Annotated in this window: 88 protein-coding genes (1 of these 88 running past the window's edge); 48 read left to right on the top strand and 40 right to left on the bottom strand. The window is 40.5% G+C overall.

Annotated elements, in window-relative coordinates; all coding sequences use genetic code 11:
- Nucleotides 1–226 precede the first annotated feature (226 nt).
- The gene (locus H0184_RS10045) at nucleotides 227–730 is read left to right on the top strand and encodes a DoxX family protein (RefSeq protein WP_221823989.1); all 504 of its coding nucleotides are present in this window, start codon (nucleotides 227–229) and stop codon (nucleotides 728–730) included.
- Nucleotides 731–786: 56 nt separating this feature from the next.
- Here H0184_RS10045 and H0184_RS10050 read toward each other — a convergent pair whose 3' ends face one another.
- Nucleotides 787–3,909 (bottom strand): beta-N-acetylglucosaminidase domain-containing protein, encoded by a 3,123-nt coding sequence (locus H0184_RS10050; RefSeq protein ID WP_221823991.1) that lies wholly within the window; start codon nucleotides 3,907–3,909, stop codon nucleotides 787–789.
- Nucleotides 3,910–4,340: 431 nt separating this feature from the next.
- Here H0184_RS10050 and H0184_RS10055 point away from each other — a divergent pair, with 431 nt between their 5' ends.
- From H0184_RS10055 to H0184_RS10140, 18 genes are all read left to right on the top strand, one after another.
- Entirely contained in the window at nucleotides 4,341–7,349 is a 3,009-nt protein-coding gene (locus H0184_RS10055) for an endo-beta-N-acetylglucosaminidase (RefSeq protein WP_221823993.1), read from the top strand.
- A 260-nt stretch (nucleotides 7,350–7,609) separates the two neighbouring features.
- A complete protein-coding gene (locus H0184_RS10060) occupies nucleotides 7,610–10,303 on the top strand; it encodes an alpha-mannosidase (RefSeq protein WP_313771741.1) in 2,694 nt (897 codons plus the stop codon).
- 11 nt (nucleotides 10,304–10,314) lie between these two features.
- Nucleotides 10,315–11,637 carry a glycoside hydrolase family 125 protein gene (locus H0184_RS10065; protein ID WP_221823997.1) on the top strand — a complete coding sequence of 441 codons (1,323 nt, stop codon included), beginning with the start codon at nucleotides 10,315–10,317 and terminating at the stop codon, nucleotides 11,635–11,637.
- Nucleotides 11,638–11,679: 42 nt separating this feature from the next.
- Nucleotides 11,680–12,300, top strand: coding sequence for a YesL family protein (locus tag H0184_RS10070; RefSeq protein WP_221823999.1), 621 nt, complete (start codon nucleotides 11,680–11,682; stop codon nucleotides 12,298–12,300).
- A 61-nt stretch (nucleotides 12,301–12,361) separates the two neighbouring features.
- Nucleotides 12,362–14,242, top strand: coding sequence for a beta-N-acetylhexosaminidase (locus H0184_RS10075; RefSeq protein WP_221824001.1), 1,881 nt, complete (start codon nucleotides 12,362–12,364; stop codon nucleotides 14,240–14,242).
- Nucleotides 14,243–14,278: 36 nt separating this feature from the next.
- Nucleotides 14,279–17,392, top strand: a complete 3,114-nt coding sequence (locus H0184_RS10080; protein ID WP_221824003.1) for an alpha-mannosidase — start codon at nucleotides 14,279–14,281, stop codon at nucleotides 17,390–17,392.
- 176 nt (nucleotides 17,393–17,568) lie between these two features.
- Nucleotides 17,569–18,498: an ABC transporter permease gene (locus H0184_RS10085; protein ID WP_221824005.1), complete on the top strand. Its 930-nt coding sequence runs from the start codon at nucleotides 17,569–17,571 to the stop codon at nucleotides 18,496–18,498.
- 47 nt (nucleotides 18,499–18,545) lie between these two features.
- Nucleotides 18,546–19,538: a carbohydrate ABC transporter permease gene (locus tag H0184_RS10090; RefSeq protein WP_221824007.1), complete on the top strand. Its 993-nt coding sequence runs from the start codon at nucleotides 18,546–18,548 to the stop codon at nucleotides 19,536–19,538.
- 27 nt (nucleotides 19,539–19,565) lie between these two features.
- The gene (locus H0184_RS10095; protein WP_221824416.1) at nucleotides 19,566–21,020 is read left to right on the top strand and encodes an ABC transporter substrate-binding protein; all 1,455 of its coding nucleotides are present in this window, start codon (nucleotides 19,566–19,568) and stop codon (nucleotides 21,018–21,020) included.
- A gap of 158 nt (nucleotides 21,021–21,178) precedes the next feature.
- A complete protein-coding gene (locus H0184_RS10100) occupies nucleotides 21,179–22,975 on the top strand; it encodes a sensor histidine kinase (RefSeq protein WP_221824009.1) in 1,797 nt (598 codons plus the stop codon).
- The gene (locus tag H0184_RS10105; RefSeq protein ID WP_221824010.1) at nucleotides 22,968–24,473 is read left to right on the top strand and encodes a response regulator transcription factor; all 1,506 of its coding nucleotides are present in this window, start codon (nucleotides 22,968–22,970) and stop codon (nucleotides 24,471–24,473) included. Before H0184_RS10100 ends, H0184_RS10105 begins: the two co-directional genes overlap by 8 nt.
- Before the next feature lie 74 nt (nucleotides 24,474–24,547).
- A complete protein-coding gene (locus H0184_RS10110) occupies nucleotides 24,548–25,933 on the top strand; it encodes a glycoside hydrolase family 1 protein (protein ID WP_396953593.1) in 1,386 nt (461 codons plus the stop codon).
- 409 nt (nucleotides 25,934–26,342) lie between these two features.
- Nucleotides 26,343–29,339, top strand: coding sequence for an endo-beta-N-acetylglucosaminidase (locus tag H0184_RS10115; RefSeq protein WP_221824014.1), 2,997 nt, complete (start codon nucleotides 26,343–26,345; stop codon nucleotides 29,337–29,339).
- Nucleotides 29,340–29,450: 111 nt separating this feature from the next.
- Nucleotides 29,451–32,576, top strand: a complete 3,126-nt coding sequence (locus H0184_RS10120) for an alpha-mannosidase (protein WP_313771742.1) — start codon at nucleotides 29,451–29,453, stop codon at nucleotides 32,574–32,576.
- A 49-nt stretch (nucleotides 32,577–32,625) separates the two neighbouring features.
- Nucleotides 32,626–34,908: a glycoside hydrolase family 3 N-terminal domain-containing protein gene (locus H0184_RS10125; protein WP_221824016.1), complete on the top strand. Its 2,283-nt coding sequence runs from the start codon at nucleotides 32,626–32,628 to the stop codon at nucleotides 34,906–34,908.
- 148 nt (nucleotides 34,909–35,056) lie between these two features.
- A complete protein-coding gene (locus tag H0184_RS10130) occupies nucleotides 35,057–35,962 on the top strand; it encodes an ROK family protein (RefSeq protein ID WP_221824018.1) in 906 nt (301 codons plus the stop codon).
- Nucleotides 35,963–35,978: 16 nt separating this feature from the next.
- Nucleotides 35,979–36,917, top strand: a complete 939-nt coding sequence (locus tag H0184_RS10135; RefSeq protein ID WP_221824020.1) for an ROK family protein — start codon at nucleotides 35,979–35,981, stop codon at nucleotides 36,915–36,917.
- A 53-nt stretch (nucleotides 36,918–36,970) separates the two neighbouring features.
- Nucleotides 36,971–39,637: an endo-beta-N-acetylglucosaminidase gene (locus H0184_RS10140; RefSeq protein WP_260631531.1), complete on the top strand. Its 2,667-nt coding sequence runs from the start codon at nucleotides 36,971–36,973 to the stop codon at nucleotides 39,635–39,637.
- 139 nt (nucleotides 39,638–39,776) lie between these two features.
- Here H0184_RS10140 and H0184_RS10145 read toward each other — a convergent pair whose 3' ends face one another.
- Entirely contained in the window at nucleotides 39,777–39,971 is a 195-nt protein-coding gene (locus H0184_RS10145) for a hypothetical protein (RefSeq protein ID WP_221824022.1), read from the bottom strand.
- Between the two features lie 235 nt (nucleotides 39,972–40,206).
- On the opposite strand from H0184_RS10145, the gene H0184_RS10150 reads away from it, so the two are divergent.
- Nucleotides 40,207–40,668 (top strand): CBO0543 family protein, encoded by a 462-nt coding sequence (locus H0184_RS10150; RefSeq protein WP_221824024.1) that lies wholly within the window; start codon nucleotides 40,207–40,209, stop codon nucleotides 40,666–40,668.
- Nucleotides 40,669–40,705: 37 nt separating this feature from the next.
- Here H0184_RS10150 and H0184_RS10155 read toward each other — a convergent pair whose 3' ends face one another.
- Entirely contained in the window at nucleotides 40,706–42,001 is a 1,296-nt protein-coding gene (locus H0184_RS10155) for an MFS transporter (protein WP_221824026.1), read from the bottom strand.
- 181 nt (nucleotides 42,002–42,182) lie between these two features.
- Between H0184_RS10155 and H0184_RS10160 the strand changes: the two genes are divergently transcribed.
- Entirely contained in the window at nucleotides 42,183–43,406 is a 1,224-nt protein-coding gene (locus H0184_RS10160) for a helix-turn-helix domain-containing protein (protein ID WP_221824029.1), read from the top strand.
- Nucleotides 43,407–43,893: 487 nt separating this feature from the next.
- Here the strand turns inward: H0184_RS10160 and H0184_RS10165 are convergent, their stop codons facing one another.
- Nucleotides 43,894–46,038: an ABC transporter permease gene (locus tag H0184_RS10165; protein ID WP_221824031.1), complete on the bottom strand. Its 2,145-nt coding sequence runs from the start codon at nucleotides 46,036–46,038 to the stop codon at nucleotides 43,894–43,896.
- Nucleotides 46,039–46,816: 778 nt separating this feature from the next.
- Between H0184_RS10165 and H0184_RS10170 the strand changes: the two genes are divergently transcribed.
- On the top strand, nucleotides 46,817–48,622 hold the full coding sequence (locus H0184_RS10170; RefSeq protein ID WP_221824033.1) for an EAL domain-containing protein: 1,806 nt from the start codon (nucleotides 46,817–46,819) through the stop codon (nucleotides 48,620–48,622).
- A 36-nt stretch (nucleotides 48,623–48,658) separates the two neighbouring features.
- Here the strand turns inward: H0184_RS10170 and H0184_RS10175 are convergent, their stop codons facing one another.
- Both H0184_RS10175 and H0184_RS10180 read right to left on the bottom strand, forming a co-directional pair.
- Nucleotides 48,659–49,129, bottom strand: coding sequence for a GNAT family N-acetyltransferase (locus tag H0184_RS10175; protein ID WP_221824035.1), 471 nt, complete (start codon nucleotides 49,127–49,129; stop codon nucleotides 48,659–48,661).
- A gap of 70 nt (nucleotides 49,130–49,199) precedes the next feature.
- Nucleotides 49,200–49,919, bottom strand: coding sequence for a metallophosphoesterase family protein (locus H0184_RS10180; RefSeq protein WP_221824423.1), 720 nt, complete (start codon nucleotides 49,917–49,919; stop codon nucleotides 49,200–49,202).
- 154 nt (nucleotides 49,920–50,073) lie between these two features.
- Here H0184_RS10180 and purU point away from each other — a divergent pair, with 154 nt between their 5' ends.
- A complete protein-coding gene (gene purU, locus H0184_RS10185; protein ID WP_221824037.1) occupies nucleotides 50,074–50,973 on the top strand; it encodes a formyltetrahydrofolate deformylase in 900 nt (299 codons plus the stop codon).
- A gap of 84 nt (nucleotides 50,974–51,057) precedes the next feature.
- Here the strand turns inward: purU and H0184_RS10190 are convergent, their stop codons facing one another.
- Nucleotides 51,058–51,828: a CPBP family intramembrane glutamic endopeptidase gene (locus tag H0184_RS10190; protein WP_221824039.1), complete on the bottom strand. Its 771-nt coding sequence runs from the start codon at nucleotides 51,826–51,828 to the stop codon at nucleotides 51,058–51,060.
- A 191-nt stretch (nucleotides 51,829–52,019) separates the two neighbouring features.
- On the opposite strand from H0184_RS10190, the gene H0184_RS10195 reads away from it, so the two are divergent.
- The gene (locus tag H0184_RS10195) at nucleotides 52,020–53,231 is read left to right on the top strand and encodes a sensor histidine kinase (RefSeq protein WP_221824041.1); all 1,212 of its coding nucleotides are present in this window, start codon (nucleotides 52,020–52,022) and stop codon (nucleotides 53,229–53,231) included.
- On the top strand, nucleotides 53,206–53,862 hold the full coding sequence (locus tag H0184_RS10200) for a response regulator transcription factor (RefSeq protein ID WP_221824043.1): 657 nt from the start codon (nucleotides 53,206–53,208) through the stop codon (nucleotides 53,860–53,862). Before H0184_RS10195 ends, H0184_RS10200 begins: the two co-directional genes overlap by 26 nt.
- A gap of 50 nt (nucleotides 53,863–53,912) precedes the next feature.
- Here H0184_RS10200 and sleB read toward each other — a convergent pair whose 3' ends face one another.
- The 7 genes from sleB to H0184_RS10235 all read right to left on the bottom strand — a co-directional run bounded on the left by sleB (nucleotide 53,913) and on the right by H0184_RS10235 (nucleotide 64,458).
- Nucleotides 53,913–54,629, bottom strand: coding sequence for a spore cortex-lytic enzyme (gene sleB, locus H0184_RS10205; protein WP_221824045.1), 717 nt, complete (start codon nucleotides 54,627–54,629; stop codon nucleotides 53,913–53,915).
- Nucleotides 54,630–54,732: 103 nt separating this feature from the next.
- Nucleotides 54,733–58,467 carry a S8 family serine peptidase gene (locus tag H0184_RS10210; protein WP_221824047.1) on the bottom strand — a complete coding sequence of 1,245 codons (3,735 nt, stop codon included), beginning with the start codon at nucleotides 58,465–58,467 and terminating at the stop codon, nucleotides 54,733–54,735.
- Nucleotides 58,468–58,699: 232 nt separating this feature from the next.
- Nucleotides 58,700–60,001 (bottom strand): helix-turn-helix domain-containing protein, encoded by a 1,302-nt coding sequence (locus H0184_RS10215; RefSeq protein ID WP_221824048.1) that lies wholly within the window; start codon nucleotides 59,999–60,001, stop codon nucleotides 58,700–58,702.
- Between the two features lie 152 nt (nucleotides 60,002–60,153).
- Nucleotides 60,154–61,146: an NAD-dependent epimerase gene (locus H0184_RS10220; RefSeq protein WP_221824050.1), complete on the bottom strand. Its 993-nt coding sequence runs from the start codon at nucleotides 61,144–61,146 to the stop codon at nucleotides 60,154–60,156.
- On the bottom strand, nucleotides 61,143–62,648 hold the full coding sequence (locus tag H0184_RS10225; protein ID WP_221824052.1) for a hypothetical protein: 1,506 nt from the start codon (nucleotides 62,646–62,648) through the stop codon (nucleotides 61,143–61,145). The genes H0184_RS10220 and H0184_RS10225 overlap by 4 nt, the downstream gene beginning before the upstream one ends.
- Nucleotides 62,648–63,709, bottom strand: a complete 1,062-nt coding sequence (locus H0184_RS10230; RefSeq protein ID WP_221824054.1) for a glycosyltransferase — start codon at nucleotides 63,707–63,709, stop codon at nucleotides 62,648–62,650. Before H0184_RS10230 ends, H0184_RS10225 begins: the two co-directional genes overlap by 1 nt.
- A gap of 149 nt (nucleotides 63,710–63,858) precedes the next feature.
- Nucleotides 63,859–64,458, bottom strand: a complete 600-nt coding sequence (locus H0184_RS10235; protein ID WP_221824056.1) for an NADPH-dependent FMN reductase — start codon at nucleotides 64,456–64,458, stop codon at nucleotides 63,859–63,861.
- 696 nt (nucleotides 64,459–65,154) lie between these two features.
- On the opposite strand from H0184_RS10235, the gene H0184_RS10240 reads away from it, so the two are divergent.
- On the top strand, nucleotides 65,155–66,411 hold the full coding sequence (locus H0184_RS10240) for a helix-turn-helix domain-containing protein (protein WP_221824058.1): 1,257 nt from the start codon (nucleotides 65,155–65,157) through the stop codon (nucleotides 66,409–66,411).
- A gap of 65 nt (nucleotides 66,412–66,476) precedes the next feature.
- On the opposite strand, the gene H0184_RS10245 is transcribed toward H0184_RS10240, so the two are convergent.
- The gene (locus H0184_RS10245) at nucleotides 66,477–68,165 is read right to left on the bottom strand and encodes a M4 family metallopeptidase (protein WP_396953594.1); all 1,689 of its coding nucleotides are present in this window, start codon (nucleotides 68,163–68,165) and stop codon (nucleotides 66,477–66,479) included.
- A 243-nt stretch (nucleotides 68,166–68,408) separates the two neighbouring features.
- On the opposite strand from H0184_RS10245, the gene H0184_RS10250 reads away from it, so the two are divergent.
- The 3 genes from H0184_RS10250 to H0184_RS10260 all read left to right on the top strand — a co-directional run bounded on the left by H0184_RS10250 (nucleotide 68,409) and on the right by H0184_RS10260 (nucleotide 70,166).
- Nucleotides 68,409–68,969, top strand: coding sequence for a DUF4047 domain-containing protein (locus H0184_RS10250; RefSeq protein ID WP_221824062.1), 561 nt, complete (start codon nucleotides 68,409–68,411; stop codon nucleotides 68,967–68,969).
- Nucleotides 68,938–69,486: a signal peptidase I SipW gene (gene sipW, locus H0184_RS10255; RefSeq protein ID WP_221824064.1), complete on the top strand. Its 549-nt coding sequence runs from the start codon at nucleotides 68,938–68,940 to the stop codon at nucleotides 69,484–69,486. The genes H0184_RS10250 and sipW overlap by 32 nt, the downstream gene beginning before the upstream one ends.
- 71 nt (nucleotides 69,487–69,557) lie before the next feature.
- Nucleotides 69,558–70,166, top strand: a complete 609-nt coding sequence (locus H0184_RS10260) for a TasA family protein (RefSeq protein WP_221824066.1) — start codon at nucleotides 69,558–69,560, stop codon at nucleotides 70,164–70,166.
- Between the two features lie 44 nt (nucleotides 70,167–70,210).
- Here H0184_RS10260 and H0184_RS10265 read toward each other — a convergent pair whose 3' ends face one another.
- The 4 genes from H0184_RS10265 to H0184_RS10280 form a co-directional block, all read right to left on the bottom strand.
- Nucleotides 70,211–71,458 (bottom strand): tetratricopeptide repeat protein, encoded by a 1,248-nt coding sequence (locus tag H0184_RS10265; protein WP_221824069.1) that lies wholly within the window; start codon nucleotides 71,456–71,458, stop codon nucleotides 70,211–70,213.
- A gap of 100 nt (nucleotides 71,459–71,558) precedes the next feature.
- Nucleotides 71,559–75,749: a S8 family serine peptidase gene (locus H0184_RS10270; protein WP_221824071.1), complete on the bottom strand. Its 4,191-nt coding sequence runs from the start codon at nucleotides 75,747–75,749 to the stop codon at nucleotides 71,559–71,561.
- 242 nt (nucleotides 75,750–75,991) lie between these two features.
- On the bottom strand, nucleotides 75,992–76,441 hold the full coding sequence (locus H0184_RS10275; protein WP_221824072.1) for a hypothetical protein: 450 nt from the start codon (nucleotides 76,439–76,441) through the stop codon (nucleotides 75,992–75,994).
- Nucleotides 76,442–76,456: 15 nt separating this feature from the next.
- Complete coding sequence (locus H0184_RS10280) at nucleotides 76,457–77,215, bottom strand: hypothetical protein (protein WP_221824074.1); 759 nt, start codon at nucleotides 77,213–77,215, stop codon at nucleotides 76,457–76,459.
- Between the two features lie 235 nt (nucleotides 77,216–77,450).
- Here H0184_RS10280 and H0184_RS10285 point away from each other — a divergent pair, with 235 nt between their 5' ends.
- Complete coding sequence (locus tag H0184_RS10285; protein ID WP_221824076.1) at nucleotides 77,451–77,786, top strand: zinc ribbon domain-containing protein YjdM; 336 nt, start codon at nucleotides 77,451–77,453, stop codon at nucleotides 77,784–77,786.
- A gap of 43 nt (nucleotides 77,787–77,829) precedes the next feature.
- Here H0184_RS10285 and H0184_RS10290 read toward each other — a convergent pair whose 3' ends face one another.
- Together H0184_RS10290 and H0184_RS10295 are read right to left on the bottom strand one after the other, a co-directional pair.
- Nucleotides 77,830–78,672 carry an aldo/keto reductase gene (locus H0184_RS10290; protein WP_221824078.1) on the bottom strand — a complete coding sequence of 281 codons (843 nt, stop codon included), beginning with the start codon at nucleotides 78,670–78,672 and terminating at the stop codon, nucleotides 77,830–77,832.
- 1 nt (nucleotide 78,673) lies between these two features.
- On the bottom strand, nucleotides 78,674–79,906 hold the full coding sequence (locus tag H0184_RS10295) for an MFS transporter (protein ID WP_221824080.1): 1,233 nt from the start codon (nucleotides 79,904–79,906) through the stop codon (nucleotides 78,674–78,676).
- Between the two features lie 171 nt (nucleotides 79,907–80,077).
- On the opposite strand from H0184_RS10295, the gene H0184_RS10300 reads away from it, so the two are divergent.
- Together H0184_RS10300 and yiaA are read left to right on the top strand one after the other, a co-directional pair.
- The gene (locus H0184_RS10300) at nucleotides 80,078–80,446 is read left to right on the top strand and encodes a winged helix-turn-helix transcriptional regulator (RefSeq protein ID WP_221824081.1); all 369 of its coding nucleotides are present in this window, start codon (nucleotides 80,078–80,080) and stop codon (nucleotides 80,444–80,446) included.
- A gap of 112 nt (nucleotides 80,447–80,558) precedes the next feature.
- Nucleotides 80,559–81,029 carry an inner membrane protein YiaA gene (gene yiaA, locus H0184_RS10305; RefSeq protein ID WP_221824083.1) on the top strand — a complete coding sequence of 157 codons (471 nt, stop codon included), beginning with the start codon at nucleotides 80,559–80,561 and terminating at the stop codon, nucleotides 81,027–81,029.
- A gap of 46 nt (nucleotides 81,030–81,075) precedes the next feature.
- Here the strand turns inward: yiaA and H0184_RS10310 are convergent, their stop codons facing one another.
- The 4 genes from H0184_RS10310 to H0184_RS10325 all read right to left on the bottom strand — a co-directional run bounded on the left by H0184_RS10310 (nucleotide 81,076) and on the right by H0184_RS10325 (nucleotide 84,883).
- Nucleotides 81,076–82,083, bottom strand: a complete 1,008-nt coding sequence (locus H0184_RS10310) for a FecCD family ABC transporter permease (protein ID WP_221824085.1) — start codon at nucleotides 82,081–82,083, stop codon at nucleotides 81,076–81,078.
- Nucleotides 82,080–83,090: a FecCD family ABC transporter permease gene (locus tag H0184_RS10315; protein WP_221824086.1), complete on the bottom strand. Its 1,011-nt coding sequence runs from the start codon at nucleotides 83,088–83,090 to the stop codon at nucleotides 82,080–82,082. Before H0184_RS10315 ends, H0184_RS10310 begins: the two co-directional genes overlap by 4 nt.
- Before the next feature lie 70 nt (nucleotides 83,091–83,160).
- Nucleotides 83,161–84,087 carry an iron-hydroxamate ABC transporter substrate-binding protein gene (locus H0184_RS10320; RefSeq protein ID WP_221824088.1) on the bottom strand — a complete coding sequence of 309 codons (927 nt, stop codon included), beginning with the start codon at nucleotides 84,085–84,087 and terminating at the stop codon, nucleotides 83,161–83,163.
- Complete coding sequence (locus H0184_RS10325) at nucleotides 84,038–84,883, bottom strand: ABC transporter ATP-binding protein (protein WP_221824090.1); 846 nt, start codon at nucleotides 84,881–84,883, stop codon at nucleotides 84,038–84,040. Before H0184_RS10325 ends, H0184_RS10320 begins: the two co-directional genes overlap by 50 nt.
- Nucleotides 84,884–85,212: 329 nt before the next feature.
- Here H0184_RS10325 and H0184_RS10330 point away from each other — a divergent pair, with 329 nt between their 5' ends.
- A complete protein-coding gene (locus H0184_RS10330; RefSeq protein ID WP_221824092.1) occupies nucleotides 85,213–86,271 on the top strand; it encodes an NAD(P)/FAD-dependent oxidoreductase in 1,059 nt (352 codons plus the stop codon).
- Nucleotides 86,272–86,285: 14 nt separating this feature from the next.
- On the opposite strand, the gene H0184_RS10335 is transcribed toward H0184_RS10330, so the two are convergent.
- From H0184_RS10335 to H0184_RS10350, 4 genes are all read right to left on the bottom strand, one after another.
- On the bottom strand, nucleotides 86,286–87,275 hold the full coding sequence (locus H0184_RS10335; protein ID WP_221824425.1) for a glycerophosphodiester phosphodiesterase family protein: 990 nt from the start codon (nucleotides 87,273–87,275) through the stop codon (nucleotides 86,286–86,288).
- Between the two features lie 264 nt (nucleotides 87,276–87,539).
- Nucleotides 87,540–87,767, bottom strand: coding sequence for a hypothetical protein (locus H0184_RS10340; RefSeq protein WP_221824094.1), 228 nt, complete (start codon nucleotides 87,765–87,767; stop codon nucleotides 87,540–87,542).
- A gap of 64 nt (nucleotides 87,768–87,831) precedes the next feature.
- Nucleotides 87,832–88,110 carry a hypothetical protein gene (locus H0184_RS10345; RefSeq protein ID WP_221824096.1) on the bottom strand — a complete coding sequence of 93 codons (279 nt, stop codon included), beginning with the start codon at nucleotides 88,108–88,110 and terminating at the stop codon, nucleotides 87,832–87,834.
- The gene (locus H0184_RS10350; protein WP_221824098.1) at nucleotides 88,095–88,355 is read right to left on the bottom strand and encodes a CGCGG family putative rSAM-modified RiPP protein; all 261 of its coding nucleotides are present in this window, start codon (nucleotides 88,353–88,355) and stop codon (nucleotides 88,095–88,097) included. Before H0184_RS10350 ends, H0184_RS10345 begins: the two co-directional genes overlap by 16 nt.
- Before the next feature lie 142 nt (nucleotides 88,356–88,497).
- Between H0184_RS10350 and H0184_RS10355 the strand changes: the two genes are divergently transcribed.
- On the top strand, nucleotides 88,498–89,331 hold the full coding sequence (locus H0184_RS10355) for a YitT family protein (protein WP_221824100.1): 834 nt from the start codon (nucleotides 88,498–88,500) through the stop codon (nucleotides 89,329–89,331).
- 43 nt (nucleotides 89,332–89,374) lie between these two features.
- Nucleotides 89,375–90,337 carry a 2-hydroxyacid dehydrogenase gene (locus H0184_RS10360; protein ID WP_221824102.1) on the top strand — a complete coding sequence of 321 codons (963 nt, stop codon included), beginning with the start codon at nucleotides 89,375–89,377 and terminating at the stop codon, nucleotides 90,335–90,337.
- 39 nt (nucleotides 90,338–90,376) lie between these two features.
- Here the strand turns inward: H0184_RS10360 and H0184_RS10365 are convergent, their stop codons facing one another.
- Nucleotides 90,377–90,673 carry a c-type cytochrome gene (locus H0184_RS10365; RefSeq protein ID WP_221824104.1) on the bottom strand — a complete coding sequence of 99 codons (297 nt, stop codon included), beginning with the start codon at nucleotides 90,671–90,673 and terminating at the stop codon, nucleotides 90,377–90,379.
- A 471-nt stretch (nucleotides 90,674–91,144) separates the two neighbouring features.
- On the opposite strand from H0184_RS10365, the gene msrA reads away from it, so the two are divergent.
- Nucleotides 91,145–92,092 carry a peptide-methionine (S)-S-oxide reductase MsrA gene (msrA, locus tag H0184_RS10370; protein WP_221824106.1) on the top strand — a complete coding sequence of 316 codons (948 nt, stop codon included), beginning with the start codon at nucleotides 91,145–91,147 and terminating at the stop codon, nucleotides 92,090–92,092.
- Nucleotides 92,093–92,122: 30 nt separating this feature from the next.
- Here msrA and H0184_RS10375 read toward each other — a convergent pair whose 3' ends face one another.
- From H0184_RS10375 to H0184_RS10410, 8 genes are all read right to left on the bottom strand, one after another.
- The gene (locus H0184_RS10375) at nucleotides 92,123–92,782 is read right to left on the bottom strand and encodes an MOSC domain-containing protein (protein ID WP_313771744.1); all 660 of its coding nucleotides are present in this window, start codon (nucleotides 92,780–92,782) and stop codon (nucleotides 92,123–92,125) included.
- A 78-nt stretch (nucleotides 92,783–92,860) separates the two neighbouring features.
- On the bottom strand, nucleotides 92,861–94,090 hold the full coding sequence (locus H0184_RS10380) for an ATP-binding protein (protein WP_221824110.1): 1,230 nt from the start codon (nucleotides 94,088–94,090) through the stop codon (nucleotides 92,861–92,863).
- Between the two features lie 159 nt (nucleotides 94,091–94,249).
- Nucleotides 94,250–95,014 (bottom strand): SPOR domain-containing protein, encoded by a 765-nt coding sequence (locus H0184_RS10385; protein WP_221824112.1) that lies wholly within the window; start codon nucleotides 95,012–95,014, stop codon nucleotides 94,250–94,252.
- A 109-nt stretch (nucleotides 95,015–95,123) separates the two neighbouring features.
- A complete protein-coding gene (locus H0184_RS10390; protein ID WP_221824114.1) occupies nucleotides 95,124–96,032 on the bottom strand; it encodes a DMT family transporter in 909 nt (302 codons plus the stop codon).
- 170 nt (nucleotides 96,033–96,202) lie between these two features.
- Nucleotides 96,203–97,411, bottom strand: coding sequence for an aminotransferase (locus H0184_RS10395; protein WP_221824427.1), 1,209 nt, complete (start codon nucleotides 97,409–97,411; stop codon nucleotides 96,203–96,205).
- The gene (locus H0184_RS10400) at nucleotides 97,411–97,914 is read right to left on the bottom strand and encodes an Lrp/AsnC family transcriptional regulator (protein ID WP_221824115.1); all 504 of its coding nucleotides are present in this window, start codon (nucleotides 97,912–97,914) and stop codon (nucleotides 97,411–97,413) included. The genes H0184_RS10395 and H0184_RS10400 overlap by 1 nt, the downstream gene beginning before the upstream one ends.
- A 198-nt stretch (nucleotides 97,915–98,112) precedes the next feature.
- On the bottom strand, nucleotides 98,113–98,643 hold the full coding sequence (locus H0184_RS10405) for an NUDIX hydrolase (RefSeq protein WP_313771745.1): 531 nt from the start codon (nucleotides 98,641–98,643) through the stop codon (nucleotides 98,113–98,115).
- A 96-nt stretch (nucleotides 98,644–98,739) separates the two neighbouring features.
- Nucleotides 98,740–99,162, bottom strand: a complete 423-nt coding sequence (locus H0184_RS10410) for a VanZ family protein (RefSeq protein ID WP_221824120.1) — start codon at nucleotides 99,160–99,162, stop codon at nucleotides 98,740–98,742.
- A 145-nt stretch (nucleotides 99,163–99,307) separates the two neighbouring features.
- Between H0184_RS10410 and H0184_RS10415 the strand changes: the two genes are divergently transcribed.
- From H0184_RS10415 to H0184_RS10470, 12 genes are all read left to right on the top strand, one after another.
- Nucleotides 99,308–100,201, top strand: coding sequence for a GNAT family N-acetyltransferase (locus tag H0184_RS10415; protein ID WP_221824122.1), 894 nt, complete (start codon nucleotides 99,308–99,310; stop codon nucleotides 100,199–100,201).
- A gap of 174 nt (nucleotides 100,202–100,375) precedes the next feature.
- Nucleotides 100,376–100,669 carry a hypothetical protein gene (locus H0184_RS10420; RefSeq protein ID WP_221824124.1) on the top strand — a complete coding sequence of 98 codons (294 nt, stop codon included), beginning with the start codon at nucleotides 100,376–100,378 and terminating at the stop codon, nucleotides 100,667–100,669.
- A gap of 233 nt (nucleotides 100,670–100,902) precedes the next feature.
- Nucleotides 100,903–103,998: an efflux RND transporter permease subunit gene (locus H0184_RS10425; RefSeq protein WP_221824126.1), complete on the top strand. Its 3,096-nt coding sequence runs from the start codon at nucleotides 100,903–100,905 to the stop codon at nucleotides 103,996–103,998.
- A 195-nt stretch (nucleotides 103,999–104,193) separates the two neighbouring features.
- Entirely contained in the window at nucleotides 104,194–105,330 is a 1,137-nt protein-coding gene (locus H0184_RS10430) for a glycerate kinase (protein ID WP_221824128.1), read from the top strand.
- 204 nt (nucleotides 105,331–105,534) lie between these two features.
- Nucleotides 105,535–106,401 carry an ROK family protein gene (locus H0184_RS10435; RefSeq protein WP_221824129.1) on the top strand — a complete coding sequence of 289 codons (867 nt, stop codon included), beginning with the start codon at nucleotides 105,535–105,537 and terminating at the stop codon, nucleotides 106,399–106,401.
- Between the two features lie 21 nt (nucleotides 106,402–106,422).
- Complete coding sequence (manA, locus tag H0184_RS10440; protein ID WP_221824131.1) at nucleotides 106,423–107,370, top strand: mannose-6-phosphate isomerase, class I; 948 nt, start codon at nucleotides 106,423–106,425, stop codon at nucleotides 107,368–107,370.
- A 334-nt stretch (nucleotides 107,371–107,704) separates the two neighbouring features.
- Nucleotides 107,705–108,010: a DUF5658 family protein gene (locus H0184_RS28085; RefSeq protein ID WP_396953595.1), complete on the top strand. Its 306-nt coding sequence runs from the start codon at nucleotides 107,705–107,707 to the stop codon at nucleotides 108,008–108,010.
- Between the two features lie 218 nt (nucleotides 108,011–108,228).
- Nucleotides 108,229–108,750 (top strand): DUF6241 domain-containing protein, encoded by a 522-nt coding sequence (locus tag H0184_RS10450; RefSeq protein WP_221824135.1) that lies wholly within the window; start codon nucleotides 108,229–108,231, stop codon nucleotides 108,748–108,750.
- A gap of 203 nt (nucleotides 108,751–108,953) precedes the next feature.
- On the top strand, nucleotides 108,954–109,424 hold the full coding sequence (locus H0184_RS10455; protein ID WP_221824137.1) for a hypothetical protein: 471 nt from the start codon (nucleotides 108,954–108,956) through the stop codon (nucleotides 109,422–109,424).
- 220 nt (nucleotides 109,425–109,644) lie between these two features.
- A complete protein-coding gene (locus tag H0184_RS10460) occupies nucleotides 109,645–110,619 on the top strand; it encodes a ring-cleaving dioxygenase (RefSeq protein WP_221824139.1) in 975 nt (324 codons plus the stop codon).
- A 230-nt stretch (nucleotides 110,620–110,849) separates the two neighbouring features.
- A complete protein-coding gene (locus H0184_RS10465) occupies nucleotides 110,850–111,320 on the top strand; it encodes an RNA polymerase sigma factor (RefSeq protein WP_313771746.1) in 471 nt (156 codons plus the stop codon).
- Nucleotides 111,321–112,526 carry a hypothetical protein gene (locus tag H0184_RS10470; RefSeq protein WP_221824141.1) on the top strand — a complete coding sequence of 402 codons (1,206 nt, stop codon included), beginning with the start codon at nucleotides 111,321–111,323 and terminating at the stop codon, nucleotides 112,524–112,526.
- Nucleotides 112,527–112,570: 44 nt separating this feature from the next.
- On the opposite strand, the gene H0184_RS10475 is transcribed toward H0184_RS10470, so the two are convergent.
- Both H0184_RS10475 and H0184_RS10480 read right to left on the bottom strand, forming a co-directional pair.
- A complete protein-coding gene (locus tag H0184_RS10475) occupies nucleotides 112,571–114,610 on the bottom strand; it encodes a molybdopterin oxidoreductase family protein (protein ID WP_221824143.1) in 2,040 nt (679 codons plus the stop codon).
- 194 nt (nucleotides 114,611–114,804) lie between these two features.
- Nucleotides 114,805–115,343, bottom strand: partial view of a HupE/UreJ family protein gene (locus tag H0184_RS10480; protein ID WP_313771747.1) — the 3' end only. Its footprint extends 679 nt past the window's final position; the window shows 539 of its 1,218 coding nt (coding positions 680–1,218); its start codon lies off the right edge, out of view; it ends in the stop codon at nucleotides 114,805–114,807.

Genomic DNA, 115,343 nt, shown 5'->3' on the forward strand with positions numbered 1-115,343 from the left:
AGTCCTCAATCCAGGGTCTTGAGGACAAATCGCACGAGCTGCCAAGAAGGATTAGTCCTTAATCCAAGATCTTAAGGACAATTCCCCGCACACTAGCAAGTTCAACATTCCGTCATATCTTTTCAAACAAACTGTGAACTTAACACTATCCCCATGTTATTAACTATCAAAATCCAATATAGTATGAGTATAAAGAACAACCAAATATTGAAAGGCGGAATGACTTATGTTTAACAACTTTTTGAGAGAAAATAAAATCTCTGCTGCTATTTTAACTATTATTCGTTTATACCTTGGCTACGCTTGGTTCACAGCAGGTTTTCATAAAATTACAGGCGGCTTCGACGCTTCTGGATTCTTAAAAGGAGCAATCGCGAAACCAGTAACAGGTCCAGACGGAAATATGGTATACAGCTGGTATGTAAACTTCCTAGAAAGCTTTGCACTGCCAAACATCGACGTGTTCAACTTCATCGTTCCTTGGGGCGAAACATTAATTGGTTTAGGACTTATGCTTGGATGTTTAACAACAGCAGCAATGTTCTTCGGATTAGTAATGAATTTCAGCTTTTTCCTAGCAGGAACAGTATCTCATAACCCAACAGACATATTCTTAGGCTTCATCATCTTAACAGCAGGCTTCAACGCTGGTAAATATGGTTTAGACTACTGGGTAGTACCATTCATCAACAAAACAGTTAGAAAAAACAAAGCAAAAGCAACTGTTTAATAGCAAACAAAAAAGACGATTCGGTCCCCCTCGAATCGTCTTTTTTACTAAATCGCTTAGTTCTTATCAACCTTTATGTCATAAATGGCTGGGGTTTTTCCTTCCGGCCATTCAATCTTTAGGTCTAGCACGGGCGGGATATGATCTGTTGGGAAAAATTGATAGCCAGAATTGATGATACCAAGCTTTCTCCAACCTGTTGCGGTTCGTACAGAAACTTCACTTCCTGATATGTTGTTTGGATCTTCTAAAATTGTAATCCCCGTTACTGTCTTTTCTGCTTCCCCAATATGATAAAGAATTTCACCTGCTTCTTGTCCGGCTGGTTTGAATTTCGTATTGAGGTTGCCATCAATCAGATAATCTTTGGTATTTCCTGTTGTATTTGCTGCAGTAGTTGATATCGTTGGATTATTGACCTCAGGGTAATACTCTCCATCGTTGATAACCAATTCCTGCATCCGCACCCACTTATCTGAACCGACTTTTGTTCGTGTCATCTTAAATCTTAAGTACTTAATCTTTTGGTCTAAATCTCTGACTTCTTTTGCTCGGTATGGGGCTTCGTGCTGGTCAAATATTGCTTGTGCCAGGTCTGAATTTTCAGCTTCACCCTCATTTGGACCATCTTGGCTGCCAAAGGTCATGACAGTTGTCCATTCGTTACCATCTAATGAGGCCTCAATAATAGCGTGTCTTGGATAATCATGCTCACCTTCATTAATTACTGCTTTAAGACTATTAAGCGTAATTTCTTGGCCCATATTATAGGTAATATACTTGCCGGCTGTTTGGCTATTCTTAAACCATCCAGGTGTATTGAGATCACCATCAAAGAGGTCAAGCGGGTTTTCAACACTTGTGTAATTTGTTTCTGCAACGGATTTAGGTTCCACCTCAAAGGAAGATACGGTTAGACTTTCTAAAGTAAATTCTACTGGCTTTGCTTGTTTATTTAACAGCCTTATATATCTGGCATCAGCTGGCTCAGCCTCATCTTTTACCTTTTCCCACTTTATCCCGTTTAAGGATGTTTCCAACGTTAAGCCTTTAACCATAGGGGCTTCAATGTCCATGACATCCTTGACTCTGCTTAATTTTACTCCTAGGTATTCACCTTTGTTTAGCGTAATCGGACCCGCAGCATTGATTGATGTTGTGGTTTTGTTTTCTGTTAGAGGTACGGTTTTATATTTTTCTACATTTGTAAAGATACTGGCCGTTGTTTCTTCCACTTGAAGGTCCAGCAGTTGTGCAACCTTTGGTGAAATTTTAGCCTCTAAGTTATCAGTAAATGGCTGCAATCTTTTTTTAGCTGGTTTTGCTTTCATCGTGCCGCTTAGTAATGGACGATCATAGTTTAAGCTTTGCTGGCGCAGCGCCGTTGCTTTTGCAAAATGATTCCAGGCGGCTGATTTATTTCCTTTTTCAATGGCGAGGTCCGTTTTAATAAACTCGATGTCAGCTAATACCATGTCTCTTAACGCTTTGACAAATGGCGCTAACTCTTCCTTTAGCTTTTCATTCTTTGTTTTTGTTAAAAATTCATCTGCAGCGTCAGCAATAATCTGGAGCTGTGCAATGGCTTCTGGTGCAACGTCCTTTAATGAATCCGCGTTATTAACTTTGGTTGTAATAGAGTCTAATAAACTCTTAATTTCTTCACTTTCTGAAAGTTTAAGTCCATTGGGATCGGCATCGGACATATGTTTTGCTAAGGTATGAAACTCTTCTGCTGCATCTGGTTCGATATAGTGAAAGCTGTCCTCCCAGCTTTTTTGTGCATTAAACTTTTCTGTATTCCACGCATAATCGGCAACTGCAAAGATGGCGATTTTTGAAGCCTCAGCTTCCTGCATCGGGTTTGTCACAGCACCAGCGAGATTCTCTATGCCAGTCTCAAGCATTTCCCCTTTTCCTAAAAACACACGTGACATATCAACATCATTGACTGGCCAGTTAAGCCAGAATAATGGATCTCGTCTTGTGACCCCATTGTTACTTCTATTCTTAAATGTATCAATGGTCGACTGGACAATTGGGGCACAAGTCGTCGAACCAGTCCAAAAGATTTGTATATTTTCATCGAATCCCTTTTCATAGGCATTTAGCTCCGCAGCATTCCACGCCCAGCTGGAATTATAGCTTGCCGGACAATAAAGAATATCATAGACATCGCCTTTTTCATCTGCCCATTGGGATACAGCATTCATCAATTGGACCACATAATCAAGTGGCAGATTTCCAACATCATCACCTAAAACTCCGAATTGCCGGACTCCCACGTCGTATAATTGGTCAAATTTTGCCAGCATCTTTTCGGTATTCTCCGGAAGCAGCTCCATAGCGGCTTGCTGCCCTTGTGTACGAGCGATATGGGCCACTTCTCCTAATGGAGAGATTGTCCAAACAAAACGAGTTTTTGTCTCATTTCCAACTTGGGCCATTTCCCCGATTTCAGCTAACATGTCTCCTGGATAAGGCTCCCCCCATTTTTCGCGATGATACGGGTCGTCCTTCGGTGCAAAGACATAGGAGGTCGCTTTAAATTGACCGGCAAACTCCATGAGAGACATACGGTCCTCATTGCTCCACGGAATACCATAGTACCCTTCAATAAAACCTCTAATTTCTGTATTGGCATAGTCGTTAATGGTTAAATGCCGGACAACCTTGTCAGGGGATTGTGCCAGGATTGCGTTTAATGTCACCACACCATAAAAGCTGGCATCTGTATCTTTACCTAGTATCGTAATGGTATTCTCTTGAATGTCTAATTGGTAGGCATCAATTTTTGAAAAATCAAAACCCTCGCTATTTACATTTGCAGCTGCATAGGAATCTACCGGACCATTTGAGCCTTTTGTTCCTACTAAAATATTTATTTTATCATCTGCTGGTTCAGTTCCAATGGACGGGACGGAGTAGCCATTTTGTTTAAAAATCGTTTCTACTTTTTTTCTAGTGACGGAATCAATGGTGTTGTCATAGATGACTTGAATGGATTTTTCTAATGTAAGCGATCCTTGATGGTAGGTTATATCTTGAGGTAAAGGGTATATTTCATATTCCATAGGTGAATCCTCCTGTGCTGCTGCAGTAAAGGTGCTCATGCTCATTACGGTTGAAAACAACATTGTAAAAATGATGGATAAATTGAGCCAAAACTTGGTTTTCAAAAACGTTCCCCTCTTTCATTTGAAATTTTAAGCCGATGTTTTTTTTGCCATCCTCCTTTTTATTTTTTATATTTTGGTTGTTTGCTAGAAAATAAAAAGGCACAGAAAACTCACGAGAAATCATCTCGATCTGTTTTCCATGCCTAGTATGATCCAGTCACATGAAACCAAATATATACCCCGATTCTAAAACGCTTACATCATAAAGGTCAACACATTTCCTAATTTCAGTAAGAAAGTACCACAAGGAATTATCTATTTAGGTGAAAAGAAGTAACTGCTATTCTAGCAGCCATTTTCACGGTATCCTGCTTCTTTAATTTGGACAGCAAATCTATTAATACTCCACTATTATAAAAATGGACCCAATTTTATAATAATTGGAAGTGCTTCCATTTTTGAGAAGCAATAAATGCTAGAGGAGGAACAAAATGAGGAGAAAAGGAAGTACGTTGTACAGCCGCATTTTATCTGCATCGGCGGCAATCATGTTACTTGGTTCAATGGGGGCACCGGGGGCTAAAGCCGGGGTTAATGGAGATGGAACGGCTGTCGTCAATGAGAACTATGCGGACAAGCTCAGTCTTAAGCCGCTGGCACCCGCCTTCAATGTTGATTCACTCATGGAATGGTCACCTGAAAAGGATCCTGATGCTGAATTGAACCGCGCCAGCGTCCCCTTAAATGAAAATCGATTCAAAGGATCCCAGATTAATCCACTAGCCAATCCAAAGGCTGGTATCACCTCTGCAGCCATCACGACGTGGAATCATGATGAGGCTAGTTCTGTCGGAAGCAATGACTTTAATGTATACGCTTTCGATAACTGGCAGCTGCTTGATTCTTATATTTACTGGGCAGGAACCAATGAGGGGATTTTTGCCATCCCTACACCAGATATTGTGGATGCCGCCCACCGAAATGGGGTGCCTGTTTATGCAACACTTGGGTTCCCATGGGGCAGATCAGCTGAAGGAATTGTTGAGATAGAAAAGTTTACAAAGCAGGATGCAGACGGAAGTTTCCCTGTGGCTGACAAAATGATGGAAGTGGCAGAGTATTTTGGGTTTGATGGTTATTTCTTTAACCAAGAGACGTATGGTGTTAATCAGGAAACAGCTGTACGCATGAATGAAATGATGCGCTATATCAAACGGAAGTCAAACCTTCATGTCAGCTGGTACGATGCGCAGGACAATACGGGAAATATCAACTATCAGGATTCTATCAACAGTAAAAATGACATGTACGTGAAGCCGGCAGAGGACGGAGAATATGCCGTTGATGAGTTCTTTTTAAACTATAACTGGAACACCAGTAAGATTAACACAACCGTTGAAACGATGAATAGTCATAACCGCAACCCTTTTGACGCCTATGCAGGTTTCGAAATTCAACAGAATTCTTATAATACAAAGATTAACACGGAAGCACTATTGGATGATAATAAACAGCCAAAGGTTTCCATCGCGCTTTATACACCAAACTCAACAATGGGGCTGGCGGAAAATCCAGCTGACTTCCACGAAAAAGAAAAAAACCTCTGGACGGGACCGCAGGGTGACCCGACCCTTGCAGATGATTCTTCCGATTGGAAAGGAATGGCTCGGTTTGTGACCGATTCGTCTGTTATTCAGGAAATGCCTTTTACCACAAACTTTAATAGCGGCCATGGAAAACAATACTTTGTTAATGGAAAAATTGCTAGTAATCTTGAGTGGAACAATCGCTCCATCCAGGATATTATGCCAACCTGGCGTTGGTGGATTCGCAGTGAAGGCAGCACAATTAATGTATCCTATGATTTTGAAAAAGCCTATAACGGTGGTAATTCACTAAAATTCAGCGGAACGCTCGATGCCAACTCCAAAAATGACACTATGCTATACAGCACCAAACTTCCGATTACCAACAGTACAAAGGTCCGGGTGGTTTATGAAAATCAATCAGGTGCAAGTGTTTTGCTTGGTGTAGCATACAGTGAAGATTATTCGCAGGATAACATGAAATACTATTCACTTCCAGCGACTGAAAAGGGCTGGCAGACAGCCATCGTTGACTTGGGAGAAGATGCAGGAAAAACGGCGTATGCTGTAAGTCTTAAGGTTAGTAACTCTGAAAAACTTGAAGACTATGCTTTTCATTTAGGTCAGCTATCCATTTTTGATACAGCTGAAGCAGTTTCATCGAAACCTGCAGATTTGGAAATTTTAGAAGAAATGCAAAGAACAGCATTTGAGGCGGAAGCTCGTTTAAGCTGGAGCGAGCAGAAGAACGTACTGCATTATGAGATTTATCAAGTTAATGCCGATGGGGTGGAAACACTATTGGGCGTTACACCAAATAACTATTTCTACAGTCCAAATATTACTCGGACAAATGAAAATGCATCGAGTGATAATCTTACAACATTAAAGGTTGTGCCGATCAATCAAGATTATGTACGAGGTAAAGCTGCTGTTGTTGACTTTGAATGGGGAATGGGTACGGATGCAACGGAGATTGAACAAAACCCAACCTCTGAGAATGTTGTCCTTGGAGCGCAAGTAACAGATGTGTCCGCAGAAAATGATGCTGAGCCTGCTGCGAAAGCATTAGATGGAACAGCAATCGGTAATAGTAAGTGGTGCGCAACGAATGCAAAATCTGGATTTATGGCCATTGATATTGGCGAGGAGAAAACAATCCAACGCTGGCGTGTGGAACATGCAGAGTATGGCGGGGAAGCTAATAACATGAACACCGTTGATTTCGAGCTGCTTTATAAGAATGAAGCTGGTGAATGGGTCAGTGCTAAAAGAATTTCAGATAATACGAAGGCTGTGACCGATATTGTTTTAGATCAGCCTATTACTGCTCGAGAATTTAAACTGCAGGTCTACAATAGCGGTACTTCTCCTTGGGGGGCAATTCGTATCTATGAATGGCAGATGTTTGAAAGTGACGCGCTGCCAAGAACGGAAAATATTATGATGCATTTTGCAGGTGCAGAAAATAATACGGGCGCTCAAGATAATGTGACAATTGATAGAGTTCAACAGGGCCAAACAGTTAGATTATATAGCTCTCTGGACGCAAAGGATGTGCTAGCAGAAAAGGCCGCCGATAAAGATGGAACCATTACCTTTGAACAGCTGGACTTTGGCCTTGAAGGCGGCAGAATCTATTATACTGTTCAAAACGAAGGTGAAAGAGAGAGTCTAAGGTTCAGCACAGGTTACTTGAATGAAAAGGTAACGGAAGTGATTCATCAAATTAATCATCTTCCTGCCCCGACCGATTTAACGTTAGATGATAAGGATATCGTTAATGACTGTAAAGTTGCCTACAACAAGCTTCATCCAACTTTAAGAAAACAGGTCACGAACTATGATACCTTGGTTCAAGCAATGGATCGTATACAGGAATTGAAAAGGGATTTTAATAATGGAAGCAAATAGGGGGAATCTCTGATTCTCACATTCTTCTGAAACGAAAGGGTCCAGTTTTTCACTGTAACTATGCAGTGGGAAACGGATCCTTTTTAATAGAGCACTCATTTTATGGATTAATTTTATATCGACTGTAATAACTTTATGACTTGCCGCTATTCTATTGCTGTTTGCGTATGGTTTTCTTATTGTAAGTACAAGAAGTATTTTGTTTTTTACTAATGACAGCGTTTTCGCGCTTTAGAAATTGTTTAAAGGAGTGTTGTCTCGTGAACAAGACGGCCCACATTATATCACATTCCCATTGGGACAGGGAATGGTACTTACCCTTTGAGAAACACCGCTATTATTACATACAGCTTATGAATAATCTTATTGAACAGTTCAAGAAGGAAGGAACTGGCTTTCAATCATTTCATCTCGATGGCCAAACAGTCCTTTTAGAGGATTATTTCGCTGTTCATCCGGAAAATCGGGAAATCGTAAAGAGATTAATAGAAGAGAAAAAACTTCATATCGGCCCCTGGTATGTGCTCCAGGATGCATTTCTAACAAGCTCTGAAGCAAATGTCAGAAACCTCCTGATTGGGATAAATGATACGAAAGCCTATGGGCATGTTTCAAAAATTGGCTATTTTCCGGACACATTCGGTATTTACGGGCAGGCCCCTCAGATATTAAAGCAGGCGGGAATTGATACAGCTGCCTTTGGCAGAGGAGTGAAGCCGACCGGTTTTAATAACACAGTCTCAGACGTTCCTGACTATGAATCACCTTATTCTGAAATGATTTGGAAATCACCTGATGGTTCAAGTGTTTTAGGAATCCTCTTTGCCAATTGGTATTCCAATGGGAATGAAATCCCGGTGGAGGAAGAAGAATCGAAGGAGTTCTGGGATAAAAAGCTCCTAGAGGCTGAAAAATATGCCTCCACGAATCAGTTGTTGTTTATGAATGGCTGTGATCACCAGCCGCTGCAAAAGAGTATTCCAAAGGCGATTGAAACCGCATCGGCCCTCTATCCTGATTATCACTTTAAGCATTCTAGTTTTGATGAATATACAGAAGCGTTAAAACAAGCTTTGCCTGAGCAGCTGCAGGTAATCGAAGGGGAATTGCGCAATCAGCGGACAGATGGCTGGTCTACCCTCGTAAATACTGCATCAAGCCGTATTTATCTGAAGCAAATGAATCATCACTGTCAAACTCTTTTGGAAAAAAACGCTGAGCCCCTGGCTGCCATGGTCGCTTTAGCAGGGGGCGTCTACCCGCGGGAATATATCCGCTTTATGTGGAAATCACTGATGAAGAACCACCCGCATGACAGTATTTGCGGCTGTAGTGTCGATGAAGTGCACCGTGAAATGGTTACTCGTTTTGAAACGGTAGCGCAAATGGGAGAGGTTTTTGTTGCAGAAAACGCAGCTGCGCTTACACAAAAGGTTGATACTTCACAGACACTTGAAGGAGCCATTCCGCTAGTTGTCCTAAATACGACTGGATGGGAGAAAAATGAAGTCATTTCAAAAGTAGTCGATTTGGAGAAAGTGTATTTTTCACAAATGCACTTTGAAGAAATTCCCGTTTATTTGCAGGATAAGCCAATGGGTGGATACAAACTGGTTGATGGGGAAGGCAAAGCGGTTGACTATCAGCTTGAAAGTCCTGCCGTCGAATTCGGCTACGACTTACCAGATGATAAATTCCGTCAGCCGTTTTTTGCTAAACGAGCAAAGCTCTCGTTTTTTGCAGAGGGAATTCCGTCATTTGGATATAAAACATTCTACCTAGTGCCAGATGCCAAAGAAGAGCAGGAGTATGTGCCTTTTTCAGAAACCGAGTTGGAAATGGAAAATGAACATGTACATCTCCAGTTTCATGAAGATGGCAGCTATGATTTAATGCATAAAGATACGGGTGAATCCTTCTGTCGTCTTGGAATTTACGAAGACACTGGGGATATTGGGAACGAATATATGTACAAGGAAGCAAAGGGGCTTGCCGCTATTACGACAAAGGGTGTACCAGCGGAATATAAATTCCTAGAAAGAAGCACACTCAGAACGGTCTTAGAGTTTACACACAAATTATTGATACCGGTCTCTGCAGATGATCGTTTAGCAATGGAACGGAATAGGCTTATTTGGCATAAGGAAAGAGAAGCCGGAAGATCGGACGATATGACAACAATCACCATCCAAACGGTTGTCACACTTGAAAAGGGAATGAAGGGTCCGGCATTTAAGCTGACGATTGACAACCAAGCAACGGATCACCGTCTGCGTGTCTTGTTCCCAACCGGTTTACGGACCCAAACACATAAAGCTGACAGTATTTTTGAAATTGTAACCCGCCCGAATACGCCAGAGAAGGAATGGGAAAATCCGAGCTTTTGTCATCACCAGCAGCGCTTTGCCAGCCTGGCGGATGAAAGAATAGGATTAACCGTAGCGACAGACGGTCTGCAAGAATATGAAATTCTCCCGGAGAATGGCACCATTGCTGTAACCGTGCTTCGTGCGACAGCAGAGCTCGGGGACTGGGGTTATTTCCCTACACCTGAAGCACAATGCCTAGGATTACAAACAGCAGAATGGCAAGTGCTGCCGCATGAAAAAGATGTCATAGAGTCGCAGGCGTATGTTGATGCGTATCAATACAAAGTGCCGCTCGTGGCTGTTCAGACAAGCGTCCATAAAGGTGCATTACCTGAAACACATCAGTTTGTTCAAACAGAATCCAATGGAATGGTATGGACATCAATGAGAATAGCGGAAGAGCATGATGATGTGATGATTCGCTGGTTTAATCCAACTGAAGAAGAGGCAAATCTTAAGGCTGAAATCAAGGATTATGAATCCTATAAGAGTAACATCCTTGAAGAAAATACAGACGATACCCAAGATTCATATGAAGTAGGAAAATATGAAATCATCACACTGGGTTTTCATAAAAAGAGATAGGGGCGGAAAAAATGATGACAGGAATTCCTGAATCCATGCAAAAACTTATTCAACATGTAAAAGAATTTTTCCCGCAGGATGAAAAGTTACAGCACATGTTCGAGCAATGCTTTGTTAATACGTATACCACTACGTTGAAGAAACAAGAAGATGGAAAGACATTCGTGATTACCGGGGATATCCCGGCGATGTGGCTGCGAGATTCAGCCGCACAGGTAAGACCTTATTTACTGGCTGCTGAAGAAGATGAAGAAATGGCTACTCAACTTGAAGGAGTGATTCGCCAACAGTTTGATTTTATCTTGCATGACCCGTATGCCAATGCGTTTAATCAAACAGCAAATGGGAAAGGACACCAAACGGACCTGACCAAAATGACACCGCATATTTGGGAGCGGAAATATGAAATTGATTCCTTGTGCTATCCGATCCAGCTTGCCTACCTATTTTGGAAGTCAACAGGACGCACGACTCTTATAAATGAAACGTTCAAACAGGTGATGGAGACGATTATTCAGGTATGGCGGACAGAGCAGGATCATGAAAATCAATCTTCTTATCGGTTTGAGCGGACAGATTGCCGCCAATCAGATACGTTAATTCGGGATGGAAAAGGTGGCCGGGTTGTTCCAACAGGTATGACTTGGAGTGCTTTCCGCCCAAGTGATGATGCCTGCACTTACGGCTACCTTGTTCCAGCTAATATGTTTGCGGTAGTTATCCTGAGGTATGCTGCGGAAATGTGTGATGTTATAAATCAAACAGCACTCAAAGAAGAATGTCTGAAGCTGCGTGAAGAAATTCAAAGCGGGATTGAACAATACGCTAAGCTGGACCACCCGATTTATGGAGACATGTATGTGTACGAAACGGATGGGGATGGGAGAGTTAATCTAATGGATGACGCCAATGTTCCGAGCCTGCTCGCTGCACCGTACCTAGGCTATCTTCCATTTGATGATTCGACCTATTTAAATACCCGTTCCTTTCTGTTGAGCAGGGATAATCCATATTATTACGAAGGAAAATGTGCAAATGGAATTGGAAGCCCGCATACTCCTGATCATTATATTTGGCATATAGCACTGGCCATCCAAGGGATAACAACAACCAGTGAGGCTGAAAAAGCAGAGATACTATCTTATTTTAAACAAACAGACGGCGGTACAAATTTTATGCACGAAGGCTTTAATGCCGATTGTCCTGAAGAATTTACAAGGGATTGGTTCGCATGGGCAAACACGATGTTTAGTGAATTCGTACTAAGTTTAACGGGGAAGGCAGTAAAAGGAAGTCCACTTTATAACCAATTAATGAAGAGCAAAAGCAATTAAGCTTAAAACGTGTAAGGGAAGTCTTTGAAAGGGTGATGGATCATGAAAAAAGTTCCTTGGATGATTGTTGTTTGTGAATGGATTTGGAGGGCAATTTTGGCCAATCTGTACTGGATTGCCTTTACTATCCTTGGGTTAGGGGTCTTTGGCTTTTTTCCAGCGTCCATTGCCCTGTTTACCATTGTGCGGAAATGGCTGAGGAAAGAAACTGATCTGCCTGTATGGAAGACGTTTAAGCAGGTTTACTTTAAAGAATGGAAAAGAAGCAATGGAATCGCCCTTGTATTTTACAGTATTGGCTTTTTCCTCTTTGTCGATATTCGAATTGTAGAGCAATTAATGACAGGCTTTTTTGCTAGTTTTCTTTTAATCATCTTATATATCTTGGTATTTGTCCTGCTATTGGCAGTTGGGTACTTTTTTTCAATTTACGTTCACTATGAACTCTCAAACAAAGAATATGTAAAACAATCGTTTCTATTTACTCTGACTGGACTGCCATCCGCGATATGGATTGGAGCTGGTTTAGCGGTTATTGGTATGCTGTTAATGAGGATCCCGGGTTTAATTCCGTTAATTGCCGGAGTTGCCCCGACTTATTGGATGATGAGAGTCAGCTTGAATCGGTTTAACCGGCTAGAGCAAAGAATGTCTCAGTCTTAATGGTATTAGTGCTGCTTATTGATAGATCAAACGAAATGAAAAGAAATGAGGGAGACTCGAGATGAATCTACATCTAACAGGCGATATATCCTCCGTTGCGGAAGGAATTAAGCTTGTAACGGAGACTTTAAACATCCAACCTACAGATGAAGGATATCCCATCCATGTGAAAAATCAAAACGGCCCCCTGCGTGTTATGAATCACAATGGTCATGGTGAAATTAGTTTTGAAAAGCCGATTCATTTTTTCAGGGGATTAGGATTATGGCTTGAACATTTTAGGAAAGAGAACGAGTTTAACCTGTCAGAGGACCCGCAGTTTGAAATGAGCGGTGTAATGCTCGATGCGTCTAGGAATGCGGTCCCTGCTGTTTCAGATGTAGAGAAGCTGCTGCAAAAAATGGCAGTAATGGGATTAGATACATTGATGTTGTATACAGAGGACACGTACGAGGTAAAAGAACATCCTTATTTTGGGTATATGCGGGGAAGATATTCGACTGAGGAGTTAAAGGCATGTGATGACTATGCAAGTAAATTAGGGATTGAAATGATTCCTTGTATTCAATCACTGGGCCATTTACGGGAAGCGCTTAAATGGAATTATGCTTCCACTTTTAAAGACACAGACGATATTTTATTGGTTGATGAGCCAGGGACGTATCAATTCTTGGAAAACTGTATTAGGGCAGCCTCGGAACCCTTCAGGACAAAAAGAATACATATCGGAATGGATGAGACGTTCCAGCTTGGCTTAGGAAAGTATTTAGAAAAACATGGCTATGAGAATCATATTGATATCATGAATAAGCATTTAAAAAAGGTCGTTTCTATTACAGAAAAGTATGGTCTAAAACCGATGATTTGGAGCGATATGTACTTCCCGTTGTTTTCGGAAGACAGCAAATATCGAGATGAAAACGGCAAAATTCGAGACGACATACTGGCTTCCATCCCTGATGTAGAGCTTGTCTATTGGAATTATTATCGGAAAGAACAGGAAGTCTATGAAAAGGATTTTCAACACCATAAGCTGCTCGGCAGGACTCCAATTTTTGCTGGCGGTGCGTGGACATGGAACGGGATTGCCCCTAACTATGGGAAAGCCATTGCGACGACGGAAGCCGCTATGGCTGCGTGTAAAAAAGAGGGCATAAAAGAAGTATTTGTAACGTTGTGGGGGGACAATGGGGCAGAAACGCCATTCTCAACATCCTTACCAATCTTGCAATTATTTGCGGAGCACACCTATCAAAAGGAAGTTACCTTAGAACATACAGCTGAGCGCTATGCTTTCTGCGGAGAAGGAAACTTTGATGATTTTATGGTCTTGAAAAGGCTGGATGAAACTCCTGGTGTCATGAAGGACAATATGAATTCATCAATGACCTCAAAAGTGCTGCTATACCAGGATATACTAATCGGTTTATACGATGAAAATAGTAAAGGTTTATCCTTAGGGGAGCATTATGAAAAACTAGTTTCTGAGATTGAGAAGGGAAAACACAACAACCCAAAATGGGAAAGCCTATTTGACTTTTATGAGCAATTGGCAAGGGTTCTAAGCGTGAAGGCAGAAATCGGAATTAAGATAAAGGAAGTTTACGAGAAAAAAGATTACCAGCAAATGAGATTAATCCTCTTAAAGCTGGATTGGATTCAAACCAATGTGGACCAATTACGTCAAAAGCACCGAAAAGTTTGGTTTGAATCGTACAAGCCTTTTGGCTGGGAGGTTATCGATATACGATACGGCGGGGTCATTATCCGAATTGACTCGGTAAAATATCGGATCCAAGAATGGTTGGAGGGCAGAATTTCTGCTATTGAGGAACTTGAAGAAGGACGCTTACGACATGATGGTCCTTGGGAAATTGTTGAAGGCTTAGTTGGCGGAAATGTCTATCATCGTATCGTCACTGCAGGAAACTTTTCACTATAAAGGAAAGAACCCAAATAACTGAATGGGGTGACAGGATTGTTTTTAACCGAAAGGAAGTTTGAAGCGCGTATTCGGGAATTAGAAGGTTACCGTTATCGCGATTGCATTACGATTGATGAATTTACTACACAGGAAGATGACGGCAAGATTGGGGCCTACCCGCCGGTATCTTACGATGAAAACAGTGTAATGAAATTAGGCGATTATTGGAAAGGTCGTGATCGATATATCTGGCTGCATGCAGACGTTGATTGTCACCTGCCAAACAATAGCAGGCAGGTTGTCGGTCTGTTCTCCTTTGGAAAGACGGGAGGGGGGCATAATTCAGGTTTTGAATCGTTGCTATTTGTAAATGGAAAGCCATACCAAGGCGTCGATTCCAATCATGAAGAAGTTCTCTTCGATGAACATTCCACTAAGGGGCCAATGAGTTTAGACTTTAGACTTTGGTCAGGGCTGGAAGGCGGCGGAGTGCCGGTTGAAAATGAATTTAAGCTGGAGACGGCGAAAATAGGCTGGCTTGATAGGAGGGTTGATAACTTATATTACACCCTTTTGGCAGCTTATGAAGTATTGATGGAAACAAGTGAGGCAGATTCAGCCTATACGATTTTGAAGCAGGTGCTTACCGATGCCTTACAGCTTATTAGTTGGACGGAACCTGGAAGTCATGAGTTTTATGAATCCTGTTATGCGGCGGAAGAGAATCTAACCAAGTCACTCACCTCGATCAACAAATCAACAGATATAACTGTGCACACTGTTGGCCATACACATATCGATGTTGCCTGGCTTTGGAGATTAAGAAATACTAGAGAGAAGTCAGCGCGATCCTTCTCGACTGTCCTACATTTGATGAAGCAATTCCCAGAATATTTATTCTTACAAACACAGCCGCAGCTTTATGATTACATCAAAACTGATTATCCTGACATCTACGAACAAATGAAAGCTAAAATTGCGGAAGGAAAATGGGAAGCAGGGGGTGCGATGTGGCTGGAAGCGGACTGTAATATTCCTAGCGGTGAGTCACTTGTCCGCCAAATCCTGCATGGAAAAGCCTTCTTTAAGGAAGAATTTGGGGTTGATTGTGAATATTTATGGCTTCCCGATGTGTTTGGGTACAGCTGGGCATTGCCGCAAATCTTAAAAAAATCAGGCATCAAAACAATGATGACAACGAAAATAAGCTGGAATCAATACAATCGTATGCCTCATGATACCTTTTACTGGAAGGGCATAGACGGATCAGAAGTTTTAACGCACTTTATTACAACGCCGGAACCATGGAACGGCCCGGACTCTTGGTTCTACACGTATAATGGCTTTATTACGGCTAAAACGGTTAAAGGGGCATGGACGGGTTATCGTGATAAGGAACTGTCAAAAGATCTGCTGCTTTCATACGGATATGGCGACGGCGGCGGCGGTGTTAATCGCCACATGCTTGAAATGCGAAGCAGACTGGACATGATGCCTGGTATGCCGAATGTAAAGACGTCAACAGCTGGAGAGTTTTTTGAAAAGCTTCACCAAAATGTAGCGGAGTCTAACGGCTATATCCATAAATGGGATGGCGAATTGTATCTAGAATACCACCGGGGTACGTATACAAGCCAGGCGTTTATGAAACAAACAAATCGTAAATTGGAACTTTTGTATAGAAGAGTGGAATTCCTATCTTCCTGGATATCTGAAAATGGGAAGTGGATGGGGGATAAGGAGCTTAAAGACGGTTGGAAAATTATTTTACGAAATCAATTCCATGATATTATTCCGGGTTCGTCTATTCATGAGGTATATGAGGATGCGAAGGAAGAATACAGGGAAGCGCTGGAACTAGGCGAAAGTGTGGGTTCAAGTGTTATCAATAGTGGGATTGACCAGGCTGACACTTCTGTGGTGCTATTTAACGCTTCACATCATAAAGGAATGAGAAATGTTGTGATTCCTCAATTTGCAGATTTCCAAGCTGGTTTATGGAAAGATCATAACGGAACCGTATTACCACATCAAAAGCTTCCTGCTGGCTGGCTTGTTGAAGTGGATTCCCTTCCATCTTTTGGTGCCAAAACGTTGTCTTTTGAACCGCAGGAAGCTGCCCGCGAAATAAAATCAAGCTTTATCTATCATGACCGCAAATTAGAAACACCGTTTTATCTTGTTGAATGGAATGAATTCGGTCAGATGACAACGATCTATGATAAAGAGGCAAAACGTCATGTTCTAGCCGAAAATGAAAGAGGAAATGTACTGCAAATCTTTGAAGATAAACCACTCGCACATGATGCATGGGATATTGATATCTTCTATCAAGAAAAAATGGAAGAAATTCGCGATCTAGCCTCATTTGAAGTAGTTGAAAATGGCGAACTTGCCTTTACTATTCATGTTAAGTGGAAGTATCATCATTCTGAAATCTCGCAGTCTATTGTTTTTTATCAAAATGATCGCCGAATTGATTTTGACACAACAGTGGATTGGCACGAAAAGAGGAAGCTGCTGAAAACTGCATTCCCTGTAGATGTTCGAACAACGGAGGCAACCTATGATATTCAATTTGGTAATGTAAAGCGTCCTACGCACTGGAATACGAGCTGGGACATGGCCAAATTTGAATCGGTTGGACATCAATGGGCTGACTTATCAGAACCGGATTATGGTGTAAGTTTATTGAATGATTCCAAATATGGCTATGACATCAAGGAAAATACAATCCGGTTAACATTGTTAAAATCAGCGATTCATCCTGATCCAGAAGCGGATCAAGGAACCCATTCTTTTGTTTATTCACTGTATCCACATATCGGCGATTGGCGGAAAGGCAAGACAGTTGAAAAGGCTTGGGATCTCAATGATTCAATTGTCGCTGTAGAAGGGGAATGGACAAAAGAAGCTTCATTCTTAGATACCAATTCTGACCATATCTGGATTGATGCTGTGAAACCGGCTTATGATGGCAACGGGATCATTATCCGTTTACATGAATATGAGGGACGAAGAGGAAACGTTACGCTTAAGTTTGGAAAAGATATTACTTCATGGGTGGAAACCAACCTAATGGAAGAAGCAGTGGCGGAAATCAGCCAATTGCCGATTGAGTTTGACATTAAACCATATGAAATTAAGACAATTAGAATCATGCGATAACTACCTATATGACCAGCTTTTGATCTAGCTGGTCATCTTTTTTAAAAGAATTGTCATAAATCTCAGTTATCTAAGATTTTTGCAGTTAATCCCAAATTAGTCAACTATAAATAGGGCCGTATTCACTATAAAATAAGGTTATGGAAGTGCTTACATCAACTGAGAGGAGGAAAAAGATGAAAAGAATATTGGGTGATTTATATAAAAATAGAATTTGGCTGCTTATGGTTTTACCTGGAACAATTTGGCTGCTATTATTCTCATATTTGCCGATGTTCGGACAAGTACTGGCCTTTAAAAAATTCCGTATCCATCCAGATGGATTCTTTGCCAGTGTCATGAATAGTGACTGGGTCGGCTGGGATAACTTTAAATATTTATTCAGTACGAATGATGCCTTCGTTATTACAAGAAATACCATCTTGTATAATCTTGTCTTTATAGTACTTGGACTTGTAGCCGCGGTTGTAACCGCTATCTTACTCAGCGAACTGGTTAATAAGAAGCTGTCTAAGTTTTACCAAACGGGAATGTTGTTCCCGCATTTTATTTCGTGGGTCATCGGCAGCTATTTTGTATTTACCTTCTTAAGTACCGAATTTGGATTGGTCAACAACGTTCTGGGCTGGTTCGGCAAAGAGCCGATTTCATGGTACAGCGAGTCCAAATATTGGCCCTTTATCCTTATCTTTATGAGCCTTTGGAAAGGGATTGGTTACGGTAGTATTGTTTACTTAGCATCGATTGTCGGAATTGATAAAACGTATTATGAAGCGGCGATGATTGATGGCGCTTCGAAATGGAAGCAGATTAAGCACGTTACCTTACCAATGCTTAAGCCGCTGATGATTATTTTAACAATCATGAATATCGGACGTATCTTCAACTCAGATTTCGGTTTGTTTTACCAAGTACCAAGAGATTCAGGGGCCTTATATTCTGTAACAAATGTTATTGATACATACGTCTACCGCGGTCTCATGAACTTGGGAGATATCGGAATGAGTACGGCAGCAGGTCTTTATCAGTCAGCTGTAGGCTTCGCGCTCGTAATGATTACGAACTATATTGTTAGAAAAGTAGATGAGGAAAGTGCATTGTTTTAATACAAACTTTTCACGAAGGGAGGAAAAGTCGCCCTGCGGCTAACTATATGCCAAATGAACTAGAGCAAACATCTGTCGCCATATCTCGTCCAGTGAAACCAATTAGAGGGGGCGGTGCCGAGACAGGGATTAAACGAAAGAAGAGGAGGGATCCTCACCACTTGCACCCGGCCGTCAATGCTATTATTAGTGTGCTGTTGGGGATTTTCACACTGGTGTGCATATTCCCTTTCATCTATGTTGTTATAATTTCCTTTACCAGTGAAGAAAGTATTGTTCGAAATGGGTTTGAACTCATCCCGAAAGAATGGAGTATAGACGCCTATAGCTACTTATGGAGTATGAAGGAACAATTATTTCAATCTTACGGTGTCACTCTCATTATCACTATAGTCGGGACCGTAATCAGTGTATTGATGATTAGTTTTTATTCTTACGCTATCTCCAGACCCCAATTTAAGTATAGAAGGTTTTTTACATTCCTTGCCTTCTTCACCATGCTTTTCAGCGGTGGTTTAGTTCCAACCTATATTGTTGTCACTCAATTCTTGGAATTGAAAAATACGATTTGGGCACTGATTTTGCCACTTGCCATGAATGCCTTTTATATCATTATCATGAGAACATTCTTTTTAAAATCTGTTTCCGAGTCTATTTTGGAATCAGCGAGAATTGACGGGGCAAGTGAATGGAGGATCTTTTTCCAAATAGTTTTTCCGCTGTCCCTGCCAGGGTTAGCAACGATTGCCCTATTTAGTACGCTTGGTTATTGGAATGATTGGTTTACTGCCTTACTTTATATTGATGAACCAAGTCTGGTTCCTCTCCAATCGTTACTGATGAAAATAGAGGCAAACCTAGAGTTCATGAGGCAGAATGTCGATGTTTCTTTAATGCAGCAAAGTTTATTTGATACAATTCCACAGGAATCAGCCAAAATGGCCATGGTTGTTATCGCCACATTACCAATTGCAGTCTCCTATCCGTTTTTTCAAAAGTATTTTATTAGCGGACTGACTATTGGCGGCGTTAAAGAATAATTCATAAGAAAGAGGAGAAAAAGCATGATGAAAAAGAAATTAGGCATTATTCTCGCGTCCGTTCTTGCAGCTGGAACCCTTTTATCTGCCTGCAGCAGTAAAGACAGCTCCACAAGCGAAAAGGGCGGTAAAAATGGTGAACCTTATGAAATTAAATGGTACACCATTGGAACTCCGCAAAAAGATACTGAGAAAGTATTTGCTGAAGTAAACAAGTATACGAAGGAAAAAATTAATGCCACAGTAAAAATGACACAAATTGACTGGGGCGATTGGGCACAAAAATCACAAGTCATGATTAATTCAGGGGAGCCATTTGATATTATTTTTACAAATGGTACTGACTATGTTCAAAATGCACAAAAAGGTGCATTCTTGGCTATTGATGATCTATTAGAAAACGAAGGTAAAGCCCTTAAAGAAGTGATCAATCCAGACTTCTTGGAAGGAAATAAGGTTGATGGAAAACTTTACGGGATACCTGCTAATAAAGAGGTTGCAAGACAAGATGTATATACCTTTAACAAACGCCTAGTTGACAAATATAATTTTGACCTTTCGAAGGTAAAAACGTTACAAGATCTTGAGCCAATGCTTAAAACAATCAAAGAAAATGAATCTGGCGTTACACCAATCGCAACATTTAAGGCACCTTTACGCTTTGACTATGTCTTCAATAATGAAATGCCATTTGCCTTCCCATTTGAAGGTGACACAGACACAGTCATAAATCCATTTGATACTGATGCTGCAATGACACAATTTGAAACCATGCATAAATATTATAAGGCTGGTTATCTCAAAGAAGATGCGGCAACAAGCAAAGACAGCTGGCCAATGGATGTAGAAAACTGGTTTGTCCGTATTGGCGGTTCTCAGCCATATGCTGATTTACTTTGGTCTCGTTCTGCCAAGTATGAAGTAGTCTCTGTACCCGTTGAACAACCAACGATTGTAAATGATTCTGTATCCGGTTCCATTCAAGCCATTTCAGCAACTTCAAAGAATCCAGAAAAAGCAATGGAGTTTTTAACTTTGCTTAACACAGACCCATATCTTCGCAACCTTGTGGATAAAGGAATTGAAGATGTACATTACAAAAAGAATGAAGATGGTACCATTGAAGATTTGCCTGCTCGTATTGAAAGCTATAACATGCCATCTTATTCTTTAGGTAACCACTTTATCTTAAATCTATACAAAGAAGATCCAAAAGATAAATGGGAAAAATTCAAGGAGTTTAACGCTTCTGCTGTAAAAGCACCGTCACTTGGATTCAAGTTTAACAGTGATCCAGTTCGGTCAGAACTTGCATCGATTACCAATATTTCAAAAGAATTCTATCCAGCGTTAGCTACAGGTTCTGTCGATCCGGAAGAATACCTGCCAAAATTCAACGAAAAGCTGAAAGAGGCTGGAGTTGAAAAGGTATTAAAAGAAATTCAAAAGCAACATGATGAGTGGAAAAGCTCAAAAGAATAATTAAAAAAGTATCAAGCTGGGTGGAACATCATTCCAGCTTGATTTTATTTCATTCCATGAATGTAACCTACTGAAACGGCGTGGAAAGTTTAGCGTTTTCAATCCTTTCCATTATGTTAAAATGAAACAGAAAATTAAACATAATAGAGGGATTTAAAATGAAGTTGAAGCATAATAGCACTTTTCACCAAAAAATATTTAACAGACTTTTTTTAACTTCATCTATCACCATTATCTTGACTGTCATTATTTTAATTGTGACAATCACAAACTATTACTCAGAAATCATTATTCAGAAGGAAGTCAACATCAATACAAGAACCATGGAACGGATAGAGGATTACTTTTCGACCAAAGATACTGATATGAATCGAGCGATTAGAGACATTTATGTTCAAGGAGAACTGATTGATGATATTTCCTTTGCCCTTCACAATGGGTATGGAAAGTATTTGGAATACCGCCTTGATAAATTTTCGGAAGATGACACCTATTTTCCTAGTAATCTAGATACCTATTTTAATGGCTATTTTAGCCAAGACAGTGATATTAATGCTATTAGCCTGCGCTCGTTGGATAGTCCCGAGATTGAATATTTACTTATCAATAATTATCTTCGCTGGAACAATAGCATTGTTGACCCGAAACCGAGATCAGACGATGTGTTTCCGAGGGGATACCCAGGAGTAAGCAGTGATGGCCTGCCAAAAGGGCGAAAGTTAAAAGATACGATCACCAAAAGGGTTGTCATTAATAACCCGGTAACGCTTGAAAAAATAGGTGAGATATCCGTATTTTATTCCACTGATCATTTGGATAAGATGGTCAGAAGGTATGAAGGGACATCGGCTTCTTTCTTTCTAATCGATTCCGACGACCAACTGGTTTATTCCTATAATGAAGGAGTACCGCTTGCTCTTGTCGATCAGGTAAAGCATGAAACCAATGAAACGAGAATTGAATATAAAGCTGAAAAATATTATATCAATACGATTGCCAACAAAGGTGATTATACGTTTGTCAGCATCATTCCCGATAAAGGGTGGCAAAAATTATCGATTGTAAGGGGAACGATGTGGGTCGTAATCATTGTTCTTATTTTGGCGGCTATATTAATCTCTTATTCGTTTATGCAAAATTATTCACGGCGAATTAATAGAATTGTTTCGACCATCCGCCAAGTTGAAAAGGGAGACTTGGATGCTAGGATTCCTGAATCCAAACATGAAGATGAACTATCAAAGATTGGGTTTAATATCAACTCCATGTTAGATGAATTAAACAATTATATTGAACAATTCTACCTGCTCAACATGAAACAGCAGCAAGCGGAATTAAAGGCACTGCAAGCACAAATTAATCCACATTTCTTATATAACACACTAGAGGCAATTAGAATGGTTTCTGTTTTGGAAGGCTCCAAAACCTCGGGAAAAATGATTTTTCATTTATCCAGATTGTTTCGCTACTCGCTGGAATCAAAAGAGATTGTACCGTTCTATACCGAAATTGAATATGTCAAACAATATTTAACCTTGATGCAGTTTAAACACCCGGACAAGCTGAAAATTCATTTTGCCATTCCCGAAGATTTGGAACAAACACTTATTCAAAAACTTATCCTTCAGCCCATTATCGAAAATTACTTTATCCATGGTTTTAGAAAGGACCGATCCGATAATGAATTAACCATTCGCGCAGTCAATCTTGGCGAAAAATTTGAAATATGTGTAGAAGATAATGGTAAGGGTATGTCTGAAGAAGAACTTGCTAACATTGGTCAACATATTAATCGTGAAGAGGGCGATGAAATGAAATCAATTGGATTAAGAAATATACATCAACGCTTGAAACTAAGATATGGGAATCAGTTTGGAATCTCTATAAAAAGCAGCAAAGATAAGGGAACGATGGTCACTTTGTCCATTCCAGTTCAGGGGATTCACCATGTTTAGGGTGCTATTGGCTGATGATGAACCGATTATCACAAAAGGACTGGCCGCAATCCTGGATTGGGAAGATTACGGGTTTGAAATTGTCTATACAGCCGAGAGCGGGGAGGAGGCTCTTGCCTATATCAAACAGCATCCCATCGACATTCTCATCACTGATATTTTAATGGGGGAAATGTCCGGCCTTGATTTAATTCAAGAGGTAAAAAGTATTCGACCCGAAATTAAAAGTATTGTTTTAACAGGTTATCAAGAGTTTGACTTTATAAAAAAAGGTTTGTTATTAGGTATTGAAAATTATTTGGCGAAGCCTGTAGATGAAGAGGAATTACTGACAACACTCCAAACAGTGGGACGAAAAATAAAGACTGAAGCAGCTGGGGGTAAGTCCCAGGAAACGTCTATACTGTTGGATAATACGTTATGGAGATTTTTAATGGGTGAAATGGACCGGCGTGATTTTCTTGAGAGATTAGCATTTTACAAGATTGAAGTTAACCAGCCCGTTTACAATGTGTCCATCTTAAGTATTGAAAATTATCAAAATGCCGAGATTGTTAAGGCGCTAAGAAGCTTTATTGAGGAGCAATTTTCGGCCTTATGTCTGTATAGTCCAAATCAAGAGCTTGTGATTGTCTTTGGCGGCGGGAGTAAAGAGGAGTTGGTCAAGAAAAACAAACGCCTTGTTGAAAACCTCCGCGATGAACGACAAGGGACAGGCTTATTCTACTTAGCGATGGGAAAGCCTGTCTGTGTGATTGATGAATGGGAAAATAGTTTTACCCAGGCAAGGGAACATAGCTCACTGCAGTTATATTTAGAACCTGATGTGCTTATTTTAGATAAACAACCAATTGATCGTCAGGAGGAGGTCAAACGTCAGCAGGAATTTAAAGATATAATCGTTAAACGGATTATGAATGCAGATGAAGAATCATTAGAACTAATAGATTTATATTTTAAAGAGTTAACACAAAAAGCAAAGATCATCTCCCCGCAAGTGGCAAAGAAGTATACATTTGATTTAATTTCATATATTCATTACTCCTTGCAGCCGGAAGATCTATCGCTTTATACAGCTGCTGTTGAACGAATCGTGTATAGCTCAGATATCGGGCAGATGAAGAATATTTTGACTGAATATTGTTATGAATTGATCCTGACCATTCATAATCATGCTTATTTGCGAAGCCCGATTGTGCAAAATGTTCTTCAGTATATCCATACTCACTATCACGAAGGACTGTCTTTAAAAACACTAGGGCAGCAGTTTCATGTAAATGCCATTTATCTGGGGCAATTGTTTCAAAAAGAGGCAGGGGTCGTCTTTTCTGAATACCTCAATCGCTACCGATTGGAAAAAGCGAAGGAGCTGCTGAAAACAACACATTATAAGGCAGGAGAAATCGGAAAAAAGGTAGGCTATTCTGATACCACCTATTTTTATAAACAATTTAAGAAAATAGTTGGCACAACACCGAGTGAGTGGAGGAAAATATAACAACTCCTTAGGTTGAGCCCGCTTACACTAATAAAGAAGGTGATCTAATGGAAAAATCTAAACTTGAACAGGACATTCAGTACCACTTTCCAGAAAGCTTTTGGTGGGGAAGTGCAGCGTCCGGTCCGCAAACAGAAGGGGCTGCGCTGATAGATGGAAGAAAACCTAGCATCTGGGATTATTGGTACAGCATCGAACCCAGGAGTTTTCATAATGGTGTAGGTCCGGAGCACACATCCGGTTTCTATCATCGTTTTAAAGAAGATATACAGCTGATGAAGCAAACAGGCCATAACTCTTTCAGGACCTCGATTCAATGGTCACGATTAATTCCGGACGGAACTGGTGAAATAAATTTGAAAGCGGTTGCCTTTTATAATCAAGTTATCGATGAATTATTGGCAAATGATATCGAGCCATTTATAAACTTATATCATTTCGACATGCCGATGTGCATGCAGGAAAAAGGTGGCTGGGAAAGCCGGGAAGTTATCGATGCCTACGTAAATTATGCGCAAAACTGCTTTCGCTTATTTGGTGACCGAGTGAAATACTGGTTTACCTTTAATGAGCCGATTGTTCCTGTTGAGGCAAGCTATTTATATAATTTGCATTATCCAAATGTAGTCGATTTTAGACGTGGCGCGCAGGTCGCTCACCATACAATTGTTGCACATGCGAGGGCAGTAGCGGCATTTAAGAATTTGAACCTAGAGGGCAAGATTGGCATTATTCTGAACTTAACTCCGTCCTATCCAAGAAGTGAGGATCTTGAAGATGTGAAAGCAGCCCATATTTCTGATTTATTCTTTAACCGAAGTTTCTTGGATCCAGTCACTAAAGGGGAGTATCCCGCCGACTTGGTTGAAATTTTAAAGGAAAGAGACGTACTGCCAACCATAATGGCAGGCGATTTGGAAGTGATAAAAGAAAATCTCATCGATATTTTAGGAGTAAACTATTATCAGCCCCGCCGTGTCAAAGCAAAGTCGGAGCCGGTGCCGGAGGAAGCTGCGTTTATGCCTGAACATCTCTTTGACCCCTATATCATGCCTGGCCGGAAAATCAACCCGCACCGCGGTTGGGAGATTTGCGAGGAGGTCATTTATGATATTATGATTGATCTTCGGGACCATTACGACAATATCCCCTTCTTTATCTCCGAAAATGGCATGGGCGTGGAAGGTGAGGAGAAGTTCCGCAATCAGGAAGGATTCATTGAGGATGATTACCGGATTGAGTTTGTAAGTGAGCACTTAAAATGGGTTCATAAAGGAATTCACGAAGGAGCAAATTGCCTTGGCTATCATATTTGGACATTCATGGATAATTGGTCCTGGACCAATTCCTATAAGAATCGTTATGGATTGGTAGAGGTAGATTTAAAGAATGGTTTAAACCGCACCATTAAGAAATCCGGCAAATGGTATAAGAGGTTAGCCGAAAACAATGGATTTTAAGTCTAGCAGGAGATAAATTTTTATAACTTTTTTAAAGACGTACCACTCATTAAAGTGGTACGTTTTTTTTGCCGCTATCGTTATAAATTAATACTTAACAAACTACATTTTTTTCCCTTCCTGCTCATGGAGGAAAGTGTTCTTTATTTTGTCCAATGAATCTATGTTTTCCCCAATAGGTTGGTAAGGTAAAACTTGCTAAAATAATGGAAAGGCTTACATGAGGTGGTCTTTCTATGAAAATATGTCATTCGAAGGAGGAGAAGAAGCTTACCAGATAATCATTCTTTTAGGCTTTACATAGTAGTCATTGTAAAGATGTTTTAAGTAACAGCGAGAGCATAATTAACTTCCAAGAGTAAGTCAGTACGTACAAATTGTTAGCACGTAACAAAGGGGAGGAAAATGGATGTTTTCTCGATTGGGAAAAACTAAAAAATCATTAATCGTCAGTGCTTCTATGCTTTTAGCCTTACAGACTAGCTTTTCAACGACGGCTTTGGCTGGTGACACACTGCCGTATACGGGAGACAGCTCAACCGGAGTAAGTCAGCCTACCCAGCATGGGTATACAGCGAATGACATTATCGAATGGAATCCAGAAACAGATAAATTTGCAGAAATGCTCAGAGCAAAAGTACCTTTACAAGAACGGAATGAAGCTTTCACAGCCACACAGGCAAACCCTGAATTGAGCCCTGAAACACAAATGTTCAACCTAGCCGGCGATTATGGGAATTCATTTATGGATAGTACAGCCTATACGAATAAATTTGGTGAATACACGTTTCCGTACTGGCAGTACACAGACTATTATTCCTACTGGCATGGTATGGCAACAGCTGATGTTCCGAAAGATTTATATAATCCTAGTCTTCCTTGGTATGAAAGATGGTTTGAATTTGGTGTATTAAATATCCCCAATCCTGCTTATACGAATGCTGCTCATAAAAACGGGGTAAAATCTCTTGCCGTTATTTTCTTCTCAAGTAATGACAGGGGACCGCAAACCTATACACAAATGCTTGTTAAGGACAAGGAAGGAAAATTCCCTGTCGCTGAAAAACTGATTGAAATGGCCGATTATTATGGTTATGACGGTTATTTCTTTAATCAGGAAGAGTCTTCAGGGGTAGCAGTGAAAGATATTCCTACGTATAAAGAGTTTTTAAAGGTGTTAAGAAATAGCGGTGTATATGTTCAATGGTATGATTCTGTCCATAATGAAACTGGAAGAACCAGGTATGAAAATGAATTCACAGCGGTTAATAGTCCTTTTCTAAAGGATCCGCAATACGGCGATCTTGCTCATTCGATTTTCTTGAATTACCTTTGGAATAAAAACAAAATGACAAACTCAAAGGCACATGCAGAGAGTCTAGGTTTAGATCCTCTAGAATCGGTGTTTGCAGGTATTGAGGCAGGCGGCGACCGGTTTAAAAAACATCGGAACGATCTCCGAAATAATCTGGACGAAAACGGTGAACCGATGAATAGTATTGCATTGCTGGGATCTGACTTTACCCATCATGGACTAGATGAAGATCTTGGCGGTGAAGATACCATGCGTCGAAATAACAGCGAGTATCAATGGATGTCGTTCATCCGCGATCGTGCATGGTGGACAGGCCCGAATCTGGACCCAAGCCGCACTGGCAGAAATGCCGAGGTTAACCTATCTGATGTAGGAGCACAAGGGGAGAATTGGGATGGTGTTGCTGCATATATTGCAGAACGCAGTGTTATTAACGGTTCTAACTTTGTCTCCAATTTTAATATGGGCCGCGGATTAGACTTTTATATCGATGGCAAGGTTAGCAATGAAGAAGAATGGTCCAATATCAATATTCAGGATATTCCTGTTACATGGCAATGGTGGATTGAAACGACAGGAACTCCTCTGCAGGTAGATTTTGATTTTGGCCCTGATTACAATGCTGGTGCACGATTCGATTATGAAAAGATTGGCGCTTATAATGGCGGTAATTCATTAGTGGTTAACGGCACATTAGATGCAGAAAACTTTTTACGCCTCTATAAGACTGATTTACAGGTAAAAAAGGGTTCCAAATTTTCGGTTACGTATCAAAAAACATCTCAAGATGACACATCTGTTATGAGTATCGGATTACTTTTTAAGGATTCTCCTGAAGAGGTTGTTAAAGTAGCAGTATCAAATTCTGGTAAACAGACTGATGGCTGGGTAACAGCAGACCTTGACTTGTCTCCATATGCCGGAAAAGAGATTGCTGCATTTGGGCTCGTTTTTGATAATGGTGATGCAGCTATTGAAGATTACCAGATGAATATAGGGCAAGTGAAGATTAGTGATGGATCATTTGAGGTACCAGAGGCACCAACAGGTCTGCAAATAACAAAAGCACTCCGTGATTCTAATGAAATGTATATTTCATGGGATCTAAAAGAATATGATGAAGTCAAGCAATACAATATCTATAACAATGGAGCTTATGTTGGCGGAATTTATGATGAAGTATTTTATATCAAAAATCTAAAAGGGCTCACTGGTGAGATTTCTCTGACAGCGGTAAGTCACGATGGTCAGGAAAGTGAACCATCAGTCATCCAATATGATTTAACAAAAGGTGTTCATTCCATTAAAGCAACACAGACGGATAACGGTGAAATGTTGATTTCTTGGGAGAATCCAAAGGATGTAAATGGAAAGACCACTGTCGAAATTTCCACCGAGTACGACTATGCCAAAGCAGTCAATAAAACAGTCACCGTTAACAATGGTAAGACCGAAGCGAAACTTGCCAATATGCCGATTAATGGGGATAAGTATCATCTTAGAATCAAAGTTGGCAAACATGATTGGGTGAGCTACAATGGCACATTTATTGATAAATCAATCGAAGCGTATTCGGCTGAAAAAGTAACGATAAATGGAAATGCAGTAACGTGGGAATTGCCAGAATCGAGAGATTGGCACTACCTGTATGTTTATGAAAATGGTGAAGCCAAAACGTTTAATACCACATACAGTCAAGGTCGTAAACCTTATATTATTCGCGGACGCACACATTTAAATCAGCTTACATTCCAAACTCAATCAACAGACAGTATCCTTGAATTTGTGATTCAAGACTATTCAGGCAATAAAGCCAGTACGATTGTCAGAATGACCTTGGATGACCTTTACGGTGTAATCAACGGATTGGTTGAGAAAGAAGAAATAAGCCTGGAAGCCAGTGAAAAATTAGTAGACACATTAAACAGTGCAAAACGACATTATGACGGCGGCCGCTTGGAGCAGGCGGTAACTCACTTGGAAAAATTAAAAGTTACCGTAGATCAAAATCTATTTAAGGATGTATCGGCAGACACAAAGAATAGGTTAAAAGCTAGTGCAGACTATTTTGTAAGAGCATGGTCAGAGTAAAAGGCTGACGTTATTATAAATAATTACCTATATGGAAGTATGGCAGATACACTAACGATCTGCCATACTCTTTGTATTTTTGTATGTTTAATAGCTTAGGAGGAAACAGCTTTGACTTTGGAGAGAATACAGCGATTTATTCAGCAATTATCGAATTACCAGATAGTAGAGACCATCCAAATCAAGGATTGGCGTGCACAGCCAGGTTTTTATCGTGAACCGGGAAAATATGAATTTGATTCAGAGGAAACTTTCCTTATTAATGAAGGGGATTGGTTAATCGATCTAGGCACGACCATGTTTTTGGAAAAAGATGTATCGATACCACTACAGTGGCGGAATCGGCCATTTGGTCTCACTTTTCTTCCAGGTTTAAAAGGGGGCAGGACTCTCCATGAGGCATTGGTTTCAATAAATGGTATGCCCTATCATGGGATTGATCGGAACCGTAGCTATGTACCGTTTCCGGAGTATGTACGGGGAAAAGAAACAATCAACATTAAAATAGAGTTATTTAATTATGCAGGTCAATCGCTTGATGAATTAAATTATCAGAATGAACCAGCCGAGTATGACCCGCCTCCCCTTACCCTCTTGAAAGGGAGCCTTGAGTTGCCGAATACTGCTGTCCAAAGTCTATTGGCAACTGTAAAGGCTTACTTTGAGTCAGCAAAATTGCTGCCGGAAGGTGACATGGGACGTTACAAAATCATAGAGGCTTTGACTGAGGTTGAACATAAAATTCTGTTTAAAAAGTTTGAAGCCTTATCGAAAGAATCATGGGTGACAGAAGTCGAGGAAGATTTAAAGAAAACACTATCCACTTTGGCCAGCCATCAGGGCCAAATTTTAATGGTAGGTCAGTCTCATATTGATTTGGCATGGTTGTGGCCAGTGAAGGAAGCTGTTCGCAAATGCAGCCGAACTTTTTCGACGATGAGTACTTTACTTGAAGAAAATCCGAACTTTACATATGCTCAAAGCCAGCCGCAGGCCTATGAATTTGTGAAAAAGCATTACCCTGACATCTATCGAAGGGTGAAGAAGCATATCGCAGAAGGGCGCTGGGAAGTAGTAGGAGGCATGTGGGTAGAGCCTGATTTAAACATGCCATCTGGTGAATCATTAGTCCGCCAGCTGTTATATGGAATGAAATTTTACAAAGAGGAATTTGGTGTGCAGCCTAGAATTGAATGGCTTCCTGATACCTTTGGCTATTGTGCCTCCTTGCCTCAATTGTTAAAGGGTGCAGGAATTGACTACTTTATGACAACAAAAATGAATTGGAATGATACAAATCCATTTCCATATGATTTATTTTACTGGGAAGGGATCGATGGAACCCGGATTCTATCTTATCTAAATCATGGAGTAAATGAATACACTCACCCAAAGGAAGTCAAAGACCATTGGGAGAGTTTTAAACAGAAGAATGTCTTTCCTAAACAAATGCTTCTCTATGGACATGGAGATGGAGGCGGCGGTGTTACGCAAGAAATGATTGATTATATTGATCGTTCATCTTCTCTTCCTGGCCTTCCGGCTGTAGTGAACAGTACAGCACATGAATTCTTTGATGATATAAAGGAAGCCAACCCGCGGCTGCCTTCATGGGTCGGGGATATGTATTTAGAGCTTCACCGGGGAACATACACGACACATGCCAGAAACAAGAAGTGGAATCGGCAAGCGGAAGTCCTGTACCGGGATGCTGAAATTTGGGGCAGTTTTGCTTCAAACTTCGCTAAAGCAACAGGCCATCCTTCATCATTGGAAGAAGGATGGAAACTACTTCTCCTGAACCAATTTCATGATATTATTCCGGGATCGTCTGTTCCGGAGGTATACGTAGATTCAGAATCTGATTACAAAGAGATTTTTGAATACGGAGAGAAGGTAAGACAGGACGCCTTACATGCTTTGGAAGCAGAAATTAACACTGAGGGTAACGGGGTTCCGATAATCCTTTTTAACAGTTTATCATGGATGAGATCTGAAAGTGTTAAGATTGTCGGCGGATCTGAATTGACCGGAAAATGTGCGGTAAATAAGGATGGAGTGGAGCTCCCAACAGATTTGATTCTCCGGGAGGACGGGCAAATAGAATTATCCGTTCATGTTCCGGATATTCCGGAGATGGGCTACAAAACGATTTGGTTAAAGGATAGTGGGAAACAAGTCGTTCACACTCAACAGGATATGCCGCACGAATGGGATACAGAGCATTATGTGGTTGAATGGAATGAAAAGGGCGAAATTTCCCGCCTTTATGATAAAGGCGCAAAGCGTGAAGTGTTGCAGGAAGGAGCTGCCGCTAATCAGTTCCAGCTTTTCCATGACCGTCCGCTTCTTTGGGATGCATGGGATATCGATCCGGAATTCGAAAATCAGCCGGCCGAAAGTGTTGTGCTGGTTGAACAAGGTATTCAAAGAGGGACGACGAAGGACGTCATTCGATTTAAGTGGCAGCTGTCTCAATCTACAATCGAACAGGATATGATTCTTTACCACCACAGCAAAAGAATCGATTTCCAAACCAAAGTCGATTGGCAGGAGCAGCACAAATTATTAAAAGTTGCTTTCCCTGTTGATGTAGTGAGCAGCAAGGCAACATTTGAAATTCCATTTGGTTCGGTGGAAAGAGCAACACATGCGAATACTAGCTGGGAAAGGGCCCAGTTTGAAGTATGCGGCCACCGATTTGCTGACCTTTCTGAAGCCAATTATGGCGTCAGTCTATTGAATGATTGCAAGTATGGGTATGATGTGAAACAAAATGTCATGCGTTTATCCTTGCTGCGGGCACCTAAATGGCCTGACAAGAGTGCAGACATAGGGATTCAGGAGTTTACCTATTCTCTATTCCCGCATGAAGGTGATTGGAGAAAGGCAGAGGTAGTAAATCAGGGCTATGAATTGAATCACCCAGTGAATGTTTTTGTGGCTAGTGCTCATCAGGGACGTCTGCCAAATTCTCATTCCTTTATTGAGACTGAATCCAAACAGGTGATTCTTGATACAGTCAAACAGTCAGAAGACGGAACGGGACTTGTTCTAAGAATGTATGAATCCAACGGCGGCAGAGAGTCAGTTCACTTATCTTTGACAAGGCCGGTAACTTCTGCACATGAGGCCAACCTTTTGGAAGAGAAACAAGCGTGCATTTCTATTAAAGGAAATAATCTTTCCTCATCGCTAAAGCCATATGAAGTAAAAACGATAATAATAACATTATAGAGTGGAAAATGCGAAAAAAAGCCAATCAAAATATAAGTTAGGTGAAAAAATGGTACACTCCAATACTGCAAATGAAACAATTTCTGAAAGAGTAGAAACTTTGCTGGCAAACATGACCTTAAAGGAAAAAGTGGGCCAGGTGAACCAGAAGCTGTATGGCTGGGAAGTATACAGAAAAACAGACACGGGGTATGAACTTACTGAAAAATTTAAAGAACATGTTCGATTTGGGGATGGGATTGGGGTCTTGTACGGACTATTTCGTTCTGATCCCTGGTCAGCCGTTAATTATAAAAATGGCATACCAGACGATAAGACCGCTGAAGTGGCCAATATGGTTCAACAATACGTTAAGGAGCACACCAGATTAGGCATTCCTGTCCTTCTCTCAGAAGAAAGCTCTCACGGGCATCAAGGTTTAGACAGCATGATTACGCCAGTCAATTTGGGTATCGGCGCGACATGGAATCCTGTATTGCATGAAGAACTCATGTCAGCTGTTGCTGAAGAGGTCAGGGCAAAAGGGGCACATTTGGCTCTCGTTTCGACTCTCGACATCCTGCGTGACCCAAGATGGGGAAGATCAGAGGAGTGCTTCAGTGAAGATCCCTATCTTACTTCTAGATTAACAGAAGCTGTCATTAAAGGGATGCAGGGAGAAGAAAGTGACAGTATTCTAGCCGGCAAAATGATTCCGGTTTTAAAACATTTTGCGGCTCAGGGAAATGGTACAGGAGGAAAGAATGCTGCACCGGCTTCCATAGGCGAAAGAGAATTGAGGGAAATTCACCTGCCGCCGATGGTCGCAGCTATCCAATCCGGTGCACTCGCCTGTATGGCAGCCTACAATGAAATTGACGGAATTCCCTGCCACGCTAACGGCTATCTTCTCAATGATATTTTACGGAAGGAATTCGGATTTAAGGGAGTGGTTATGGCCGATGGCTGTGCACTGGACAATTTGGTCCAATTAACACAAAGCCCAGAAAAAGCAGCTGCTTTAGCCCTTGAAAACGGGGTGGATATAAGTCTCTGGGATGATGTGTTTACGAAGTTAGAACAAGCGGTTGAAATCGGTCTTGTCAGTGAGGAAAGGCTTAATGACGCTGTAAGAAGAGTTTTGACGCTCAAATTCAAAATGGGATTGTTTGAACAACCCTATGTGGAAGAAAAAGAACCGCAAAATAAGAAACAAAAAGAAAACATCAATCTTGAATCAGCCCGCCAGTCGATTGTTTTGTTAAAAAATGAAGGGATTCTGCCGCTCAAAAGGACTGTTCAAAAAATCGCGGTCATTGGCCCTAACGCAGATGCTATCTATAATCAGCTTGGCGATTATACACCATTCCAACGGGAAGGCAGTGTCATCACTGTCCTGAAGGGGATTACTTCATTAGCACAAGAGGCAGAAGTGAAATACGAAAGAGGCTGTGGCATTCGTTCTGCCAACTCGGAGGAAATGGAAATGGCCGTTCGACTTGCTAAAAGCTCAGATGTTGCCATCGTTGTTTTAGGAGGTTCCAGTGCAAGGAATTTTGATGCTCAATTTGACCTAAACGGGGCCGTAGTCAATACAACAGGCGAGGAAGAAATGGATTGTGGCGAAAATGTAGATGTAGCTGATTTGGAATTAGGCGGCGGGCAGCTGCAGCTGCTGAAAAAGGTAATGGAAACGGGGACCCCGACAGTCGTGGTGCTGATCCAAGGGAGACCACATGCGATTCCATGGATTGCAGAACATGTCCCGGCCGTTTTAAATGTTTGGTACCCTGGACAAATGGGCGGTCAGGCCATCGCCGAGGTGTTATTTGGAGAGGTTAATCCAAGTGGGCGCCTGCCTGTTTCAATCCCAAGGTCCTCAATGCAGTTTCCTGTTTTCTATAATTACAAGGAGGGAGGATACAAAAAGGACTATTTCGATATGACCGGAAACGCGTTATATCCATTTGGTTTTGGACTTTCTTATACCCAATTTACCTATGAGAATCTTCGGGCAGCGAGAAAGACCATTCCTTCTGACCAACTGCTGGCAGGGAAAAAGTTCACGATATCTGTAGAAGTCACTAATAGCGGGAAGTATGATGGCTACGATGTGATTCAGCTCTATCTGAAAGGAAAGGGTTCGAGTATAACAAGAAGGGTAAAGGAATTAAAAGGTTTTAAGAAGGTATGGCTTTCCGTTGGTGAAACAAAGATAGTAGTTTTTGAGATGGGGATGGAAGAACTACAAGTTTTTAACAGTCAAAATAAATATGTGTTAGAGCCTGGAAGTTTTGAAATTGAAGTTGGAGATCCAGTCAACTTTTTAACAGACACCCTGGAAATTGATTGATTTAGTGGTAGAAAATTCGAGTATAAAATTAATTATGAATCTCTAAAACTTAAAAGTAAAAGGGACTAACTTGCTGCCAGTTAGTCCTATGATAATATAGTCATTTTTATAGCAGTGAGTTCTTTTTTCAGAAAGGAAGTAGCAGGAAATGGAGAAGCATTTATTGGGTATTGACTTAGGAGGAACAAATTTAAGGGTTGGAGTCGTAACATCCGAAGGTCACTTGGTGGAAGAAATGAATGTAAAAACAGAAAGTGAAAATGGTCCTTATTATGTTATCAATCAAATGATTCGGCTATGTGAGAATTTTATGCAGAAACGAAACATTGATGCTATCGGAATTGGATCCCCTGGTCCTTTAGATGTAAAAAAGGGCTTAATCTTAAGTCCGAACAATCTGCCTGGGTGGGACAATATCCCATTAGTGGATATGTTAGAAAAGGCTTTACGGAAAAAGGTTGTTCTTGATAATGATGCAAATGCTGCTGCGCTTGCCGAGGCCATCATTGGAGCTGGTAAAGGGAAAGAGTCTGTTTTCTATATTACCGTTAGTACGGGAGTGGGCGGCGGATTTGTCTTCCGTAAGCAATTGCTGCAAGGAGCGAATTTTTGTGCCGGTGAAATAGGCAATCTCATTGTAGATTCAGACGGTCCGCCGCACCATGCCTTGAATGTTGGCGCCTTAGAAACCTTGGCTAGCGGAACAGCATTGAAAAGGCGTGGAATAGAACAGCTTGGAATTACAGGGCATGCAGGTGAAGTATTCGAACTCGCCATGAACGGAGACAAAGAAGCGCAGAAGATTGTCGATCATATGATTACTTCTTTGGCAAAAGGAATCGCGAATATTGTTCACAGTGTTGATCCTCACATTATTGTACTTGGAGGAGGAGTAATGGAGTCAAGGGACTACATTATGCCGTTGCTTGTTGATAGAGTGAATGACTTCTTGTATCCACAGCTGAGGAATAGGGTAGAGATGGTGAGTGCTTCCTTAGGTACAAAAGCAGGTGTCATTGGAGCGGCTTTATTGACACAACAAGCAGCGTTTTAGTAAGAGGAGGCTGACCATGAAGGCTTATATGGTATTTGATATTGGAGGAACGTATATAAAGTATGCGGTTATGAACGAGACCGGAATGAAGCTAGATAGCGGAAAGGTTCCTACCCCTCTGGAAGGATTAGAAGAATTTTTAAAAAAGACTTCTGAAATTGTTACCCGGTACCGCCAATCTTATGACTTTCAAGGGATTGCACTAAGTTCTCCAGGTGCAGTGGATGTGAAAAGCGGATATATCGGGGGAGCTAGTGCTATTCCTTATATCCACGGTGTACCGATGGCAGACTTAATTAGAGAACAAACCGGTCTGGACGTTTCGATCGAAAATGACGCAAACTGCGCCGCATTGGCAGAAGGCTGGCTGGGAGCAGCAAAAGAAACAGATTACTATATTTGCATCGTTATTGGCACGGGAATTGGCGGCAGTATCGTGATGAATCATACCATTTTACGCGGTGCTTCCCTTCACGGGGGAGAGTTTGGCTATATGATTATGGGTGACCCGCTGCAGAGAAATCCACTGTATTCGACCTGGAGTAAGGCTGCTTCCACACATGCGCTTGTTGAAGAAGTGGAATCGAGGAAACTACTTGCAAAAGGAACATTGAACGGGGAAGATGTATTTCGTTTGGCTGAAGGGGGAGACTCCATTGCAAAAGAATCCATTGCTCAGTTTTATAAAAAATTGGCAGTAGGTATCTATAACTTGAAATATACACTTGATCCGAAAAAGATTCTGATTGGCGGTGGAATTAGCAAACGTCCAGAAGTAATTGAAGGGATTAATCAGGAGTTGAGGCAATTGAAGGATGAAGTCTCTACGCTCGATATTACGGTTAGTGCCTGTCAATTTGATAACGATGCCAATTTAATTGGTGCCTTATTTCACTATTTAAGTACGAAAAAAATGACAGCGCTATCCATATCTGATAGGGATCTAAGGGAATAGGAAAGTTCGCTCAAAAAGCTAAATATAAAAACTAGATTAGGGAGAGATGGAAAATGATTGATTTGAAGAAAAGCCAATTGCTGATGGCTGTCTTTTTCGGCATGTGCTGCATCCTGTTATGGCCGAATGCAAGCTTTGCAAAACAACCAGAATCATCTTACTGGTATCCCGAAACACTATTAAACTGGACTCCAGAGAAGGACCCAAACGCCGTGTTTAACCGAAGTCAGATTCCACTAGCCAAACGGGAAGTGTTATACAAAGTCAATGACCATGCACAATCTGATGCGAAGTTAGTGGCTTTGTCTGCTTTAAACCCTACGACAAGCGGGGTGCCTTCTCAAGGGGGGAAGGATTTTTATGCAAATACCTTTAGTTATTGGCAGTATGTTGATCTCATGGTGTATTGGGCAGGCTCTGCTGGCGAGGGCATTATTGTGCCGCCAAGTGCAGATGTCATTGATGCTGCCCATAAAAACGGCGTACCAATTTTAGGTAATGTTTTCTTTCCTCCTACTGTGTATGGCGGAAAGGCTGAGTGGGTCAACCAAATGCTTACTCAGCGCGCTGATGGATCCTTCCCGGCAGCGGACAAGCTGTTGGAAGTTGCAAGCTACTATGGGTTTGACGGCTGGTTCATTAACCAGGAAACCGAAGGCGGAAACGCTCAAACTGCTGTTAAAATGCAGGAATTCTTAATGTATCTTCAAAAACATAAACAAAAAGATATGCAAATAATGTGGTACGATTCGATGACGAAGGATGGCCGTATCAATTGGCAAAATGCGTTAACGGATAAAAATAGCAGCTTTTTACAGGACGGCAGCAAACGTGTTTCTGACAGCATGTTTTTAAACTTCTGGTGGCGCGATCAACAAGCCTCCGCTGCAAAAGCGAGGGAACTTGGCAGAAGCCCATATGACTTATTTACTGGGATTGATGTGGAAGCGAATGGAACAAGCACAAATATTCCATGGCAGGGAATCTTCCCTGAGGGCAAAGCACCTGAAACTTCTTTAGGTATTTATCGTCCAGATTGGGCTTTTAAAACATCTGAAACAATGGAACAGTTTTATCAAAAGGAAAATGAATTTTGGGTTGGAAAGTCTGCAAATCCTGCCTCAACAAACGATAACGGTGCCTGGAAAGGAATGGCACATTATTTCACGGCCAAAACAGCTATTGAGGAATTGCCATTCGTCACTCATTTTAATACAGGCAGCGGCAAATTTTTCGCTGTTGATGGGGAACAGGTAAGCGGACAGTCATGGAATAACCGCAGCCTGCAGGATATATTGCCGACCTGGCGCTGGCTGAAGGAGGGCGGACAGGCTGTTCAAGTTGATTTTGATTGGGAAAGTTCATATTATGGCGGAAGCTCATTAAAGCTTTCAGGTGTTATTGATCCAAGCAATCCAACACATATTAAACTTTATAAAACTAACCTTCCGATTCAAAAGGATACTGAAATTGCACTGACATACAAGACAGATTTGAAAAAGCCAAATTTGAAGCTTGGAATCAGTTTCACCGACACTCCTAATCAATTTATCTATTTCGATGTGAAAAAACAAAGTCATAATCAATGGATAACCGACTCGGTTAAGTTGAAAAAATTTAGCGGTAATAACATTGCAGCCATCTCGCTTTTAGTTGAGAGTGACAACGAGGTCAAAAATTTCACAACAAATATTGGAGAAATCAAGGTTTATAACAAGCTAGATAAGCATAATGCTATTCATACTCCAGAGCAAGGAAAGGTAAGTAATATTGAGTTTACCAAAGGAATTTATGCAGATGTTGCGCTTGCTTGGGAGCCGTCTGATTCCAATGTGAGTCACTATGAAATTTACCGGATGCTGCCAAACAATGAAAGGGAATTTGTCGGTGCTACACCGAACCATGTGTACTTCCTTTCCAATCTAAAGCGAGATGGGAAAGAAACTAGCACCAATTTAGAAATCGTTGCGGTGAACAAAGAATTTAAACGAAGCAAGCCTGCGGCTGTTACATTTGAATGGCCGCCATATCCAAAGCCGGAAGCAGACTTTCGAGCGGATCAAACGGTAGCAGCACCGGGAGAGAAGATTCAATTTACCAATGCATCTTCGGAGGTAACGGAAGCAGTGGAATGGCATTTTGAGGGAGGTACACCGGCTGTGAGCATGGAGGAAAACCCGGTTGTCACCTATGAAAAGGAAGGCATTTATGCTGTTACCCTAATTGCAAAAAACAGTGAGGGTGAAAGTGTCCTGACAAAAGAAGCGATGATTACCATTTCCGAAGCTGCCAAGGATATAAAAAATGTTGCGTTGAATAAAATGGCCATTGCAAGCGGACAATGTGCTCCGAGTGAAGCGGCACAATATGCTTTTGACGGGAACGTAAAAAGTAAATGGTGCGCATTAGGGGATGCCCCTCATTGGTTAAAGGTAGATCTTGGCGGTCAATATGCAATTTCAAAATTCGTTGTTCACCATGCACAAGCAGGCGGGGAGCCGGGAGCCTTTAATACCCAGGCATTCAGAATTGAAGTAAGTACTGACGGGGAAAACTGGACAGAGTCAGTGAAGATAACAGATAATACAGCGGCTGTCTCAGAACACAGCATCACCTTGACAAATGCACGCTATGTCCGATTATGGACTGACAAGCCAACCCAAGGCGGAGACCAAGCCGCAAGAATTTATGATTTCGAGGTTCATGGATTTCAAAAATAGTCGGTGAAATATCTCCGATAGAAATTGAAAAAAACTAAAATCCACTATTAAGGCAAGAAAAAAGGCATAAATACTGACAGTTAAAAAAGACGATTCGCTTCCACTCGAATCGTCTTTTTACTATTTTTTCTGAGAACATTTACCTTCTTTTAACTAAACAAAGTACCCCTTGGATGATTAATACAAAAGAGAATAAAAGGATTGCTAGGACACCAATAAGGACAACTAATTGACTCAGCGGTGCTAAAATACCAGTTAACGGTACTCTTATTAAGGCAAAACCAGCAATAATACAGGCTAAATACAAAAATGGACTGCGGTCTAATACACTCATCGTATTCTCACTCCTTTTTCGGGGATTACTAAATATTATTCACCAGTGAGGTTAGATATTTATTAGAATAATAAATTAGGACAAAGATACTATGTTTTTGGAATATTATTCCTAAAATTTTTGCGCGTTACTGTGAGTAAAGTGCCATCTTAAGGATGATGGGAGCATTTGTGAGTAATTGAAAATGGGATTGGATAGGATAACTTTTAATTAGTTGTTTCGAAGGGGAAATATCATGCGGGTCCTAGTGGTATTTATTTTCTTTATTATCCTTGGTGTTATCACTTTTCTTGTCCCAAAAAGAGTGAGCAGAATAGAGCTTTACACAACAAGTCTCTTTGCTTTAGTATTCGGAATCAATGTGGATATGGTACTGAATTTTAAATACCATTTATACGGCTATTTTGGTAAAGGGTTTCAATGGATGGGGTTTGTGGGAGAGTTTCTGTACTTTATTCCTGTCAGCATATTGTTTCTAAATTATTATCCCTTAAAAGGAACCAATCTAACGAAATCTCTTTACATCTTAGCTTGGTCACTAGCCTCCGTAATAATTGAGTTTTTAATAGAAAAAACACACTTCTTCAACTATACCGGATGGAAACTTTGGTATTCTGCCTGCCTATACCCATTTGTTTTTCTAATCCTTATTGCCCATTTAAGAATAGTAAAGCAGATAATAAATAGCAAAAAGTGACCGAATCCATTGTTAAATCTGGATTCGGTCACTTCGTTTAAAACGCCTCAGCACTTTTCTTCAATTCATTGTCCTCTTCAATTTCTGGATGAACCTTTCGAATGACTGCAGGTCTTGCAAGAATCAAAACAACAGCTAATAATAGTCCCATTGATAGTATCAAGACCAAGTGAGCAGGGAAGACATCGTATAGAAACCCATAGATGATCATACCTAAAGGTGATAATGCCATGGCAACGGTTTCGACGATTGAGAATACACGACCTTTAAATTCATCAGCGATTTGTTTTTGCATCATGACTTGTGTTGGAGTATTGACGATTACAATGCAGGCTCCTAAAACAAATTCAAGGAGGATAAAGTAGCCGAACATTAGGTTATATTCCATCGAAATTAGTAAAGGTAATGCTGTAACTCCCATGATTACCCCCATAATGATAATTCCCCTTTTAGCAACAAGCAGCGGAAATTTGACTTCCTTTCGGACAGAAAGATAAATGGACAGGAGCAGCATGCCAACAGCAAAGGAACCTTCTGTAAAACCAAAATGTTGAGAGGCCATCTTTAATTTTTCGATTAGGATAAAGGAATACCCAACCTGATAAGCATTGAAAAAGAAATTGACTAATAAGGCAATCCAGATAATAGTCATCAGCAAAGGCTGTAATTTCATATAAGAAATCCCAGCCTTCATACCTTGCCACATGGATTCATTCTTGCCCGCTGCTGGTTCAGCCTTTTTGGAAAATAGGGTAAAATTCATGGTTAATTCGAGAACAATTGCGATACCAGAGGCTGCCATATAGACGATAAGGAATATTGGCATGGAAATTACTCCATACAATAATCCTCCAACAGCAGGGGAGGCAATGGCAGCAAATGAGATCGACATCTGGTTTAAGGACATGGCTTTTTGTATCCTTCCTTCGTCTACAAGCCCGGTAATCGAAGAGGTAAACGCTACACCAGAAAACATGGAGGTAAGAGATAAAATGCAGGATGTGATGTAGATTGCTGTTAAGGATAACCCTGAGGTGAGACTTACGATTAATAATCCGCCGATGGCTATAGTCGTTATAATCTGGGAGGTAATTGCAATGGCCTTCCTTGGATACTTATCGATGATATAGCCTGCAAAGGGTGCAGCAATCGTGCGAGGCAGCACATTGCAAATTAGGTTTAACGCAAAGCTTTTTGCAGACCCGGTTGCTTGTAAAATGTAAAAGCTAATGGCAAATGAGTATACTTGTGAGCCAAAGGATGAAATCAGCTTGCTTATGGTAAATGTCCAGAGATGATACGTCGCTTTCTTCAGCATCAACGTGTTATTCATAAAATCTCCTCATTTCAATAAAAGTTTAATTTAATTAAACAAATCATAACATGAAGTTTTTACCAAATCAAGCGTAAGTTTAATTTAATTAAACAAATTTGAACCCCATTTTGTTTACCTCTTCCCATTTCAGGGAATGTTTAATATAATTAAACTAATTACTTTTTGGGAGGTCACCAACATGTTAGGAGACCGAATACGAAAAATTAGAAAGCAAAAAAAGTTGACGCTTGAGGCACTGGCAGGGACAGAACTGACAAAGGGGATGCTTAGCCTCATTGAGAATAATAAAGCGAAGCCTTCAATGGAAAGCCTCGTGTATATAGCTGAGAGGTTAGGTGTTGAGGTAACTGATTTGTTAGAAGAAGTCAGTACTCAGGAACTAAGAGAAACGCTTGAAAAGGCTGAAGCATTATTTAATCAAAAAGGGGAAACCGCTATAGATAAATATAAACAGCTGCTGACTCTTATTGAACCTTATACAAAAAGACTAACTCAAGGATATGAATCAGCCCGTTTGTTAGATATTTACAGCCAAAGTCTTTACAGAGAAGAGATGCCAGGCTGGGAGGAATTCTGTAATCAAGCTGCGGCTATGTACGACAAGATGAATCTAACATCCAAGCGGGGAAAAATTGCGATTTTTCGCTCGCTGGTATATTTCGTTAAGCATGATTATCAAAATTCCTTAGAGATTTTGTTAAAAGAACGTAAAGAGATTGAATCCAATCATGTCTATATTGACCCCATGACTACCGTGGACCTTGACTATACGGAAGCGGTATTACACTTTGCGGTCGGAGATGATCAGGCTGCCACAGTGACAATGGAAAGGGCGATTGACTTTTCAAAAAAGAATAAGATTTTTTATCGTATTGATGATTTATACAGACTTGGTGCAGGACAGGCTATGATGAGGAATGATAAGGAAAATCAAAAATTGTATTTACGAAAACTAAAGCAATACGGTGAATTTGCGGATGATTCACTATCCATCCTTGTTCACGACCTTATTGTTGCCATGACGCTTAATTCCGAGAATCAAGAGTACAAAAAAGCATTAGAAATCATTGAAGATTATTTGGCAGATCCAAAGGATGAGAATATTGTTGAAAATCTCTATATTATAGAAAAGGGGAAGTCCCTTTACGGTCTAGGAGAATATAGAGAGGCTCTTCTTCATTTTGACAAGGTTGAAACACCTGATGACACGCACCATCCGTTTGATTTGGCACTCTTTTACATTAGGGATTCATACAAGGCACTTTGTTATTATGAGGTTGGAGAGATGGAAGAGGGAGTTAAAGCTGCCCAATTGGCCGTTGAGAATTTCGATGGTCTTCCGAACACACCTTTTAAGGAATTTGCTTTTGATACCTATAAAACAATTAAAGCCCAAAACTAGCAGGTATCAGGTGAAATGGGTCTCATGAAGGGTTCATGAAGCCCAAAACTAGCAGGTATCAGGTGAAATGGGTCTCATGAAGTATTCATGAAGCCCAAAACTAGGAGGTTTCAATTAAAATGGGTCTCATGAAGTGTTCATGAAGCCCCAAAACTAGCGGGTATCAGGTGAAATGGGTCTCATGAAGGGTTCATGAAGCCCAAAACTTGCGGGTATCAGTTGAAATGGGTCTCATGAAGTATTCATGAGGCCCAAAACTAGCAGGTATCAGGTGAAATGGGTCTCATGAAGGGTTCATGAAGCCCAAAACTTGCGGGTATCAGTTGAAATGGGTCTCATGAAGCGTTCATGGAGCCTAAAACAAGCGAGTATCAGATGAACAAGCCTCATGAACCGTGCTTCCAGGATTTTAACAGTTTGATATAATTTCCCAATCTAAAAAAATCTCCTAGTACAGCAGTAAACTTCTGTACTAGGAGACCTTTTTTTATACTCCGCGTTCAAACCCTCGTTTAAACCATGGTTTTAACCCTTGCTCTTTCTTCTGTCCAGTATCAAGTTTCTCGCGCTTGTTTACGTTTCCAATCATTTTAAAGCTATTTTTAGTAATTTGATAGGAAGGAGCTTCACTTGCCTGTTTCTGCTTTACCCTGCGTGCTTTTGGAAGCTTATATAACACTCCGACTTTAACCTGCTGAACTTCTTTGACTCCCTGGATAATAAGCTGCATCGCAAAGATTGCGATCATGAAGGCAGCTAGTATCCACAAGTACCAGTAGCGGCCCGATGCGATGGTAGTTCTTCCTATTTCACCAATTAATCCTGACCATTCATTGGTCATCGATACGGGAGGATCTGCTCCCATGGGATCATAACTTAACTTGGTCCCGCCAAAGAAAAATTTAAAAATACCTAAGTGAATAAAGATTAATAGTACTTGGATGAATTGAGTCCCCAATAGTATTGTTAGACGGGGGCCAATATGCGGGAAAATGTGACGCCAGAATAGAGAAAAATTGCTGCCGCCTAAAACTCGCGCACTGGCAATAAATTCATAATCTAGAACCCGCTTTATCTCTTTGCCTAATAAAACACTTGTTAACGGAACAACCAGGATGGTTAAGATAAACATTTCGAGTAATACACGCTGTGTAAAGGTATAGGTAAATTCATAGCCAAAACCGGTAAATGCCGGCATTAAGATCGGTGCTAACAGGATATACGCAACCAAGCTTAAAGGCAGGAAATGAATCGAGTCGATTAACTTTCCAAGCCATTGCTGGGTGCGGGGGCCTAAGTGAAAGGCATAAATGACCCCAAACAATAGTCCGCCAAGAACACGCAATAAGGCGATTAACAAGGCGAAAATTAGTGTATACTTTGCGCCAATCACCAATTGATCGAAAAGGCTGAACCCTAGTTTGTCTGAACCAAAGAAGAAGGGCTTTGTTGGTGCGTGCGGCATCGCACTAATCAGCGTCGCGCCATCCTCTGCATAGTAAAGCCTTACTTGATCGACGTGGTTATCAGTTGTAACTGAATAAAAGACACTGTAACTGATGGTAACAATGAAAAACAAAGCACCAAATGCAAATTTCCAATTTTTCATATGCCTGCCAAATGTAAAGAGTACATTAATAATTGGACGGAAGGGTGAAAATTTTCTAAGATTAATAGATTTTAAGGAAAAAAGGATGTTTTCAAAGAATCTCTTTGTCCCATCTGCCATATTCCTTATACGCCATTTGTGCCACCAAGGACTCCGGCTCGTTTCGTAAGATAATGGCTGGTCTTCTTTCAGCCAAATATCTACTAACTGGAATAGAAAATAAAAGGGTGTAAAAATAAGGCTCAGCGTAACAAAAATGGTTATCGGCTGAAAGTTATCAAGTAAGAAGTAAGTTAGACCATGAACGTTAAATACCCGTTCAATAATAAATTGGCTGGATAGTGTGCCCCAAATAATGATCTTTATATGATGAAACGATAGAGGCATGATATTTTTTAAGATATGTCTGATTAATATATTGAGTTTGTCGATTCCTTTACTTTTTACAAAGGTGACATAAACCTTTAAGAACTCTTCCTCGATCATCAAGAGCAAAATCTTGAACATGGACACCAGCGGCAGGATTGCCAACGTGACGATAGGAGCAAAAAAAGCCTTTTCTTTAAAGCTGGCAACCTGAAATAAATCAACACCAAACGATTTAAAGATTACAATTGATAAAACTTGTAACAACGTAGCGAGGATTAAGTCTGGGATGGACTCCAATACATCAAGTACTCTCTTTATCGGACTAAGCACAAATTTAGGCAAAAAGGATGACCCTAATGCGAGAAGGAGAGCGATTCCAAAACCTGCCAATAGTGCACCTAAGAGGATCTGCATGGAATAAATAAAGGCCGGGCCCATTACCTCCATCATTGGGGCACCGCCTGTTTGCGACCTTTCGAACTTATAAATCCATGATTCTGATATAAACATGCTCTTACCAAAAGCAATCAGTTGTTCAAAATATCCCGTTGACTCTGGAGTTCCCCTTGTTGAAAAATATTGTGGAAAAATACTCACACAAAAAATAGATACAATACCAAGCAGGTAGTATGTAATTAATCTAACAATCTTCATCTTTTTTCACCCCAATTTCCCCCTCTAAATTACTACTTTTGTATAATAGATGTAGTGTCACGTAATAGAAATTATATTCGAAATATTCCTCCTTTTCAACAAAATCAATTTCCAGTATCTTCAACCTTTGGGTCTTTGACGTAAGTTGGGTTGTATTTGTTACAGCGAATAGGGAAAAATTTTTAAAAAAATAAAATACCCCTGCCTATAGAAGGCAGGGGTATTTTACGGTCTATATTCTAAAATATAAATTGAACGATTATTTTTATCCAACCGAAAAACGCAATCCATAACGGTACACTTAGTGAAGTACCCCAAACCAGCCCATATGCAAAATTACCCTGCTCGTCCATGAAATCCACTCCTCGTAACTAGTTGTAGATTACTCTTATAACTTTCGGTTGTATACTTATTATAAACTGAAATCGCTTACAACAATATAGTAAAAACTACTTAATTCATAGTGTATATCTTAATAATCCTATTGTGGACAAATTACCTATTATTCCATAACTATAACAAATGAAGATTGAGAAAAATCGAAAAGCTTGTCTAGTAATGTGATTTGTTTATCGACAAAATATTTTCCAGGAAATTAGCATAAATTCCATCTCCACATTGGTTTAAGCCTGATTAATCAATCGTTTGATTAGTGAAACCAGTTGAAAAAAATGTCTGAGATTGTTGATATCTATCACAGCCAAATGGAGGAGTTTAGTATATGGTCACTGTATGTAGTAATTGTTGATTCTCAGTAATCGTAGAGAGGAGCTTTCTTTTGAGAAATGGGATCAAAATATCAAATATAAATTCTTTTATTGAAAATTGTAAGCCCTTACTCACGGGTGCTCCATATCCGTGTTATCTAATGGATTTGGAAGGGAGTATTGTTTTTTCAAATGAAGCCATTCATGAATTAACAGGGTATAAGAGACATGATAACGATCAACGAAATTTTATTTCAATCTTGGAAGAAGAAGAAATTGATAAGACGATCGCTCATATCAATGCGGTTTTAAAAGGAGAAAGGTTAAGCTTGCAAACAAGGCTTAAACATCGGAATGGGCATGCACTGAACGTAACGATTCTCTCCCTCCCTGTCAAAGTTGATGGTGTGGTCCTTGGTATTTGCGGCTATATTACTAGTACTTCAAATGAACAAATTTTCTCGCATTCCATTCCCGGGAACTGGGATAATATCTTTTCTGGTATTAATAATATTGATCGGATTGTGATGGATATTACGAAGCGGAAAAGTGCAGAGGAAAAGTTAACTTTTTTTGCCTTTCATGATGCATTAACGGGCTTGCCGAACAGACGCAAATTGGATCATGAGCTTCATAATGCGTTAGCGGAGGCAAAGGAAAAGAAAAGGATAGTTGGGATTTTATTCTTAGATCTTGATCGATTTAAATATATCAATGATTCTCTGGGTCATAAGATGGGGGATAAAGTATTACAAGTCATTGCTGAGAGGCTGAGGGAAAGTTTAAGAAATGAGGACGTTATTTTTCGCCAAGGCGGGGATGAGTTTGTCATTTTGTTGAAAAATCTCATTGCGAGAGAGAATCTAGTAGAAACAGCAGCAAGGATCAACAAGATTATTACAGAGCCCATAAAGCTCCTTGGAAATGAATTTGTACTGAGTGCCAGTATTGGGATGAGTATTTTTCCTGATCATGGATATGAAGCGGAAGGATTGATTCAGAAGGCAGATCATGCAATGTATCTCGCTAAGGAAAGCGGTGGGGGAATTCAGCATTATGAATTAGGAATGTCGACAAGTCTTTCACGAAAACTCCTGCTTGAACAATACCTTCATAAAGCGATTGAAAAGAATGAATTATCCTTGCACTATCAACCAATTGTTGATGTTTACGGGAAAAAGGTGATTGGGTTCGAAGCACTGCTTCGCTGGAATCATCCAGTTTTAGGCGCTATCCCGCCAGGGGAGTTTATACAAATTGCAGAAGAGTCCGATCTCATCATAAAATTAGGCAATTGGGTGTTGGAAACAGCCTGCCGGCAGCGTAAGGCTTGGGCTAATATGAATTTACCGCAGTTTTATGTTTCGATTAATGTGCCCGCCAGGCAAATTAATCTTGAGTACTTTCTACAAAATGTCAAAGAGACGTTGGAGCACTATCAGCTTCCATCCCATTTACTAAAGATTGAAATTACAGAACGTACGGCCATGACCAATGTTCAAAGAACCTTGAATACGATAAAAGAATTACAGGATAGCGGAGTCGATATTATCCTCGATGATTTTGGTGTCGGCTATTCATCGATTAGTTACCTCGTTCAATATCCTTTTAATACGATAAAGATTGATAAATCATTTATTGAAGGACTAGATAATAAAAATCAGCGCTCGGTATGCCGCACATTAGTCGCAATGGGAAAAAACCTAGGGATGAATGTTGTAGCAGAGGGTGTAGAAGAGTTAGAGCAATATCAATTCTTATGCAGTATTGGCTGCCATAATATGCAAGGCTACTATTTTAGCAGACCTGCGACTGTTGAACATGTGGAAACGTTCTTTACGGCTAGGCAGCAGAAATTGCAGGATAAATTTCAATAGGTTAAAAGAAAGGCCGAAGACAAAAATTGTCACCGGCTATTTTTTTACCATTGTAATAAAATCGGTTGTCCCTCTAGTAAACTCCATTTTTTTCTCAAATCCAAGTTTTGTATAAAGGTGGATGGCTCTTTGATTAAATTTGGCCACGGTCAATCTGATAGATTCAACCTTATAGGTTTCTTGAACGTAAGACAGAATAAACGAGAAGAATGGTGCTCCAAAACCTTGCCCCGTTAAGGAAGGGTTCATTCCAATTCCGATGTCTATCAGCTCTTCAGAATAGGCACCGACTGTAACACCAAATGGTACTTGAGCCGCGCTGCCAATACAAAAGAAGCCAACGAGTGCTTTATCTGTATTCAATACTGCAAAATAGGGGTTTTCTAGTAATTCGTTAAGAGATTCTGAGCTTTCTTCAATATTGTAAAAATCATAGGGAGCTTCATATTTCCAAGTTAGGATCCGCTTTGCATATCCTTGAGTCATATTCCTTACCAGTAACTGCATTTTGTTTAGCTCCTTTGCCAAATAATGAAAGCAAAACCGCTGCTTGGTAAAGACAGCAGCGATTTTGACCTTAAATTTTTGCGGTTTTGATGACCTTGCTCATCATTTCTGCATTTGGATAGTTGACTTCGTGATAAAGTGCTACGACACTTTCAAGATCATAGGTAACTCTTCGTATTGATGTTTTCAAATGACCATCCTCGATTTCAATCAGACCGTAGGATGATTTTGTCAAGCCGTCAAAAGGCAGCCCGACACTGCCGATATTCATGATGACCTTGCCATTTAGAAATCGAATATAAGGCCTGTGGATGTGGGCATAAACATATACTTGTGCCTCATTTGCATTCATTAAACGATTCTCTATTTGCTGATCATCTGCATTTGGCAGGACAATATCAAATAGGCTTGTTGGAGTAGCATGAAAGGCTGAAATTTCTATATCTTCGATAGTTGTGTTTATTTGAGCAGGCAGACTCGCTAAATAATCGATGTCTGATGGTTCTAGTAGTTCCACAATCCATTGGCGTTCAAGGTTCATCAGCTCCAATGCTTTCTCAGGAACTTCACCTTCCCGTACACCACGCACCACCCATTCATCGGCATTTCCTTTGATTACTTCTGTATGTAACGAACGGACTAAGTCTAGAGAACGTTTAGGTTCAGGTCCACGATAACAAATGTCGCCAAGCACATAAATCTTATCAACCCCTTGCTGCTCAATATCCTCAAGAACAGCATCAAGGGCGATGGCATTTCCATGAATATCAGAAATGAAAGCTATTTTCATCATTCAGCCAACCTCCTTTTTAAAAATTTTACCATTTTTTGTTGATAAAATAAAAATCGTAAACTGAAGAAATTAGAATTTTCAAGAAAAACTTCGCTTATGAGGACTGTCTGTTGTATAATCTTTTCTATTACTATTTAGAGGGGATAAGAAGATGAATTCATATATAAAAGACCAAATTGATTTATTCCAACAAGAAAATAGAAACCGTGGACGTTTGCTTGTCAGCTGTCCAGATCAGCCGGGAATTGTTTCAGCCATCTCCCAATTTCTATTTTCCCATCAAGCCAATATCATTGAATCAAGTCAATATTCAACTAATCCGGAAGGTGGAGAATTCTTTATCCGCATTGAATTTGAATGCCCGAACCTTAAGGAGAAGGCAAAGGAGATGGAGGAGCAGTTTACTGCAATCTCTGAGACATTTTCAATGGAATGGAATCTTACGCATGTCTATCATGTGAAAAAAGCGGCAATCTTTGTGTCTAAGGAGCTTCACTGCTTGCTCGAGCTGCTATGGGAATGGCAAAGTGGTGATTTAATGGCGGATATTGCTCTTGTGATTAGTAACCATGAGGAGGCAAGGGATGTGGTGGAAGGGTTGAATATCCCGTTTTATTATATTCCTGCGAATAAGGATATTCGTGAACAGGTGGAAGAGAGGCAGCTGCAGCTGTTAAAGGATTATGAGATTGATTTAGTAATATTAGCGCGTTATATGCAGATTTTAACTCCTAAATTTGTCGCAGCGAATCCAAAGAAAATTATAAATATTCATCATTCCTTTTTGCCGGCGTTTATTGGGGCTAGGCCATACGAGCGTGCCCATGCCCGCGGTGTAAAATTAATTGGAGCGACCTCCCATTATGTTACCAACGATCTTGATGAAGGTCCGATTATCGAGCAGGATATTGCCCGTGTTGATCACCGTGATGATGTGAATCATTTGAAAAAAATCGGCCGCAGAGTGGAAAGAAGTGTACTAGCTCGAGCCGTGAAGTGGCATATTGAGGATCGTATTATTGTACATCAAAATAAAACGATAGTTTTCTAACTTACCTCTTATAGTTGCTAAAAATAAAGAGGCTGACCAAAAAGGGGGGAAATACTCCTCCTATAAGGTCTGCCTTATTTATCGTTACAAAGGTGTGACTGTATAAGTAACTTGCTGATTGTTTGTTGATTTTTTTAAAATAAAGAGTGAGTATAGTAAAAATGCTAGGTTCAGCAGTAAAAATACACTTAACCAATTCAGTGGATACTCAGTACTATGAACCCCGTATGCCCCTGTTGCCCCATACTCCACAGCATCTAGGACAAAGTGGAAGAGAATAGCTGGAAGTAAGCTCTTATTTGCTAAAACCATCGCTGTTAGGGCCATACCAGCGAAAGAGGTCCATCCAAATTGGAAAAGAGCATATGTCACATCTGCGCCAACAAAGATATTTCCGAGATGAGCTGTACCAAATAAAAGTGAAGGAACAATAATCGCAACTGCCTTTCCAAATGGTAATATTGCTCGAAGTAGAATTCCTCTGAATAATATTTCTTCATTCACTGCAACCCCTACGGCTGCAATCAGCAATAGTGGAATATGACCCATTGTTGAATTAAAGCCAAAATAGAAGGCTAATGTGACCGGGATAATAAGTGTTGGTAACCAAACGTACCAATCTTTAGAAGAGGAAGGCATTTTCAACCCGATCTCTTTGTCCATTTTCAACCACTTTACTGCTAAGAAAACAGTGATAGCATAGATGAGCATGATTAACCAGCCTAAATCCTTCTCAACTGTAAGTTCGGGGTTAAACAATTGAATCCCCTTTACTGCCAATATTCCAATTAATCCTCTGCCGATCATTACTACAAGAAATAACACCAAACCATGGCGATATAAAAAATTCTTCATTTCAATTTCTCCTTTTTCTTTTCAATTTGTAGCCTCATTATCGACTAAAAATGGTCATATCCAGTAGTGCATTTCGTCATAAGGGGGTCATATGACTTTTATGACCCATAGAATGATGGAAAAAAAGGGAAACGTGAAGCTCTGTGGAATATAGTAAGTGATTAAAATAACAAAAATAGAAGGTGCTCAAAATGCTGCCAATTCGGCATGAACCCCATTGGGTTTATAAAACTGCACAAATAACAAGAATTTGCTGGTTTTTCTTTCATATATTATTTCTGGCTGTCTTCTTAGCTGCCATGCCTTTCTTCTGGCTCATCCTTCCGTTGTGCTTTGCTGCATTCCTCATACCTCAATGGTCTGGAATTAAGATTGATAGTTTTGGTGTTAAAAACTATCCGTTACTTGAATTAATTTTTAGCGGGCTGTTCTTAATTGTGGGCTGTTACTTTTTAGGGGTGTATTCATCTTTTTTGGCCTATCCTGCACTTTGTGCTGGTATTTATAGCAAACCTGGGAAGGGAAGATGGTGGTTATGGGCAGGATTTTCTTCCGCACCGTTTCTAGCTGTACTTGCTGTTGGATTAGATCATTTGGGACTCGGTGTTATTGATGGATTTTTCTTTTTTGGTATTGGTATATCCGTGGCAAAAGTAATTGAAGCGGAGAAGAAGGCGCAAATCCTGCTTGTTGAAAACCGCAGGCAGAATCAACTTTTAGAGGAGTATGCCAAGCAGATTGAAAAGGTCACATTATTGGAGGAGCGAAATCGCTTGGCACGAGATCTCCACGATACGGTTGGACATACCTTTACATCCGTTATTATGGGATTAGATGCGGCGTCGTATCTAATAAAAACATCACCGGAAAAAGCTCAGGAACAAGTGGATATGTTAAGTGGTGTGATGAGGGAATCTTTGGGGGAAATTCGAACTCAGATTCATCAGATTTCGCCAAGTGGAGAACGGGAAGAGTTACCTTCCCAGCTTGAAAAAATTGCTAATGAATTTGCTGTACATACGAAAACCACTATCCATCTTGAATTTATAGGTCATCAAGACATCAATATCTCCTCTCAAGCAACCATCACTCTTATACGGTGCCTTCAGGAATCTCTAACCAACGCTATCCGTCATGGACATGCCAATAAGATTATGATTACGCTAAAGGCTGATTCCTCTCATATGATTCTTTTGGTACAAGATAATGGCATTGGTATTCGTGAAGTAAGCTATGGATTTGGTCTTAATGGAATGAAAGAACGGTTAGAATCCATCCAAGGTGGATTAAGGATTGAATCAAAGGAAAACGAAGGTACTATTGTTACTTGTTACTTACCAATAATGGTAATCCGTTTTAGAGAGGAGTTTGGGCACGATGATAAAAGTGTTACTAGTGGATGACCAGGAGTTGATTACCGCGAGTCTTTCTATTGTATTGGGAGGGGAGGCTGACATCGAAATTGTAGGTACGGCTGAAAACGGAAAAGTGGCTTTGGAGTTAACGAAACAACTGTCTCCTGATGTAGTGCTGATGGACATTCATATGCCCGAAATGAATGGGGTCGACGCTACAGCCCATATTAAAAGTAAATTTCCTTCTGTAAAGGTAATGATCGTAACAACCTTTGAGGAATTAGGGTATGTTCGGGATGCGTTGGCTGCTGGTGCAGAGGGGTATTTATTAAAAGCCATTCATCCTAGTGATCTTGCTGCCGGCATCAGACTCGTCCATCACGGTGGAACGCTGATTACTCAGGAGATTGCTAAGCAGTTAATTACCCAGTGGATTACTCCATCAGAAAAAGTAATAGAGGAAATAGGTAAGAAAAACAACTTTGGACTGACGGAACGAGAAATTGAAATTCTGGGGGAACTTTCAAAGGGGTTAACCAATCGTGAAATAGCCCGAAAACTATTTCTAACAGAGGGAACTGTAAAGAATTATATTTCAAACATTTATTCAAAATTAGATGTGACGGGAAGGCATAAAGCCGTGTTTAAGGCGAAGGAACAGGGAATTATAAAGCCATAGAAGAAACCGGTGATCTACATCATTCAATTGTAGATGACCGGTTTTCTATTTTATTTACAAAATATATGTTTTCCAATTTTCTTGATTTGCGGGCGGCTCCAAATCCAACTGCTTGTGGCGGTGTCAGGATTGAAATAATAAATGGCTTCACCTGTCGGATCCCATCCATTAACGGCGTCAAGCACTGCTTTCTTTGCTGTTTCATTTGGTGTTAAGTTAATTTGGCCATCGGCAACAGCTGTGAAAGCTCCAGGTTCATAGATTACGCCAGCTACGGTACTTGGAAAAGAAGCACTTTGAACTCGATTCAATATAACCGCCGCCACGGCGACTTGACCCGTATAGGGTTCACCGCGTGCTTCTCCATATACGGCATTTGCCATCAATTGGATATCATTTTGGCTATACCCGTTTGGAACATTGGCTGTCGTACTCCCATTGCCTTGTTTTTCATATTTTGTCGCTTTCACCAGCATAGCTTTTGTTTTTGCACCAACAATCCCATCAACAGGAAGACCAAACTTATCTTGAAAGTTTCGAACAGCCCAGTAGGTATTCCATCCAAACACACCATCAATCTTACTTTTAAAAAAACCATTGTAAGCTAGGCGCGTTTGCAGCTCAATCACATCTTCCCCGGAAGAGCCTTGTTGAATTACTTGGTTAGAAAACGCATGGATTTCTTTCCCTTCATCGCTATTTGCGAAAAAAGTAACCGTTAGAAAAATAAGAATCAGTGGAATCTTAAACCAACCTTTCCTCTGCAATGTTCATCCTCCTAACATTTTACTTAGATAGTTATATCCTTCCAAAATTTTATCTTTCTACTCATGAAAAAAGAGACCAGTTGTGAAAACTGGTCTCTAGAATTTATCTTAGTCCATAGGCTTTAGTAATTTCTTGTTTGATACGATTGCCTTTGTCATCCCAAGCGCTTGCACGAAGGGAGACACTGCTTCCCGCTTTGTTGGGATGCTTAATCTTTGCTGTCCAGCCATTGCCTTCTTCAACAAGATCTACCTTTTCCCAAGTCTGGCCTTCGTCAAAGGAAACTTCTAATACAGCACCTTTCACTACACCGTTTCCTGGTGCACCCGGAATTTGGTGCACGGACAAGCCAAGCTGAGTTGATTTACCTGCAATTGCATCTCCGTTCATGTCCGTATCGATTTTATAATCCAGTGATAGAAGCGGAAGTGGAGAGTGGGATTCTTCTACTTTTTGAGACCAAAATTCCCACTCAGTATGAGTACGTACTGAAGTATCCCAGCGTTCTGGATTACGAGAAGCGTCCGTAACGATTCGATACTTCGTGTTTTCCTCTGGCTGCTCTGCAAAAGAGTAGATTGCCTGTCCATCTGCTTTTTTGACGAGCGTATCTCCACGATAAAACTCGATCGTTTGCTCTCCAGGATAAGTCATGTCTGCTCCAGTGTGTCCAATTCCTGAATCCGCCCATGCAGGTATATTAATGATCATGTAGTTGCGGTCGCGATAAGGTGCCCAGAATCCATCACCAAGGCGTGGACGGACAACTGGTGAAAACCATTCTTCCGCAAACTTTTGACCAGGCTTGTAACTCACTTTCGGCTGACGCACTTCCCATTGTGCATCATAAACACCGGCTTGATGGTACCAGGATGTGCCTTCTTGAGCAGATACCCATTCGGTCCGGACAGAAGGAAGTGATAGTTGGAACAAAAAGCCAGTTCCTGCAAAACTGTGAGGCAGAAGATCATAGCGGAATTCCATACCTGGTGCATTAACATCTGATTTATACTCTGTATCAATTTTTACAAGATCTTTTGTTTGTGGTGCATAGGTTAAATCCTTTGGTATTGCTCCATGATGCATATCTACAAGGTCATAAATGAATTCACTGTCAGGAGTACCCTTGACGTTTAATTTAACCTTTCCAGACTTTGCTGCTTCCACGAGCTGATTACCCTCTGTGCCGCTTATACCTGCAACTGCCAGTGGAGTATCTGAAAGAGAGAAATCCGGATTTTCAATTCCAACCCATTCGCTAAGCTCTTGCGGTTGATCGTTTACGGTAATCAATAGTTTTGCTCCTGCCTCTAATGCTGCAGCAGCACGGTTTTGACCTGAGACCTCATCACTGCGCTCCACCACTACGGCTTTGCCTTTTACATCAAGACCAGCATAATCTTCCGGAGATCCTTTTCCTGCATAAACTGCTTCTAAATTGTGTATGCCTTTTAGAAGCGTACTTCCAGCCTGAGGGATATCATCCAGCTCTTTGCCTTGGAAGTTGATTGTGAGGGTTGGTTCAGCCAAGCGCCAGCGTGTAGCCTGAGTAAATTCACCTTTTTCAACTTCTTTTGTAGGCTGTGCGTACATTTTATCCACCCATACCGGCATAACGTAAATATCATTCATACTTGCTTCGCCGGTATTACGGTAATATTCTAATTTTCGATAATTTGCTTCTGTTTTATTTGGAACGTTTACTTTAATTTCCTCTGCATTACGAGCATCTAGCTCAACGGTTTGTGGACCGCTCAGGTTAACTTCTGGATCACCAACCAGTGCAACACCCCTGTGGTCTGTATCACTATCAACATCCATCATACTCAAAACTGAATAGGTGCCAGGCACCAATCGCAGTTCTCTTGTGCCGTCCACAGCGTAAAACTCAGGAACGCCGCTCGGACCAACGAGATTAAAGTAGGCAAGGGCAGGCGATCCATCACGGTCGGTTGCATTAATGGTAAGAGAATATTTCTCTTCTTCTTTTACCATGGCTAAAGCAGTATGGACAACTGGAGTACCATCAGCAGCAGCCGAAATGTGACCTTGATAACGAGTACCAAGAGCGGCGAGCTGAGGATCTACTGTTACTTTTACTTCAGCATTGCTTTTAGGAGCCACAGTCACTTTATCTGTTGAAAGGGAAATCATTCCTGAAGGTGCTGTAGAACCATTGCTGTCAGAAACGGCAGCCGTAAGATTTAGTGTAACTTCCTGGTCACCGTCATTGGTGTACGTAATGGTTTTCTCTACCGGACTGTCATCTTCATGCGGCCAATCAAAGAATCCAAAATCCAGCGAGCCTGTTGCAGTGATTGTACCAAATGTTGCAGCAGGAACGTCAAGACGCCCGGTTCCGCCTTCAAATGGCTTAATCTCATCTAGTTTCTTAGTTGTACTCATCAGTGCATTTTTCAGTTCTGCTCCTGTCCAATCAGGGTGGCGCTGTGCGAGAATAGCTGCTGCTCCGGCCACGTGAGGGGTAGCCATTGACGTACCATCCATCGTCATATAAGAACCGCTGCCTTCACTAAATTGAGAGCGGGCAGCTAGAATTCCTTGACCAGGTGCCGTAAGATCTGGCTTTAACCCCGAATTTCCATTTTGTGGTCCCTTAGAGGAGAACCATGCAAGTTGATCAGACTTGTCAACGGCGCCAACGGTAAGAGCTGCATCAGCTGAGCCTGGTGAATTAATTCCTTCCATCCCTGTATTCCCCGCAGCGATGACAAACAGTGCACCTGTCTCCTCCGTTAAGTTATTCACGGCTTGTGCCATTGGGTCTGTTCCATCACTAGGTTCATTGGTGCCAATACTCATATTTACGATTTTAGCATTTTCTGCAGCCCATTCCATGCCATCGATAATCCAAGAATCATGGCCAAATCCGTCATTACCGAGGACTTTTCCAACAAGGAGGTCTGCACCCGGAGCAACCCCTTTATTTTTTCCTTCAGAGGCTGTGCCTGTTCCAAGTACTGTCGAAGCTACATGGGTACCATGAGCATGAACGTCACGAACATCTTCATTAGGAACAAAGCTCTTTGTATCAACCAATTGATCTTTAATGTCCGGATGCTCTGCATCAATACCTGTATCAAGCACGGCCACTTTTACACCGCTGCCATCATAACCTGATTCCCAAGCAGCTGGAGCCCCAACCTGAGGGACACTTTGTTCAAGTGTGGCTTCGACACGGCCATCCAGCCAAATTTTCTCAATTCCAGGAGCCATCATCGCTTTTGAGGTTTTAGCAGTCTGCTGTTTCTGCGTAATGTCTTGCCAAAACGATTTCGTATCCTTTTTATCAGTCGATAGTGCCAAACCATTAATACTTTCAAGTACATGAGTCTTTTTAGAACCTTTTGGTGCTGGTAACGCTCCTGAACGAGCTTTTGATTCTGAATATTGAACAATAACAGGTAACGTCTTCTGTGAAGCGTCATCATACCCATCTTTAATGAGTGCAGTAACATTAAATAAATCCTGATCTAAAAATCCAGAAGCTAAATAAGGCATGGCTTGATCGGGAATGACATATGTATCTTTTTCTACTGTCAGAATTCTTGCACCGCCGCCCGCAGCAGCAGGTTCCACGTTAACCAATCTTTGTCCATCTGCCAGCTCTGTCACCGTTACAACATCACCAGTAATGAGGGTAATAACATGCTTTCCTTTACTTGCCATTGCATTTATACCCTGAAGATTTGTAGTGGCAGCTTTGCCATCACCAGCCTTGCCTGAATCATCTGCAAACGCTTGCAGAGTTGGGACTGCCAGGAGAGCAGTGGTCATCATCACGGCAAAATACTTTATATACTTTTGCTTGCCCATATTTCACATTCCCCTTTTCTAGTAAAAAATAATGAAGTATTCCCTTTAACTATAGAGGGATTCTAGTAGTCTGTTAATTGGGACAATCTTCTATAATATGAGGTTCATAAGAGGAGCTTTTTTCGGAGGAGGGGGGAAAACAATGGATTTCACTCTCTCTTTACTTGGGACAATTTAATGTTTTCGACAAAAAAGGGGACAATTTTTGCACATCCTTGTCCCCTTTAATCTATTAACTAGTCGTTTTTTCCCGTATCGCAGCTGTTCGTAAGTCAACAGGTGATCCAATGTTGGTAAGCAAGTTCTTCAGAAGTTGGTTGGAAATATGAAGATAGTGGTTGGCTGAAACGTAGTCCTGCTTTTTTTCATAATAATCAGCGACCAGCTGAAGATATTTCATTCCTCTATCGATGTTTGAATACTGTTCAATAATAGGCAGACCATGTTTTATCAAATAGTGGATTAGAGATTTTTTTGTCCCCGCTGCTTCTAAGTAAAGGATTTTTAGTTCAATGTATCGAGGTGATTTTTGGTCTTGAAAGGAATCCAAAGCTTCTGATAACAGCTCTGCTGCCTTCTTATTCTGGGAAAAAGAAATAAGTGCCTCGGCTAGATATGAAATCGTTATATAATAGGACGCTGAATTCTTTTCTTTATACTGAAGTGCCTGCGAATAATAATCCAGCGATTGCTCTATATTTCCTTGCCGGTAATGTAAAAAACCGAGATTGTGTAACGATAGGGCTATTGTTTCGGTATCCTGAAGCATTTCTGCATCACTTAAAATATGCAGCAGCATCTCTTTCCCTTTATCAAATTCACCAATATAAATGAAATTAACACCTAAAATCATTTTGACATGAATCATTCTTAAGAGATTGTTTGTCTGCTGAAAAACGTGCATTGCTTTATACGCATAATGAATCGATAAAGAGTAGTGGCATAAATGCCCGTGCAAGGCTGAGCGAAAATAATAATACTCTGATATTTTTGCCCGATATTCTTCTGCTTTGTTTTCCATACGAGAGAGGAAGAGGAGGGCTTGGGGAAATTGTTCCTTTTTCCCATAATAGATGGCTTGAAGTAAATCCCAGACATATGTCTCAAAAGGAGAAAACTTTGAAATATACTTATGAATGCCTCGAGAGGACTCCTCAAACCTAGGAAAATCGTGCACTAGCAGATAGTACCGCAGCATAAATAATTCATACAAATAAATCATATCGGTACAGTGTACATATTCCTTACTTTCCTGTAATTCTTTATATAAAAGGGCGGCTTTATCTTGGTGCAGCCGCTCGATGGACTCGTAAAACTCATCCAGCTTGTGTCTAACCAGCTCGCTCTTTTTGTTTTCTTCCTCAACGGAAATTTCTAGTCTTTCACACAGCAGCTGGATTGTTTTGGGATTGGCTTCTTTTACGTTATTTTCAATTTTACTTAAATGTGTAACCGAGCAAATGCCATGGCAAAGCTGTTCTTGTGTTTTATTTTGTTTTCTGCGGTGGTAATAAATCACTTTTCCAATGGACATGCAACCAACCTGCTTTCTAGTAAAATTAAAAACTTTCTAAGCCTAGTATACTGAATGGTTCACAGGAGTTCTTGTTGTTTTACTAGTCCAATAGTACGATTTTTTCCAAAAAGTAATCCCCTCAAGGAAGTAGAGGGGATACGAGGTGGTTATTAATGATATTGTTTATACCATTCTACGAAATGTCCTAAGCCGATTTCTAATGGGGTGGCGGGGGAGAAACCGGCGTCCTTTTGTAAATCGGTAATATCGGCGTAGGTTTCTTTCACATCTCCTGGCTGCATAGGAAGTAATTCAATCTGTGCCTTTTTGCCAATTATCGTTTCTAATGTGGTGATAAAATCCATTAATCTAACAGGGCTGTTGTTGCCGATATTATAGATTTTGTAGGGAGCATGGCTGGTGCTTGGGTCGAGTTCTCTGTTTGGATCTGGCTCTGGGTGCTGGTCTAGTAATTTGACAATTCCCTCGACAATATCATCGATATAGGTGAAATCCCTGCGCATGTCGCCATTATTGTATACCTTTATCGAATTTCCCTCGATAATATCCTTTGTAAAAGAATAATAAGCCATATCGGGTCTGCCCCAAGGTCCATATACGGTAAAGAATCGAAGGCCGGTCGTTGGCATATTAAATAAATGACTGTAAGTGTGTGCCATTAATTCATTTGCTTTTTTCGTAGCCGCATAGATACTTACCGGATGGTCAACAGAGTCTTGGGTAGAGAAGGGAGTCTTAGTATTAGCCCCATAGACAGAACTAGACGACGCGTAAAGTAAGTGCTTTACTTGAAAATGTCTGCATGCCTCTAATATATTTACGAACCCTACTAAATTGGAATGAACATAGGAGTGTGGATGGGTAAGACTATAACGGACCCCAGCCTGTGCAGCTAAGTTAATTACAATGGGGATGGAGTGACTAGCGAAAATTCCATTTAACCCTTCTGCATCGGCTAAATCTACTTTATAAAAGGCAAACTTTTCGTTACTCTCCAGCAGTTTAAGTCGCTCACTTTTTAAACGAACATCGTAATAGTCATTAAGGTTGTCCACACCAATTACATGATGACCTTCAGCTAACAATCGTTTAGAAAGGTGGAACCCAACAAAACCTGCTGCACCTGTCACTAAGATGTTCATTTTTTATCCGATCCTTTTTTACGATCATTTCCCTTCTTTTTATCCTGATCTTTATTGCCGTTTTGCTTCTTTTTATCTTTGCTGTCTCTTTTTCCGCCGTGCTCTCTATCTTTCCCTTTGTCATGATCGCGGCCTTGCCCTTTCTTACGATCACGGTCTTTATCCTTGCCTTTTTTGCGGTCGTTTTCCTTCCCATGTTCCTTGCCTTTTTTGTGGTCACGTTCTTTATCATGGCCCTTGCCCTTCTTACCGCCATGCCCCTTCTGTCCATGCTCTTTCCGACGGCGGCTTTTTCCTGGCAGCACAGTTGGAATATCTTTTATTTCCATTTGTACTTCTTCCTCTGTGAGCGGAATAGGAGTCTTCGTCCATTCTGCATGTGTAGCAGGATCAAGAATTTTTATCTGCTCTAGAAACTCTGCAAGGAAACCTCGTTCATGAAGGTTTTGAAAAAGCTCAAGCGGTCTTTCTTGCAGACGAGAAAACGAATACACATGGTCGACCATTTTAAAGCCGGAGTTGGTTACAAACACGTGTCTTAATGGAGCATCAATTTGTTTGAATCCAGCCTGTTTTTGGGAAGTTAAAATCTCTAGTAAAAGCTTTGTTACGACTGGAGGAAGGGTGGTTTGCTTTTTTAGATAGGTGTTTAAATCTGGTCCCACTAAATATTCCATTACCACGTAATTATCGCCAGTCTCATATACTTTTGGAATAAAGGTAAGGTCCTGATTAGCCAATAAAATCCTTTGTTCCATTTCACAATGTTCCGGTTTTCCATAGATTTTCACACATTTATCCTCTGAAACACGGTAAACTGCACCCTGGTGACCAGCCCCAATTAAGGTTTGTGAAATAGCGCTGTCTACCTTAACTCCTTCACCATCTCCTCCCGAAGAAACGGGAATGTTCCGATAATCTAATTGGTTTTCATTAAAATATTGCTGCCACATTTCATAGGTTGCTGGTTCCATCTTTTTTACTCGAGAGAGAAAGGATTCCTTGAGCAGCATCATATTTAAGTCTCTCAATAATTTTAGCGGGACAGGATGTACACGTTTAAAGGCATTTACGTGGTCAATGACTTTTAGTTCTTCATTCTCCATTACGAAAATATGCCGTAACGGGGCGTCCACCATTGTGAACTGAGCTTTTCTCATTTCACCTAGAATGTAAAGAAGTTTTCTAGTGATTGATTCCGGGATATAAGTGCAGTTCCGGAGGTATTCCTTTAATGTGGGAGCATTAAAGTATTCCATGACAATATAATTTTCACCAAAATCATATAATCGTGGAAAGAACGCTAGGTGCTGCCCGGCTTTAAGTGCTTCTAATTCCATTTGAGCTTGAAGGGTGTTGCTGTATATCTTCACGCAGCGCTCCTCTGATAATTTAAAGACGGCTCCTTGAGCACCCATTCCGATTAAAGGAAAGTTAGTAGGGTTGTCAATTAATAGTGTTTTTGGTCCTTTGGTGACTTTTATTAATCTGAAATCTGCCATTATGATCCCCCTAACAATTCATCATAATATTTGGCTTGTAAAAGAAGCTGTTTACTTTGATCAAAGTTTTGTTCTACATTTTTTCGCGCAGCAAGGGCATAGCCTTCCCATAGGTGTCTATTTAACAGCATGAATTCTAATGCTTGTGCCAGGTGATCCACATCATTTTCCCGAACTATTACACCGTCTTGGTTATTCGTGATGATTTCTGGAATACCGGCATGGTTTGTGGCAAGGACTGGAATGCCTGTTGCCATGGCTTCTTTTATTGTGTTTGGAATTCCTTCCACATCACCATTTGCTGCTGTCAAGCTTGGGGCACAGAAAATGTCTGCTTGCGCCATTAATTCTGGGACTTGGCTTTTAGGCACACGATTCAAAAGACGGAAGGAGGTACCTAAATTTAACTGCGCTGCAAGCGATTTAATATACTCTTCCAGCTCACCGCCTCCGATAATCGTAAGAGTGGCTTTTGGGAATTTTGATTTAATCTTTTTAAATGCCTGCATTAAGACATGATGTCCTTTCTTTTCTACTAATCTCCCAATCGAAACAATGTTCTGAGAGCCTTGTAGATTCGGTCCCCGATAAGGGAAAAAGTTTAGGTCTACTCCTCCATAAAGAACTCTGATTTTATCGGCAGGGCATCCCCATAGATTGATTCGATGTGCTAAATACTGACATACCGGCAAAAAGAGTTCACCTTGTTCAAACAGCATTTTCATGCCATTTAAATAATCAACAGGCTGATTGGCAAGGGTTGCATCTCTGCCCCTTATGCTTGTTACGAGTGGGAGGGAGGTTTCTTCCTTAAATGGAAGAAGCAATAAACCTAATTGAGCATGGTGTGCGTGTATAAGTGAAACGTTATTTTTTTTCACAAATTCTTCTGGTGAAAAAATTTCACTAAGGTAGTGAACCTTCTCATTGAGAAGCGGCAAGTTTACCATATACTTGGGCTGCCTGACCAAATGAATATAATCATAGCCTGGAACTTCCCGAATCTGGGGAATATATTGGGTCGGGTCGACTCTAAGGTTCAGATGGATAACTTTAGACAATTGTTCATTCTCCTTTCAAAAATAGATCATTAAACTTAATCCTCTAAAAATAAGGTATGCAAATAGAGGAGAGAGGCTTGGACAAATTGGAAAAAACACAAAATGCGCCACAGTCAATTAAGACTGTGGCGCATTGGATATTTCATATATTATCGAATTGTTTTTAAAGCACCGCTCCAAGAAATTACTTCGTCAAGCATTGCAGTCATGTTTGTTTGGTGTAAATCTTGTGGTTTAAATACAGAGCCGTTTTCAAAGTCTGTGAATAGTGACAATGTTGGATGAGTGCGAACGTCAGCCACTTTTACCTCGCCAAGGATTCCACGTAAATGTTCTGCAGCACGAGCTCCGCCAGTTGAACCATAGCTTACGATACCAGCAGCTTTGTTATACCAAGCTTCACGTGCGAAGTCAATTGCATTCTTTAAAGCGCCAGTGATGCTGTGGTTATATTCTTGAACAACGAATACGAAACCATCTAAGCTCGCAAGTTTTTCATTCCAAGCAGCGATTCCTGGTTCTGTTCCATCAGTTGTTCCTAAGAATGGCAGGTTGTAATCTGAGATATCCACGATTTCATAATCTGCATCAGCTCGCTGATCAGCGATTCCTTTTACCCATTCTCCTACCTGTGGGCTAACACGTCCTTGACGTGTACTTCCTAAGATAATACCTATTTTTAATTTTGAATTTGTCATTGTTTCTTCCTCCTTTGTTGTTGTACCAAATAATTTGTTTAAAAAACCCATGCTGTCCACCCCTTGTTGTTATTTTTTATCTATAGGTCTTTTTTTAGATTCAGTTAGTTTGAATTAAAAAATAATCAAATAAAGTATTTTTAATTCGAGATAAATATAATATAGATTTATCTCGATGTCAAGAGATTAAATTCGTTAAGAATGTTCTTGAAGACTAAAATGAGGTTGATGTTGTATAAATGGGTCTCATGAAAGGTTCATGAAGCCCAAAAGGAAGCTGAGGTTAAAAAAATGGGTCTCATGAAAGGTTCATGAAGCCCAAAAGGAAGTTGAGGTTAAAAAAATGGGTCTCATGAAAAGTTCATGAAGCCCAAAAGGAAGTTGAAGCTGAAAAAATGGGTCTCATGAAAGGTTCATGAAGCCCAAAAGGAAGCTGAGGTTAAAAAAATGGGTCTCATGAAAGGTTCATGAAGCCCAAAAGGAAGCTGAGGTTAAAAAGATGGTTCTCATAAAGGTTCATGAATCTCAAGCTTGCATGAAAAAGAAGTGATCAAATCTTGGATAACGATTAGCTTTGCCTGTCTTTTCCTGCTACATAAGAAATGCATCTTTTATCCTATTAAAAATGTACTAAGATTCTAAAAATTAAGTCAATGTACTTTTGGCAAAGGAAGTAACTAGCCTATAAACTTAAATAGTCCTACGTTAAGGTAAATCTATTACATAGGTTTTTAAGGGGAGAGTTAGATGTCAGTTGGAGAAATTATTAAATTTTATCGTCAAAAAGAGGGGCTTACGCAGGAGGATTTAGGGAGAGGTATTTGTTCCGTTACACATGTAAGCAAAATTGAACGGGGACAAACACCCTATGCGTCAGAAATTATCTCATTGTTTTCCGAGCGTTTACAAATCGATATCGAGAAAGAAAACCAGCGTTTTGAGAATTTGGGGAATCAGCTCCATTACTGGCATAAGGTAATCATTATGCAGAGGATGAAGGAAGTAGAGGAAATCAAAAAGGAACTTGAGACCATTCCGATTATTGGCTCTTCCTCCTATGCAGCCTTTTATAATCTGCTTCAGGCGAGGTATTATCTTCTCAAACAAGATTTCAACTTGACATACGCTATTTTAACTCGAGTCCAACATGATTACCCAGATCTAAGGGCGTACGAAAAGAACTTGTACCGGCATGTATGGGGAATTTATTACTTACTTGATTACAGGAACTCCAAAAAAGAATGTTACCAAAAGGCAATAAACATTTTGAAGGAAATTAATCGAAATGAATATGGAAATCTCGAATATTATAACCACTTAGCGGCAGCCTATCAATGGATGAATTCTTATGTATTGGCCTACTCTTATGCGGAAAAAGCACTTCGATATTATAAAGAAGTGGATAACTTCTTGGGAGCCTTGATGGCAGAATCAATCATGCTAATATCAATAGGAAGCAATGTGGAACATGATTTCCAAGAGGTGGAAGCAGCGTATTATAGGCTCATTCATAACAGTGAATTACTCAATAAACCAGATAAGAAAACGATGCTTTTAAACAATTTAGGTTATGAATACTACAGAAGAAAAGATTATCAAAATGCAAAAAGGACTTTTAAAGAGTCACTTACTCTTGTAAAAAAACCATCAGTTCTCTATCTTCAACGGTGGTATAACTATATAAAATGCAGCTTTGAGGGGAAGCTAATGCGAAAAACGGAGCTTCTTAAACATGCACGTGAAGGACTATCGATGGCCAAAGTCCAGGAGGCCACTGTTTACAAAATTGTATTTAAGCTGTTAATTCTTCAGATAGAGGAAAATTACGAACAGTATTACCAGTACATTGAGAAAGAGGCTCTGCCATACTTCGAATCTAGCAAAAGTGAAATGCTGAAGAAGCGGTTTGGAAAGGAATTATTCCATTACTATATGAGTGTGGAACAGTATGAAAAGGCTGGTCAAATTTCAAATCAGTTAATCGAGGCAATCCAGTCAGAATGATTATTAAAAAAGCCATGAACGATGTTAATTCATTCGTTCATGGCTTTTGAGATTTAAACACTACATTAGTTCACACCCACGGAAGAATAGGCATCCATAACCGCTTGTGTTTCCGGTGATGGTGCACCATTTTTATCTGGATGAAGGTCACGGGCCGCGTGAATGGCCGCTTCTCGCATGTCATGGAAACCAGAAGAAGAGGTTAAGTAAAGAGTCAGTGCACGGTAATAGATCTTTTCTGTTTTTGACTTACCAATCCCTTTAACGGTCATACCATTATTGGTACCGCCTTCAGATATTAAGTAGGCTGCTTTATTGTTGATTCCACTGTTAATGTGTACGCCTCCATTGTCTTCGGTTCCGAGATAGCGATCTTCATAATGATCAGGATAGTAGCCGGATTCTGTAAGGGATGACTTTTTTGATGCAGGGTTGCTCATCGAACGAAGTCCGCCGTCACCAGGTATGTTAGGGGTTGTAATATCTTCACCCAGTTCCCATTCTACTTCTGATGTCGCATACATTTCAGCAAAGTTCCCTAAAATGTCAGCTAAAGATTCATTGAGGGCACCGGACTCATCCTCATAGATTAGGTCTGCGGAGTGTTCAATAACACCATGCGTCATTTCGTGTCCGGCAACATCTAACCCGCCGGCAAGGGAGTTATATCGAATTCCATCCCCATCTCCATACATCATTTGTTTTCCGTTCCAACCGGCATTATTCCATTTGCGTCCAATATGAACGGTATTGATTAATTTCATTCCGTTATTATCTAAGCTGTTACGCTTGTGGATGACTTGATAGTATCTGTTAACTTTATCAGAGTTAAAATGAGCGGATATCGCAGCCGGATCATAGAAAAAATTGGTGGAATTTTTTGTTGCTACTTCATAGCCTGTGAATCCAAAAATCGCACCGAGCATGTAGACGAACTCTTCCATCCGTTGTGCAGAAAAAGTAGAGATTGGAACACTTTTACCGGCTGCGGCAGAAGTACCGTGCAGGTAACTTGTCCCCGTTGCTAGATCCTTTCCGACTGGGAAGGATTGCATCGTACCATGTAAGTCTAAGCCTCTTCCTGTTACTGGAGATAGTGCAGCCTCATCTATCTCGTGAATTTTATTAAAGCTATTCACAACTTCCCCGCTATTTGCATCGATAAAGTAATGGAAATAACCAGGAGCAGGATGAGAAGTAGATGCTTTTACCAAGTAAGTTAAATGATACTTCCCGTTAAATGGATAAATCATTAATTTAGAGTCGATGCCATCATAATTTTTCACTTCAGCGATTTGGGAATCAACGTTTTGCTTGGCAATCGCAATGGCTTCCTCTTGGGTAAGAGAGGCTTCCGTTGGAATAAGAGTACGTGCTAGATTCTGCGTAACTTTTCCAATCGAAGCATATACGTTGTTATTTGCATCGAGTGCAACAGTTTGTCCAGATCCGTAAATCGGAATTCCTTTGTATTGCTCGATAGTACGTACATGGTATGTACCTGTTGTGCTATCATTTTGCTCTGAGACAATCTTGAATTGATCACCGTGATCTACTAATTTCGTCATGCCGGCTTGTACCTTTGATTGAAGGAATGCTTTCACCACATCTTGCTTACTTAGTCCTTCAGCTTCAAATAGTATGGGAGCTGGTGTTGTCGTTTCAGCAGCGAGTGAACTAGTTGGAACCATGCCACCAAATGCAATCGATAAAGCCAATAGAGCGGCAGCCTTTTTCCTCATATTTCTCCTAATTTTCTTTTTCAATAAAATCCACCCTTTCTTAGACATGTAGTGTTGGTACAGTTCAAATTATTAAGAATATTCTCACTAGAATCAATTGGGTTATTTTTTTTGCCTTTTTTCTGGTTTTTATCCTATCGCCGTGCTAATTCGACATCGTTCCTTAAGTATTTTCCAAGGAATTAACCCGATAACAATATTCCAAAAACTCTGTGATAATAGGGTCAAATAGAGTTGATACAGGGAGAATACCAAATGAGAAAAACTTTTCATCAACACATTACATTTGTGTGTTTATGCTGCCTTTTCTTTTGTTTAGGTAATTATCTGGTAGGAGAAACAGAGGCAAAATTTTCAAGTCAAGATAAAGCACAGTCATTGGAGCTTTCAACTGCATTTGTTTTTCCAGAGACGATCAAGCACTTAGAGGATACTGCGGAGGAGATTGTAATGAGTATGAAAAAAAACTATCAAATGACCCTTTCCAATACACCAGATGAATCATTAGGAGAATTGGAGGTCCAACTGTCTAAAATTAAAGCAAATGTGCAAGAACTATATATTCAAATGGACAATCTGAATACAGTTTATGAAGAATTGTCACTTTATAAAAATAAAAATCAACAAGACACATTGACCTATGTTCATGAGGGATTTCAATCTGTTGAAAGTCTGAGGAATGAGGTGCTAGCAACCATTGATTTTTCAAAAGTGGAGGCGGTGCATTCTCTCTTAGAATTTAAGATAAAAGAGTTAGAAAAAATGACGAAGCAGGTGATTGAAAATGACGAAGAAGTTCTGGAAGGCAGTGCGTAGGATTGGGAGTGGTATGTTCATCGTAATCCTATGTTTGGCATCGTTTGTTGTCCTTTCTTCTAGAATATCAGGAGGAGCACCAACGGTATTGGGATACCAAGTAAAAGCGGTATTATCAGGATCGATGGAGCCAACCTTTCAAACAGGTTCCATCATCGGTATTGAAACAAAAGATAAACATACCTCCTATCAAATAGGGGATGTTATCACGTTTAACATGGATGGAAAAGTGATTACTCATAGAATAACAGACGTGAAAAAACAAAATGGACAAGCTGTCTATAAAACCAAAGGGGATAACAATGATGGTGAGGATAGGTGGACTGTGTCGCCACAGAACATCATCGGTTTGTATAAGGGCTTTACCATTCCTTATGTTGGATTTCTTCTAAACTACTCTAGTTCAAAACTAGGGTCAGCTCTATTGCTGTTTGTTCCGGGATTACTTTTATTCATTTCTGCGTTCATTTCGATCAACGGGGCAAAAAAAGAGCTGGAAGCAGGCAAAGTGGGTTAGCTCTCCTATGTATCTACAAAAGTACATAAGAGTTTAATATATTTTACTATTTTCATGAGGAGGAATGGAAGATGAGTTTTACAAAAAAAGTTAGTCAAGGGGTTATGAGTGCTGCTTTAGGATTATCGTTGATGGGTGGAGGAACATTTGCCTATTTTAGCGATTCTGTTGAAACACAAAACACGTTTGCAGCCGGGGTACTAGACCTGGAACTAAATCCAAGCACTGTTGTAAATATTGACAACATCAAGCCTGGTGATGAAATATTTCGTGAATTTACACTTGAGAATAACGGTACGTTAGATATTAACAGAGTGTTACTATCGACCAATTACAGTGTGGAAGACGCCAAATCAGATAACAGTGATGATTTAGCTAAGCATATAAAAGTAACGATTATGTACAATACAAGCAGTGCTACAAACCCAATCGTTGAAACAACACTGTATGATCTCCAATCTCAGAATCCAGATTTAACACAAATTGACGGCCTGAACACTACAATGCCTGACGGTATCCCTGCTGGTGAAAAAGAAAAAATCTTCGTGCTATTTGAATTTGTAGATAATGGACAAGATCAAAATCAATTCCAAGGTGATAAATTAAAGGTAGATTGGACCTTCCATGCAGAACAGACTGCTGGAACGTATTATGATGATACAGATGAAACTAACAATTAAATAATTGTAAGGACTGACGATTTAGATCGCCAGTCCTTTATTTGTTAATTATTTTCATAGAAATTAGGTCTTCCTTGTATAAGGGAACTTGCTAGTTCTAATGCTCTTTCTACCTTGCCGTTTTCATAAAGGTATTGAAAAAGTTTTTTTTCAAAGTAATCGATTAATATTCTATACCCCATCTTTTTAAAATAGGGAAGAGCGATCGTTTCAACGCACTGATAATAGTTTTCCATTTCATCATTTAGTAGATAGAGATGAAGCTGGAAATTAATCCAGTCATTCGAATTGGCTGCGTTGGCTAGAGCCAGTCCTTTTTGTGCCAGCTCCAGCAATGACTCTTTTGCAAGCAGGTTACCAGCGTGGCAGCTAAAAATATACCGGTCTAAGGTGGCTAAGTAATGTGGTGAATGTTCATCAATGAGTTTCAGTGCTTCCTGATATAGCTCTACTGCTTTTTGATAGTGTCTTCGGCGCGCATACTCAAATCCAAGGTTATGATAGAGTTTTGCTTTCCGTTCCACAGCATAACAGGTATCACACATTTTCAACAGCTTCTCATATGTTTGAATGGTTTCATTAAAGTCATGCGGCTCATTCGCATTTAGTTGTATCAGCATGACCATCTCTGTATCAATAATTCTCAGCATATTTAATGTATTCCGAAAATAGCGAAGCGCTTTGTTTGCATAATAATAAGCTCTAACCGGTGAATTGATCGAGTGATAGGCAATGGCTAAATGATAAAAATACTCCAAGCGATTATACTGCTGTTGATCGATGGACATTAAGACATCGACACATTCCTGAAATTGACCGGAAAGAAAATAGTAAATTCCGCGCACATGCTTGAACATATTCGCATCATGTGGAGAAAGTGTCGATTCAACTCTATGTATATGGTTAATTAATTTTTTTGCCTGTACTAGTTGGTTTTTCAATAAATGGTATCTTGCTGACAATAACAGATAATAGAGATGAAACTCCTGCAGCTGAATCAGGTCGTCTTGTTCAAGCTCTTTCTTCAGTGCTTCAGATTCCTTTAGGTTCTGCATAACCATGGCGTCATGCCATTGTTCTAGTTTCTTCGAAAGATTGTGGTAACGGGCAATTTCTACTTGAGGGTTTATATTTAACTTTTTCGCCAGTAATTGGGTGATTTCCTCTGAGTACTCGGTAATGCCTCTTTCAATTTTACTCAGGTGGGTGACAGAACAAATTCCATTTACAAGCTGTCCTTGCGTTAAACCAGCTTTTTCTCTGTAAAATTTAATAATTTTTCCCTCAATCATCTTACACCTCTACGAAACTCTATTTTTATACTATTATACTAGACTTTTTTCTATGTAAAATACAAAAGCGGAAGAGAAATTCTTCCACTTTCATATCTGCTTATTTTCCTTTTGGTTCTAGGCCAATCATTTTTAGGAAGTCTGCCATTCCTTTTTTCGCAATACTTTCTTTCGGTTTGTTGCCTTTCCCAGCTTTAGGCCCCACTGTTAAGAAGTTCTTCTCAATCCATCTTACATCGGTTTCGTTGACCACGCCGTCCTGGTTGATATCTAGGTTCTCATTTTCTGGATTTTGTTTACCGTAGTGATCTACAGCGTCTTTGATATCGCGAATGTCGATGACTTGATCACCCGTAACATCCCCAGCAAAACTGATGGAAGGGTTGACTGTCTGGTAAGTTCCAAAATACTCGCCTTCAACAGGCATGCTTAGCATCTGATTTTTATATTCAATCGTATGACCTGGAAGCTCCACATAGATACTATGAGCTTTACTTGAGGCGGGAACGGCAATCTCAAAACGTCCATTTTTTTCCTTAATGGTGCCAGGATAGATGTTGCCGTCTGCATCCTTTGCGTATACCTTTGCTTTTAATTTTGTCATATCATAAATGTTCTGAATATAAGATTGACCAGGTACTAAAAATGCCTCGGGTTTAATATAGCCGCTAATAAGTGAATGCTTTGGCATTACTTTGAAGGTGTTAAGACTATATCCGGGAATGGTATTTACCTCTGTTTCTCCTGCCTTTTTATAGGATAAAGATGTTAAGCCAAAAAGCATTCCTTTTGCATAAGTCTTATCATCGACCACTTTAAAGGTTACATCTAGAAATGGCATGTCACCGTCTAAACCTTCAAAGCCCTCTCCTGAAAGGGAAGCTCCTACTGTTGTTAGTGCTGCATTCGTAATGGGTTCGTCTAGAGTGATTTCTGCATCCTTTTCCCTTGCTAGTGAGGCGAATTTCTCGTTCACTTTTACCCCTTGGAATTCAAAAAATCCCTCTGCAAGTTGTTGAATATCAAAGGTACCAGACATGAAATTCTTCACATTATTTATATCTAGGGTTACCGTAATCTCATCGCCTAATTTGACGCTGTCCTTATTATAGCGAAGCGTTGCGTGCTCTGTTCCTTCCTTCATAAAGACATATCTCGGGGAAGCAAAGGAACTATAGGCGGCGGTAGCCATATCCCAAGGGAAAATTCTAAACTCGTATGGATTTGGTGTATATTCTTCAGGTAAAACACCAAACTTTGTATCACCATTATCCTCTAGTTTCAGACTGCCGCTAAAAAATGGTGAGCCATTTTCGAAGTAAACAGCAGTATTTGTTTTTTGGGTATAAGGGTATCCTTTTGATTGCAGCAAATCAACGGTTTTATCGGTTACTTGACCGTTTACCCAATACGCTCGGTGGCCGTCTTCTTCACTTAACATACTGTCATTAATTTCAACGACTCCTGGTTGGATATCTAGATTCACTTCAGGCGGAGTATTATCCACAATTCCTAGACTTTCATAATGATATTTCTTTCCATCAGCATCTGTACTAATCATTTCAAGCACGTATTCGCCTTCAGGAAGTTTTACAGAATAATCGGCAATTGGCTTGTCTTTTTTGCCTGTGAAGGGATAAACCGCTCCTCTAAATCCGGCATAGATGGCATATTCTTTATCCGGCTCCGCGTTTGTTCCGTCATACGTGCCAATGATTCCAACAGCCTTACCCGTTTTTGCCTCTTTCACGATTAAATCAAAATATTCCATCGGGCTCTTAAATTTAAAGGTGATGTGTGTACCTATTGATAGATATTGGTGCATTGGTGTATCATTCGTTACCGAAGGAGTTAATGGTGCAGCAAAGTCGATTCCCTTATCGGTCACTCGAATGGCAAACGGAATTTGATACGTTTCTTTTGGATTTGCATCATTGGTCACATGAATATAGCCTTCATAGCGTCCCATTTCAGCTGTTTGCGGGACAACAATACCAGCAGTCATTTCTTCGGAACTACCTGCGCCGACGGTCAAGGTGTTAGGAGTTTCGATTTGAATGTTATTTTTTACACCATCCTGAACGCCTTCTCTAGCATGATGGTATTCAACTTCTACTTTGTACGTTTGCTCCTGCTGTCCGTTGTTCGTAACCTTGATGATTCGGCTGTCTGTGATGTCAGCACTGTCCAGGTAGTGGTTGCCAAAGCTGATGGACCCAGTGATTTCGTCGATTTCTACATATTCTCCATTTTGAACGTGTGTAGTCTTGTCTAAGACTTGGAGTGATACGTTTGAATGGACTGCTTGGTAAGCATCGACTCGTCCGGCACCGACTTCAAAAACAGAGTAATCACTCTTTAAATCATCTGAACTATTCATCAGCGCTGTTTTAACAGCAAATGGATCCATGTCCGGATTTTGTTGAAGCATGAGTGCTGCAACCCCTGCGATATGTGGAGTTGCCATAGATGTTCCTGAGATACGAGCATAGGCAGAGCTATAATCCACGCCGTCTGCAGGACTGTTAATGAATTCTGGATAGGTTGAAAAAATCGATACCCCTGGTGCCACAAGGTCAGGTTTTATATCGTAATTTGAATTAACCGGTCCGCGTGAACTGAAATCAGCCAATGAATCGCCTTCTGTTTTTACGGTGGATAATTGATTAAAGCTTAGTGATGGATTACCTTTTACGTATTCTCCATCCGCTTTTGAGAGCTGGAAGGAAGGAATGTATTTTGTACTCTCGCCAAGGTAGGCTGGAATCTCACCATCTACATTGTTATATATAATAACAGCTAGGGCGCCTGCTTCCTTTGCATTTTGTATCTTCGCATCAAAAGATAGTTCTCCGCGCTCAATAAGAGCAATTTTACCGCTTACGTTTGTTAATTCTTCTGGCTTACCAAGCCCTGCAAAAACAACTGAATGCGTTTCGCCTTCAAAGCTAGTTAAGTCATCCGAGAAATTCTTTCCTAATAGTTTCATAGATTCAAACGTTTTTTCACCACTAGAGGCTGAGAAAGTCGGGATCGAAATGGCAGCATCACTTGCTCCTACCGTGATACCAAATGCACTTGCTCCTGGTGCCCCTAATGTTTTTTCAGTTGGACCAGTGTTTCCGGCTGCCACAACGGATACCACTCCAGAAAGCATCGCGTTATTAATCGCTACAGAAGTAGGGTATAACGGATCGTTGATAGAAGCACCTAATGATAGATTAATTACGTCCATGCCATCACTAACTGCTTTATCAATTCCTGCCAATACTCCCTCGGTCGTACCAGATCCATACTCACCTAAAACCTTGTAGGCATACAAATCAACATCAGGTGCAACCCCTTTGACGGCATAATCGACAGGGTTGTTTTTTCCCGCAGCTATTGTTCCCGATACATGCGTACCGTGTGAAGTATAGTAGGCAGTTCCAAGACTTGGGTGATACTCAGGATTCGTGGTGTTCTTCCATTCTTCATAGGTTGTTTCCATCGGGTCCGCATCATTGTTAACAAAATCCCAGCCCTTAACGGTGGAAGGGTCAACATTTTTCGGGTCTACACCTGTTTCGGCACGATATCCTTTATAGGCTGCTGCTAAGTCAGGATGAGAATAGTCTATTCCTGTATCTAATACTCCAACCTTTATTCCTTTACCCGTTATATTTTCAGCATGAAGCTTATCCACGCCAATTTGTGGGATACTATCAGCCATTTTTGGCTTGATTTTTAGTTGATCTTGTGATGGAAGCTCCAATTGAACTTGGGCATCACTCCAGATTCTTTTTACAGCACCCGAATGAAGAAGCTCTTCGACAGCTATTCCTGGTAAAGTCATGGAAACACCGTTAAAAGCCGTCTTATATTCCTGTTTAATAGTTAGTTTGGTAGTGTCATAAGTTGTCCCACTTTTTCTCGCTTTAAGGGAGTTTACATAGTTTTTAAATTCCTTATGGGAAGCGTTTACCTTTTCTTTTGCAGTGGAAAGAGATAGTTTTTTACCTTTCATACTTTCCTTCTTTACTTCTACTTGTGCCGGTGCTTGGTTAAACTCGACGATCACGTTTACTTGTTCAGCTGTTTTTGTGTTTATATCAGGAGAAATAACAAAGCCTGGACCAATTTCAAGCTGCTCCAAAGCTTTTCTCTCTTCAGAAGAGAGGGCTGAAAGGATTTTCACCGCTTCATCCATGGTTACGGTCTGTTTTTCTGCAAATACGTTAAATGGAGTGGTAGCTGAAAATAGTAAACCTGTGGCGAGTGTTCCTGTTAATAATTTTTTGCTTGGCTTCATGTTTGTCCCCCCAAAAAAACTAGTTGATAGAATAGTAGAAATATTTCCTATGTCTATCGTAAGGGGAAGGAGGTTTAGTGTAAATTGGGATAATGAAAGTAGTAATTTGTTCCTATGATTTGTCCTATTCATGCGTATTTATTTATCAAAACTTCTCCAAGACTCCCTAAAAATAAAAATATAGGACAATAGTCTTGGGATATTTATTAATTATTACCCCAAATGTGATTGTGCCGGGGAATCTACGAGGATTGTCCAACGGTGAGAGCCTGGTATTTCCAGAGGATCTCTTTAATCGGGGGAACCAGGATTTCCGTACATTGAATGATAACTAAAATTTCAGCTTCTTTCTTTTGTCGAAGGGTAATGACCTTATCTTTTTTTCGGAAGTAATAGAGACAATATCCAATTGTAAAGCCAATGATTACAAAGATTAGCCCCCAAATAATTGGTCCCCATGCTAATACAAACCCGATACTGGCCCCAATTACAGCACTTCCCGTGGCACACGCCATGCCAACTTCAAATGAATTTGAATGAATTTCTTTCGTTCTTGAAGTTGGTTGAACTTGTGCGGGCTCGTTTTCCATATAGATAATAACTATTTGATCTTTTGAGACAAAACTATTTTCCAGTTCTGCTAAAGCTTGTTCGATTTCAATGGATTGTTGAAAGGTCGCGAATAGGTTCATTTAATAAACACCTGCTTAAGGGAATAATCTGAGCTTATTGCTGCCGTATCTTTTCGTGAGCTCCATACGTTGGGAAAGACAGTATAATTTATTGTGTTCAACACCTGTAATATAAGCATGATAAATGGAGCCTCCCATAACGGAGGGCATAAATAATAACCAATGAGGATTAAGTATAATAGTGGATTTATGAATGTCTCCTAAAATAAGTGTTAATAATGATTCATGCAATCCCGAAAGTGTAAGATAAACCCACCACCAGAAAATAGCGTAAAAGGCTAGTCCAAAGCGATGGATGTACAATTGGCCTAAACCTGGAAAAAAGAAGGAATATAGAACGCCAACGATTGGTTTTTTCCTCTCAAGGTATTGTATTTCAGAGGAGAAAACTCCAATTCGAGGTAGAGTAACATTTTTTAACTTGGTTAAATGATATAGTTTGTTTTGGTAGACTGCAGATCGATAGCTATCCCAGATTGAAATCAAATAAATAACTAAGTACCCGAACGCCCATCTCGGTTCTATTACTGATTTGGCCTGTTCAAACTGGCCGCAAAAAGAATAAATCATTGCTTCGTTTATATGAGCAAGTGTATTAATTGTAACTTCAGAAAGCGTTAATAAGGCAGCTCTAATGTATTGATTAAGTAAATAGTGCCCAAATCCCGGAAATACCGCAGACCACCAGGCAACCATTAAGGGATTATGCTGCTGCATATGGGTGATACCAAATAAACTAATATGGTATAAATCGGGGTGGTTTTCATTGTTCATTTCAAAGTACCTGCCTAAGTCAGATTATTTATAGATTGTAATAAGCAAGACTATTTCATTCATGGACAATAGAGTATTTTACAGAAAATCTTTAAGAGATCCATCTCGAAGTTTCTTTTATTATGGTTTTAAAACGGTAATAGTATTATCCATACATTTTGAATCATGGTGGAATCTTCTTACGAAATCTACTATACTTGGAAAGAAAATAAGGTGTGAGAGTGGGGGAAGGTACTTGTCAAATTTGCCAAATTGTCCAAAGTGTAATTCGGAATATACATATGAAGATGGAAGCTTGTTGATCTGCCCAGAGTGTGGTCATGAGTGGAGTTTAGAAGGTGAAAGCAGCGAAGAGGTAAAGGTAATTAAAGATGCAAATGGGAATGTCTTAAATGATGGTGATTCCGTAACGGTTATCAAGGATTTAAAAGTAAAGGGAAGCTCATCTACATTAAAACAAGGCACAAAAGTGAAAAATATTCGTTTAGTGGACGGCGACCATAATATCGACTGCAAAATCGATGGTTTTGGCGCGATGAGCTTAAAATCTGAGTACGTGAAAAAAGTATAAAAAAATGGCGCTCCTTTAATAGGGTCGCCATTTTATGTTTCTCCTAAAAATCAATGTTATCTGGGTCTGGACCGACACGATGATTTTGATTTAAGTTGTTAATTTGTATCATGTCATCTTTTGTTAATTCAAAATCAAATAGGTTTGAGTTTTCTATTATTCTTTGTTCTTTCGTTGATTTTGGTATAGTTATAACTCCATTTTGCAAATCCCAGCGTAAAATGACTTGAGCTACGGTTTTGTTATATTTATTTGCTAGTTCCTGCAGTACCGTATTATCAAATAATTGTCCCTGCATTAAAGGTGACCAAGCTTCAAATTGAATGCCATTGTTATCACAAAAGGTTTTGACTTCTTGCTGAGTTAATCTTGGATGGTATTCAACTTGATTCACCATTGGCTTTATTTCTGCATCCTTCATTACGTCTTCAAGATGGTGGACTTGGAAGTTACTTACTCCAATTGCTTTAACTTTCCCTTCCTTATAGAGAGTTTCTAATGCCCGCCATGCATCCTTATATTTACCCTCTACAGGCCAATGAATAAGGTAGAGATCAAGATAGTCTAGTCCTAGTTTGCCTAAGCTGGTTTCATACGCCGCTATCGTGGATTCATAACCTAAATCAGAATTCCAGACCTTTGAGGTAATAAATAATTCATCTCTTTTAATTCCATATTCAGTCATGGCTTCTTGAATCGCTTGTCCAACGCCTTCTTCATTGCCATAAATGGCCGCGGTATCGATACTGCGATATCCATGCTTAATGGCAAATTTAACAGCATGAACTAATTCAGGTCCTTCTTCGACTTTAAATACACCAAGACCAAACCTAGGCATTTTTACACCATTATATAAAGAAGTTGTTGACTGTAAGTTGTTATTCATTTTATTGAACCTCCAATTTTTGATTTGAAAAAGAACATATGTGATGGGTAACGGTATCGTCCTTTTTTTCAAGCTTTCGACTCCAACCAGTAAGGACGACAGCACCAAGAACCATTAAGACTCCAATCCAAGTGGTATGAATTAATCCAATTGAATCCGTGATAAAGCCGCCTAAAAAGGAACCCATTGCGATTCCTGCATTAAAGGCTGCAATATTCAGGGCAGATGCAACGTCTACGGCAGTGGGCACATACCGTTCTGCCAGCATGACCACATACACTTGTAACCCGGGAACATTCATAAAAGCAAAAAGCCCCATTAAGAAAATCGTAATCAATCCAGCTATTTTAAATGGTGCTGCAAACAGTAGGATAATCAGGACAAGTGCTTGAGCGATAAACATATAAAATAATGCCCTAATCGGATTTTTATTTGCTGCTTTGCCGCCAATCATGTTCCCAATGGCGATCGCTATTCCGTAACCAAGTAGAATGGCTGCGACACTTCCTTCCTTAAAGCCTGTAATTTCTTGAAGGATGGGAGATAGATACGTAAAGACGACAAACGTTCCTCCATACCCTAAGGCAGTAATGATAAGTACGAGTAATATGCGGCCATTTGTCACTAGTTTAATTTGATCAGTGAAGGATGTTTTTGTCCCTTTCCGTAAAGCAGCTGGTACGAGGATACTATTTGAAATCAATGCAAGTACTCCTGCCACAATGATAAGGATAAATGCCATCCGCCAGCCAAATTGCTGGCCAATAAAGGTACCAAACGGAACACCTGTTACCGTGGCCACGGTTAATCCAGTAAACATAATGGATATGGCGCTGGCTCTGCGATCTTCTGGTACTAAATCCGCCGCGATGGTTGAGCCGATTGACATGAAAATACCATGTGCCAGGGATGATATAACGCGGGCAGCGAGAAGGACACCAATGTTCGTTGCACTTGCCGCCAGACCATTTCCGAGGATAAAAATAACCATGATCCAAAGTAATAAAGATTTACGTGACATACTAGAAGTAAGAGATGTCAAAATCGGTGCTCCTAAGGTTATTCCTAAAGCATATAAGGAAACCGTTAATCCGGCAGTTGTAACAGGAATTTCTAAATCATTTGCAATTAAAGGTAAAAGCCCGACACTGATAAATTCAGTGGTACCAATTGCAAAGGCACTAATCGCTAATGCCAGCAGTGCAAACGTACTTTGTTTATGATTAAAAGACATATGCTGTCTCCTCCTTATGAATTTTGTTCGATTTGCTTTTTACGGCTCAATCGATAAATGTTATTATGAGATATACATTAACATTAGTGAAGTACGCACTTTAAAGTGATATAGGTACCTTTGGGTAATATAGGTACTTTTTAGTTCCTATTAGAAAGGAGGAAGTTTACTATGAAAGAAAAGAAATACAATATATCTGTAGAAGCGACACTGGAAGTAATTGGAGGAAAGTGGAAGTGTGTGATTCTCTGCCATTTAACTCATGGCAAGAAACGAACAAGTGAATTGAAACGGCTGATGCCGGATATTACCCAAAAGATGTTGACGCAGCAATTGCGTGAATTAGAGGAAGATGGGGTCATTAACAGAATTGTTTATAATCAAGTACCGCCAAAAGTGGAGTATGAGCTGAGTGAGTATGGCTGGAGTTTAAAGGGGATCTTAGATTCACTTTGTGCATGGGGTGAAAAACATATTTCCAAAGTGTATGGCAGTTTGGATGTCTTAGAAAAGAACATACTAAATGAACATTTAAAATAAACAAAAAATTAGCTTTTATTTGTAAAAAAATTCTATATAATGGATATATGGAGGGGCGCTGCAGTGTAACGAGTGCTCCGTTTTTATTTGATAAAAATGGGGGGAACATTCAATGTCTAATGATTACGATGCTTTATTAGATAAAGAAAAACAAAAGGAACCAAAATTGAAAGTAGAAAGAAAAGAGGGAGAACCGACTCCAGCCTTCATTGGAGCTTCGTGGGGAGCGCTTTTAGTGGGTGTTGCGGCTTATCTCATTGGTTTGTTTAACGCGGCGATGCAATTAAACGAAAAAGGTTATTACTTTGCCGTTTTAATATTCGGGCTTTATGCATCGGTATCATTACAAAAAGCAGTTAGAGATAAAGATGAGGGCATCCCAGTTACGAATATTTACTATGGGATTAGCTGGCTGGCACTTATTATATCCATCTCATTAATGGGGATTGGTTTATACAATGCAGGGAGTATTGATTTAAGCGAAAAAGGATTTTATGCAATGGCATTTGTTCTTAGTATTTTTGCAGCCATTACCGTTCAAAAGAATATTAGAGATACACAGCGGGCTAGAGAAAGAGATTAAGCTTCCCTTTTACGGGGAAGCTCTTTTTTTGTCTACCTTTAGCTTTCTATTTTTTCAATAATAAGTACATAAAGTATGGCGCTCCAATTAATGCTACCATAATACCGGCGGGGATCCCGCTTGAATCTAGGAGTGTACGTCCAAGGGTGTCAGCAAGCATCAACAGCCACCCGCCAATAAGGACGGCTACCGGGATAAATAATTGATTTCTTGGTCCCACTAACGCCTTTGCCATATGCGGTGCCATTAATCCAATAAAGGAAATTCCGCCTGTTACGGACACGGCGGAAGCTGCAAGAGCAACCGCTGTAATCAGCAGGACAATACGTTCTTTTTCAATCGATACTCCGATACCGATTGCGACTGGTTCACTGAGACTAAGCATGTTTAAACGATTGGCCTTGTATAATGTAAACGGAAGAAGAATCAATAGCCACGGGAGCAGCGCCCAGATAAACGGCCAATCTGTTCCCCAAATATTCCCCGCTAACCATTTTGCAATAAAGTCTACTTTTGCCCGCTCTGCAGAAGAAATCAGGACTATCATCGCACCTGAGAGTGCCATGGAAAACCCAACCCCAATTAATACTAATCGTACGGGCTGCATTCCTTCTGTTTTGCTATACGCGAAAAGATAGATGAGGATGGCCGTTACTAATGCCCCGGCAAAAGCAACAAGTGGCAGTACATAAACAAACGAACCAGCATCTATCGGGAAAAATAAAAAGAAAACCGTTACGGCGACACCTGCACCTGAATTGATACCAATAATACCAGGGTCCGCTAAATCATTACGGGTAACTCCTTGTAAAATAGCCCCTGATAAGGCTAAGGCCATCCCAGCTAAAAGGGTAATGATAATACGTGGTAACCGAATAGAAAATAAAACGAATTCTTCTTTAAAGGTACCTTGTCCGATAATAGTGGGAATCAGCCTGTCATAGGAAAGGGATGAGAAACCCAAACCAAGCCCAACCACGATGGTAACAAGGATTAATGCGAATAAACTAACTACTATGATACGCTGTTTTCTTAGTAAGGAAGAATGGATCATGAGAATGCTTTGCCTCCTTTACGGACAATCACAAGAAAGAAAGGTAACCCCAGTGTTGCTACAATCGCAGCAACTGGTGTTTCAAATGGCGCATTCATTGTCCGGCCGAGTGTATCGGCAAAAAGCATAAACGTAGCTCCAGTTATTGCAGACATCGGGAGAATAAATCGGTAATCTGTCCCCACCATGGCCCGAACGACATGCGGAACCATCAAGCCGATGAAAGCCATGTTTCCGATCAAGGCAACAGAAGCCCCAGCTAATAAAATAATCGCAACAAAGAGAATGACCTTTATTTGCGTTGTGTTTTGTCCTAATCCAACAGCAACCTCTTCATTTAAGCTTAGAATGGTAAGCTGTCTTGAGAGAAAAAGAGAGACCAGTATCCCTGCAAGGATAAATGGGATGATGACTTGGAGCTGCCCCCAGGTGGTTCCCACCATTCCTCCTGCTGTCCACATCGAGACATTTTTTGAAATCTTAAAGTAGATCCCAACTCCTTCAGCAATGGCATAGAGGAATGCCGAGACAGCCGCCCCAGCTAAAACAATTCGCAGCGGCGAAAAACCGCCTTTTTTCATGGCGCCAATGCCGAATACCATGGCGGTTCCGAGTGCTGCACCAATAAAGCAAGCAATGGTAATACTAAAATAGTTGGCGGTTGGAATAAAGGCAATAGTGAGAGCAAGTGCAGCGTTTGCTCCAGCAGTCAGCCCAAGTAAACCAGGATCTGCAAGCGGATTTCTGGTCATTCCTTGCATAATCGCGCCTGCAACAGCAAGGGCAGCTCCGACCACAATGGCAGCAACTTCACGAGGCAAGCGTATTTCACGAATAATGGATATTTTTTCACCTTCACCATTTGTAAAAAGTGCCTGCCATACATCTTTAAATGAAATATCTGCTGCTCCCATGGTCATGGAAACAATAAACATTGCCGCAAATACAAGAATTCCGGTTATCAGTTTATATCCAAAAGGAATGGATCGTTGTTTTTCATGCGTCATAAGTCTCTCATCTTTTCTGTCATAGAATAGGGGAAAGAGGAATTCTCGAATAGAATCCCTCTCTTATATATTAGTTTCCTAAAAATGATTTTTTAAAGAATTCCAGCTGCTTTTCAAGTGTAACAGGATCACTGAAAGATGCTCCTTGACCATTCATTTCAAATACGCGATTATTCTTAACTGCTGGAATGTTCTTGTACGTTTCTGTTTCTTGGAAAGAGGTATCCGCATCTGAGTATTTGCTCAAAATGACGTAATCACCAGCATACTCAGGAATCACTTCAGCAGATAAAGTAAAGTAACCTGATTCCTCTGCCACTTCTTTTACCTTCTCAGGCATTTTCAAGTTCATTGCTTGATAAAGGATTTCTGTTCCACGAGCCCAGTTGCTTCCGAAAACATAAAGGTCTTTTCCGTAGCTCTCCATTACGGAAACGGTAGCATCCTCGCCAATTTTTGCACGGATTTCTTCACCCGCAGCTTCTGCTTCTTTTTTGAAGTTGTCGACCCAAGCCTGTGCTTCTTTTTCTTTATTTAATAGTTTACCAATTTCGATGTGCTGTGTCAGGTAGTCCACTTTTCCCCAAGTATAGGTAACGGTAGGAGCAATTTCACTTAACTTTTCTAGGTTTTTAATGTTGGATAGACCAATAATTAAATCGGGTTCTAGTTCGATGATTTTTTCCAGGTCTTCATCAGAGACTTCAGTGACATCTTTCATTTCCTTTTCAAATGTAGGATTGTTCTTTGACCAAACATCAACACCGACAATATTTACACCTAAATCGACGACATTACCAGTAAAGCCGGATAATAGAATGACGCGCTGCGGGTCTGCGGGTACTTCAATGGGTCCGTTTTCTGATTGATAAGTGATGGTTTCCGACTTCTTATCCTCTGGTGCTGCTTGATCCTTTTCTTTTGTTGAATCGGTGTTTCCGCAGGCACTAATAATTAACGCTGCGAGCAGTATAAATGCTGGTAGTAGCTTTTTCATGTCTTGTTTCTCCTTTTAGTAGATTGTACGTTACGCACATTGGTTTTCCTGTTCGAGGGTCATGCCCGATAACCGCGTCAATATTGAAGACCTTTTTCAGCACCTTATGGCTGATGACTTCCTCACAATTTCCTGCTTTTACAATTTCACCGTCTTTTAAGGCAATGATATGATCCGCAAATCTGGCCGCTTGGTTTAAATCATGAAGGACCATTACAATTGTCCGCTCTTGTTCAAGATTTAATTTTTGCAGAAGTTCGAGCACCTCTAGTTGGTGTGCCATGTCAAGGTAGGTGGTTGGCTCGTCTAAGAAGATAATTTCTGTTTCTTGAGCAAGAGCCATTGCGATCCATACACGCTGGCGCTGTCCGCCTGACAGTGCGTCTACTGGACGAAACTTAAAGTCTATCGTTCCTGTTACTTCAAGAGCCCAGTCAATCACTTCGTAATCCTTTTTGGTTAAGCGTCCAAATCCTTTTTGATAGGGAAAGCGGCCATAAGATACCAGCTCACCGACGGTTAACCCGCTTGCACTTTCTGGTGTTTGCGGCAGAATCGCCATTTGCTTAGCAAGCAGCTTCGTGTTTACTTTTGATATATCATTTCCGTCCAAAAGGATGTTTCCAGATTGGTGGGAGATAATCCGAGTAATTGCTTTTAGTAAAGTTGATTTTCCACAGCCATTTGGGCCAATAATCGTTGTGATTTTCTTATCAGGAATTTCAACACTTAGGTTTTTGACAATTAATCGTTCACCATAACCAATACTTAATTGCTCTGTAGATAGGCGAATCATGGTAAACCTCCTTTATGTAAATGAGAATTAATTGATAATGATTATCACTGTCACTATGTCCTTAATATAAAGGCGATGAGAATGAATGTCAATTACAATTTTGTGAAAATTTCTTTAATGTTTGAAGTATGTTTTTATATAGGGTTCCTAATTATGCCCTGGAATAGGGTGTCATATGATTTTTTGCCTTTGTGTCATAAGTAGTAACATTTAAGGAATTTGTACCGACACTGATTTTTCAAAAAATACTGTATTGTAAAACAAGGATAAATCGTTTATTCTTATTGATAATGATAATCAATTACAATTGGTGTTGGGAGTGGACGGAGATGGAACAGCAGGAATTGTTTGATGTGACGGTGATTGGCGGAGGGCCAGCGGGGCTTTATTCCACTTTTTATAGTGGACTTAGAGAAATGAAAACAAAGGTGATCGAATATCAACCTGAATTAGGCGGTAAAATACATGTTTACCCGGAGAAAATGATTTGGGATGTAGGTGGATTAACGCCAATCACAGGAGCTAAATTAATGGAACAGCTTGTTGAGCAAGCATTAACGTTTAGCCCGACAGTGGTTTTAAATGAAAAAGTTGAATCCATTACCCGTAATGAAGAGGGGATCTTTGTTTTAAAAGGATCATCTGGCCAAGAACATTTGTCAAAAACAGTGATTGTTGCCATCGGCAGCGGCATTTTGAATCCACAAAAGCTTGAAATAGAAGGTGCCGAAAGATTTGAAGTGTCTAATTTACATTACACGGTTAAATCCTTTAAACAGTTTAAAGATAAAACCGTCATCATTTCTGGCGGCGGGAATTCGGCAGTAGACTGGGCCAATGAGCTGGAGCCGATTGCGAAAAAAGTCTATTTAACCTACAGAAAAGAAGGGTTAGGCGGACATGGACAGGAAGCACAGGCAAGTAAGCTGCTGAACAGTTCGGTTGAATGCTTCTTTCAAACCTCCATTAGCAAATTAATAGCCAATGATGAACGTGACGAAATTAACACCGTTGAATTAACGAACCATGAAACAGGAGATATTCGGTATATACCTGTTGATGAAGTCGTCGTGAGTCATGGCTATGAACAGGATGCAACATTATTGGAAAATAGTGAATTGAGGATTGAAAGAGTAGATAACTATTACATTTCGGGGAATGCAACGAGTGAATCTTCGATTGAAGGTCTCTATGCAGCGGGAGATATTCTGATGTATGAGGGGAAGGTCAATCTGATTGCTGGTGCATTCCAGGATGCAGCCAATGCTGTGAATAAAGCAAAGCAATATATTCAGCCAGACGCGGCTAAAGTGGCGATGGTTTCATCTCATAATGAATTATTTAAACAGCGTAATAAGGAACTAGTGAAGCAATTAGTTGGAAAATAGAGTGAAGGCTGCCTTCACTCTATTTTTTTATAATTTGGGGCAATTTTATCTATTCGATTGGTCCAGATTCCGCCGTTATAATTGTCAGGCAATCTTGTTAGATCCTCTTTCGTATCAAAGCCTTCTGACCACCCTCCATCACCGGCGACCACGATCACCCGAGTATCAACACTGTCCATCCGGTTTAAGAACTTTTCCGACCATCCCCATAACCAAGGGGCTATTTTCTCTGGAATATGCAATTGTGTCTTCTCGCATGCAGAGGGAATATAACCTGTCCACCCGATGCCGATATAGGGAAGAAGACAGCTTTTTAATGTTGCCTTTGACATCACACGAAGATTAGGGAGTTCCTCTTTTATCGCCGCAATAGGCTGATCTCCACCGTAAACAGTTAGTTGGCTTAATCGTTCAGCCGGCAGTTTTCTTAGGTCGTTAGCCAGCTGTATTCCTTCTTTGGGGTCATCACTTTTAATATGAATTAAGAATGAACCTTCTGGGAAATGGTTTAATACTTCATCCAGCGAGGGCATGAGGCCAACGCCTTTACCGCGAAATGGAAAGGTTTTTCCATTATCCGCGGTGTATCCATAGCCAATATCGAGCTGCTTTAATTCTGCCATCGTAAGTTCCTTTGTCGTTCCTTCTGCATTTGTCCGGCATTCCAGTGTCCAATCATGAAAAACAGCAAATTGGCCATCCTTTGTTGGTTTAATATCCAATTCAACAACATCAGCACCGTTTTCAAATGCTGCCTCCATGGAAGGGATGGTGTTTTCCAGGTATGGATGTTCAGGTTTAAAGATGCGTTCCGCCGTACAGGTATCGCCTTGAATTCCTTCCATACTAAAAGTCTGCCCAAGCCCGCGGTGTGCAAGAAGCAGGGGGTCACCCTCACGATCCTTTGCGAAAAGAGAAGTATTGTTCAGAAAAATAAATAATGATAATAAGAGCAAAAATAGTAGAAGTCTTTTTAGTATTTTCTTCAGTTTCCATTCCTCCATTTGCTGATTTACAAAATAAATGAGGTAATTAGCAGCAGAAAAGCTTCTTCTATTGTTAAATTTACTGTCATTCATGTCCAAGTTAGCGGATTCTTACGATTAATACAAGATTAAGCGTGAATTTATTTAACTAAAAAGAGCAGAGATCCGCGTTCAATGGAATATATCCGCGTTAAATCCGATATATCCGCGTAAATCCAAATATATCAGCGGAACGCTAAAAATCCATAAAAAAACTGATTGGGGCTGCCAATCAGCATGGAGCTAAATCTTCTTTTTTACATCTTCTCTAATCGATTCGATAAGAGTTTCTGATAAGTTAGCAGGAAGTGATGTACCATCCTTAAACTGCCAGGAATTAATGACTTCAAGATCTGCCTTTTTAAACGTAATGCTGTAATCCATTAGATTGTGAGAAAACTCGGCTGTCACATATTCTTCACTGTCGAAGTCATCATCAATAATCATGTTTGTAATTTCGTATATATTCACAATACAGTCTCCTTTTAACTTGCTATGAAATTAGAGTCTGCTAAAAGGGATAGTTTATACATAATTATGGGAAGTAAATCTCCAGCACGTTTTGGTTGTTTTTTAGTGTATAGTAGTTTTGAAAGGCTGTGTTAATGTAGGAGTGTGGATAGGTTTTTAGTTCTATGGTGATGGCTATTCCGTCACTTTTGATAAAAGTGAGGGCTGTTTCTGTTAGCTGAATGCTGCTAAAATGGAATCCGTCCCGTTGGTATAGCAAATCTTCATCCTGATAATAGTTAAGGATCACTTGCCGGTTTTGATAGTTTGTCAAAGCAGATAAGTCTTTTAGTTGTTTTTCCATACTCTTAGTACATACCCTCCACAGCCGCATTGGTCGATGAATTTTATTGTAATCCTGCCTCCGAAATAATTCACTAACGCTTCTGTTAAATAGTCATCAGGGTTTCCCAAAGCAGCCGGGGTCACAACGTTTACATAATAACCCTTTTCAGTCTTATCTACTGCATCGATGGCATCACTAATCACCAGTTCTATGTCCAAGGTATATTCCTCATGTTCCAATGATATTGACCAATTCTTATTCAACCCAATCACCTCTTATCTTTATTTTAATAGGAAAAATGTATGGAAGTGGTGATAGGAATCACAAGCCATTACAAAAACAAACTGCAAGCTGCAATTAAAATGGTATATTATTAGTGTACAAAATTATGAAAGTGGTATCGATATGAAAAGAACATTGAAAGATATAACACTAATATTGTTGGGTTCATTGATTTTTGCAGTCGGTGTAAATTATTTTACGATTCCCAACACTCTTTCTGAGGGCGGTATTTTAGGAATCACCATTATTACCCACTATTTGTTCCACTGGTCCCCAGGGGTTGTGAACTTTGTGATGAATGCTGCCCTCTTAGTTGTAGGGTATAAGTTTTTTGAAAAAAGAACGATGGTTTACACGGTTATTTCTATTGCTGCCAGCTCAGGTTTCCTATATGTGACCGAGGATGTTGGTAAACAGTTAACAGAGGACACCTTTCTAGCTGCCATCTTTGCAGGATTATTAGTGGGCGTTGGATTGGGATTGATTTTTCGAACAGGCGGAACCTCCGGAGGTTCAACCATCCTCGCAAGGCTCACTAACCAATGGTTAGGCTGGAGCATTGGGAAAGGCATGCTTATTTTTGATATTATCGTGGTAGCTGGCTCCGTTTTTATCATCGGCCTGGAAAAAACGATGTACACTCTATTGGTTGTATTTATCGGGGCAAAAGCAATTGATTTCATTGTGGAAGGTTTAGATGAAAAGGTAGCTGTCTTGATTATCTCTAATTCACCTGAAATGGTACTGGATAACATCACCAGTAAAATGTCGAGAGGAATTACGGTACTTGAAGGGCGCGGCGGATATTCCGGTCAGAATAAAGATGTCCTCTATATCGTCATTAACAAACAAGAAATCGTGCAGCTAAAAAACGTCATTAACACCATTGATACCAATGCTTACGTAACCATACACAATGTGCATGAAATGATGGGAAAGGGCTATAAAGCATCATAAATTTATTGATACTGTAGAAATCATGCGGGGGAGTGAAATCGAATTGAGACCAAAAATATACATAACGAGGAAACTGCCGGATGCAGTTGTTACTAGGTTAACAGAGGTATGCGAAGTGAGGATGTGGGAAAAGGAAGAGGAACCAGTTCCGAGAGACGTCCTAGAAAAGGAAATCCTAGATGTGGATGGTCTTTTCTGTTTATTAACCGAGACGATCGATGAGCATCTTCTAACTCTCGGAACCAATTTGAAAATTATCAGCAATATGGCTGTCGGCTATAATAATATTGATATTGCGGCCGCAACTGAGCAAAAAATTATGGTTACCAATACACCTGGAGTATTAACAGAGACAACAGCGGATCTAACGTTTGCACTGTTAATGGCGACAGCTAGAAGAATGGTCGAGGCCTCTGATTATTTGCGGGCGGGCAGTTTGAAAACATGGTCGCCAATGCAATTGACTGGTCAGGATATTTATGGTGCCACCTTAGGAATCATCGGATTAGGAAGAATTGGTGAGGCTTTAGCGAAAAGAGCGCGAGGGTTTGATATGAATCTTTACTATCATAACCGCTCACGAAAGCCTGAAGTTGAGAAGCAGCTGGGCATACAGTATGTAGAAAAAGAAAAATTACTCAGGGAATCAGATTTTGTTTGTGTCCTGACTCCGTATACGAAAGAAACGGAAAATTATATTGGTGCTGCAGAGTTAGCTCTGATGAAGCCGACTGCAGTTTTAATCAACACAGCCCGCGGCGGGATCGTTAATGAGGAAGCACTCTATCAAGCATTAAAGGGAGGACAGATTTGGGGAGCAGGCTTAGATGTATTTGAAAAAGAGCCGGTACAAACAGACCATCCGCTCCTCAGTCTCCCAAATGTTGTTGCTCTGCCGCATATTGGAAGTGCTAGTAAGAATACGAGATTAAAAATGGCATTACTCGCAGCAGAAAATTTGATCCAAGGGTTACAGGGGAATACACCAAAAAATATAGTGAATTGAGTTGAAAAAAGGTTAGGGCTCCCTAACCTTTTTCTGATATTATTTTTCTAAAAGCCACTTCGTAACGGTTTTAGCCTCTTCTTCTGATAACTGACCGCCAGGCATCATGCCAACACCATCGTTTAGCAGCTTTAGTAATTCTTCCTCCGAATACTTACTTCCCATGTTGATTACGGGAGGACCAGCAGCTCCCTCTAAATTTTCTCCATGACATGATAAACAGCTGAAATTATAAAGACCTTCTCCATCAGTTGGTCTCTTTGCATTGGCAGTGTTGGATGAACAACCGGCTATAACTAATAATGATAAGGCGATAACAATCCAAAGGCGCTTCATAATGCTTCCTCCTACGTAACCGTATTCTATATTGCAAGCTTACTGGATAAACCTAAAAATTTTCTAAACCAAAGATTAAAATTTTATTAAATGGGGCGGGTTATGTAGAATAAGCTAAAAGAGGTTTTGAGGTAGGCCGGATGGTGAGAAATACTAGCGGATAGCGAGAAATACTGGCGGATAGAAAGGGGATACTGGCGGATAGGAAGTAACACTGGCGGATAGCTAGAAATACTGGCGGATAGCAAGAAATACTGGCGGATAGTGAGAAATACTGGCGGATAGCGAGAAATACTGGCGGATAGCAAGGGAATACTGGCGGATGCGAGAAATACTAGCGGATAGCGAGAAATACTGGCGGATGGCAAGAAATACTGGCGGATAGCGAGAAATACTGGCGGATGGCAAGGGAATACTGGCGGATAACAGAGAAATACTCTCGGATAACAGAAAAATAAAGGAGTTGGTCTAATGTCAGAGTTAGCAACATTTGCGGGTGGCTGCTTTTGGTGCATGGTTTCACCGTTTGATGAACAGCCAGGAATTAAGGAAGTGATTTCTGGTTATACCGGCGGACATAAGGAAAACCCGACTTATGAAGAAGTTTGTTCGGATACAACGGGACATTATGAAGCGGTTCAGATTACATTTGATCCTGCTATTTTCCCCTATGAGAAGCTGCTTGAATTGTTCTGGCAGCAGATTGACCCGACGGATGAAGGCGGGCAATTTAATGATCGTGGTTTATCCTACCGGACGGCCATTTTTTATCATACCGAAGCTCAAAGAAAAATGGCAGAGGACTCAAAGGCAGCACTAGCTGCAAGCGGCCGATTTCAAAAGCCGATTGTAACCAAAATTCTGCCCGCTGCTCCCTTTTATCGAGCAGAAGAAAAACATCAGGAATATTATAAAAAGATGCCTTTTCACTATAACCACTATCGAGAGGGTTCTGGCCGGGCGCGGTTCATACGGGAAAACTGGAAAGTGCGTAAAAGTGATGATGAGCTTCAGAAAGAATTGACCGCCATACAATATGAGGTAACTCGGAAAAATGCAACGGAGCCCCCGTTCAAAAATGAATTTTGGAATCATACAGAGGAAGGAATTTATGTCGATATCATTTCGGGGGAGCCCTTGTTTAGCTCGACTGATAAATATGACGCAGGGTGCGGGTGGCCGAGCTTTACCAAGCCGTTACGGCGATATGAACTAGAGGAGAAATTTGATACTTCCCACGGGATGAGACGGATTGAGGTCCGCAGCAAAACATCAGATTCCCATCTCGGACACGTATTTGATGACGGACCGGGTCCTGATCGTGCACGATATTGTATTAACTCCGCTGCACTCCGATTTGTACCCAAGGATAAACTGCAAGAAGAAGGATATGGACATTTTTTAAAGCTATTTACCTAAAGAACTCCCAGGATGAGCCTGGGAGTTTTGTCATTTCTGAATTTTCTCCTTTAAATCGAGAAGATACTTCCGCCATTGTTCTGCAAGCTCATCGACCGCTAATATTTTTTCAATCTTTTCTAAAGAAGGTGATGAGTCATGGAAGTAAAGATGATGAATAGAGGAAACAGTGATTTGCTCAGGATGTGAAGATAGTTTTTTTATTTTAGAACTAGAGGTTATTTTGCCTTCTTCCAATACTCTGAAAAAATATCCCGTATATCCTGTTTCCACGATTCTTTTTAAAAGAAGGTTGTTGTGGTTGCGTTTATTGATGGTAGAGCATGGATAACGGCCTTGCGATACCTGCAGGACGGCCTCGCCAATTTGAAAAACATCTCCTATACAAACTTGGTCTTCCTTCATGCCTATTGGGGTTACATTTTCTCCAAAAGCAGAGGGAGTTAATGGTTTGCCAAATACATTCTCCCAATGAGCATAATGTTCGTAGGGGTATACGCAAACAACACGCTCAGAGCCACCATGATATTCAGGATTTGCAACCTGGTCGCCCTTTATTTGATGAAAGCCTACCAAAAGCTCGTCGCTTTGTTCCTTCCAAATACCAGACAGATAGGCTTCATTCTTATATACCTCATTTTTAGGCAGGCCTTTGCTTAAGTAAACAATTTCTCTATTGTACAATGTCACTCCTCCTCATGGTTTTTATTTTACTATAATACAAGGAAAAAAAAGAAGAAACCCATGCTAAAGGGTTCCTTCTGCCTATTATGAAAAACTAAAAACTCTCTGGGTGATAGTGGGCAATATAATTTCAATTGTGGTTCCCTCACCCATTACACTGTCAATTGTTAATTGACCATTATGGCTTTCAATAATTTTATAACAGGTCATTAAACCAAGGCCAGTTCCTTTTTCCTTTGTTGTATAAAACGGTTCACCAAGTGTAGGAATTCGTTCATTTGGAATGCCAATACCCTGATCAATAATCTGGGCAGAAATTTTCCCTTCTTCCTTAACCGTCACCTTTACATCAATGGTTCCGCCGCTTGGCATGGCTTCAATGGCGTTCTTTAATAGATTTAAAAAAACCTGTTTAAGTTGGTTTTCCTCACAGCTGATCTTAGGTAACTCACTTTCAAACTCTACAAAAATTTGAACGTTGTTCAAAATAGATTGTGTATTAATTAAAGTTACAACATCTTTTATTAAATCCTTGATATCTCTTTCTGCAAAAACAGCCGCAGTGGGTTTGGCGAGTACGAGGAATTCGCCAACGATATTATTGATACGATCAAGCTCAGACAACACAATATCATAGTATTCTACTCGATGCTGCTCTTTTTTAAACAGCTGAATGAATCCTTTAATTGAAGTAAGAGGGTTACGGATTTCATGGGCAATACCTGCCGCCATTTGACCGAGAAGTGCTAACTTCTCAGATTTTTGCAGCAGTTGTTCGGTTTGTTCTTTTCTTTCTGTGATATCTTTCCCAATTGATAGAACAGCTTCTTTTCCAGCAAAGGTAATGTACATGGAAGAGCCTTCAAATACAAAAACAGAACCATCCAACTTAATAAATTTGTATTCAATATTGTTTAATGGATGTATTTCCTTTTTTACTTGTTTCAGACGCTCTTCAAGTCGTGCCAAATACTCTGGATAAAGATAATTAAGGATAGAGGTTCCTATTACTTCTTCCTTCTGCTTGGCGCCAATCATCGATACGGCTTCCTTATTTACATAAATCACCCGATTATCCTGATGAATAATAACGGCATTTGGCAATGAATCTAGTAATTGTTTATAGCTTTCTACACTAGCCTGTGCTTGTTTTACAAAATAGCGTGTTCGGTCATATTGCCACCCAACTAACCAGGCAATGAATGTGAATATTATAAAGTCCAGCGTAAAAAAACGCTCATGCCCCATTAGGGTTTGAAAGATGGAAAATAGAACGGATATTAAAACCAGAATAATTTGTCCCCATATTTTCATACGTTATCCTCATAATCAGTCTTAAATTTGCTATTATCATACCACGAAACTTGTAGATATTAATAGAAAATTAGTGCAATTGTCATATTAATATGACATATCTAGTAAAAAATAAAAGCCTAGCAATGATGCTGGCTTTATTTTTAGAAATGCAAGGTTTTACGACTGGGCCATTCTTCTATATAAGTTCAAGATTGATTGTCCGTAGGTGGTGCCAGGTACAGCCCATTTTCCGTTTAAAGCGGTCCAGGTTGTGGCCGAGCCTCTGTTCACAAGATCGAAGCGCGGGTCAACCAGCGGGTAGGTGTTTGGTAATGGTGCAGTGGATGCGTACGCATATAAGTGCTGGAGATGTGCAAGCACACCTTCCTCAGGTGTACTGAAACTTGCTCCTCTAGCTCCGCCGCCTGTTGCACCAATTCCGGCAAAATTGTTTTGCACATTTCTTACATCCCCTGTAAACCGAAAATAGCCTGTTTCCTGCATGGCTTGTGCAAAGGCAACATCTCCTCTAATGCCATAATATTCTCCAAACCTTTTATATAATTCCCCTAACAGGGGTGCATTAGGGTTTATAGATCTTACAAATGCGTTCATTTTTTCTGCGGAAAGCTGTGTAGGGCCTAAAATGGAAGTTGGATTAAGATCAATGAAGCGGGGACTTGAAACTGTACCTGAAGTCTTAGTGGAACTTCCGTTTTCTGTTGCGATGAAAGCATTTATTCCTGTATTTGTCTTGATTTCATTTACTCGATTTTCTGCGTTTTCCCTGCTTGTAAAAGCCCCTGCCTGTACCCGAAACCACGTTTCACCAGAAATGTTGGCAGATACGATGAAAGATTGGATTCCTTTTGTACGCAGGAAGGCTGATCGTTCTTGTGCATTTTCCCTAGACTTGAAAGATCCGGCAAATACTTTGTACATTTCATCTCCTCCATTATGAAGTTTCTTTTTATTTTATGAGATGAAGACGAGGGTGTCGATGGACAACTGCCTGTGGAAAAATAAAAACCCCCTGATGGAGGTTTATTCTTCATGTCCCGCTATTTACGGTGCCTTTAAGATAAATCTTTTTTTGCTGCTGTGTTAAAAAGAAAAACACGCCAAGAAGCACAAGCATTCCACCTGCAATTTGCCAGGAGGCAAGGTGTTCATTTAATAGTATGACTGCCAATATCGTTGCACCAACCGGTTCACCTAATATACTCATTGAAATGGTTGTAGCATTGACATAGTTTAAGAGCCAGTTATTGATGATATGACTAATCGTTGGAACAGTAGCTAGTAACAGAAAGATTCCCCATTCCTTTGCTGGGTATCCGCTAAAAGGTACGGAGGTGATAAGATTATAGATTGATAGAACGATGGTTGCAATGAAAAACACACTAAAGCTGTAGATCCAATGAGATACTTTTTTGACAATGCTTTGGCCAATCATCAAGTAGCCAACCACCGCAATGACGCTTAAAAACGAAAGGATATCTCCTAAGATGGCGTCCTGACTTAAGGCAAAGTCACCCCAGCCAATCATCATTGCTCCAATAATCGCAATGCCCATTGTCATCAATGAGGATGCAGTGGTTCGTTCCTTAAATAGGAAGTATCCGCCGACCAAGGAAACTATTGGCTGCAGGGCAAGGATAATGGTTGAACTTGCGACAGTGGTTAGTTTTAACGAGCCGAACCAAAGGACAAAATGTAATGCTAAAAACACACCTGAGAAAAATAAAAAGACCCAGTCATTGTTTTTAATTTTTTTAAATTCCTCCCGCTTTTTCCAAACGATCGGAAGCATCAATAAACTGGCAAGCATCATGCGATACATACTTAAAACCGAAGCAGGTGCGTCAGACCATTTTACAAAAATAGCTGAAAATGAAATCGCAATAATTGAAATGGTGAGCGGTAAGACAATAGATCTGGAGTTATCTTGATGGTTCATTTCTGTCCTCTTTTCTAGATATATAGGGTGAAGTATTTTTATATACGAAATAAATCTAAATAATCTTATCATAAATGCGGGTCATCAGGCACTAACAAAACTCACCATTTACATACAAAAAACGTCAATCCCTGGCTGTTAGGCCGGGTCGACGTTTCCTTATCGGATGTTTAGTTATTTGTATATTGCTCTTCGGCTTGTGTTTCCTTTAATTTTAATGAGTTCATGAACTTTTCGATACGCTTTACCGCTTCTTGAAGCTGTTCCAAAGAAGTGGCATAAGAACATCGTACATAGCCTTCGCCGCTCTCGCCAAAGGCACTTCCCGGGACAACTGCCACTTTTTCTGCTAGTAGAAGCTCTTCTGCAAATTGTTCTGAAGTCATCCCTGTGCTTTTAATAGAAGGGAAGACATAGAAGGCACCGCCTGGAGTGTGGCAGTCCAATCCAAGGTTGTTTAGAGATTGAACGATGTAATTCCGTCTTCTCCGATAGCTTCTTCGCATGCTTTCTACTTCGTGATACGTATTTCGTAAAGCTTCGATTGCACCGTGCTGCAGCATATGAGGTGCACACATGGTGGTGTATTGCAGGATTTTAACCATTTGCTCAGTGAAAGGTGTTGGAGCCGCTAAGAAACCTAATCTCCAGCCTGTCATGGCAAAGCCTTTAGAGAAGCCATTGATTAGGATGGTTCGCTCATACATACCTTCAATGGAGGCGAAGCTGGTATATTCTTCATCATAGGTTAATTCTGCATAGATTTCATCCGAGACAACTAGCAGGTCGTGTTTTTGAATCACTGCCGCCAGCTTGGTTAGTTCCTCTTTGTTTAAATAGGTTCCGGTCGGATTATTTGGTGAACACAACAAAATGGCCTTTGTCCGGCTGGTAACGGCGTTCTCGATTTGTTCGGGTGTAAGCTTGAACCCATTACTAGGATGTGTGGAAACCGGTATGGGCTTACCGCCTGCTAAGGTGACCAAAGGTGCGTAAGAAACGAAAGCAGGTTCAATAATTAACACTTCATCTCCCGGGTTTAAGATCGCACGGAAGGTTAAATCTATCGCCTGGCTGGCCCCGGCTGTCACGATTACTTGGTCAACAGGGTTATACTTTACACCAAATCTTCGATTTAAGTAGAATGAGATTTCCTCTCGCAACTCCAGCAATCCTGGATTTGCTGTGTAAGAGGTATAGCCTTCCTCTAAAGAAAGAATGGCTGCTTCGCGAATGCTCCACGGGGTGATAAAATCCGGCTCACCAACCCCTAAGGAAATAACGCCTTTTATGGAAGCGGCGAGGTCAAAAAATCTTCTTATTCCTGATGGTTTTAGTTCCTGTACCATTTGTGATAAATAGTGCTGTGGTTCTTGCATCATGGTGAAACCACCATTCGACGGTCTTTGTCATTGCTTTCTCCAAAGATGACGCCATCATGTTTGTATTTCTTTAACATGAAATGAGTAGTGGTGGAAATAACATTATCAATCGTTGAAAGCTTCTCGGAAACAAATCTAGCGATTTCTGACATCGATTTTCCTTCAATCGTGATTGATAAATCATATGCCCCGGACATAAGGTAAAGGGAGGTAACCTCAGGAAATCGGTAGATTCTTTCAGCAACCTCATCGAAACCCACTCCGCGCTTTGGCTGCACCTTTACATCGATCATCGCCACAATGTTCTCCTTGCCGTCCACCTTGCTCCAATCTATTAAAGCCGGATAGCTGACAATCACCTTCTCATCCTCTAACTTCTTAATGATAGCCGTAACATCCTCTGCACTCGAATTCACCATCAAAGCAATATCCTCAACAGGAATCCTATGATTCTCCTCAACAATCGAAAGGACCTCTAACTCCTCACCAGACAACCTCATCTACAAATCCTCCTCACAACGTTCAAAAATTTAATATTTCTATAATACATCATTGTTAGAATAAATAAAATACAATGAACTAATATTCGGTGCCTGTCACCACTCGTGGACACTGTCCACCTCAGGCGGACAGTGGGGACCTGTATTTAATAGAAAAAGGGGTTTTAACACATATTGTGCTCAAACTCCCTTTTATTACTAGCTTTCATTTTTTATTAGATATCTAAGAATGGCTGCAAGGCCTGCACCGTGTTTGAATTCTCCGGAGTTAATTAGCTGGTGTAACTCTTGCATTTCAATGGTATGCGGGTCTATTTGCTCGGTAGCTTCCAGCTGCTGTTCTGTTTTTATCAGGTTAGTGGCAGCAAAAAGGAAGATTTGCTCACTTGTGGACCCAGGTGATGGATAAACACTGCCTAAATCTATCCAGCTTTCTGCTTGGCAGCCAACTTCTTCTTCAAGCTCTCTTTTAGCTGCGGAGAGTGGTTCATTGTCTTCAGGGTCAATAGCACCTGCAGGCAATTCCCATTGCCATTCCTTCACAGCATGGCGGTATTGGCGAATACAAATCACCTTTCCATCCTCAGTAATCGGCAGTATACAAACTCCTTTTGCAAAATTCACAAAGGAAAAATGCATATCAGTATGATTTGGAAGGGTTACGTCTTCCTGTACGATTTCAAATCGATCTACTTGATCTCTTTGTACTTTGTTAATTTTCCACTCCACTAGTACCCACCTCATTCGTATATCTTAATCTATTTATTCTTGCCTAAGTCTAGAGGAAATTCAAGGGGCAAGAGGAGGAAGCTGGTTCAATGCTAGTTAATTTTTTGCAGATATGTAGTCAGGTTTACTGATAGGGAAGAGACTTGCTATCGCTAACGCAATCAAAATACCTATTAAATCAAAGCCAATGTCAAAAACTCTGCCGCCTCGGTGAAAGTATAATTGGAGAAATTCAGTTAGAACGGCAAAGGAGAAAGCCGCTGTTAGGATGAAAATCTTAGATTTGTATTTCATCAACAGCAGCACTGTAAGAAATTGAAAAGCTAATATATGACCCAGTTTTTGTATCCATAGGTCTCCGCTAACGTCAGAGGGGAATGGAAAAAAGAACTCTGAATATGGTGGATTAACATCTAATTGAAACGCCACAACCCCAAAATGAATCAAATCATGAAAACTTGAAGTGCAAGTAAACACCAAAATCACACCGCACCAAAACAAAATAAACAAACTCCTCATCATCCAACCTCCCATCTAACAAGCTTGACCGTTACCAGTCGTTTCATACATATGAATAAAATGATCGAATGGAATGCATAAATGAAGAGATATTGCATAAATGGTGACAGGCACCGTAAAATTAATTTAGGGAGGGGGCGGATGAATGAAGGTTGTAGCGTTAGAGGAGGCAAAAGTTCAGGATTTTGCTGCGTATTGTAGAAAGCATCGCAGTGAGGTTGATGACTCTTATTTGTATGATTTTGAATTACGGGATTTTCAGGTGGGTGATGAAAATCCTACTTATATACTCATAAATGAGAAGGATGATATTGTAGGATCAGCTTCTTTGGTGATGGATGATTATCATATACGAGGAAAAAGAGCGCGTTTTCGAATCTTTCATTCTGAAGTTGAGGATATTCAATGCTATCAGCAGCTGTTAAAGAATCTATTAAACCATACAAAGAACCTAGAGAAGGTTTTTCTGTTTATTCCAGTTGTAAATAAAAAGTTGATCGAAATTATACAAGGCATGAAGTTTTCATTGGAAAGATACGCCTTCCTCCTTGTAAGAGAGGATTTGGAGGTACCTGACAACACCCTTCCTGAGGGATATGAACTGAGACCTTTTCAACAAGGGCAGGATGAAGAAAATTGGGCTTTGGTGCGTAATGCAGCTTTTTCGACGCTTAAAGGCAGTGAAACTCCGATTACAATCGAAGGGGTGACTAAGCTCCTTCACGATGACGATTACCTTGAAGGCGGCATGCTTCTTCTTTTCCATCATGGCAGGCCAGTAGGCGTTATTCGGGGTGCCGATGATGGATATGAAGATGCTCCGATTATGAATATCGGACCTGTCGCAGTTACGCCTGAATACCAAGGCCGCGGCTTAGGTAGGATCTTGCTGAGAGCCTCCTTACAGTTTGCCAGGGAAAAAGGCTATAAACGTACAATACTTAGTGTGAATGGAGAGAATGAGCGGGCACAGGCTCTATATATACAGGAAGGATTTAAGCAGGTAGAGGCGGTTGTGTGCTACCAATATTTCTTATAAATCATCCTTTTTATGCAGGAGGCATATTCTCTCATGTTTTGGGAAAATGCCTTTTTAGTGCTGTATTGGAATTTTCTATGTGAGCCAGTTTATTCTTACTTATATTTATTTATTTTATTACGTTCCACTTACTATAAAGTTCCATATGCTTATAGTAATAAGGGGTGAAATGTAATGAAAAAAGACCAATTTGATGCAGAAACGCTAAAGCACATTAGGAGCCGACTGGATACTGTTTATTCAATTGCCAAGAAAAATTACAATGACAACCCTGAATTGATGGACACAATCGAGAGTTTAGCTCAAATAGCCATTATGTTTACGAATATTAAACTGCAAGAGGTTAATGATCTGGACGAAACCGCCAGCCCTCAGGGGTACATCCTTTCAAAACTGTCACATTCCTACTCGAGAATGACAGAGTATGAAAAACAAAAGGTAAAAGACTTCCCAAAATGGAAACTGTAAAAAGTTAACATCAAGGGAGATACGTAGATCATAAGAAGGGAGAAGTGCCAAGAAGCACTTCTCCCTTTTTATGTATTCCAGAATAAATGGTACCTGTCCCATTATCCACTGTCCGCCCCACACGGACATTTGTATTTTAGTGGTGCCTGTCACCGCGGTATATTTCACCACAGTATGTTTATTTTATGGTTGGAAAATACTGTATGTATGGATATTTATTTGGGGGTTTTGGGATGTGGGTTAGTGATTTTTCGATTAGGCGGCCGATTTTTACGCTTGTAACGATGTTTCTTGTTTTGATTTTAGGCGGGGTTTCGCTTATGAAGATTCCGATGAAGCTGATTCCTGAGATTAATCCACCGGTTGGGGTTGTCGTGGCGGCTTACCCTGGCGCTAGTCCGGAGGAGGTTATCGAGAAGGTAACAAAACCGTTAGAGGAGAACCTTGCCACCCTTACTGGGATCAAAACGATGACTTCTACTTCACAGGAAGGTGCTGCCTTTATATTAATGCAATTTTCCTGGTCAACAAATATTGATGAGATACAGACGGATGTGCTCCAGAGGCTTGATATGGCTCCGCTAACCGAGGGAGTTGGAAAACCTCGTTTCCTGAAGTTTGATCCTGCTATGTTTCCGATTATCCAGCTGTCGCTTTCTTCTGACACTAATGAAAAAACACTTAGAGAGCTTGCGGAACAATTAAAGCTCGAGCTAACGAAAGTGGTTGGTGTCGCGAGTGTGAATCTATCAGGTACCTCTGTTCAGGAGGTCAGGGTTGAACTGGACCAGGCAAAACTGAAAAGCTACCAACTGAGTCACTCGGATGTAGTCGATATTATCAAAGCAAATCATATTTCGATGCCGGGAGATACGATCCTAACGGAAGGAAAAGAACTCACAACCAGGATTGTCAGCGGCATTCATTCCATTAGTACCTTAGAGAGCTTAACAGTAGGGGTAAATCCCTTAACAGGTGAAAAAATTCAACTGAAGGATATTAGTAATGTACACCTGACCAAAGCGGATGACCGAACCATTACACGAACGAATCAGGCGCCGTCTGTCCTGCTGAGTGTTCTACAGCAATCCAATTCCAATACGGCTGCGGTTTCAAAAGAATTTACAAACCAGCTGGACAAGCTTCTGAAAAGAGAAAAATATAAAGGCATCACGTCAGAAGTCCTTTTTGATCAGGGGGATTTCATTCAGATGGCAATCAGTAATATCTCCTCATCTCTTCTCGTGGGTGGAGTATTGGCTATGGCTGTGTTGTTTTTATTTTTAAAAAATATCAAGAGCCCTCTTATTATCGGAATTGCGATTCCTTATTCGGTCATTGTAACCTTTGTGCTAATGTACTTTGCAGACTTCACCCTAAACATTATGACTCTCGGCGGACTGGCGCTCGGGATTGGGATGCTTGTCGACAACTCCATTGTGGTGATTGAAAATATATATCGTCATCTTTCAATGGGAAAATCACCTAAAGTGGCTGCGCTGGAGGGGACAAAAGAGGTAGGAGCTGCGATAACAGCTTCCACGTTAACTACTGTTTCAGTATTTTTGCCAGTGGTCTTTATTACTGGACTCATCGGAGAGCTATTTACTGAATTTGCGTTAACGATTTCCTTTAGTTTGTTCGCATCCCTTGTGGTTGCTTTGACAGTGGTGCCGATGCTTGCAAGCAGATTATTACGAGCACCAAAGAGAAAATTTGAAAATAGAAGACAAAAGAATAGCTGGGTTAAGAGGATAGAGAAATCTGTCATCTGGTCTCTGAAACACCGAGGTGCCGTTTTACTAATCACCTTCTTTTTCCTTCTCCTTAGTGTGTGGAGCTTAACAACTGTTGGAACACAATTCCTGCCAAGTCAGGATGAAGGCTTCTTTAGTGTACGGGTTAAACTTGAAAATGGAGCCGCGCTTACTGAAACAGATCGTGTTCTATCATCATTAGAGGAACACTTAAAAAAGAAACATGATGTCGATACATACGTTAGTTTAATAGGGACGACCCAGGAAGGGACCTTCAGGGGCTCGACGAATGCAAATGTAGGAGAGCTGTATATAAAAATGAAGGAAGGAAATGAGCGCAGCAGGACAACTTTTCAATTTGTGGATGATGTTAAGAAGGAGCTGGAAAAGGCAGCTCGTTCTGCGAATGAAAGCGCGGAGTTATCCTTTATCCTGCAGTCTTCAACTGGCTCAAGCCCGCATACTCTTTCTTTTAGTGTAAGAGATAGTAATAAAATACGGTTATCACAAAGTGTAGATAAAATCTATCAAACATTAAACAACCTAAAAGACGTGAATGAGTTAAAAACGGATCTGATGGAGAAAGTAGACGAAATCCAAATTAACGTAGACCGGGAGGCAGCACTAAAACATGGACTCCTTCCTGCGCAGATTGCGATGATTGTTAACGATGTAACGCGCGGCACCAGAGCCACACAGATGGTTTCCGATACAGGCGAAATCCACAGTGTCTTTGTGGAATATGACCGGGATATTACAAGTAATTTGGACCACTTAAAAGGCCTATTAATCAAGAAACTGGACGGCAGTTATGTCACATTAGATGATGTTTCAAAGATAGAAACAAAGAGTGGACCTGTTGATATTCATCGTATAAACCAACAGGAGGCAGTCCAGTTTACCTTAAAATACAAAACCAGCACCAATCTAGGTGCTATTTCAAAAAAGGTCGAGCAGGAGATTGCCTCCTTAAATCTCCCAGAGGAGTCACAGATTGTTTTTAGCGGGGAAAAGGAATTGCTTGATTCGTCCATCGATGAGTTAATTCTTGCGCTGGTGCTGGCTGTCGTGTTTATTTACCTCGTCATGGCTGCCCAATTTGAATCACTAAAATATCCATTTGTGATCATGTTTAGCGTCCCATTAATGGTAATTGGAGTAGCACTCGCTTTAATCTCTACGATGAGCCCAATAAGTCTCACTGTTATCATTGGGGTAATTGTACTTGCGGGTATTGTCGTGAACAATGCGATTGTAATTGTCGATTTTATTAATCAGAAAAAGGAAAGCGGCATAGGGACACATGAAGCCATTGTAGAATCTGTAAGAGATCGGGCAAGGCCAATCTTTATGACATCTCTTACCACGATTCTTGGACTTATCCCGCTGGCACTAGGTATTGGTGAAGGAACAGAAATCAACCAGCCCATGGGTATAACCGTCATAGGAGGGATGATTAGCAGTACGCTGCTGACTTTGATTGTTGTTCCTGTTATGTATAGTTACTTTGATGGTGTAATAACCGTACCCTCTCGTAAGAAAGCGAAGACAAGAAATGTGAAGAGAACGTGAAGGAATTCCAACTTAGGGGGATTCCTTTTTTATTGCGATAGATCAGAGGGAGTCTTGTAAAGACTAGCTCCTAAAGGAATAGGAACATTTCCTAAAGTATACGTAATAAAGAATTAATTTTTATTTGACTCTGAAAAACTATAAAATTAAAGTTGTACTGAAATTATACTTCAATAAATCAAAGAGGAGAAAGCTATGAAAGTTGTGATTGCGCCAGATTCTTTTAAAGAGAGCTTATCTGCCCTTGAGGTGGCGAACGCGGTTGAACAGGGATTTCTCGAAGTTTTTCCAGACGCTGAATATGTAAAAGTGCCCATGGCTGATGGCGGAGAAGGACTCGTTCACTCATTAGTCAGTGCGGTGGAGGGACAGGTAATTAAGCATGATGTAACAGGCCCGCTAGGCGAAAAAGTAGAGGGGTTCTTCGGGTTAATTCATGATGGAAAAACAGCCGTCATTGAAATGGCAGCGTCATCAGGTTTACATTTACTATCACCAGAAGAGCGAAATCCGTTACATACCACAACTTTTGGTGTGGGTGAACTCCTCCTAGCAGCTCTGGAATATAACGTAGAAACCGTTATCCTAGGGCTCGGAGGAAGTTCGACTAATGATGGTGGAGCAGGAATGGTACAGGCCTTGGGAGGCAAATTACTGGACGTGAATGGCTGTGAAATCGGCTTTGGCGGCGGTGCATTAGCAAACCTGAATTCTATTAATTTAGAAGACTTTGATGGAAGACTCAATGAAATACGGTTGGAAGTAGCTTGTGATGTTGAGAATCCTTTGCTAGGTGAAACAGGCGCCAGTGTAGTTTTCGGTCCCCAAAAAGGTGCAACACCTGAAATGGTCAGGGTATTGGACCAGAATCTAGGCCATTTTGCTAGGATCATAGACAGAGATTTAGGTAAGGGTAAGGGTGTTAGTGAAATTCCAGGTGCAGGTGCAGCAGGAGGTTTAGGCGCAGGACTACTCGCATTCCTCCCATGTCAGTTGCGCAAGGGAATTCAAATCGTCGTGGAAGCAACAGGCTTAGAAGACCATATTCGAGATGCCTCACTTGTTATAACAGGAGAAGGTAAAATCGACAGCCAAACTATATACGGTAAAACACCCATAGGCGTAGCTGCAGTAGCACAAAAATATAACGTACCCGTCATCGCACTAGCTGGATCACTCGGAGCAGGCTACGAAGCCGTCTACCAATATGGAATCACCAGCGTTTTCAGCATAGTCCCTGGAATAACCACACTAGAAGACGCACTCAAAAACGCACACCAAAACATCGTCAACACCGCAAGAAATATCGCTAGCTTACTAAACGTGGTGTAAATACGGTGCCTGTCACCGCTCGTGGACACTGTCCACCTCAGGCGGACAGTTCATCTCTTTAGCTGATTTTAATGGTGTAAAGGGGAACCGAGCTCATGGGTTTTCCTTTTTTTATTGATGTTCCACTGAATTTTTTATTAATGGGTGTGTGTTTTTAGTATAATTGATTCATGTGCTTTGATTATTAACTGGGGGGGGAGTTTGATGTTAGGTGCTATTGAAGCGGGCGGTACGAAATTTGTTTGTGCTGTCGGAGATAAAACAGGGAAGATTATAGAGCGGATTCAAATCCCAACGACGGTTCCAGAAGAAACGATGCCACAGGTGATTGACTTTTTTAATGGATACCAACTCGAGGCAATTGGAGTGGGATTTTTCGGACCAATTGATGTGAATATGGAAAGTCCCAGCTACGGGTCCATTACCTCGACACCTAAAACGGGGTGGCGTGATTACCCAATTGTAAAGACGTTAGCGGAAGAATTCGGGGTACCGATTGGTTTCAATACCGACGTGAATGCAGCTGCATTAGGCGAGGTTACTCATGGAGCAGCAAAGGGTTTGGATAGCTGTTTATACATAACAATCGGAACTGGAATTGGAGCAGGCGCAATTGTGCAGGGTAACCTTCTTCAGGGATTATCACATCCGGAAATGGGGCACATTCTGGTTAGACGTCATCCACAGGATGAGTATCAGGGGAAATGTCCGTATCACGGTGATTGCCTGGAGGGTCTTGCGGCAGGACCGGCGATCGAGGACCGCTGGGGAGCAAAGGGAATCGACTTAGTAGACAAACCAGAGGTATGGGACATGCAAGGTTATTACATTGCTCAAGCTCTTATGCAATATGTATTGATCCTATCACCGAAAAAAATCATTCTCGGCGGGGGAGTCATGCATCAGAAGCAATTATTTCCTACTATTTATAAATACTTAAATGAATTTCTTGCAGGTTATGTTTCCTTGCCTGAACTTTCAGACTATATTGTCAGTCCAGGTTTGGGCGATCATGCTGGAATTACAGGGTCCCTTATGCTAGCCAAGCAGGCACTTCAAGAGAATAACTAATTCAAGCGGAGGTTATCATTAATGCAACAGCCATTATTTCTAAAACCAGTTTTTAAAGAACGAATTTGGGGCGGAACTGCCCTCACAACCCAATTTGGTTATGAAATTCCATCAAATCAAACTGGCGAATGCTGGGCGATTTCCGCTCATCCCAATGGTCCGTCGATTATTGAAAATGGAACATTTGAAGGAATGTCTTTAGAAGAGCTTTGGAAAAAACAACCTGAGTTATTTGGAAATCAAACAGATGAAGTTTTTCCGCTATTAACAAAAATACTAGATGCCAATGCTGATTTATCTGTTCAGGTACATCCTGAGGATGAATATGCAAAGGTTCATGAAAATGGGGATTTAGGTAAAACCGAATGTTGGTACATCCTTGATTGTAAAGAGGGGGCCGATATGATTTTCGGCCATAATGCTAAAACAAAAGAGGAATTAATCCAACAAATTAATGAAGGAAAGTGGAACGAGCTGCTTCGCAGGGTGAAAATTAAACCTGGTGACTTTTTCTATGTTCCAAGCGGGACCATCCACGCATTATGTGAGGGAACTCTCGTGCTAGAAACGCAGCAAAGCTCAGACACCACCTATAGAGTATATGACTATGACCGCAGAGACGCAGAAGGTAATCTGCGTGAACTTCATTTAGAAAAAGCCATTGATGTGACAACAGTTCCTCATCAAGAAACAGGCGTTACTCCGAAAGTGGAGGAACGTGATCATGCAGTAGTAACGACATTTGTAGAATCTGAATTCTTCTCTGTCTACAAATGGAATGTTGATGGCAAAGCATCTTTTACTGCCGATGGCCACTACTTGCTCGTAAGTGTAATTAACGGTACGGGTGCACTACTTCATGCAGGTGAAACGTATCACTTAAAAAAAGGAAACCACTTTATCCTTCCAGTAGGATTTGGAGAATTTGAACTTGAGGGAAATACAGAATTTATTGTTTCTCATACGTAATTTTAACGTGAAAGCGGCTCAGAATATTGAATTCTGAGCCTTTTTTTTAAAATGCGGTGTGGATAAATCCCTAATTTATAAAAATAGCAGTTTCACTCGTACCAAAGCTTTTTCCCTCTTCCCCCTTTTTCGAGTTTTCTTTTTCCTCTTCGACACAATTCGTTTGATAACGCTAAACTTAAAAGTAAATGTTCCCTTCATAAAACAGTTTGTAAGTTGAAATAAAAAGGATAATAGGGGATTTTGTCTAACGATTACCGCTCGAAAAGGCAGGATATCACACCCTCCAAAAGGAAAATAATAGAATGTTCGTTATTAGGAACCTTTTGAGGTGATGGTAAAAGTGGTTTTTCTCTTTCATTATTTATCGCTCTTAAATATTTTTGATGCCTTCATTACATTCTTTGGTTTGGAAAATTCAATCATACAAGAAATGAACCCACTAATGAGTAAAATATATGAAGCAGATCCAGCATTATTTCTGATTATTAAACTGGTATTTTCGCTGTGCCTTTACTTGTTTCTCTTTTTTAAAAAAGTACCAACATCCTCCCTTACAAAGGGGCTCACTGTTTTCGCGTCCAGCTTCTATACCTTGATATTTTTTCTTCACTGTTACTGGCTTGTTGTTCTTATTTAAAGGTGCCTATCCATCATTTATGGTAGGCACCTTTTACTTAGGTGTAAGTTTTCATATGGATGAGGTTATATATTCTAGCTTAATATTAAGTAAAATATATCCTAGTTTTAAACAATAATGTACAAGGATATGGGATAATTTTGTATAATTAATAGAAATTGGGCTTTTCCAAACGAGTTAGATAGATAAATAAATAGAGTTAAGAGGGAGAGAGCACAATGAAAAAGCTTAGAGTGGCGGGTCCTATTATTGGGATTCTAGCATGTATCGTGGGAGTTTATCTTTATTTAAGTGATGATAGCGGGATGAAAGTCACCTTGAAGAAAAACGATCCTGTTGCCGCGAAAGAGGCACAAACCAAAATCGATAAAGGTTTTGCTGCGCCAGTTTCAAGTAAAGTAACGGACAAGTACGAAACAATGAGCGAAGGGGAACTTATCCAAGAAGTTCACAATATGACCCATCAAAAGGTAGAGGCAGACAAAAAATGGGGTGCCTCCGAAATCACCGCTGACAAAGTACAGAAATTAAACGAAGTCATACAAAACAAAGACTTTAAAAATAGCAGTAACAAACAAATGCTGCTACAAATCCTCGAACCTTGGACAAGACAAGACTTCAGCAACTCAGTAAGCGCACACAATAAAATATGGTCCTACCAAAATGGAAACATCGGCAAAGCCACAAGACTCCTCACCCCTCAGGAGGAACTAGACTATATCGAAGATGAATTTCGCTAAGTTGGGTAGTGCCACTGGGTAGTGCCATTGGTGGTGTCATTCGCGGTGCCTGTCACCGCTCGTGGACACTGTCCGCCTGAGGTGGACAGTTAGGAAGTTTCAGCTTTGTGTATGTGTTGAGTAAATTAACTTTAATAATATTTGGACGTGGGTGGACATAGCCTTTAGTATGGAATGTCGGTATTAAAGGAGAGACACTTGTCATGTCTAGAAAATCTGCGTCGTTTAAGGGTCTTGTAATGGGAATGGTGCTCTTAATATGTATCGTTATTGTTTTTATGTTAATAAAAGGTGCTTGGAATTCTCCTGATAAAGAGGCGGCAGCGGTGGTATCGGAATTTTATCAGTTTGAGCAAGAAGGAGAATTCTCGTCATCCTGGAATCTTTTCCATTCAACCATGAAAGAAAAATTTAACAAAGGGCATTATATTCAAGACAGAGCTCACGTATTTATGAACCACTTTGGCGTCGAAACCTTCGATTTTGTTTTGGGAGAACCGGAAAAAATCGATCAGTGGAAAATATCGGAAGAAGGTCCTGCCATTAAAAACGTCTACAAAATCCTCATCACCCAAACCTACAAAGGAAAATACGGCAACTTCGACCTAAAACAGGAAGTCTTTGCAGTAGAAGAAGACGAGGAATGGAAGATTGTTTGGGATTATAACCAGTAGGGGCATTAGAGGTGCACATTATTGGTGCTCATTAGCGGTGCCTGTCACCATCCGTGGACAAATTGGCTATTTTGTCCACGTGGGGTGGACAGTATATCGGAGTTTTAAAGTCGGTGAGGTTGACGGGAGAGGATGGTTTGGATATAATTATCTTGAATTCGAGATAATGAACGTCTCATGATCATGATATTGTATTGAAGTTCGTTTAGGAGGCTATTTTATGAAGCTGTTAGGTTTACATCATGTTTCGATCTTAACCGGTAAGGCTGAGCGGAACTTTCAATTTTATACAAAGATTTTAGGATTGAGGTTAGTCAAGAAAACGGTGAATCAGGATAATACAGAGTCTTATCATTTATTTTATGGTGATGCTAAGGGAAGTCCTGGTACGGAGATTACCTTCTTTGATATTCCTGGTTTGGGGCATACGTATCCAGGTGTGGGGAGTATTTCATCTACCTCACTGCGCGTGAAGGATACGCAAGCTCTCCATTATTGGGAAGAACGATTTAAGAAGTTTGGTATTGAGCATGGGCAGATTGAGAAACGTAACAACCGCGATTCTCTTGCCTTTCAAGATTTCGAGGGCACTCGTTTAGTTTTAGTGGCGGATAACGGTGAAGCGGGAGTAGGTCCAGGTGTTCCATGGGATAAAAGTGATGTCCCGGTTGAAAATGCCATCATTGGTTTGGGCCCCGTTACCTTAACGGTGGCTGTGCCCGAAAAAACGGTAACCGTTCTAACAGAAGTGATGGGTTTTACACAGGCAGGCACCTACCCATCACTTGAAGGTGATTTTCCGGCGATTCAAGTTTTTACAACAGGTGAAGGCGGGCCAGGAGCTGAGGTGCACATCGAAACCAGGCCTGATTTACCAAGGATGCGAGCGGGCAGGGGTAGTGTTCATCATGTCGCCTTTCGTGTTCCGAATGAGGAAGAATATGAGTATTGGGCAAAGCGAATTGCTGATTCAGGATTAATGAATTCGGGTAAGGTTGAACGATACTACTTCAAGGCACTTTATTTCCGTGAACCTAATCATATTCTTTTTGAATTATCAACCGACACACCAGGATTCGATGTGGACGAGCCGGTTGAAACATTAGGGGAAAAGCTTGCACTGCCGCCATTTTTAGAACCCCGCCGGGCAGATATTGAGGCTAAGCTCAGACCATTAGATTTAGAAATTCAATAACCTCTATGGAAGACAAGGACAAGTGCCTTGTCTTTTTAAATGGCGCCAATCTTCTAATTGTATTAATCTATAGGAAAACCCGCTATTTTAAATTTTTAAAAAATAATTAAAAATTTCTCCAACACTTTACTTTCCTCATTCGTTATCTAACTGAAAGCGGCAAAAACAACTGAATTCCCAAAGCAAAGAAATTCATTGAACAAAAAATTGGAAAAAAGAGAGTGATCACTGTGAATGTGGAAGTGAGTGATTTATATGAAGCGTTAAAAGATGATCTCTTGCGGTTTGCGAGTTCCATTGCTAGACATGGGCAGGAGGCCAATGACTTGGTTCAGGACGCTATGGTAAAGTCGCTTAACGAACCACAGCTGCTAAATTTACCTATCTACAAGCAGCGTGCATGGTTTTTTCGGGTAATGAAAAACAGGTTAATCGATGATCGTAGAAAAGAGCAGCGTTTGACACAGTGGGAGGATGACTTTGATTTTTCCATACAGGAAACGGGTGTAAGTCATTTGGAAGTTACCGAATTACTTGCTCATTTGCCACAAGAATTAAGTGATCTTATTTTTAAAAAATATTGGTTAGGCCTTTCGAGTCAGGAGATTGGTGAACAGCTAAGGATTCCCGCGTCGACAGTGCGTTATAAGCTTCATCTTGCCATCAAGAAATTAAGGAAAATCTTAGAGGAGGAAAAATAAATGAGTCAGCGAATTGGAAATGTAGGATTGTTAAATTTGGTAAATGCAACCGAAGAAAGCGTGAAGGGTATCGAACGTATTGAAAATGTAGGGTTAGTTATCTACGGGAAAGAAAATGCACATCTATTGTCAACGCTGAGTATTGGAAATATTGGGTCTAGTATCGAGGTTCCAGTGGGTTACCGCCTTTTTAATGGGGTTTTAAATCTAAATCAAAACTATCTTTCCTCGATTGTAGAGCCGGTTTTTATCCTAGTAAATGGTATTGTTATTATCGATCCAGATATTCAGCCTGACCAAGTTCAAGCGGAGCAAATAAATATGCTGGTAAATGGAAAGGTTTATAGCCCAGCCCATTTATCTGGTTTGGCCGGAAGGATGTTGACCAAAGGTTCTGGTGAAGTAGAAACCTATCATGGTGCACCGCCTAGGTTTGAAAATGGCAAATTCACACTTACGAATTCCTTTTTACAATCGATAGAGGAGTCTTTATATTTAGTGGTGAATGGAGTTTTAGCTTTAGCACAGGACCTTAATATGGATCTATTCAGTGAGAAGCTTAGCAAGTTGGAAGTGAATGGGAAAATCTCGCTATATGAGAATCAAGAAACATATTTATATAAAAAAGCAGCTTCTTTAACAACTTGTAAAGTAGAAGTGATTCCTGCTGGATATGAAGTTCTTTCGAAGCAACTGCGGCTAAATGGCCGCTCGATTCGCAGGTTCCAACAGAAAAAATGGTTCACAAATAAACCAGTTATTATTGAGAGTGACGTTACAAGAGATATGCTGACGAAAGCAATTGAAAAAATACACTCAACTTCCGTCATCATTTGCCACGAGGAAGTCGAAGACCTCGTCTATGAACGTTTAAGTCTGATGGAAACTGAAGTATTACCTTACGAAAATAGTTTTATTGTGATTGATGGGGAAGAAGTTTGGTCTAACGAACAATTTCTCGCCCTAGACCATCCAGTCTCTATTATAGTTAATGGACAGCTTATCCTTGATCGTGATGTAAGCGAAGAGGTTCTGCGATCCAAGGCAGCAACATTAGATATTCTGGGTGAAGTAATCGTTCGGGAAAAGAAATTAAAAGGCACCCTACAAAACATCATTCGACTTAATACAGGTACAATCGAAGAAGAAAAAGGCAAACAAGAAACAGGAGCCTTCCTGCAAAACATTGGAGAACTCTCGCTCTAGATCGAATAACAAGGCACCGCCCTTTGGGCGGTGCCTGTCACCATTTATACATCACTGTATATTTTCTCAACACTGACTCTGCCTGAGAAGAATGTTGCTCCTCCGCCCATGTCGGCGATTCGGTCTGGTGTTAGTGTGTTAACGAGTTGTTTTGTACCCTCAATATCTGCCCAAAGTCCTTGGGAGACGACTACTCCTGGGAGGACGTTTTCTCCTGCACTCACCTTTAGAATACATTCCCCGCGTCCGTTCCAGACACGCACCTGATCCCCATCCACAATACCAGCAGCGGCAGCATCATCCAAATTCATGTGTAACCGTGCTTCTTTTTCTAAACTTATATGCTTTTGATTATTTGAAAAAGTAGAGTTTAAGAAATTATGATTGGGTGCTGGGATAAATTGATAGGGATGGTCCCCGTCATGAACTAATGGAATATATGTTGGCAATGGAGGATATCCATATGCTTTCATCCGCTTAGAGTACAATTCAATTTTCCCGCTGGGTGTGCGCAGCTTGCCAGGGAACAATGGTTTGACATTTGCTTTTACAAACTGCTTCTCTACTAACTTCTCAAAATTGATTCCATCCAAATATGGGTTACTAGAATAATCAAGTGCTTGTCCAATCATTTCTGATTCTGATTCCGCAAAGGCATCGTCTTCAAATCCCATTCCTTTTGACAATAAGCGGAAAACATCGACATTCGATTTTGCCTCACCGTATGCTTCAATCACTGGCTGTTGAATCTGAATATAATGATGCCAGTAGGATGTATAGATATCAGTGTTTTCAAAGGATGAGGTTGCAGGCAGAACAATATCAGCATATTTGGCACTCTCTGTTAAAAATAAATCATGGACAACTGTGAATAAATCCTCACGCTCAAGACCCTGCCTCACTTTCTGTCCTTCTGGCGCTACAACAGCAGGATTACAACTATATATAAACAACGACTTTACAGGTGGTTCTAACGAAAGCAGTGCTTCGCCAAGTTGGTTCATGTTAACAACCCTCGTTTGTTTGTTCTTCAATAACCGAGGACGCTGGAGTTTTGTTGTGTTCACTGAAAGATACCCTGAATTCCCTTTAATGGCCCCGCCGCCTTTGAGAAGCCATTGACCTGTCAGTGCAGGAAGACATGAAATCGTACGGACAAACATGCCGCCATTGTCATGGTGCTGTGGTCCATTCCCGATTCTAATAAAGGAAGGTGAAGTATTTCCATACATTCTAGCAAGCTTATAGATATCTTCAACAGGAACACCGGTAATTCCTGAAACGGTAATAGGGTCATATTGAACAACATGCTCGCGCAGTTCCTCATAACCGACTGTATATTGCTGCAGGAAGCTGGTATCAACCATGTTTTCCGCAAATAAAATATGCATAAGTCCAAGTGCTAGAGCACTATCTGTACCTGGTAAAATCGGAATAAACCAATCTGCTAATCTGCCAGTTTGATTTTTATGGACATCAATTACCACAATTTTAGCGCCATTTTGTTTGCGTGCTTTTTGTGCGAGAGCTACTTGGTGCATATTGGTACTAGCTGCATTAATGCCCCAAAAAATAATAAGTTTAGAATGTATCGTATCTTCAGGATCTACGCCATAACTTCCGCCAATGGTATATCTGTAACCCGCAGATCCGGCAGAGTTACAAATACTTCGTTCCAGCTGAGACGCACCTAAGCGATTGAAGAATCTGCGGTCCATTCCCTCGGCAGTCAGCAGCCCCATGTTTCCATAAAAACTATAGGGAAGAATACTTTCTGGACCATCTGCTTCAACAAGTGCCTTCCAACGGGAAGTAATAGTTGAAATAGCTTCGTCCCAGCTGATTCGCACAAACCTTCCTTCGCCCTTAGCTCCAACCCTTTTCATAGGATATTTAAGTCGGTTCTCATCGTAAATCCTTTCAGTCATATGCCGAACCTTATTGCAAATATTCCCCTTCGTCACCGGATGCTCCGGATCCCCCTCAACTTTAACAATCCTTCCATCCTCTTTATGCAGCAGCAAACCACACTGATCTGGACAATCCAGCGGGCAAACAGACTTAAAAACCCCACTCTGTTCCATTGCGGGCTGACCTCCTTTTCGGTGACACTTTCGCGGTGCCTGTCACCATTTATACATCATTGTATATTTTTTTCTATCATATGACAGCTTCTAGGGCTGAGCAAGTGCATAAATATTGCACGTATGGAAAAAGGACTATCTTGCTTCCCTTCGATTAGATGGGGAATGCAGGATAGTCCTTGATAGTTAGGTTTTTATGTGAAGAGTCTTTCTATAAGCCAGAAGGCTCCCAGTGCTGCGACTATGATTGACCCAGCCTTAATAATCAGTCCCGATGATTTGAGTTTGAACATATAGGTTAACAGTGGTAGAACGAGTAATACCAATGCTAACTGGACAACCTCGATTCCAATATTAAAATTGACTAAAGCAACCGCCAAGTCGGCTTTTGGGATGTTCATTTCCTTTAAGATATTGGCAAAACCAAGACCGTGAATTAAACCGAATAGGAAGGTTAGGCCCCAGCGATGATTGATTTCTTTTCGGAAAATGTTTTCGAGCGCAACATAAACAATACTAAAGGCAATTACCGCCTCAACAAAACGTGAAGGCAGAGTGATAATTCCTAAAACAGCTAAACTAATCGTGATACTGTGGGCAATCGTAAAAGAAGTGATGATTGCTGCATATTGCTTGAACGTTTGCTTTCTCAATAGTAATGCTAATAAAAATAACAGATGGTCATACCCCGTTAAAATATGGAGCATGCCTAATTTGAAAAAGGAAAACCATC

The organism is Neobacillus niacini, from assembly GCF_019749295.1.
Lineage (GTDB): Bacteria > Bacillota > Bacilli > Bacillales > Cytobacillaceae > Neobacillus > Neobacillus niacini_D.

Bases quoted from the DNA above. Each gene is read 5' to 3' on its own strand.
- H0184_RS10070 (WP_221823999.1), top strand. From the start codon at position 11,680: ATGAAAAAAGTTCCTTGGATGATTGTTGTTTGTGAATGGATTTGGAGG.
- H0184_RS10310 (WP_221824085.1), bottom strand. From the start codon at position 82,083: ATGATCCATTCTTCCTTACTAAGAAAACAGCGTATCATAGTAGTTAGT.
- purU (WP_221824037.1), top strand. From the start codon at position 50,074: ATGAATTCATATATAAAAGACCAAATTGATTTATTCCAACAAGAAAAT.
- H0184_RS10195 (WP_221824041.1), top strand. From the start codon at position 52,020: ATGCTGCCAATTCGGCATGAACCCCATTGGGTTTATAAAACTGCACAA.
- H0184_RS10420 (WP_221824124.1), top strand. From the start codon at position 100,376: ATGAAAAAAGACCAATTTGATGCAGAAACGCTAAAGCACATTAGGAGC.
- H0184_RS10180 (WP_221824423.1), bottom strand. From the start codon at position 49,919: ATGAAAATAGCTTTCATTTCTGATATTCATGGAAATGCCATCGCCCTT.
- H0184_RS10270 (WP_221824071.1), bottom strand. From the start codon at position 75,749: ATGAAGCCAAGCAAAAAATTATTAACAGGAACACTCGCCACAGGTTTA.
- H0184_RS10400 (WP_221824115.1), bottom strand. From the start codon at position 97,914: ATGAGGTTGTCTGGTGAGGAGTTAGAGGTCCTTTCGATTGTTGAGGAG.
- H0184_RS10200 (WP_221824043.1), top strand. From the start codon at position 53,206: ATGATAAAAGTGTTACTAGTGGATGACCAGGAGTTGATTACCGCGAGT.
- H0184_RS10090 (WP_221824007.1), top strand. From the start codon at position 18,546: ATGCCAAATGAACTAGAGCAAACATCTGTCGCCATATCTCGTCCAGTG.
- H0184_RS10100 (WP_221824009.1), top strand. From the start codon at position 21,179: ATGAAGTTGAAGCATAATAGCACTTTTCACCAAAAAATATTTAACAGA.
- H0184_RS28085 (WP_396953595.1), top strand. From the start codon at position 107,705: ATGGTAAAAGTGGTTTTTCTCTTTCATTATTTATCGCTCTTAAATATT.
- sipW (WP_221824064.1), top strand. From the start codon at position 68,938: ATGACGAAGAAGTTCTGGAAGGCAGTGCGTAGGATTGGGAGTGGTATG.
- H0184_RS10150 (WP_221824024.1), top strand. From the start codon at position 40,207: ATGCGGGTCCTAGTGGTATTTATTTTCTTTATTATCCTTGGTGTTATC.
- H0184_RS10215 (WP_221824048.1), bottom strand. From the start codon at position 60,001: ATGTCCATTGGAAAAGTGATTTATTACCACCGCAGAAAACAAAATAAA.
- H0184_RS10095 (WP_221824416.1), top strand. From the start codon at position 19,566: ATGAAAAAGAAATTAGGCATTATTCTCGCGTCCGTTCTTGCAGCTGGA.
- H0184_RS10415 (WP_221824122.1), top strand. From the start codon at position 99,308: ATGAAGGTTGTAGCGTTAGAGGAGGCAAAAGTTCAGGATTTTGCTGCG.
- H0184_RS10275 (WP_221824072.1), bottom strand. From the start codon at position 76,441: ATGAACCTATTCGCGACCTTTCAACAATCCATTGAAATCGAACAAGCT.
- H0184_RS10430 (WP_221824128.1), top strand. From the start codon at position 104,194: ATGAAAGTTGTGATTGCGCCAGATTCTTTTAAAGAGAGCTTATCTGCC.
- H0184_RS10240 (WP_221824058.1), top strand. From the start codon at position 65,155: ATGTCAGTTGGAGAAATTATTAAATTTTATCGTCAAAAAGAGGGGCTT.
- H0184_RS10045 (WP_221823989.1), top strand. From the start codon at position 227: ATGTTTAACAACTTTTTGAGAGAAAATAAAATCTCTGCTGCTATTTTA.
- H0184_RS10250 (WP_221824062.1), top strand. From the start codon at position 68,409: ATGAGAAAAACTTTTCATCAACACATTACATTTGTGTGTTTATGCTGC.
- H0184_RS10085 (WP_221824005.1), top strand. From the start codon at position 17,569: ATGAAAAGAATATTGGGTGATTTATATAAAAATAGAATTTGGCTGCTT.
- H0184_RS10365 (WP_221824104.1), bottom strand. From the start codon at position 90,673: ATGAAGCGCCTTTGGATTGTTATCGCCTTATCATTATTAGTTATAGCC.
- H0184_RS10435 (WP_221824129.1), top strand. From the start codon at position 105,535: ATGTTAGGTGCTATTGAAGCGGGCGGTACGAAATTTGTTTGTGCTGTC.
- H0184_RS10475 (WP_221824143.1), bottom strand. From the start codon at position 114,610: ATGGAACAGAGTGGGGTTTTTAAGTCTGTTTGCCCGCTGGATTGTCCA.
- H0184_RS10160 (WP_221824029.1), top strand. From the start codon at position 42,183: ATGTTAGGAGACCGAATACGAAAAATTAGAAAGCAAAAAAAGTTGACG.
- H0184_RS10155 (WP_221824026.1), bottom strand. From the start codon at position 42,001: ATGAATAACACGTTGATGCTGAAGAAAGCGACGTATCATCTCTGGACA.
- H0184_RS10345 (WP_221824096.1), bottom strand. From the start codon at position 88,110: ATGGAAAAACAACTAAAAGACTTATCTGCTTTGACAAACTATCAAAAC.
- H0184_RS10115 (WP_221824014.1), top strand. From the start codon at position 26,343: ATGTTTTCTCGATTGGGAAAAACTAAAAAATCATTAATCGTCAGTGCT.
- H0184_RS10125 (WP_221824016.1), top strand. From the start codon at position 32,626: ATGGTACACTCCAATACTGCAAATGAAACAATTTCTGAAAGAGTAGAA.
- H0184_RS10190 (WP_221824039.1), bottom strand. From the start codon at position 51,828: ATGAAGAATTTTTTATATCGCCATGGTTTGGTGTTATTTCTTGTAGTA.
- yiaA (WP_221824083.1), top strand. From the start codon at position 80,559: ATGTCTAATGATTACGATGCTTTATTAGATAAAGAAAAACAAAAGGAA.
- H0184_RS10385 (WP_221824112.1), bottom strand. From the start codon at position 95,014: ATGTACAAAGTATTTGCCGGATCTTTCAAGTCTAGGGAAAATGCACAA.
- H0184_RS10225 (WP_221824052.1), bottom strand. From the start codon at position 62,648: ATGGCAGATTTCAGATTAATAAAAGTCACCAAAGGACCAAAAACACTA.
- H0184_RS10165 (WP_221824031.1), bottom strand. From the start codon at position 46,038: ATGAAGATTGTTAGATTAATTACATACTACCTGCTTGGTATTGTATCT.
- H0184_RS10355 (WP_221824100.1), top strand. From the start codon at position 88,498: ATGAAAAGAACATTGAAAGATATAACACTAATATTGTTGGGTTCATTG.
- H0184_RS10175 (WP_221824035.1), bottom strand. From the start codon at position 49,129: ATGCAGTTACTGGTAAGGAATATGACTCAAGGATATGCAAAGCGGATC.
- H0184_RS10330 (WP_221824092.1), top strand. From the start codon at position 85,213: ATGGAACAGCAGGAATTGTTTGATGTGACGGTGATTGGCGGAGGGCCA.
- H0184_RS10380 (WP_221824110.1), bottom strand. From the start codon at position 94,090: ATGAAAATATGGGGACAAATTATTCTGGTTTTAATATCCGTTCTATTT.
- H0184_RS10145 (WP_221824022.1), bottom strand. From the start codon at position 39,971: ATGAGTGTATTAGACCGCAGTCCATTTTTGTATTTAGCCTGTATTATT.
- H0184_RS10105 (WP_221824010.1), top strand. From the start codon at position 22,968: ATGTTTAGGGTGCTATTGGCTGATGATGAACCGATTATCACAAAAGGA.
- H0184_RS10315 (WP_221824086.1), bottom strand. From the start codon at position 83,090: ATGACGCATGAAAAACAACGATCCATTCCTTTTGGATATAAACTGATA.
- H0184_RS10450 (WP_221824135.1), top strand. From the start codon at position 108,229: ATGAAAAAGCTTAGAGTGGCGGGTCCTATTATTGGGATTCTAGCATGT.
- H0184_RS10295 (WP_221824080.1), bottom strand. From the start codon at position 79,906: ATGTCTTTTAATCATAAACAAAGTACGTTTGCACTGCTGGCATTAGCG.
- H0184_RS10425 (WP_221824126.1), top strand. From the start codon at position 100,903: ATGTGGGTTAGTGATTTTTCGATTAGGCGGCCGATTTTTACGCTTGTA.
- msrA (WP_221824106.1), top strand. From the start codon at position 91,145: ATGTCAGAGTTAGCAACATTTGCGGGTGGCTGCTTTTGGTGCATGGTT.
- H0184_RS10260 (WP_221824066.1), top strand. From the start codon at position 69,558: ATGAGTTTTACAAAAAAAGTTAGTCAAGGGGTTATGAGTGCTGCTTTA.
- H0184_RS10455 (WP_221824137.1), top strand. From the start codon at position 108,954: ATGTCTAGAAAATCTGCGTCGTTTAAGGGTCTTGTAATGGGAATGGTG.
- H0184_RS10235 (WP_221824056.1), bottom strand. From the start codon at position 64,458: ATGGGTTTTTTAAACAAATTATTTGGTACAACAACAAAGGAGGAAGAA.
- H0184_RS10390 (WP_221824114.1), bottom strand. From the start codon at position 96,032: ATGAACCATCAAGATAACTCCAGATCTATTGTCTTACCGCTCACCATT.
- H0184_RS10320 (WP_221824088.1), bottom strand. From the start codon at position 84,087: ATGAAAAAGCTACTACCAGCATTTATACTGCTCGCAGCGTTAATTATT.
- H0184_RS10325 (WP_221824090.1), bottom strand. From the start codon at position 84,883: ATGATTCGCCTATCTACAGAGCAATTAAGTATTGGTTATGGTGAACGA.
- H0184_RS10460 (WP_221824139.1), top strand. From the start codon at position 109,645: ATGAAGCTGTTAGGTTTACATCATGTTTCGATCTTAACCGGTAAGGCT.
- H0184_RS10300 (WP_221824081.1), top strand. From the start codon at position 80,078: ATGAAAGAAAAGAAATACAATATATCTGTAGAAGCGACACTGGAAGTA.
- H0184_RS10470 (WP_221824141.1), top strand. From the start codon at position 111,321: ATGAGTCAGCGAATTGGAAATGTAGGATTGTTAAATTTGGTAAATGCA.
- H0184_RS10395 (WP_221824427.1), bottom strand. From the start codon at position 97,411: ATGCAAGAACCACAGCACTATTTATCACAAATGGTACAGGAACTAAAA.
- H0184_RS10140 (WP_260631531.1), top strand. From the start codon at position 36,971: ATGATTGATTTGAAGAAAAGCCAATTGCTGATGGCTGTCTTTTTCGGC.
- H0184_RS10265 (WP_221824069.1), bottom strand. From the start codon at position 71,458: ATGATTGAGGGAAAAATTATTAAATTTTACAGAGAAAAAGCTGGTTTA.
- manA (WP_221824131.1), top strand. From the start codon at position 106,423: ATGCAACAGCCATTATTTCTAAAACCAGTTTTTAAAGAACGAATTTGG.
- H0184_RS10220 (WP_221824050.1), bottom strand. From the start codon at position 61,146: ATGAACATCTTAGTGACAGGTGCAGCAGGTTTTGTTGGGTTCCACCTT.
- H0184_RS10055 (WP_221823993.1), top strand. From the start codon at position 4,341: ATGAGGAGAAAAGGAAGTACGTTGTACAGCCGCATTTTATCTGCATCG.
- H0184_RS10280 (WP_221824074.1), bottom strand. From the start codon at position 77,215: ATGAACAATGAAAACCACCCCGATTTATACCATATTAGTTTATTTGGT.
- H0184_RS10290 (WP_221824078.1), bottom strand. From the start codon at position 78,672: ATGAATAACAACTTACAGTCAACAACTTCTTTATATAATGGTGTAAAA.
- H0184_RS10075 (WP_221824001.1), top strand. From the start codon at position 12,362: ATGAATCTACATCTAACAGGCGATATATCCTCCGTTGCGGAAGGAATT.
- H0184_RS10130 (WP_221824018.1), top strand. From the start codon at position 35,057: ATGGAGAAGCATTTATTGGGTATTGACTTAGGAGGAACAAATTTAAGG.
- H0184_RS10210 (WP_221824047.1), bottom strand. From the start codon at position 58,467: ATGGGCAAGCAAAAGTATATAAAGTATTTTGCCGTGATGATGACCACT.
- H0184_RS10335 (WP_221824425.1), bottom strand. From the start codon at position 87,275: ATGGAGGAATGGAAACTGAAGAAAATACTAAAAAGACTTCTACTATTT.
- H0184_RS10135 (WP_221824020.1), top strand. From the start codon at position 35,979: ATGAAGGCTTATATGGTATTTGATATTGGAGGAACGTATATAAAGTAT.
- H0184_RS10065 (WP_221823997.1), top strand. From the start codon at position 10,315: ATGATGACAGGAATTCCTGAATCCATGCAAAAACTTATTCAACATGTA.
- H0184_RS10410 (WP_221824120.1), bottom strand. From the start codon at position 99,162: ATGAGGAGTTTGTTTATTTTGTTTTGGTGCGGTGTGATTTTGGTGTTT.